This window comes from Asticcacaulis sp. P4_H10 (assembly GCF_056400965.1).
In genome coordinates this window covers 56,550-170,986 of the sequence record NZ_JBFUKH010000008.1, presented here as the reverse complement: position 1 = coordinate 170,986, position 114,437 = coordinate 56,550, and the positions used below count along the sequence as shown (strand labels likewise).

Genomic DNA, 114,437 nt, shown 5'->3' with positions numbered 1-114,437 from the left:
CCGGATCTCGGCATATTCGGCGTCGCCATTTACGCCAGGCGCCCGTTCAAGGCCGAGGTGTTCGAGCTGGGGACATTGGGCATGACCGCGGCACGCGCCGATTTCGGCGACTTCATTTTCTACGTCGCCCATCCCATGCCGCCCGCCACTACCAGGCTGACCGTCGACAACCGCGCCTATATCGACGCCCTCGCCGCACGAATCGCGAAGGAAACCAAACCGGTCGTGTTGGCGGGCGATCTCAACGCCACCCTGTGGTCGGGCAGCCTGAACTCGCTGATGGCCAACCGGATGCAATGGCCGTCAGGATCGGGCATCACCCACACCTGGCCGGAAGGCCGGCCTTGGCTGGCGATCCAGATCGACCACGTCCTGACCAAGGGCGTCAAGGCCGGCAAGTTCAAGGTCCTGACACCGGTCGGGTCTGATCACTTGCCCGTGCGCACCGATCTGGTGTTCTGAAAACACTGGCGAGGCATGTGAAACCCGCCTAGCATATCCCGGTTCAACGGACGGCCGACCCATATGCCCCTAACCCTGCCGCTTGTCCTCAAACGCAAGCCGAAGATGAATGTGTGGCAGTCGCTGTGGGTCCGGGCAGTGCTGTGCGCCATCTGTCTTGGCATCGCCATGGGCGGTCACTGGCTGGATCGCGGCGGGTTGCGCGACAATATCGATGGCGACGTGTCGTTCAGCGATGTCGTCTATTTCACGGCGATTACCGTCACGACCGTGGGCTATGGCGATATCGTACCGGTCAGCGACCGGGCGCGCATGTTCGACACCTTTGTGGTCACGCCGGTCAGGCTGTTTATCTGGATCATCTTTCTTGGCACCGCCTATACGCTGGTGCTCAAAAGCACGTGGGAGCAGTTTCGGACGCACATGATTCGAAAAACACTGAAGGACCACATCATCATCTACGGCTATGGCTCGACCGGCGAATCGGTGGTCGATGAGCTGTTGCGCCAGGGCGCGAAGCCGGAAGCCATCGTCGTCGTCGACCAGAGCGAGTTGCGCATCACTGCTGCCATCGAACGCGGTGTTACCGGCATTGTCGGCGACGCGACCTTTAACGCCACGCAGGCGGCGGCCAGCATCACCACGGCAAAGGCGGTCATCATCTCGACGCACCGCGATGATTCGACCGTGCTGATCGTGCTGAGCGCGCGGCAGATGAACCCGACCGTCTCGATCAGCGCTTCGGTTCGCGCCACCGAGAACGAGGACCTTATGCGCCAGGCCGGAGCCAATAACGTCATCAACCCGGTCAGCATGGGCGGGCACTTGCTGGCGCGGGCTTCGGAAGGACGGCACGTCGTCGAATACATCGCCGACCTGGCTTCGGCCGACGGTTGCGTGGTCCTGCGTGAGCGCGAAGTCACTCCGGATGAGGTGGGGACGCCGCTGGAAAGCCTCAGGACCGGCAAGGGCTTGCGGCTGTGCCGCGCGGGCAAGATCCACGGCTACTGGGAAGCCGAAGCCAAGGCGCTCCAGGCCGGGGACGTGATCGTCGAAATCGCGAGAACGCAGCAGGCTTAGATCGGAATCGTTTTAAACAGAAATGCCGTTCCGATCTAAGTTTTTGCTTTTTCGCGATATTTTTGGCGAAAACCGCTGACACTTTTCGCCATATCGCTCTAGGCGCGCCTGGGCTTTGTGACGCCTTTCAGCAGGCGTTGGAAGGTCGGGCATTCAAGGTGGCTGGGCGCCGGACAGTCGGCGGCGTGGCGCAGGCCGTCGCGCAGGGCGCTGAGGCGGCGTATGGTCCGATCGAGTTCAATGGCCTTGGCGGCCAGGATCCGACGGTCGATGTTCACGCTGCCGTCGGTGCCGAACATGGCAGCGATATCATCGAGTGAGAAGCCGGCCTTGCGGCCGAGGGCTATGAGCGACAGGCGTTCAAGCACGGCGCTTTCGAACAGGCGCCGCAACCCGCGCCGGCCGATCGAGGCGATCAGCCCCTTTTCTTCGTAGAAGCGTAAGGTCGAGGCTGGCAAGCCGGATTGCCTCGCGACCTCGGCGATATCGAGCATGTGAATTTTCCGCGTTTTTGTCCTTGACCTCAACCTAGCTTGAACTTGTAGTCTTTTCCAGACGCATAAGGATATGCGGGCAAATAATTGATGTAGATAAGGAATACGGCCATGACCGGATTTACCGGAGCGGACTTCTGGGACGAACGTTATAAGCACGACACCTATCTCTATGGTGCAGAGCCCAACGATTTCCTGCACGAGCATGCCAGCCTGTTCCGCTCGGGCGACCGGGTGCTGAGCCTGGCGGAAGGCGAAGGACGCAATGCCGTCTTCCTGGCGGAACAGGGCTGTTTGGTGCAAGGCGTTGATTTTTCACCGGAGGGGCAAGCCAAGGCGCTGGTTTTGGCCAAGGCGCGCGACGTGGCCATAGACTATGTCCTGGCTGACCTGACGCAGTACGACATGGGCAGCTCCGCCTGGGATGGGATTGTTTCGATCTTCTGTCATATGGCATCGCGCGACCGGCCGCCGCTCTATGCCGCCATCAAGGCCGCGCTCAAACCCGGCGGGGTATTCGTCCTGGAGGGCTATAACGCCGACCAACTGTCTTACAGCACGGGTGGGCCAAAGGATGTCGATTATCTGACGTCACTGGACATGCTGATGGAAGCATTCGAAGGCTTCGATATCCTGTCGGCGCAGGACACGGTGCATGACATCCGTGAAGGGCTGGGCCACACGGGTTCCGGTTCCGTGACGCAGTTCATCGCCCGCAAGCCTGTGTAGGCTGCCGTGAGCATGAGGCCTATACCAATTGTGACGTAAACGATCAGGGTCCAGGGCCTGTGGCCCTGGTGGGCGATGACGGGATCGAACCGCCGACCTACTCGGTGTAAACGAGCCGCTCTGCCAGCTGAGCTAATCGCCCTCTCCAGGAGGAGGCCTAGGGGCGAAGCCCGAAGGAGGGCACCGTGTGCCAACCTCCCCCCTAAAAGTCAAGAGGCGTTTCCGCTATGTGCAGAAACGCCCCTTGAATGACTTGTGGACGGTCTTGTGGGCCGTCCAGACAGCTTAGCCGTTCAGCGCGCCCTTGAGGCCTTCGCCGACGCGGAAGCGGGCCGTGACGGAAGCCGGACGCTTCACGGTTTCGCCGGTGCGCGGGTTGCGGGCCGTGCCGGCTTCGCGCTTGACGGCGAGGAAGGTGCCGAAGCCGACGAGGCGGACGTCATCGCCGCTCTTCAGGGCGCCGACTACGCTCTCGGTGAAAGCGTCCAGGGCCTTCTTCGCTTGATCCTTGGTCAGTCCAGCCGATTCCGCGATCGCGGCTACCAGTTCAGCTTTGGTCATATCGTTTTCTCCCTTACCCGAGTTGGGCGGTTGGCTATTCGCCCTGTTGCAGCCATAGGGTTTGCGGTTTCGAACCGGCCATGAGTCGCCAACAGGTGACGGGATAGAGACACCAAAAATTAATGCGCGTCAAAACAGAAATCGGAGTTTTTGCACTGCAAACCGTGTTTTTTTAAGGGTTTGCGGGATTTTGAGGCATTTTTGCGCCGTCCGGACACAAATCAATTCGAAGTCAAGCGCAAAAAATGGCCTTTTTTCACTTCAGACCTTGCCACGTAAGGGAGTGATTCGAGAATCACGATTGGGTCCTGCCAAGCCATTTTTCTATTTTATTATCTCCGGCGGGCCCTGCCCTATCCTTTCCAGATGTCCTAATCGCTACCGTTGGCCGTATTTGCAACAGCCAGGGTGACAGATGTGCCGACCCTTTATGACTGCCTGATCATCGGTGGCGGCCCGGCGGGGCTGACCGCGGCGCTCTATATGGCGCGGTTCCGGCGGTCGGTGGCGGTGATTGACAACGGCCGCAGTCGCGCCGGGCTTATCCCACTTTCGCACAATTTTCCGGGTTTCCCGGATGGTGTGACCGGACCGGGCCTGCTGGGGCGGTTGAACGAGCAGCTGTCGGGCTATGAGGTGGCGCGGTATGACGGGCTGGCGGACTCCATTACGTGCGATGAGGCCGGGTTTGCCATCAGTTTCGGGGCGGAGCCTGTCCTGGGGCGGACGGTCATATTGACCACCGGCATAGCGGATGCGGGTATGGAGACGCCGAACTGGGCCGCAGCCGTGGCGACAGGGGCGTTGCGGCTGTGTCCGGTATGCGACGCGTATGAGGTCATCGACAAGCGTGTGGCAGTGATGGCGCGGACAGACGGCGCAGTCGCCCACGCCCTTTTCTTACGGACCTACACGGCGGATTTGACGCTGATTCACGTAATGGACGATGAATGTCTGACAACCGATCAGCGCAATTGCCTGTCCGACGCCGGGATCGCCCTGCTGGAATCGGCGAACGCTGCAGTGAAGGTCAGCGGGACCGGCCATGCCGCCGCCGTGGTCGACGGCAAGGAACACGTCTTCGACAGTATCTATCCGATGTTCGGTTGCCGACCGCGTGCCGGGCTGGCGCTTGCGCTGGGCGCCAGATGCGACGACGCCGGCAAGCTGGTGACCGATCCCTATCAGCAGACGTCTGTACCTGGATTGTATGCCGCCGGCGATGTCGTCAGCGGGCTGAACCAGATCAGCGTCGCCGTCGGTCAGGCGGCGGTGGCTGCCACGCGCATCAATGTCGAATTGCCGCGCCGCTGGTGATCATTTTTTTGTCGCGCTTTTTATCCGGAAACCGCTTTACACTTTTCGGAAAGCGCTCTTGCGTGCCAGCATCATGGCGCCGACGACGCAGCTGCCGAACAGGGCGCCTTCGAGGCCGCTGGTGACCAGGCGGCTGACGGGGCCATAGGTGGTTTCCCCCAAGGCGTTCCAGATGGGATCGAGCCGTAGCCGCGACGCTGGAACGTGCTGGCTGAGCAGGAACAAGCTGCCGGCCATCATCCGGCCGCCCGTCAGGAAAACAAAAACACCGGCCGCACAGCCGCTAAGGAGGCCGATGACGACGCTGCGCCGAAGCGACGGTTTGGTGCCCGGGCGCGCCGCCATCCAGGCGCCGAAGCCGACGCCGGCGCCGAGGATCGCGCCTTCGGGGGCGCCGGTGATATTGCCCGGCGACTGGCCGAACAAGAGGTTGAGGGCGTCGAGGCCGACCAGCTTGACGACCGCGCCCACGATCAGCCCGCCGGCCGATCCGCCGGCTATGGTCCACCACGATGGGCCGCGCGTCGCCAGATTTCCGGCGGCAATGCCAAAGCTGACCCCTGCTCCGCCGAGAAAAGCGACGACTACGGTGAGGCAGATGATGACGAGCAGGATGGATACGGCGCCCATGCCGGCGACCATAGGCTGCGACGAGGCGCTGAAGCCGTAGAGCATGCCGCCAACGGCGCCGGCGAAGATTGCGCCCGCCGTCCCTGCCCCGGTCATGATCAGCAGTTGCCGCCAGTCATAGGGGGGAGACGCCACCGGCCCTGTTGCCGCTTCCGGCTCGGCAGCAAGGGTAGGACCAACCATCTCGACCGGCGCGATAAAACGATAGCCGTGCTTCACCACCGTCTCGATAAAGCGTGGACGGCTGGCGTCGTCGCCCAATTGACGGCGGAGCGTGCGAATACACTGGGTCAGCGCTTCGTCGGTGACAGGCACGCCGCGCCACACTTCGTCGAGAAAGCGGTCCTTCGATACCAGCTTGCCCTGTTCGCGAACCAGCAGCGCCAGGGCGTCGAGGTAGCGCGTATTCAGGTCGACCGGAACATCGTCGCAGGTAAGCTGACGATCGTGGGGATCGAGGACGAAGCGTTCGAAGCGGAAGCGGCCGGTGGTCATGGCTGCCATGATTACCTGATCCGCGATGCGGTGCAATCGCTGCTATCGTTCCAGTTTGGCCGGATCGATGACAAGGTGGCGGATGCGCTTGCGGTCCCAGGTATAGGTGATGTGGATGCGCCCGTCCGAGGTCTGGATAACCGCCGGATAGGCATAGCCGTTTTTGAGCGGGGCGGCTTCGAGCGTCAGCACATCGCGCCAGGTTACGCCGTCGTCTGACAGGGCGATACTGATGGGATAGCGCGGCCCCCTTCCCGGTTGGTCCGGAAAATGGCCAGTCGGATTATAGACGATCAGTTGCCGGCCGTCCTTAAGCGTCACCGCATCGGTGCCGGAATTGGGATTGGGCAGGTTGCTGGCAGCCAGAGGGCTCCAGGTTTTGCCATTGTCCTTCGACCAGGTCATGGCGACCGTGCCCTGACGTGTGCGGGCCATGGCCTGAAGCTGGCCGTCCTTATGGAACAGGATGCTGGGCTGGATAGCTTCGATGCCGATCGGTGACGCGACGTCGTCGGTCCTGGTCCAGGTCCTGCCCTTGTCGGCCGAGCGCTCGAAATGCAGCCGCCAGGCGGCATTTCCCATGCTGGTCATGCCCTCGCGGTCTTCGGTGCTGGACGGCGACAGCCAGGTTCCGTCGTTGAGCACCACCGGCTTGTTCTTGATGGGGCCCAGGATGCCGTCGGGCAATCGTTCGGGCCTTGACCATGTACGGCCGTCGTCCTTTGAGCGGATGACCATGCCCCACCAGGTCTGTGGACTGGGGCCGGCCTTGTAGAAGAGATGCAGATCGCCATCGGGCGCCTGAAACAGCACCGGGTTCCAGGTTGGAAGGTGGGCGCCGTCGGACTGAACGCCATCGGCCACCTTTACCGGCACCTGCCATTTGCCATTTTCCAGGCGCGCGAACCAGATGGCGACGTCAGGGTGGCGCTCATATTCGCCACCGAACCAGGCAGCAGCGATCGTGCCCTGGCGCGTTTCGACAATGGTCGAGGCGTGGGCTTCGGGATAGGACGCGGTATCGTAGATGTTTTCGAGGCGCAGGACCGGATTGGCCTGTCCGGCGGCCGGCGCGATCAATGACACGACTAGGGCGGCGGCGACGAACAGCCTCATCACGAGCGTACCTCTTAAGTGGAGGCTATCGGTAGCATGCGACGCGCAAATGCAAACCCCAAAAACAAAAATGGCCCGGGATGAACCGGGCCATTTTCAGTCGTTTCGCTTAGCCCTAGTGGGCCGTCGCCGCATCCGAGTCGTCCGGGGCGGTCGTTGTGGTCGCTGCCGTGATGATCGGCTCGATCCATTCGATCGGCGTCAAGGGCTTGACCAGGGCGTGGCGCAGGACTTCGTCTGCCTGGCCGACCGGGATGATCTCCAGGCCCGACTTGACGTTGGCCGGGATGTCGACCAGGTCCTTCTCGTTCTCCTTCGGGATCAGGACGGTCTTGATGCCGGAGCGCAGGGCCGCCAGCAGCTTTTCCTTGAGGCCACCGATCGGCAGGACGCGGCCGCGCAGGGTGATTTCACCCGTCATGGCCAGATCCTTGCGCACCGGAATGCCGGTAAGCACCGACACCATGGCCGTGACCATGGCGACGCCGGCCGACGGACCGTCCTTGGGCGTGGCGCCTTCGGGAACGTGGACGTGGACGTCGGTCTTGTCGAACACCGGCGGCAGGATACCGAACTTTGGCGCCAGGGCACGGACGTAGGAGTTGGCCGCCGAAACGGATTCCTTCATCACTTCCTTGAGGTTGCCCGTGACCTTCATATTGCCCTTGCCGAGCATCTTGATGGCTTCGATGGTGAGGATGTCACCGCCGAATTCGGTCCAGGCCAGGCCCGTGACGATGCCGACCTGGTCGGTTTCGTCGGTGGCGCCGTAGTGGTACTTCTTGACGCCCGAATACTTGGCCAGACGCTCGTCATCGATGGTGATCGTCTTGACACCTTCGCGGGCCAGGTCACGGATCGTCTTGCGCGCCAGGTTGCCCAGTTCACGCTCCAGCGACCGCACGCCGGCTTCACGTGTGTAGTAGCGGATGATGTCGCGAATGGCGGCTTCCGGGACGATGAATTCTTCGGTGGTGAGGCCGTGTTCCTTCATCAGGTTCGGCAGGACGTGACGCTTGGCGATTTCGACCTTTTCATCTTCGGTGTAACCCGGGATGCGGATGATCTCCATGCGATCCAGCAGGGGCTGGGGCATGTTGAGGCTGTTGGCCGTCGTGACGAACATGATCTTCGACAGATCGTAGTCGACCTCGAGATAGTGGTCGGCGAAGGTCGAGTTCTGTGCGGGGTCCAGCACTTCTAGCAAAGCCGAAGCCGGATCGCCGCGCCAGTCGGCGCCCATCTTGTCGATTTCATCGAGCAGGAAGAAGGCGTTGGTAGACTTCACCTTCTTCATGTTCTGGATGATCTTGCCAGGCATGGAGCCGATATAGGTCCGGCGGTGGCCGCGGATTTCCGATTCGTCGCGCACGCCGCCCAGCGAGATGCGGATGAATTCACGGCCTGTCGCCTTGGCGATCGACTTGCCCAGGCTCGTCTTGCCGACGCCCGGAGGACCGACGAGGCACAGGATCGGGCCTTTCAACGTCCCCATGCGCGCCTGGACGGCCAGGTGCTCGAGGATGCGCTCCTTGACCTTGTCGAGGCCGTAGTGATCGGCTTCGAGGATGTCCTCGGCCTTCTTGAGATCGATGGCCTTCGGCTTGACGGCGCCCCAGGGAATCGACAGCAGCCAGTCGAGATAGTTGCGCACGACGGTGCTTTCGGCCGACATCGGCGACATATGGCGCAGCTTGCCCAGTTCGGCCAGCGCCTTGGTGCGCGCTTCCTTGCTAAGCTTGGTACCCTTGATCTTCTTTTCGAGCTCGGCCAGTTCGTCCTTGCTCTCGTCCTGTTCGCCCAGCTCGCGCTGAATGGCCTTCATCTGCTCATTCAGGTAATATTCGCGCTGGGTCTTTTCCATCTGGCGCTTGACGCGGCTGCGGATCTTCTTTTCGACCTGCAGGACCGAGATTTCGCCTTCCATCAGGGCGTAGATCTTCTCAAGCCGCTTGGTGACGGACAACTGTTCCAGAAGCGCCTGCTTGTCGGCGATCTTGACAACCAGATGGGCGGCAATCGAGTCTGCCAGCACATCGGCATCGCTGATTTCCGCAATCGCATTAAGGCTTTCCGGCGGAATCTTCTTGTTCAGCTTGATGTAATTTTCGAACTGCTCCGAGACGGCGCGGGTCAGGGCTTCGGTGTCCGGGCCTTCGGTTTCACCGCCATCCAGCACATAGGCTTCGGCTTCGTAATAGGGCTCGGTCGACAGGAAGCGCTTGACGCGGGCCCGCGACTTGCCTTCAACCAGCACCTTGACCGTGCCGTCGGGCAGCTTCAGCAGCTGCAGGACATTGGCCAGGACGCCGATCTCATAGATGGCGGACGTGTCGGGGTCGTCGTCGGAGGAATTCTTCTGGGTGGCGAGCAGGATCTGCTTGTCGCCTTTCATCACCTCGTCGAGCGCCTGGACCGATTTTTCGCGGCCAACAAACAAAGGCACAACCATATGCGGGAAGACCACGATGTCGCGCAGCGGCAGGACGGGGATGGTCACAAGATCCAACATTTTTACTCCTTGCGGCATGGATCTGCCGCCTGACAAGACCTTCAAGGCGCCTCGTGTTAAAAAGTGTAAACGCGAGGTCTCTAGAGAGTCTTAAAGATAAGGCGCTTCTCAGGGTGAGTGCTGTCGTCGGGAAGGAGACAGCGAATCCACCAGAGCGCTTCGTTAACAGATGTGGGGGAAGGCCAGCGAAACTTCAAGGTATGTCGAAACCAGCCCGCCTCTCCTGTCCACCGGATTCTCCGGATTGGGCGTTAACCAGAGCCTAGTCCCTTGCCGGCTTTAAGGAAAATCACATTACGGCCCGGTGTAGTCTATTCGTTCGAAAGTCCCCCCTTCCGTCACGGCGCAAGCGTCGCGACACCTTCCCCGTAAACGGGGAAGGAATTAGCTAAGCAATATCAAATCCTTCCTTCCCCGTTTACGGGGAAGGTGGACGCGAAGCGGACGGAAGAGGGATTTCCGGCGTTAAAACCAGGCTTCGATCTAAACGCATCTAAGAAAAAACGCGGCCCGGAGATCCGGACCGCGTTTTTGTTTTTACCTTAGGTGTCGGCTTTAAGCCGCTCCGCCGGCGCGCTTTTCAGCGTAGATGAGCAGCGGTGTGGCACGCTCTTCAACGACTTCGCCATTGATGACGACTTCCTCGACGCCCTGCATGGTCGGCAGTTCGTACATGGTGTCGAGCAGGATGCCTTCCAGGATCGAGCGCAGGCCGCGCGCGCCGGTCTTGCGAACGATGGCCTTCTTGGCAACAGCGTACAGCGCTTCCTCGTTGAAGGTCAGCGAGACGTTTTCCATCTCGAACAGGCGCTGGTACTGCTTGACCAGAGCGTTCTTCGGCTCGGTCAGGATCTTGACCAGGGTGTGCTCATCGAGGTCTTCCAGCGTCGCCAGAACCGGCAGGCGGCCGATGAATTCCGGGATCAGGCCGAACTTCATCAGGTCATCGGGTTCGACTTCGCGCAGGACTTCGCCGGTGCGGCGATCTTCAGGGTCCTTTACGGTCGCGCCGAAGCCGATCGAGGTGCCCTTGCCGCGGCTGGAAATGATCTTTTCCAGGCCGGCGAAAGCGCCGCCGCAGATGAACAGGATGTTGGTCGTGTCGACCTGCAGGAATTCCTGCTGCGGATGCTTGCGCCCGCCTTGCGGCGGCACGGAGGCAACGGTGCCTTCCATGATCTTGAGCAGCGCCTGCTGGACGCCTTCGCCCGACACGTCGCGGGTGATCGAGGGATTATCCGACTTGCGCGAAATCTTGTCGACTTCGTCGATGTAGACGATGCCGCGCTGGGCGCGTTCGACATTGTAGTCAGCGGCCTGGAGCAGCTTCAGGATGATGTTTTCAACGTCTTCACCGACATAACCGGCTTCGGTCAGGGTCGTGGCGTCGGCCATGGTGAATGGCACGTCGATGATGCGCGCCAGGGTCTGCGCCAGCAGGGTCTTGCCCGAGCCGGTCGGACCGATCAGCATGATGTTCGACTTGGCCAGTTCGACGTCATTACCCTTGGCAGCGTGGTTCAGGCGCTTGTAGTGGTTGTGAACGGCGACCGACAGAACCTTCTTGGCCTGGTTTTGGCCGATGACGTAATCGTCCAGGACCTCGCGAATTTCCTTCGGGGTCGGAACGCCATCCTTGGACTTGACGAAAGCAATCTTGTGCTCTTCGCGGATGATATCCATGCACAGTTCGACGCACTCATCACAAATGAACACGGTCGGCCCGGCGATAAGTTTGCGCACCTCATGCTGGCTCTTTCCGCAGAAAGAACAATAGAGGGTGCTTTTGCTGTCGCCCGTAGCGGCTTTGGTCATAATGTCTCTTCACCTTGAAGTCGCGGAAGATCGCACAAACCGCAATCTGGCCGCAGGTAATCCCGGCACCTTAGCCCGGCAAGCCTTAATAAAGGCTAAGCCAGACGTCGATACAGGCTTTGTGGTGCCCCGTATCTGGCATTTATGCACAGTTTGGTGTGGGCCTCAACAGCCTTGCCGGATCAAATTAGGCCTTGTAGCGCTTTATATGGGATAAAAAATGCGGAATAAAAGCACTCATTGCGCGGCGCCGCGCCAACCTTGTGGATACAGGCCTCCCCATGCCGCCAGAGCCGTCCTCCGGGACATCAGAATCACTTGTATCCAAGGTCGTCGCCTTCGACTTCGACGGCACGCTGACCTATACCGACAGTTTCGTGGCCTTCCTGAAATTCACCTCGGGCAGCATGCGCATCGCGGCGGCGTTCGCGGCCGAGCCCTCGCTACTCGGTGACTACATCGCGACGCGCGACCGGGGGGCGCTGAAATCCCGATTGTTATTCAAACTATTAGGGGCGGTTCCGAAGCGAGAACTTGAAGCGTGGGCCGCGTCGTTTGCCGAAGCAACCGGCCATACCCTCTTCCGTCCGGATGCCTTGGCAGAATGGAATCAACAGGATCAACCCGATCGGCTGAGGGTAATCGTCACCGCCTCGCCACAGATGCTTGTGGCGCCGTTTGGAGAGTTACTCGGTGCCGACCAGGTCATCGGTACGCGGCTGGGGTTTTCACCGGAGGGCCGGCTGCTGCCTGACCTTGAGGGAATCAACTGCCGCGGCGAGGAGAAGATGTGCCGGCTGCGCGAAGCATTTGGCGACAAACTGGATCTCGAAGCGGCCTATGGGGATACGGCGGGCGACCGCGAAATGCTGGCGGCGTCGCGTCATCCACACTATCGGGTATTCAGGAAAAGACCTTGATTTATTTGTGGTGTCCATGAAGATTTGAACCACGGAAAACACGGAAAGCGCTTTCGGCGCGACACGGAAAAGACACGGAATTTGAGCTTAGCCGGTCTTGATTGTGCCTGCGGCTACGATCAAGTGGGGTCCACAGATTACATAGATGATCTGTGCGGATGGACCGTGCGTGCCCAGCCGATACGAAAGCCCCGACGGCGCTTTGCGCCGTCATTCTCCCGGGAAGCTTGCACCTGACCGTGGCGACACGTTCGGATCATCTGTGTAATCTTGAAATCTAAAAGGCACTCCCACGCACACGGAGCGCGACGCTCAGGCCCGAATTCCGTGTCTTTTCCGTGTCGCGCCGAAAGCGCTTTCCGTGTTTTCCGTGGTTCAAGGCCATAGCGGCCCCATGCGCTTAATCCGTTGTTCTGACAAACAAAAACGCGGCCCCGAAGGACCGCGTTTCCATATTCTATTCCAACATAAATCAGGCGGCGACTTCGGTGCCGTCCTTGCGCTTGTCGTAGACGTGGTCGATCAGGCCAAACGACTTGGCTTCGTCCGCCGTCATGTAGCGGTCGCGGTCGAGGGTCTTTTCGATGGTCTCATACGATTGACCGGTGTGCTTGACGTAGATTTCGTTCAGCAGCTTCTTGGTCTTGCGGATGTCCTCGGCCTGGATTTCGATGTCCGATGCCATGCCGCGCGCGCCGCCCGAAGGCTGGTGCACCATGATCTTGGAGTTGGGCAGCGAGATGCGCTGACCGGCTTCACCGGCCTGCAGGATCAGCGAGCCGGCCGAAGCGGCCATGCCCATACAGACGGTCGTCACCGGCGACTTGATGTATTGCATGGTGTCGTAGATCGCCAGCGCCGAGGTCACCTGACCGCCGGGGCTGTTGATGTACATGGAGATTTCCTTCTTCGGGTTTTCCGATTCCAGGAACAGGAGCTGGGCGCAGATAGACGTCGCCATGCCGTCCTCGAACGGGCCGGTCAGGAAGATGATCCGCTCCTTCAGCATGCGCGAATAGATGTCGTAGGCGCGCTCGCCACGGCTCGATTGCTCGATGACGGTAGGAACCAGGTAGGAGGTCAGATGATCAACGGGGTCGCGCATTCACGAATCCTTTGTGTGTTTCGAATCGACGGTCGTCGCTCCATCTAAGGCAACAAGTCTTAACCTTAAGTGAGTGCGCGTCCCTATCTGAACCAACTTGGCAATTTGCCCACATCTTTTCAAGAGCCTTGGAAAAATCGAATGCGTCTTGACAGCCAAAAATCGTCGATATATATAACCGATAAGTTATATAGCTATATGGTTATGGAAATGGCATTCGACAGTCTCGACGCAACCTTTGTCGCCTTGGCCGACCCGACGCGGCGCGCAATCCTGGCGCGGCTGGCGCAGGGCGAGGTCACGGTTATGGACCTGGCGGAACCGTTTTCCATGAGCCAGCCGGCCATTTCGAAGCATCTCAAGGTGCTGGAAAATGCCGGGCTGGTGACCCGCGGCCGCGACGGCACCCGCCGGCCTGTGCGCGCGGTCGCCAAACCCTTGCGTCAGGCAACTGCCTGGCTCGACGCCTTCTGCGCGAAGCTTGAAGGCAACTATCAGCGGCTCGACGGGCTGCTTGAGGAAATGAAAGCGGTCCAGAAGGACCATCCCTGAACACTTAAGGAGGATACCATGATCGACACACTAGAAATCATCGACCTGCCCGAACAGAAGATGGCAGTCATCCCGCTCAAGGTCCCGACGAACGAGATCATGAGCCATATGGGCGCCGGCATAGGCGAACTAAATTCGACGCTGGCCGCCCAGGGCATCACGCCTTCGGGGCCGTGGTTCACACATCACCATCGCGCACCCACCGACACCTTCGATTTCGAAATCTGCCTGCCGGTCGATCGCGATGTCGCGCCCGCCGGTCGCGTTCAGCCCGGCGTGCGTCCGGCGATGAAGGCAGCAAGCACCACCTATCACGGTGGCTATGAAGGGCTCGGCAATGGCTGGGGTCAGTTCATGACGGCCCTGAAGGACCAGGGCGTCGCAACGACTGACGAACTGTGGGAAACCTATGCCGCGGGCCCCGAGACCGGTCCGGACTCAAGCCAGTACCGCACAGTCCTGCGCAAGCCGATCAAATAGACAGGTTCCCATGTCCTCGATGATCATCAAAACCGTTGGGCGGCTCAATGCCGCCCTGCCCTCCGACCGCGAAATCCGGTTGACGCGGACCTTCGATGCGCCACGCCAGCTGGTATGGGACGCCCACACCAAGCCGGACCTCATCCGGCGCTGGCTGCTGGGGCCGCCCGGCTGGACCATGCCGGTGTGCGACGTCGATCTGCGCGTCGGCGGCAAGTACCGCTACGAGTGGCACGGCGAAGGCGGCAAGACCATGGCGATGAGCGGCGTCTACAGCCTTGTTGATGCACCCGGCCACATCGCCGACCAGCAGATATTCGACGATGACTGGACGAAGGGTTCGGCTGACGGTGACATGGTCCTGGTCGAACGGGATGGTGTCACCGAACTGATCCTGACCATCACCTATGCGTCCAGGGAAACGCGCGACATGGTCGCCTCGTCGCCGATGATGGAGGGCATGGAGGCCGGTTACACGCGGTTGGATGGACTTTTGGCTAACTTCTGACTTGCAAGTGGCTTTTGAGTTGCTGCTTGCAAGTTGGCTTTGGTCCATGGTTTGCCGCTGGAAATCCCCCTTCCGTCACCGCCTCCGGCGGCGCCACCTTCCCCGTAAACGGGGAAGGAATAAGCTAAGCAATATCAAGTCTTTCCTTCCCCGTTTACGGGGAAGGTGGCATTTGCGGAGCAAATGACGGAAGGGGGGATTTGTGTCATCGCGTTCTAATAGCTAAGGTCGAAGCCGATCCGCACCGACCGGGGCTGGGTGTAGTTCGACGGCGCACCGTAATTGGCGTCGACCGCGCCGGCCGTTGCGCCGTCATAGGTGACGTAGCGCGTCACCACGCTGCGGATATCGAACAGGTTGAACACGTCCGCCCGCAGCACAAGCTTGCCTTTCGGCAGCACGGTTTGCGGTACAGTATAGCGTAGGGACGCATCGACATTGCGCACCCAATCGGACTTCAGCCCCTCGCCCATCTGTGCCGGCTGACCACCGCAATAGTGGAAGACCGTATAGGGCGAGACGTCCTCAGGATCATTGCCCAGGCAGCTGAAACGCGTCGGCGACTGGACCAGGATATTGACCCCGCCCAGTAGTTGTGGCGTGAAGGCATAGCTGCCCCAGACCTTGACGCTGTGGGTCGGATTGCCCGGCAGAAGACCTACGGCGTGGTCCTCGGTATTGGGCGTATCCCACTGATAGGTCGCGCCCGCGTCCTTTTGAACGCCATTGCCGAAGTCGGTGACCGTGCCGCTATAGTTGCCGTAGAGCTTTGACAGCGTATAGGACCCCTGCAGGCCCCACTTACCGTCGAAGGCGCGTTTGAAGTCGATGGTCAGCGCCGTGTATTCGCGTTTCGCGTCGGCGAAGTGCCCGAGCTGGGCAGCCGTCAAGGTGACCGTGCGTTGTTCGCTTTCGCCCGGCAGCGGCTCCTTGAGCCGGATCGTGACGTCGTGGTCGCCGACATTCCACACATAGTAGCTGTTGGATATCTCGCCGTCCTCGTATTGCGAGGCGTCGAGGCCGTTGGCTTTCAGGTGGTCGATGATCGCCGGGCCAAACTCCGAATCTTCCGAGACATTGACCGTGTTGCGATGGACGGCGTTCAGGCCCACCGACCACTGGTCATTGATCCGATAGTCGGCGCCGAGCGTCATCTCATCGACACGCGTGGCCTTCAGGCCGATCGCCGCCTTGGAGGTAGCGCCTTCCTGGCTGCCGTTGCCGATGACGTAGCAGGTGTTGGCGCTTGCCGCATGGCTGCTGTTGAAGCCGGGAGCGCTGGCCAGTTGCGACGCCGGGCAAGGCTGGTTGAACGTGGGATAGGCCGTGCCGACCGTCTGGGGCAGGCCCGTGGTGGGGTCTATCACCCAGCCACCTGTAGGCGCCCGGAAATATTGCGAGAAGTAGAGGTCCTTGCCGCGAACGCCCAGGTTCATCGCCGGCGGAATGAAGTTGGCGCCGTACGATCCGTGGATCTTCCAGGCGCCCTCACCCGTCGGATCCCAGCTGAAGCCGAGGCGCGGCGCGACATTTCCGGTCAGGTTGATATAGCGCTGGCCCGACAGGTCGTACTGGCGGAAGGTGTCGTCGCGCACCCCGACCTGCACGTTCAGGGCAGGCGTGACGTCCCAGGAGTCCTGGATGTAGATCGCCTGGTTTTCCGAAGCGACGTTACCGCCCAGCTGTTGGTAGATGACTTGCAGCCGGCTGTTGTTATTGATCACCGTGCCCGTGGCGTCATACGTGCGGAAGACGTACTGCACAGGCACGCCGCCGACGAAGTTGTCGGTCTTGGTCTCGGAATTGTCTTCGTGGTCGATGCCGAAGCGGACGTGGTGCCGGCCCAATGCATCGAAACGGATATCGCCGTCGGCGCGCCAGAACTTGCGCGCCATGTCGGTGACCTTGGTGCCGGTGGTCGGCTGGCCCTTAGACAGGGTCGTCGGCCGGTTGTTGCGGTCGATGACGCGGACATAGTAGGCGGACGGGTCTTGGGGCGTGACGTTGGACCGGTCGCGCATCTCCCCTACCGCTGCGGACAGGTTGAACCAGTCCGTCACGCGGCCGGAATAGTTGAGCACCCAGTTGCGCCCGCCGGTTTCGGTAACCTCGGTGGCGACGTAATCGCCGGCCTGGGTGCCGTCGAAACCATAACGGCGCGAGATCGCCGTATTGGTGGTGTCGAATGCCGTGAGCGACAGTCGCTGCGTCGGCGTAATATAGCCGTCGAGCTTCAGGCCGTAGAACGGGTCGTTACTGGTCGCGTGGCTATAAAAGCGGCTCTGGACATTGGCCGTTTCCCATTCGATGTCATTGGCCTGGTACAGACCGTAGGCGAACAGGCGGTCGCGGATCAGTGCCCCGCCCATCTCGACGATCAGCGAGTTATTTGAAGCGGTCGAGAAACGGCCGTCGTAATTATAGGTGTCGCGTTCCCTGGCCCTCAGGCTGTTTGGCTTGAAGTTGCCGTGCAGCGCGAAGGTGAAATTATTGCTGCCCGACTTGGTTGTGGCGTTGACGACACCGCCGGTGGCGCGGCCGAACTCGGCCGGATAACCGCCGGTCATGACCTCGATCGACTTGTAGAAGTCGAACGGCACGCGCGCACCCCCGACGAAGGTGTCGGGATTGGTGATGTTGAGCCCGTCGATATAGTAGGCGTTTTCCGCCACGGAACCGCCGCCGAATGACGCGACGGCATTGTCGCCACCGCCAAAGCCCGGATTGCCCGGCACGACGGTCGGCGCCAGCAGCGTCACGGCGTTGAGGTTGCGCGCCAGCGGGATCTGCTCGGTCAGGCTGTCGAGGTTGACGACCAGGCCCGTTGTGGCGCGGGTGAAGTCCATGCGGACGCGCTTGCCCCTCACCACGACGGGCGTGCCGGCGGATTGCAGTATTGCGTCAAGACGCGCTTCCTGGGTCACCGCGACGTCGATGGCGGTCGTCAGGTCTTCGCGGCCGGGAGCGCGGATGACGATGTTGTAGGCCCCCGGCGCTAGGCCTGTGATGCTGAAGCGGCCGGACGACGTGACGGCCACGACGCGGCTGTGCCCCTGAGCGTCGGAGGTCAGGGTGACTGTGGCATTGCCTATAGGGGCGCCGGTGTCGTCCACGACCGAACCGGATACGGCGCCGGTAACGTAGTCCTGTGCCTCAGCGGCGGTGGTGAGAAGCGCGGTAATCGGGAGGGCCGGAAGCAACACAGCCATGAGGGCTGTCGCTGCCCGGAGGCCGGCGCGGCGGAGAGTGGATGTCACGGGTATCGGGTCCTGCGAATGTCTCACTCAAGGTAGGCGCTCCATTGATGAGACGGTGGCAACTCCGGATTGCACAGGCACCAGACCACGATTCGTTTAAGAATTTGCGCAGGTGGAGAATATTAGGGGCGGATCGGTTTTAGCGGCGGTAGATATCCGCCTTGTTTTTTTAAGTCTTCCGGGTGTCATCCGGCGACTGGACAATCGTGTCACGACGCTTTGTAACGCAGTGTGGCGACCAGGGCGGATAGCGCGGGCGACGAGTCGCGGCGGCTTGGGTAATAGAGGTGGTAGCCGGTAAATGGTTCGCACCAGTCTTCCAGAACACGCACTAGTTGGCCAGCTTCGATCAGATGGACGACCTGGTCTTCAGGAACGTAGGCAAGGCCCTGGCCAGCCAGCGCGGCATTGATCCTGAGCGCAAGGTTGTTGAAAACCAATTGACCATCCACTCGTACGTTCAGTTCGCGGCCATTCTTCTCGAACTCCCAGGGAAACAAGCCGCCATAGGTCGGCATGCGCATGTTGATGCAGTCATGGGCCATCAAATCCGGAGGCGTGACAGGCGGCGTATGCATCGTAAAGTAGTCGGGGGACGCAACGACCGCCATCCGCATGTCCGGTCCGATACGCACGGCGACCATATCCTTGGCGACCTGTTCTCCCAGCCTGACACCGGCATCGAAGCGTTCCGCCACAATATCGGTCAATCCGTAATCGACGATGATCTCGACCGTGATATCTGGATGCTGACGCAGAAAATCGGTCAGGGGCGGCTGTAAAACAGATACCGCCGCGTGCTCGCCCGCCGTAATTCTGATCGTGCCTGCCGGGGTGTCACGCAGCGCTCTTAAGGCGCCGATCTCGGCTGTTATCTCCTCCAGTCGCGGGATCAGGGTGCGCAGGATACGTTCGCCCGCCTCCGTAGGCGAGACGCTGCGGGTCGTGCGGGTCAGCAGCCGCAGGCCGAGCTTTTCTTCCAGGGCGCGGATGGTCTGGCTCAGGGCAGACTGGGAGACGCCCAGCTTTGCCGCCGCGCGCGTAAAACTCCGCTCCTTGGCGACATGGGCAAAGGCGGCAAGATCATCGAAGCTGGGCGACGAATTCATTAGCTGTCCTAATAATGGCATTCTGATTATAGCGTATTATCGCAATGGCCCATAGGGTTTAGATTGGCCTTTCACGAGAATGAAAGGGAACCATCCATGAGAGCTTTGTTGGTCGGCTTGATCCTGGCTGCTTCTGTAATGCCGGTAATCGCCAGTGCTCAGACCCCTGCGCCCGCACCCTCGGTCAGCCGTACGCCTGCGGAGCAGAAGGTTATCGACTTGTCCGCCCAGAAGTGGCTGTGGATGAGCGAGCGCAATGTCGAGGCACTGGATGCCCTGTTCGACGACAAATCTGTCTTCGTTCATATGGGCGGCGCGATGACCAAGGCCCAGGAGTTCGATGTCATCCGTGGCGGCATGATCCAGTACAAGAAGGCCGATATCGAGAGCGTTACCGTCAATATCATCGGCGATACCGCGATTGTCCTCAGCAGGCTGCGCCTTCTGGCGGTGGTCGGCGGCAATGAGGTGACCAACCCGTTCATGGTGACCGAAGTTTATGTCCGCCAGGGCCAGGCGTGGAAACTGGGATCACTGTCCTTCACGCGATTGATGGGCTCTTAAAAGGAACTGTAAAATGACACCTTCAAGGTCCACTGTGAACATCGGGCGCCGCGATTTGCTGACGGCGGGGCTGGCCCTGCCCGCACTGGGTACTGTTGCTGCGGGGGCCGCCCATGCCGCTGCAGCCCCAGCTGCGAACCGCCGCCGGTTAGGCAAGCTTGTCGTCTCCAGCATCGGCCTCGGCGTCCAGAATATGAGCCGCAAATACACGACCGAAGCCCCGTACCGGCCTGAAATGGTCGCGCATATCCGCACGGCGTTCGAGTCTGGCGTCACCTTCTTCGATTGCGCCGAAGCCTATGGCCCGCATGAGTGCGAACGTATCCTGGGCGAAGCTATCCAGCCCTTCCGAAACCAGGTCGTCATCACCTCAAAATTTGGCTGGAACATCGATCAGGAAACCGGCGCGCGCAAGCCAGGGCTGAACAGCCGCCCGGATCATATCAAAGTCGTCGTCGAAGGCATGTTGAAGCGGCTGCGTACCGATCGTATCGACCTGGTCTATCAGCACCGCGTCGATCCCGATGTGCCGATTGAAGATGTCGCCGGCGCCGTGCAGGATTTGATGAAACAAGGCAAGATTCTGCATTGGGGCCTGTCCGAGATGGGACTGAACACGCTTCGTCGTGCCCATGCGGTCCTGCCCGTTACCGCCGTACAGAGCGAGTATTCGATGCTGTGGCGCGGCCCGGAAGCCGAGGTTCTTCCCCTGTGTGAAGACCTGGGTATCGGCTTTGTGCCGTGGAGCCCGCTCGGCGTGCAGTTTCTCACCGGCTGGATCGACGCCAATACGCGGTTCGCCCCCGGCGACATTCGCGGCATGGAACCCCGTTTCGCGCTGGAGAACATGCCGCACAACCTGCAACTGGTGACCCTCATCAAAAGCTGGGCCGAACGTAAGCAGGCTGCTCCGGCGCAGATCGCCCTGGCGTGGCTGCTGGCGCAAAAGCCCTGGATTGTCCCCATTCCCGGGACGACCAACACAGCGCACATGCGCCAGAATTTCGGTGCGGCGGCCATCCGCTTCACACCGGACGAACTGACGGAATTAAATACCGCGGTTCGCGCCATCGACGTGCAGGGCCAGCGGCTTCCGGACGCCGTCCTGGTGCATTCGGGCAGGGAAGCACCGCTTCCCGTGCGCCCCTGAGAAGGAAGGTAATAATATGATACGCAAAGCGCTCCTGGCCTCTGCCGTCATGCTCACAGCCCCCCTGGGCGCTGAGGCACAAACAGCCCCGCCCAGCCGTTATGGCCCACCCATTGCTGTCAACGAAGCGCTTGCGCTGATCGACAAGGGTATGGAGGCAGGCGCCGCGCGTGGCCTCACCATGGCTTTCGCGGTGGTGGAACCCTCCGGTGAACTCATAGCCTTCGCCCGCATGGAAGACGCGCCCTACGCGTCGACGGAGCTGGCCCAGCAAAAGGCACGCTCTTCGGCTCGGCTGCGTCTGGCAACAGCAGAGCTTGAAACGCGCGTCCAGAATGGCCGCACGGTGCTTCTGTCGTCCGATGAAGTGCTGGCTGTCGGCGGTGGCATACCGATCGTGGTCGATGGCCGGGTCGTTGGCGCCCTGGGCGTATCCGGCGGCAGTGCCGCTCAGGACGCGGAAGTCGCGGCGGCCGTCATCGCACCGCGTTGAAACACGCTAGAATGAGCGCTGCCTGACGCCTCGCATAATAAACACCGATAGGAACAAGATGATGCGTTTCACACCCTGTCTGATCGCCGCAGCGCTCCTGTCTGCACCACTGGCGACGGCTCAGACGGTTCAGGTTTCGTCCGGAACCTTGCGCGGCGTTACCGAAGGGGGGATTTCCAGCTTCAAAGGCATTCCCTTTGCCGCCGCTCCGGTTGGGGAACTTCGCTGGCGACCACCCGCTCCGGCACCTGGCTGGCAAGGCGAGCGGGACGCGACCCGGTTCGGCGCCGATTGCGTCCAGCGATCGTTTCAGCCGGGGCCGTCGGCCAGTTCCGAGAATTGCCTGTTCGTCAATGTATGGAGACCCGCTGACGCCGCTGCGGATGCGAAACTGCCGGTCATGGTGTGGATCCACGGGGGCGCTTTCGTATTCGGCTCCGGCGCGCAATCAACCTTCTCGGGAGAGCCCTTCGCCCGGCAGGGCGTGATCCTGGTGACGCTCAACTACCGCTTGGGACGCTTCGGATTCTTTGCGTTTCCCGCACTCAGCCATGAGCGGCAAGACGAACTCAAGGGCAACTATGCCTATATGGGCCAGATCGCGGCCCTGACCTGGGTCCAGCAGAACATCTCCGCTTTCGGCGGCGACCCGGGTAATGTTACGATCTTTGGTGAATCCGCCGGTGGTGTCTCCGTACACACGCTGCTGACCTCGCCGCTGTCCCGCGGCCTGTTTCAAAAGGCGATTATTCAATCCGGCGGTGGTCGCGACGGCGTGCTCACGGGCCGCCCGATCAGCGAAGACGGTGTCGATCCCCATTACCCCGTGTCAGCCGAGACGATCGGCGTCAACTTCGCCAAAAAGCATAACATCAACGGCACGGGCGACGCCGCACTGAGCGCCTTGCGGGCACTCAGCAGCGAAGAGGTCCTTGACGGCGGTGCGGAGACGGCAGGACCTGGCGGGCCGAGCATTTATCCGGGGCCTATTCTGGATGGCCGTCTGGTGCCCGAAACCGCGCAAAGCGCCTATGAGATGGGTCGGCAGACGCGCGTTCCTGTGATGATCGGCACCAACAGCGCTGACTTTATAGGATTTATCGCTGCCGAAACGAAAGACGACCTGTTTTCACAATATGGCGCGGCTAAGACGCAAGCGGTTGCAGCCTATGATCCGGACGGGACAGCGGTCATAGCTGATTTGCTGGTCATGGCAGGAGCCGATCGCGCCCAAGCCGAACCAGCGCGTTTCACCGCCCGTGCTCTGTCAGCCGCGGAAACACCCGTTTACGTCTATCGATTTGGCTATCTGCCGGAGTCCATGCGCGCGCAACTGCGCAATGGAACGCCACATGGGTTCGAGGTGCCGTTCGCCTTCGCCAATCTGGGCACTCGCGACGGTGCGGCGCCGGCAGCCATGGATACGACCGTTGCCGGGACGCTCAACACCTATTGGGCCAATTTCGCAAAATCAGGAAATCCGAATGGTGCCGGCCTCGCGAACTGGCCGCGTTACGAGATACAGCGCGATGAAATCCTTGTTGTCGAAGTCGACGGCAAATTCCAAAGCCAGCCCGACCCTCGGAAAGCCCGGCTGGATGCTGCCGAAATGGCCAACACGGTAAAACCTGCTAACGGTCCAACACGATAAAAGACTGGCCATAGCGTCCAGGCCGCAAGCGCCGGTACGTAATTGAATTGCGATCCGCAATGCATTGGCAATTTACCATTGCGTTTCGCAATCCATCTGATCGCGCACAAAAAAGCCCGCCGAAGCGGGCTTTTCCATTGAGCGTTTCGGAAGGCTTAGCCTTCGTCTTCTTCCTTCAGCAGGTCGTCCTTGCTGATCGGCGTGTCGGTGACCTTGGCCTGGGTGAAGATCAGGTCGCAGACCTTTTCTTCGTAGATCGGCGCGCGGATTTGCGCAGCGGCACCCGGGTTGTTTTTATAGAAGTCGAACACCTGGCGCTCCTGGCCCGGATAGTTGCGGGCTTCGCGCATGATGGCCTGCGACACTTCCTGGTCGGTAACCTGGACGTTCTGGCGCGTGCCGATTTCGGCGAGGACCAGACCGAGGCGCACGCGGCGCTGGGCGATCTTCAGGTACTCGTCCTTCAGTTCCTGCTCTGACTTATTGGCGTCTTCTTCGTCAAGCTGGCCGGCGGCCTTGTCTTGCTCGACCTGTTGCCAGATGCCCTGGAACTCGGCCTCAAGCATGCGCGCCGGCAGTTCGAAGTTGTGCTTCTCGTCCAGGATGTCGAGCAGTTGGCGCTTCATCTTGAAGCGCGAAGCGGTCTTGTACTGCTGGTCCAGCTGGCCCTTGATGATGCCCTTCAGGGCGTCGAGGCTTTCCAGGCCCAGGCTCTTGGCCATGTCGTCGTCGGCTTCGCCTTCCTTCGGCGACAGGATATCCTTGACGGTGGTTTCAAAGGTCGCGGCCTTGCCGGCCAGTTCCTTGGCGCCGTATTCTTCCGGGAAGGTGACGTTGAGAACCTTGCTCTCGCCCTTCTTGGCGCCGATCAACTGCTCCTCGAAGCCCGGGATGAACATGCCCGAACCGATGATCAGTTCGGCGTCTTCGGCCTGGCCGCCAACGAAGGCTTCGTCGCCGATCTTGCCCAGGAAGTCGATGATCAGCTTGTCGCCGTCTTCGGCCTTGACCGCGGCCTTACCCTTGGCCTTCTTTTCTTCGTATTGCTTGTTGCCGGCCACGACCTGCTTCAGCGACTCGTTGACGTCTTCGTCGGTCGGCTCGTAAACCGGACGGGTCAGTTCGACCTCGGTCGGATCGACCGGCGTGAAGATCGGCATCATTTCGACGGCGATTTCATACGCCAGGTCCGACTGACCGTTGATGACGGCTTCGATGTCGCCCAGCGGCTTGAGTTCGGGCTGGCTGGCCGGGCGGATGTTCGCCTGTTCCATCGCCTTTTGCGTCGTGTCGTTGAGCGTATCCTGGATGATCTCGCCCATCAGCTCCTTGCCGTACATCTTGCGGACGTGGCCTTGCGGCACCTTGCCGGGGCGGAAGCCCTTGATGTTCATCTTGGGGGTGATCTCGGCGATCTTGGCGTTCAGCTTTTGCGTCAGCTGGTCCTTGGTGACCGTGACTTCGAGAACGCGGCTGAGGCCTTCATTCAGTTTTTCAACGACTTGCATCGAGTGGCTATCCTTGTCGGTCCGGTGGTCCGATGTCGCATCGGGCCCGAACCGGCGGCTAAAAACGTCAAACGGGCGCACAGGGATGCCCTGTCCGCAAAGAAGCGCTCCTTATGGCACGATTGCGGAGCAGGTCAACGGCAAAGCGTGGGATAAGTCGGGCAGAACGGCTTTTTCAGGGGGTTATGCGCTTCAACATATCGCGAATGGCTTTTTTATCCGAACGCGACCTAGCCTCTTGACCTGTCGATCTCGAGGTTCAGCGTTGCGCATCGTTCGTGTTCTGCCATTTTTCATTGTCCTGCTTACTGCCTGTACGGCCGAAGAGCCTACGCCCCCGCCGCCTCTGGCGCACAGCGATATCAATCCGAACGCCTTTATAGGCACGCCGCAGGAGGTCGCGGCCAAGACGCAGGAAATGCAAATTCTGAAGGACCACCCAAGGCTCGGCGTTCGCAACGGTCCGGAACTGGTCCTTAACTACGGTGGCGAACCTCTGGTCACCTATACCGACAACCCCGAAGGGTGCGACCGCTATATCGTTGAGCGCGCCCTTTCGATGCGCGATCCGGACACAGGTGCATTGGAGCCAGTCGCGCTGATTGCTTGCCATTTCGGCACCACGACCAACCGCTATCTGGTCCTGCCCAATAGCGGCAAGTACAACGTCGTGGGCGATATTGCCGCCTCGCCGAACGGTCGCTTCCTGGCCACGACCGATTCGACGGTAACCAAGGCGCGCGGGGCCTTTATTATAACGCAATGGCCGAACACCGAACGCCGCGCCGAGTTTCCGGCAGGGTGCAAAAATATCCAATGGCAGAGCGACGACGGACTGACCGCCGACTGCTGGCGCAGCGAGCACCCTAACACCGTCAATCCCGATGAAAGCGACACGGTTTTCTTCCGCGCCAAGGTGTGGCGCGACGGCGAGACCTGGCGGATGACGGCGACGGACTGGCTGGCGCGCGATGGCGGCCCTGCCCTGTCGAACCGCCCGTTCCCGCTGCTTGCCTCGGTTGCCAAGACGGGTGTGGATGCGCCTGAATGAGTGCTCCCGAACGGATACAGCTGAAACGCAGCAAGGGCTGGCGGATGCCGGAGAATACGGTCAAGATCGACCGAACGACGCGCTATGGCAATCCGTTTGAGGTGTCCGAAGCCGACGCAGGGTGGGTTATCACGGGCCCTGAGTTCGCTCGCTCGGGGCTTGCGTCAAAGGCTGAAGCTTCAACAGTTGCTGTTGAGGCGTATCGGACATGGGCCGAAGCCGGCAATGCGCCGGCCCTCAGTGCCTTGCGCGACAAAAATCTGGCGTGCTGGTGTCCGCTGGACGGGGCTTGTCACGGCGATGTGCTGTTGGAGTTGGCGAACAAATAGCTACGTGTGCCACCATCTCAAGAATGCAGGCTCGTTGGCGACATAGGTATCGATAATGTCAGGCAAGAAATAGAACCAAAGCGAATATGCAGCGCCCTGTACGACGACAAACATTGCTCCAAATCGAAAGCCGAAATACCGAAATACCGCCAGCGTCGTCGCGGCGGCCATCAGCAGGCTGGATGCGAGCCATAGGCATGCGAATTCCGAGACAGTTTTTGTCTCATTCAACACGTACACTACCACAGCGAGCAAAAAGCCGGCAGCGACGGTGAGCAGAATGTACTTCAGAAACAGGCCAATTGTTTTGAGAAGATTTTTTCTTATCGAGTCGTCTGAGGTGACCAGCCTCTTTGTCACAGGCCTGGCGCCTTAACAGGCATCTCGTCCTTGTCGAGCGCGTTTTCCCATTTGGCAACGACAGCGGCAGCGACCGAATTGCCGACGACATTGGTCGCTGACCGGCCCATGTCAAGCAGCGCATCGACCCCAAGCACCACGGCGATCCATTCGGCGGGCAGGCCAAAATAGGTCAGGGTCGCCATGATGACGACCAGCGAGGCGCGCGGCACGCCGGCGATCCCTTTCGACGTAATCAGCAGCAGGAAGAGCATCATGATCTTCTGCGTCATATCGAAGTGAATGCCGTGTGCCTGGGCGATGAACAGGGTCGCGAAGGTGCAATAGAGCATCGAGCCGTCGAGATTGAACGAATAGCCGAGCGGCAGGACGAAGGAGGTGATCTTGCGCGAAACGCCGATGGTCGGCAGGCCGGCCAGCAGCTTCGGGTACGCGGCTTCGGAGCTGGCTGTCGAGAAGGCCAGGAGCGCTGGCTCACGGATAACGCCCAGCAGCTTCACGGTGCGCGCGCCGATGAACAGGAAGGCCATGGCGATCAGGATGACCCACAGGATTCCCATCGAGGCGTAGAAGCCGCCCATGAACTTGGCGTAGGTGATCAGGATCGGCAGCCCTTGCTCGGCCACGACCTTGGCCAGGGCCCCAAAAATGGCGAACGGCGCGAACAGCATGACGATCTCGGTGACCTTAAGCATGATGCTGGCGGCCTGTTCGACAAGGACCATGACCTGGGGCGCCTTGTCGTCCAGCATGGCGACGGCCGTGCCGACAAAGACCGCGAAGACGACGATCTGCAGGATTTCATTATCCGCCATCGCCTTGACGATCGACGACGGGATCAGGTGCTCGATGAACTTTACGAGCGTGAAATTGTCGGTATTGGGCACGGCGACGGGATCACCGGCGACCTGGAGGTTCATGCCGACACCGGGTTGCAGCCATTCGACCATCAACATGCCCAGCACCAGCGAGACGACCGACATCAGGATGAACCAGCCGAGCGCCTTGGCGCCGACGCGTCCGACGGCGGCGGCGTCTTCCATGTGGCCGATGCCGGCGATCAGGGTAAACAGAACCAGGGGCGCAATGATCATCTTGATCATGGTGATGAATATCTTGGTCAGCAGGCCGTATCCGGTGATAAAGCCGGCGGCGGTCTTCGCGTCGAGATATTGATTGGTCGCCCAGCCGGCGGCAACGCCCAGCACCATGGCCAGAAGAATAAACAGCGCCAGACGGCTTTTCATGTAGGGCCCCAACTCACCAGGATCGTTCCGGCTGCGACTATTCCCCGGCAAGCGGCGCCGCGCAATGACTTTTTTACGCGGCGCCGATGCGTTGGATCAGCCTCAGGTAAGGTTGTTGGCCGTCTTCATCGGTTTAGAGGTTGGACTTTAGGCCTTGATCGGTATCCAGATTTCCAGGCCGCCCTCGCCCGTCACGCCGTCGAACGACGGGCCGTATTTCTCGAAGAAAGGCTCGGGTAGAAGGCTCAGACCGGATTGTGGCAGCCACTTGTTCCACAAGGTATCCCATGTGCTGCGTATGGTCGAGATGTGACCGGTGTGCGGAAAAACCGCATAGGTCTGGGCGGCGATGTCGAGCGTAGCGAATTCCGCAGGCAGGTTGGCGCCTGGGCCGACCTCGACACCACACAGATAGTCGATGCCTTCATCGTTCGCATTGTAGCAGACGCCGTAGGTGGTGTCGGCTTCGCCGGTCTGGCCGTCGATATTGCCGAGCCAAGGCCCGAATTTCTGCCATTGCGATGGAATATTGGCCGTCTGTTCCGCCGTGTAGCGGCCGGTCAGGCCGGCCACGCGCAAGGGCCGGCCTGGGCGTATTTCGTGCGGGCTTTGGGTATCGATCGGTTGCAAGTCCATGATAAAAGGCTCCTGTAAAGCGCTGTTGTCAAAAGATATTCCCTCCCTCGCGGCTTCGGGTGTGATACCGAAGCGGTCGCGGAAGGCGCGCGTGAAGGCCTCATGCGATCCATAGCCCGCGTCCAGCGCTACCGGGAGAATCTCCGGTGCGCCCTGGACCACTCGGTGCGCGGCAACGGTCAATCGCCGGGCACGGACATAGGCCATGACGCTCATCCCCATGCGCGCATCGAAGACACGCGCCATATGGAAGCGGCTGACACCGGCGGCGGCGGCGATATCGTCGAGCGTCAGATCCTTGTCGAAATGGTTTTCGATGAACCAGACGGCGCGACCGGCGGGATGGGAGGAATTCATGATCTGCCTTCACTTGCGGCTACGATCCTGACGGACTGCACGCCCCGCCGCTTGATCAGGATTGCGCTGCCGGACAAAAAACCGCCTGGTGACTGCCAGGACGTGTCAGCATGCGATCGCAAAAGGTGCTGCCGGATAAGGAGACGGGCATGGAGGGCATCCGTCTTCCGGACGCTATCACACAGGCAACAAAGTGCCATGTCAATAACGGCAAGGGAGGAAGTGGGGCGCCCACAGCGCCCGACTGGGCGTCGGCGATCGTTCGCCGCCCTCGCGGAGGCGCGCGCGAAGCGCGATAGCCGTGAGCGAAATAATGGTGCGGATGAGAGGACTCGAACCTCCACGCCTTGCAGCGCTGGAACCTAAACCCAGTGCGTCTACCAGTTCCGCCACATCCGCAGGTCCATACCGGGTGCGTCAGCACCCGAGGGCGCGGTCATGAAGCAAACGCGTCCGTGCGTCAAGCCGGATCGCCACGCCGGTCCCGATATCTTGCGCTGCGGCAAAATCCCGGCGCGAAAGATCTCGCGGCGACTCAAGGGAAATGCAGGGCGTAGTTAATTTTCCCTTTATGCGCGGCGAATCTGCGCTAAAACGCATTTTCTTCTGTCCTTGTCCAAGGTTTGGGGCTACACGCAGCCCGTCCGCGCGTTCACGCATCGTAATTAATCGTTACAGCCATGTGAGATCAAGCCCTGTGAAACGGCTTGCAATCTTGCGCAATGCAAACATTTTACGACGCTGAACGGTCTAAGTTTTATGGATTGCTCATGAAAAAAATCGAAGCCGTCATCAAGCCCTTCAAGCTCGACGAAGTGAAGGAAGCCCTTCAGGAAATCGGGGTTCAAGGCATGACCGTGCTGGAGGCCAAGGGCTACGGCCGCCAGAAAGGACATTCCGAGCTGTATCGCGGCGCGGAATATGTCGTTGATTTTCTCCCGAAAATCAAAATCGAACTGGTCGTGGCCGACGACCTCGCACCTGCCGCCCTGGAGGCAATCCAGACCGCGGCGCGTACAGGTAAGATCGGTGACGGCAAGATCTTCGTGAGCGACGTGCAAGACGTCGTTCGCATCCGAACCGGAGAGTCGGGCCCGCAGGCGGTTTAAGCCAGCGGCCAGCTTTCCAGATAACAAAAATGGTACATGGGGCGTCTCATATGACAGCAGCAGACATTCTCAAGCTCATCAAGGAAAAGGACGTCAAGTATGTTGACGTGCGCTTTTCCGACGTGCGCGGCAAGCTTCAGCACGTAACCTTCGACATCGACCTGGTCGACGAAGAATTCCTGAACGACGGCACCATGTTCGACGGTTCGTCGATCGCCGGCTGGAAGGCCATCAACGAGTCGGACATGAAGCTGCGTCCGGACCTGAAGACGGCCTATATCGATCCGTTCTACCAGCAGACGACCCTGTTCATGTTCTGCGACGTCGTGAACCCGGACACCAACGAGCCGTATAACCGCGACCCGCGCTCGATCGCCAAGAAGGCCCTGGCCTACACGCAGTCGGCCGGTGTCGGCGACACCGTCTATTTCGGCCCTGAAGCCGAATTCTTCATGTTCGACGACGTTCGCTGGTCGATCGCGCCGGACAACACCGGTTACGCTTTCGACTCGACCGAACTGCCGCACAATTCGGCCAAGGTCTATGCGGAAGGCAATATGGGCCACCGTCCGGGACCCAAGGGCGGCTACTTCCCCGTCAACCCGATCGACTCGGCTCAGGACCTGCGCGGCGAAATGCTCTCCGTCATGGGCGAACTGGGCATGGAACCGGAAAAGCACCACCACGAAGTGGCGCCGGCTCAGCACGAGCTGGGTTTGAAGTTCTCGGACATGCTGACCATGGCCGATCGCACGCAGCTCTACAAGTATGTCGTGCAGAATGTCGCCCACGCCTACGGCAAGACCGTCACCTTCATGGCCAAGCCGATGTATGGCGACAACGGTTCGGGCATGCACGTCCACCAGTCGATCTGGAAGAACGGCAAGCCTCTGTTCGCTGGCGACAAGTATGCCGGCTTGTCCGACCTGTGCCTGTGGTACATCGGCGGCATCATCAAGCACGCCAAGGCGATCAACGCCTTCTCGAACTCGACGACCAACTCCTACAAGCGTCTGGTCCCGGGTTATGAAGCCCCTGTCAAGCTGGCCTACTCGGCTCGCAACCGTTCCGCCTCGATCCGTATTCCGTGGGTGTCGTCGCCGAAGGGCAAGCGCCTGGAAGCCCGCTTCCCGGACCCGATGGGCAACCCATACCTGACCTTCACCGCCCTGCTGATGGCTGGTCTCGACGGTATCGAGAACCGCATCGATCCGGGCGCACCGGCCGACAAGAACCTGTACGATCTTCCGCCCCAAGAGCAGAAGAACATTCCGGAAGTCTGCGGTTCGCTGCGTGAAGCCCTGGAAAACCTCGACAAGGACCGCGCCTTCCTGAAAAAGGGCGGCGTCATGGACGACGATTTCATCGACTCCTACATCGAACTGAAGATGGAAGAAGTCATGAACCTCGAACTGCGTCCGCACCCGGTCGAATTCGAAATGTACTACAAGTGCTAATGCCGGGCATTTCCAGCGGTTCGCCGTCGGAAATGCGTCAGGCTAATGCGTGGTGATTTCGTTCAGGAATCGCTATCCGCACTGAAGATTTGCGACAGGCCGCCCCTTACCGGGCGGCCTGTTTCATTTTGCGATGCAGCATTCGGATTTGTATAAATTATAATACAATTTATAGTTTCTTGTGATACAAATATAGTTTCCATGGATACTGATTAAAATTGCCAGTCTTTGCTATGGTTTAGACGCTTTTTGACACATAAATGACGCAAATGGCGCTGCCCTCCCCCTTCATCCCTGATTAACCGGATTATTCAGTTGCGCGCTTTCATAGTCACGGCACTGTGAGCGGGTGCAACAATCCACTTAACCCAAAGGGGGATACTTTGAAGACGTGGACTAAACTTTCGAGAGCCGTGGCGATCACCGCCGCTCTCATGCTGACGGCCCCGGCCGCTGGCGTGGCCCTGGCTCAGGACGCGCCTGCGTCCGCCGAGGCTTCGGTCGACGCGTCCGCTCCGGCCGCAGTCGAATCGGCGGCGGCGCCTGAAGCTGCCGCCGCTCCTGCTCCCGCGCTCCTGGCGTCGCAAAAGGAACTGGCGTTGGACAAGTCCGACACCACCTTCCTGATCTTCTCGACCGCCATGGTCCTGATGATGACCCTTCCGGGCCTGGCCCTGTTCTACGGCGGCATGGTGCGTCGCAAGAACGTGGTCGCGACCGTGACCCAGTCGGTCTCGGTGACCTGCGTTTCCGCCGTTCTTTGGTGGCTCGCCGGCTACTCGATCGCCTTCGGTACGGTTTCGGCCGACATGTTCGGCATTCCGGCTGCGGAGCTCAACAAGTGGTTCGGCGGTTTCGACACTGTATTCCTGAACCACGTCACGCCGCTGACCGCCTATATGGCCACTGCGGGCGTGCCGGAATACACCTGGATCGCATATCAGATGACGTTCGCGATCATCACGCCGGCCCTGATCACCGGTGCCTTCGCTGAACGCGTCAAATTCTCGGGCCTGATCCTGTTCATGGCCCTGTGGTCGATCCTCGTGTACGCACCGATCTGTCACATGGTCTGGGGTGGCGGTTTCCTGGGCGGCATGAATGTCAAGGACTTCGCCGGTGGCGCGGTCGTTCACACCAACTCCGGCGTCGCCGGCCTGGTCGCTGCCCTGTTCCTGGGCCGCCGCAAGGGCTACGGCACCGAAGCCATGACGGCCAACAACCCGATCTTCGTGCTCATCGGCGCTTCGCTGCTGTTCGTCGGCTGGATCGGCTTCAACGCCGGCTCCGAATGGGCGGGTGACGCTGTCGGTTCGGTTGCCCTGCTGAACACCCTGCTGGCCACCTGCGCTGCCGGCCTGACCTGGAAGGTCGTTGAGTGGATCTTCCGTGGCAAGCCTTCGCTGATCGGTATCCTGTCCGGCCTGATCGCCGGCCTGGTCGCCATCACCCCGGCCTGCGGCTTTGTGACCCCGATGTCGGCCATGATCATCGGCGCGGCTGCTGGTCCGGTCTGCTACTTCTCGGCCACCTGGATCAAGAAACTGCTTGGCTACGACGACTCCCTGGACGCCTTCGGCATCCACGGCGCCGGCGGTATCATGGGCGCGATCCTGACGGGCGTCTTCGCCGACCCCGCGATCAACTCGCTGGCCGAAGGTGCAAATGTCACGAGCCAACTCGTCGGTCTCGGTGTCACCATCGCCTGGTCCGCCGTTGGTACCTTCCTCATCCTTCTGGTCTGCAAGTTCACCACTGGACTGCGCGTTTCGGAAGAAGATGAATTGGCCGGTCTGGACTCGTCGCAACACGATGAAGTCATGGATCACTAATTACTCGGTCACTATGAGTATTAAGTTAAGCGGGGCGCTCGAAAGGGCGTCCCGTTTTTTATTTCCCAAGTATTAGGTGCGCCCTTGTTGCATGTTGTGTTGAGTTAATGACACAGTTTGTTGTTTTGTATCCATTGCATTTGCGTACCTTGTCGTAAAATTGTAATCTATGACTTGCGCGGGGCTAATAAGCGCATGGGGAAACGCCTCGGAGAGGTTGGCACAACCTTCTGAGGACTATAAAATATGAAGAGCATTCTGTTCGCCGCGTCGGCGCTCGCGGCCCTGGCCATTGCTGGTTCGGCATCCGCCGAAGGCGCATTCAGCTACAACATCGGCGTGACCAGTGACTATGTGTTTCGCGGCATCACCCAGACCGATGGCGGCGCGGCTGTGCAAGGCGGCGTCGACTATTCCAACGGTATTTTCTACGCGGGCGGCTGGGCGTCGAACGTCGATTTCGCCGACTACGAAGTCGACCTCTATCTCGGCGTGAAGCCTGTGGCCGGCGACTTCACCTTTGATCTGGGCGTTGTCTCCTATCAGTACGGTGACGAAGCGCTCGACTCCACCGAGGCCAAGGCCGCCGTCAGCTATCCGCTCTACAAGGGTACGATCGGCGCCGCCTACTACTACAATCTCGATTTCGACGACACGACCTATTACGAAATCAACGCCTCATATCCCTTGAGCGACAAGCTCAGCGTGTCGGGCGCCCTGGGTGAACAAGACGCTGGCGGGGCTAAATATTCCACTGGCAATATCGGCCTGACCTATGCGATCACGCCGAAGCTCAGCGTCGATGCCCGCTTCTCGGATACAAATATTCCCGAGGTCATCAAACCGTCCAAGCCGCGCCTGGCTGTAATGCTCAAGGCTCTCTTCTGATTTATGATTCGCGTGCGCGCCGGTTCGTTTCCCCGGATTCGGACTGGCACGTCCCGTTTACCTGGGTGCGGTTCTTTTGCGGTGCAGCAAATCATACAAAGAGTTATGGATTAATTTCATATGTTTGGATTTTAACGCATTCGTCTGTATTTTAACACATTTTTTACCCCTGGAGAGGGGGCGCTGTTTGTGACAATTTTACATCAAGGCGTGCTTAAACGACCATAGGGGACTGTGCGCGTGCTAAAAACTTGCTAGATTGTTTTTCGGGTTCACCAAACTCTTTAACTCCTAAGAATAACAGCCGCCAATCAATTAAACGCGTCGGCTTCAACCTTTGAACTGGGATCTACAGACCATGAAAAAGACACTTCTTGTCGCCGCTGTTGCCATCAGCGCGCTTTTCGCAGGCTCGGCCGCCATGGCGCAGGACGCCGGCGCTGTAAGCTTCAACATCGGCGCGACCAACAACTACGTCTGGCGCGGCGTCACCCAAACCGACAACGGCGCTGCCGTTCAGGGCGGTGTCGACTATAAGAAGGGCATCTTCTATGCCGGCGCCTGGGGTTCGAATGTCGACTTCGGCGATGACACCTCGACGGAGCTCGACCTCTATATGGGCCTGGCACCGTCGGTCGGTGACTGGAACTTCGATTTCGGCTACATTCACTACATGTACCCGAACGAATGCGACACCTGCGACTATAACTTCGGTGAACTGAAGGCAGCTGTCAGCCACTCGATGGGCAAGGGCACGATCGGCGCCGCCATGTATCTCGGCGCAGAAGACCTGGAAGATCCGTACTACGAAGTGAACGCTTCGTATCCGCTGACCGACAAGCTGTCGGTATCGGGCGCCATTGGTAACTACGAAGCCTACGGCTACGCGACCTGGAACCTTGGCACGACCTATGCTCTGACCGACAACCTGTCGCTGGACCTGCGCTACAGCGAAGCTTCGAAGCTGCCGAGCAACCTGTACGCCACCCTGAAGGTTGGTTTCTAATCTTAAGCCTGACCAAGGTTTAAAAGCGTTGACCGCGAGCCTTCCACAGGCTCGCGGTCTTTTTTTGTTCTCTTTTGACATCAGGCGTTATATACCCGCCCCGAATCGCTGCATGTTCGAGTCATGAGTTCCAAATCCGCGCAACCCAATTTATTCACAGGCGCCCCCGAGCCCGAAGCCGTCGCCCCTGTTCCTGCACCTGCGCCTGAGGCGCGTCCTGAAACGCGCGTAGCCGCACCCAAGCCGAAAGTGGTCGAAATGCCTGCTCCGCAACCGGTCACGCACGACACCACCTATGATGCGTCGAGCATCGAGGTTCTGGAAGGCCTTGAGCCCGTCCGCAAGCGTCCCGGCATGTATATTGGCGGCACCGACGAAAAGGCGCTGCACCACCTGTTTGCCGAAGTCCTCGACAACGCCATGGATGAGGCCGTGGCCAACCACGCCAAGGCTATCTGGGTCGAGCTGGACGCCGACGGTTACGTGTCGGTTCGCGACGATGGCCGTGGTCTGCCCGTCGATCCGCACCCGAAGTATCCGGGCAAGTCGGCGCTAGAAGTCATTATGACGGTCCTGCACTCGGGCGGCAAGTTCTCGGGCAAGGCCTATGCGACGTCGGGCGGCCTGCACGGCGTCGGCGCGTCGGTCGTCAACGCCTTGTCGGAAAGCCTGGAAGTCACGGTATGGCGCGACGGCTTCGAATGGCAGCAGAACTTCTCGCGCGGCCATGTCCTGGGACCGGTCGAACAGGTCCAGCCCTCGAAGAAGCGCGGCTCGAAGCTGCGTTTCATACCCGATACCGAGATTTTCGGCACGCAGTCGCACTTCAAGCCTGCCCGCCTCTACCGTATGGCCAAGGCCAAGGCCTACCTGTTCCGCGGCGTGCAGATCTTCTGGAAATGCGCCCCAAGCCAGATCCACGACCAGACGCCGGCCGAGGACAAGTTCTACTTCCCGAACGGCCTCGCCGACTATCTGGCGGAGCGCATCAAGGGCAGCGAGACGGTCTCGGAGATATTCTCCGGCCGTGTCGAGCGCAAGGATGATGCCGGTGCTGTCGAATGGGCCGTCGTCTGGTCGGCGGCGGGCTTCGACGACCATGACAGCTTCGTTCAGTCCTACTGTAACACCATCCCGACGCCCGATGGCGGCACCCATGAAGCCGGCTTGCGCGCCGCTCTGACGCGGTCGCTGAAGGGTTATTCCGAAATGATCGGCGATAAGCGCGGCGCATTGATCACTGCCGAAGACGTCGCCGCCTATGCCGGTATCGTTATTTCTGTCTTCATCCGCAATCCGGAATTCCAGGGCCAGACCAAGGACCGCCTGTCGTCACCTGACGCCCAGAAGCTGGTCGAAAAAGCGCTGGCTGACCCGTTCGACCATTGGCTGACCGGTTCGCCCAAGCAGGCCGAGCGCCTGTTGCAGTTCGTGGTCGAAAAGGCCGAGGAGCGTCTGAAGAAGCGCAAGGACAAGGAAGTCCAGCGCGCCTCGGCGACGCGCAAGCTGCGCCTGCCGGGCAAGCTGGCCGACTGCGCGCGTCAGGATGCCGTCGGCACCGAGCTGTTCATCGTCGAAGGCGATTCGGCCGGCGGTTCCGCCAAGCAGGGCCGCAACCGCAACACCCAGGCCATCCTGCCCCTGCGCGGCAAGATTCTGAACGTGGCGTCTGCGACCGTGGACAAGCTCAAGCAGAATGCCGAACTGTCGGATCTTGGCCTGGCCTTGGGCGTGCAGCCCGGTGCGCGGTTCAAGGAAGACGATTTGCGCTATGAGCGCATCATCATCATGACCGACGCCGACGTCGATGGCGCGCACATCGCTTCACTGCTGATCACCTATTTCTACCGGCAGATGCCGGGCATGATCCGCAACGGAAACCTGTATCTGGCCATGCCGCCACTGTATCGGATCAGCCACGGCAAGGACGTGCATTACGCTAAGGACGACGCGCACCGCGCAGCGATTATCGCCAAGCATTTCAAGGGCAAGAAGCCGGAAATCGGCCGCTTCAAGGGCCTGGGTGAGATGATGCCCGCCCAATTGAAAGAGACAACCATGGATCCGAAGACCCGGACCCTGGCGCGTGTCACCCTGCCTCATGAAGAAGAAGATATCGAAAACCTGGTGGAGACGCTGATGGGCCGCAAGCCTGAACTGCGATTCCGCTATATTCAGGATCATGCCGAGTTTGCGGCGGAAGACCTCGATCTGTAACGGGGTTCGGGGCCAAGGACGTTCTTGGGGCTCCATAACCTTATAAATTCTTCCTGTATTTGAGGCTTTCAGGCCTCAAATACAGGAAGAATTGAAGAAAGACTTGGGGCGACAGGCCTCAAACTCCGTTACATCATTGACTACCGGCCCGCAAAGTAGCAATGGACGCCCATGACAAAGTTTAGCGACCTCGGCCTGGGCGAACAGGTCCTCAAGGCCATAGCCGAAACCGGCTACGATACGCCGACCGCCATCCAGGAACAGGCCATCCCCGTCGCCCTCACCGGGCTTGACGTATTGGGGATCGCCCAGACCGGCACCGGCAAGACTGCCGCCTTCACCCTGCCGATGATCGAACGGCTGGCTGCCGGCCGTTCGCGCGCCCGCATGCCGCGCGCCATTGTCCTGGCGCCAACCCGCGAACTGGCCGACCAGGTCGCCGAAGCCTTTGAGAAATACGCCAAGTTCCACAAGCTGAACTGGGCGCTGCTGATCGGCGGCGTGTCGATGGCCGACCAGGTCTCCAAGCTCGACAAGGGTGTCGACGTGCTGATCTGCACGCCGGGCCGCCTGCTCGACCTGTTCGAACGTTCCAAGGTCATGCTCAACGGCGTCCAGATCATGGTCGTCGACGAAGCCGACCGTATGCTCGACATGGGCTTTATTCCCGACATCGAGCGCATCTTCAAGCTGACCCCGCCGACGCGCCAGACCCTCTTCTTCTCGGCGACCATGCCGCCGGAAATTACGCGCCTCACTAACCAGTTCCTCAAGAACCCGGTGCGTATCGAAGTCTCGCGTCCGGCTTCGACCAACGAGAACATCACCCAGTATGTGCTGAAGGTCCCGCATCGCGACGTCCGCGCCAAGCGGATCGCCCTGCGCGCCCTGATCTCAACGCTCGACATTACGAACGGCATCGTCTTCTGCAACAAGAAGACCGACGTCGATATCGTCGCCAAGTCGTTGGCCAAGTACGGCTTTGACGCGGCCCCGATCCACGGCGACCTCGACCAGGCGCTGCGTACGAAGACGCTCGACGCCTTCCGCGGCGGTCAGTTGAAGCTGCTGGTGGCGTCCGACGTCGCCGCGCGCGGTCTTGATATTCCCGCCGTCGGTCACGTCTTCAATTTCGACGTCCCGCACCACGCCGACGATTATGTCCACCGCATCGGCCGGACCGGTCGCGCCGGGCGTTCGGGCGAAGCCTATCTGCTGCTGTCGGTCGCCGACGAAAAGAACTACGACAAGGTGATCAAGCTGATCAAGAAAGAGCCGGCTGTGCTCGATCTTGAGGTCGATTACGCCGCTCTGGATGACGCGCCGCGCAGCGAACGCCCGGCACGTGGCGGCGCCAAAGGGCGCGATAAGGATCGGGGCCGCGAGCGCGACAAGGACCGCGGGCGTGAACGCGACCGCAAGCCGCGCCGGACGGAAGACAGCCCGCAGGCCTCCACTCAACCGATTATCCAGCCTGAAACTGTGGTGACTGAGGACATCGCCGAAACCCCCGTCAAGGCTGAAAAGCCCGCCCGGAGCAGGAGCCCGAAGCGCCCCGAGCGTGAAGCCGAACCTGCCCGCAGCAGCCCGAAGCGTCCCGAACGCGATGCGGAACGCGGTGGAAATCAGCGGCGTTCGGAGCGGGAGCCCGAAACCGGGGCCCCGTTCGGCGACCACATGCCGGCCTTCATGCTGCGGTCTGCCCAGGTAAAGGTTTGAGTCGAAATTATTTACGGCGTTAACCGCCTGTCAGAGAAGTTTCGTTAGAGTGCCTCCGTCACAAAGAGAATCGGCGACTGATTCTCCGCGTACGCAGAGGACGCTCAATGAATAACGACATAGAGATCAGCGTAAGAAGCCCCAACGCCTACGCATTGGCGAATGAGGCGTTGCGACTGATGCAGGAACACGGTGTCTGGCCGACACCGTTGAACTATGAACTCTGGCTCTATGTCGCCGGTGACCCGGAATCCGCCCTCGCCCAGGAAATCTATCGCCTCGTCAAGGCCGGCGAGCAAATCACTGAAGACGTGTCCGAAAGCCTGGCCAGCAAGTTTATCGCGCGCCTGAAGCTCAATGACGAAGTCCGCGATGCTGGCCTGAAGCTGACGCGTGAACTGACCTCGATCACCGAGATCATCGCCGAAGCCCAGAAGACACAAAAGACCTATAGCGATACGCTGGAAGGCGCCAAGCGCACCATGAGCGCGGTCGACGCCGCTGCCCTGCAGGGGCTTGTGCAGAGCCTGACCGAGGCGACCAACCAGGTCCTTACCCACCACGTCGAATTCGAGTCGCGCCTTGTCGACTCGTCGCGCGAAGTCAATCGCCTGCGCAAGCACCTCGACCAGGTCCGCATGGAAGCCATGACGGATGCGCTGACCAACCTTGCCAACCGCAAGTCATTCGACGAAGCGCTCGACGCCCACTGCGACAGTGATGACGACAGCGCGCCGCTGACCCTCGCCGTCCTCGACATCGACCATTTCAAGCGCTTCAACGACACCTGGGGCCACCAGACCGGTGACCAGGTCCTGCGTTATGTCGCCAGCGTCCTGGCCCGTATCGGCCGCGCCCCGCGCCTGGCTGCCCGCTACGGCGGTGAAGAATTCGGCCTGCTCTTCCCGGGCGAGACCGCATTGGCCGTTGAACGCATCCTCAACGAAGCCCGCCAGGAAATCGCCTCACGCGTCCTGAAGCGCCGCTCGACCAACGAAGACCTGGGTACGGTCACGGTGTCGGCCGGCATCGCTCAGCGGGAATACGGCGAAGACGCCTTCGACCTGCTCGACCGCGCCGACAAGGCCCTCTACCAGTCGAAAAACGCTGGCCGAAACAAGGTCACCTTGGCGACCGGCAGCGCGATCCCCGACTCCAGCGCCGCCTGAACAATCCCATTTAAATAGTGCTTGCAAACAGATTTGAACAATGTTCAAGTCTGTTTGTTCGTTTTTGGGGACTTGTCATGAACAGCTTTCTGTTCGCCATCGCCTACTGGACCCTGTCCATTGTCTATAGCCTCACGGCCTTGATCCTGACCCTGCTGCCCGGCCGCAAGACCGTCAGTTGGGTCATCCATCGCTATACGCGCCGTATGGTGTGGGCGATGCGTGTCTTTGCCGGCATAAAGCTGGAGATTCGTGGCCGCGAGAACATCCCTGACCGGCCGGTGATCTTTGCCTGCAAGCATCACTCGTGGGGCGACGGCTTCAGCATCTACTCTCAGTTTCGCGACCTGGCCTTCGTCACCGGCGACCACCTCGAAAAATTTCCGCTGATGAGTACCCTGCTGAGCAAGCTCGGCGCCATCGTCGTCAACAATTGCGGTGGCCACGAAGCGCGCAAGGCGTTGGCGACGCGGTCCGCCGATGCCGCCAAAGATGGCCGCAGCATACTGATCTATCCGGAAGGGCACCTGAATGCACCCGGCACCTATCGCCGTTATCGTTCGGGCGTGTGGCACATGATGAACAATTTCGACATGCCGGTCGTGCCGGTGGCCACCAATCTGGGGCTGTTCTGGCAGGAAGAGCACTATAAGAAAACACCCGGCACGGCGGTGCTTGAGTTCCTGCCGCCGATTGCGCCAGGCATGGCCAAGGACGCCTTTCTGGAGAGGCTGCGTGACCGAGTCGAGACGCGGTCACAGGAGCTAATCAGCGAAGCGACCGGTGCGCCCTTCACGCAGTCGGTATTGGTGAATTGACCAGGCTTACGGCTTAAGCGCGACCGTGACTTCGATCTCAATGAGCTGGTCGGGATTGAACAATCGATCGACCTGAACCCAGGTGGCGGCCGGATAGACTTCGTTGATGTAGAACTGTTTACGCAGGGGAATTGCTGTCTTCACTGCCTCGATGTCCCGGGTGTAGATGGTCTCGGTGATGATCGCCGCGCTGCTCAGGTTGTGGCTTTTCAGGATCTTGCCGATTTCGCCATAGATGCCGGTCATCTGCTCGGCCACGGTCGCGCCGTTGGCGGTTATGCCTGAGAGATAGAGGACGTCGCCATGGCGGACGACCTGGGCATAGCCGATGTCCTTTTCCCAGGTATTGAGGTATTCGCGCTGAATCTGGGCGATGGCTGGACCGGTGAAAAGCAACGACAACGCCACACCCAGTCCAACCACTTTCATCGCCCTACTCCGCAGCCGCCGGTTTGATCGTCACACTTTCACCGCAGCCGCAGGCGTCGGTCTCATTAGGATTCTGGAAGACGAACTTCGACGCCAGCTGGCTCGTCTCATAGTCGATGACCGTGCCGACAAGATACAAAACAGCCTTGGGTTCGATCAGTATGGTGACGCCCTTGTCGGTGACGACCTCATCGATAGGCCCGACTTCTTCGGCGTAGCTGAGCACGTATTCCTGGCCGGCACAGCCGCCTTGCTTCACGCCGACGCGCAAGCCCGCATAGGGCTTGTCGGCGCGCGCCATGATGGCCTTGACCTGTTCGGCGGCGGCATCGGTCAGCGAGACCACGGACGGACGTGGGCGGCGTGGGCGCGGGGTAATGGCGGGTTGAATGTCCATGATCAGAACATGTTCAGTTGCAGCTTGGCTTCGTCGCTCATGCGCGACGAATCCCAGGGCGGATCAAACAGCAGGTTGACGTCGCAGTTTTTCACGCCCTCGACCTTCATGACGGCGTCGTGGACCCAGCCCGGCATTTCGCCGGCGACGGGGCAGCCTGGCGCAGTCAGGGTCATGTCGACCACCACTTCGCGGTCGTCCGACACATCGACGCGGTAGATCAGGCCAAGTTCGTAGATGTCGACCGGGATTTCCGGGTCGAAGATCGTCTTGAACGCCGCGATCAGTTCGTCGGTCAGCCGGTCAAGCTCCGCCTGCTCCAGCGCCGACGGCTGGTTGGCGCCCATGTCGTCCAGGCTGAACAGGCTGTGCGTTTCGGTATCGGGCGTGGTCTGGGCTTCGCTCATGTGCTCACTCATGCGAAGAACGACTGGGCTTTGGCAACGGCTTCGGCCAGGACGTCGATCTCTTCTTCGGTATTATATAGGGCGATGGAGGCCCGGACGGTAGAGGTGACGCCCAATCGCGTCATCAAAGGTTCGGCGCAGTGGGTACCGGCGCGGACAGCGACATTGTAGCGGTCGAGAATTTGCGCCACATCGTGGGCGTGCGCCTGGCCCAAGGAGAAGGTCAGGATCGAGCCTTTGCCTTCGGCGGTGCCATGGACGCGCAGGCTGTTGATCTGGGTCAGGCGGTCATAGGCGCGTTGATACAGTGCGTGTTCGTGGGCAACGACTTCGGCGCGATCGAACTGCGACAGCCAGTCGATAGCCGCCTTGAGCCCGATGACTTCGAGAATGGCCGGCGTGCCTGCCTCAAAGCGATGCGGGGGCTCGTTCCAGGTGATCTTTTCCTTGGTGACGCGCGCGATCATCTCGCCGCCGCCCTGGTAGGGCGGCATGGCGGCCAGGATCTCGGCCTTGCCGTAAAGCACCCCGAGACCGGTCGGGCCATAGAGCTTATGCGCCGAAAAGACGTAGAAGTCGGCGTCGAGCGCCTTCACGTCGATATCGAGGTGGACGATGCCTTGCGCGCCGTCGATGACCGCTATGGCGCCGGCGGCATGGGCCTTGGCGATGATGTCCTTGATCGGATTGATAGTGCCCAGAACGTTCGACATGTGGGTGACTGCAACGATCTTGACCTTGTCCGTCAACATGGCGTCGAACGCGGCCATGTCGAGCGAGCCATCATCGAGGATCGGCACGTATTGCAGCGTGACGCCCTTGCGTTCAGCCAGCATGTACCACGGCACGATATTGGCGTGGTGCTCCATCTCGGTCGTCAGCACGACGTCGCCGGGCTTCAGGCGGTCGCCAAAGCTGTTGGCGATCAGGTTCATCGCTTCGGTCGCCGACTTGGTGAAGACGATCTCGTTGACATCGGCCTTGATGAAACGCGCGACGGTCTCGCGGCCGGCCTCATAGGCGTCGGTCGTCTCGTTGGCCAGGCGGTGCAGCCCCCGATGCACATTGGCATAGGAATGGCGCATGGCGTGGCTCATGGCGTCGATGACGGCATTGGGCTTTTGCGCCGACGCGCCGCTGTCGAGATAGACCAGCGGCTTATCGTTGATTGTGCGGCTCAGGATCGGGAAGTCTTCGCGGACGCGGGCGACATCAAAGGGCATGGAAGACCTCCCCCTTGGCTTCGAGGAACTCCAGCACCTTGGCGCGCAAATCTTCATCCTCGATGGCTTCGGCCACCGGCATGACAAAGGCGTGGGTCAGCAGCGCACGCGCGGTCGGTTCATCCATGCCGCGTGTCTGACAGAAGAACAGCGCGGATTCATCCAAAGCACCGATGGTGTTGCCGTGGGCGCATTGCACGTCGTCGGCGTAGATTTCCAGCTCGGGCTTGGCGCGGACATGGGCGCCGTCATTAAGGATCAATGCTTGATGCCGCATGCGCGCGTCGGTGCCGTCGGCACCGCGCTCGACATAGATGCGGCCCTGGAAGACGGCGGTCGCCTGATCCTTGACCAGGCCCTTGATGATCTGGTTGGTGACGCCATTGACCTCGGCATGATTAACGCGCGTCGTCAGGTCGAAGTGGCGCTTACCGTTCAGCAAATAGGCGCCGTTCAGTTCGACCTCGGCGCCATGGCCGGCGTGGGTGACGTGGGTCTCGAAGCGCTGGAATTTGGCGCCGGTCGAAAAGACGTACTGCTTGAAGACGCTGCCGGGCGCGGTCTCAACGGTTGAGCGGCGGATCGAGACGGCGTCTTCGGGTTCGTCGAGAATGACTACACGGGTCAGGCGCGCGCCCTCGCCCAACGAAAAATGGATGTCTTCATGGGTGACGGCGGCTTCATTGCCGTAGGTCTCGAAACGCACGACGGTTTCACCTGCCGGAACGTCGATGCGGTCCGTGGCTTGGCGCACCTCATCGGCTTGCGGCACCACGCGAAGCACGCGCGACAGGTCGGAGTATTTCCACTCCTCGTCGCGGCGCGTGGGATAGGACGATGGGTCGAAGATATCGAGCGCAGTCAGGCTCACGCTGCCACTCCCAGATACTGGTCGTAGCCATTGGCTTCGAGTTCGAGCGCCAGTTCCGGACCGCCCGAACGGACGATCTTGCCAGCGACCAGAACGTGGACGCGGTCGGGCTTGATATGATCGAGCAACCGTTGATAGTGGGTGATGACCAGCATGCCACGGTCCGCCGCACGCAGGGCATTGACGCCGTCCGACACGACCTTGAGCGCATCGATGTCGAGACCGGAGTCGGTCTCATCGAGGATCAGGAACTTCGGCTCCAGCATGGCCATCTGCAGGACTTCCATGCGCTTCTTCTCGCCGCCGGAAAAACCGACATTGAGGGGACGCTTCAGCATATCCATATCGATGCGCAAGGACTTGGCGACTTCGCGGACCTTTTTCAGGAATTCCGGTGCGGTGACCTCCGCTTCGCCGCGCAGCTTCTTCTGCGAATTGAGCGCGGTACGCAGGAAGGTCAGGGCCGGTACGCCCGGGATTTCAAGCGGATACTGGAAGGACAGATAAAGGCCCGCCGCGGCGCGTTCGTGCACCTCCTTGTCGAGCAGGTCTTCGCCGTTGAAGGTGACGGAGCCGCCGGTGACTTCGTAGTGCGGACGACCCGCCAGCGCGTAGCCGAGCGTGGACTTGCCGGCGCCGTTCGGCCCCATGATGGCATGGACTTCGCCGGCCGGCACTTCGAGCGTCAGGCCTTTGAGGATCGTCTTGGTGTCAACGGCGACAGTGAGGTTTTGGATCGAAAGCATAGTCATTATCCTACGGGCAGTAAGAGATATCGTTTGCGCATTTATACGATATCCCCAACGCCAAAGTGATCGGTATGAAAGCAAATGGAGCCAGCAAGAGAGCAACGACGCCTTGCCAAAGCCTTTTGCGGAAACTGAAAATCGTAAAGGCAAGCCACACTGCAATGGCCAGCCAAGCAAAGGCCTTCACCAGGGAAAAATCTCGCGAGAACATGGTTCCCATGAAATAGTATTGTGTGATGTAGGCGACTACGGCAGACAAAAGCGCAAATGCCAGCGGGAAACGCTTAATGGCGAAATCGGTCACCCCACGCTCCCCTCAAGGCTGATGGCGACGAGTTTCTGGGCTTCGACGGCGAATTCCATCGGCAGTTCCTGCAGCACGTCGCGAACAAAGCCGTTGACGAGCAAGGCGACCGCCTCCTCCTGGGTCAGGCCACGCTGCATGGCGTAGAACAGCTGGTCTTCCGACAGGCGCGTTGTCGTCGCCTCGTGCTCGAACTGCGCCTTGGCGGTGTCGGCTTCGATATAGGGTACGGTGTGCGCTGCGCAGGTCTTGCCGATCAACAGGCTGTCGCATTGGGTGTAGTTGCGGCTGCCGGTCGCCTTGGCGTGCGCCGAGACCAGGCCGCGATAGGTGTTGGACGATCTGCCCGCCGACACGCCCTTGGAGATGATGCGCGAGCGGGTGTTCTTGCCCAGGTGGATCATCTTGGTGCCGGTATCGGCTTGTTGCGCGCCATTGGTGACGGCGATCGAGTAGAATTCCCCGACGCTGTCGTCGCCGCGCAGGATGCACGACGGGTACTTCCAGGTGATGTTGGAGCCCGTTTCGACCTGGGTCCACGACACTTTCGAGCGCGCGCCGCGGCAATCGGCACGCTTGGTGACGAAGTTATAGATGCCGCCCTTGCCGTTTTCGTCGCCGGGATACCAGTTCTGCACGGTCGAGTATTTGATTTCGGCGTCATCGAGCGCGATCAACTCGACGACCGCCGCGTGGAGCTGGTTTTCGTCGCGCATCGGCGCCGTGCAGCCTTCGAGATAGGACACGTAAGCGCCCTTGTCGGCGATGATCAGGGTGCGTTCGAATTGGCCAGTGTTTTCGGCGTTGATGCGGAAATAGGTCGACAGCTCCATTGGGCAGCGCACGCCCGGCGGGATATAGACGAACGAGCCGTCTGAAAACACGGCGGCATTGAGGGCCGCGAAATAGTTGTCCGAGACCGGCACGACCGAGCCGAGATATTGCTTCACCAGGTCAGGATATTCGCGTAACGCCTCTGAAATCGCACAGAAAATCACGCCCGACTTTTTCAGTTCGTCCTTGAAGGTGGTGATGACCGAAACCGAGTCGAACACGGCGTCGACGGCGTAACGCGGCGCGCCTTCGACGCCGGCCAGGACCATCTGTTCCTTCAGCGGAATGCCAAGCTTTTCATAGGTCTTGAGGATTTCCGGATCGATCTCATCCAGCGACTTCGGCGCCACCTTCTGGCGCGGTGCGGCGTAATAGAACAGGTCCTGATAATCGACCGGCGTATAGTCAACCTTAGCCCAGGTCGGCTCCTCCATCGACAGCCAGCGCTCATAGGCAGCCAGACGCATCTCCAGCATCCATTCCGGCTCGTTCTTTTTGGCCGAAATGAAGCGCACGATGTCGGCATTCAGCCCGCGCGGGGCGAAGTCCATCTCGATATCGGTGACGAAGCCATGCTCATAGGTTTCAAGCTTGGCGACCGTATCGATGGTTTCCTTGACAGCAGCCACTAGCTCAATTCCTTCTCGCGCACGCGGCGCTTGAGATACGTTTCATAACCCTTTGACCAGACATCAAAAAAGCGATGCCAGTCCTTCGGGCTGGTGGTCCAGCCGGAGGAGACGCGCAGCACCTTGTCGGCCATCTCCGGAAGGCCCATGGCCGCGACGACGCGGCTGGACTTGACCTTGCCCGATGAGCAGGCCGAACCGGAGGAGACGCAGATACCCGCCATGTCCATGTGAATCAATTGCTGATTTGAAGGCCAGTGCGGTTGGACGATGGACACGATGCCGGCGACGCGGCCGACAGCCTCAGCGAGGATGGTGATCCCTTGCGCCTTGAGTGCGGCTTCGACCTCTGCCTGGGCGGTGATCAGTTCGGTATTGCCTTGGCCCGCAGCCATGACGGCGGCGGCGAAGGCGGCGATGCCCGGTATGTTTTCCGTGCCGGCGCGCAGGCCGTATTCCTGGCCGCTGCCGCCGATCAAGGGCTTCAGTGTGCGATCGCGATCATAGACCAGTGCGCCAACGCCTTGCGGCCCGCCGACCTTGTGAGCCGACAGAGCCATCGAGTCGGCGCCATGGCTGGTGAAATCGACGCTCATCTTGCCGAGCGCCTGGACGGCATCGACGTGCAGCCAGCCGCCGCGTGCATGGACCAAGGCTGCGACCGCACCGATGTCCGACACCGCGCCTGTTTCGTTATTGGCCAGCATGGCGCAGACAAACGGCCGCCCATCACGCTCCAGAACGGTCTGCAAGGCGCCAAGATCGATCGCGCCATCTGGCGTCAAAGGCGCGATGACCGCGTCCTTGACCGCGCCATGGAGGCTGTCATGCTCGCCGGCCGACAGCACGATATAGTCGTAACCCTCGGCCTGGCGCAGGGCCAGGGCATTGGCCTCGGTACCGCCCGAGGTAAAGACCAGTCCGCCCGCCCCTGTGGCCCCGACCGCCGACATGATGTCGCTGCGCGCGTCCTCTAACAGCAGCTTGGCCTTGCGGCCGATACCGTGGACCGACGACGCATTGCCGCCCAGATCACAGGCGCGCAGAAACGCCTCCCGCGCTTCCGGGCGCAGGGGCGATGTTGCGGCGTGATCGAGGTAGAGTTGCCCCGTCATTCGGCAGGCACCTCCATCATGACGCGCGCTGGGGCCGGGATTTCCGGCGCCGTGATCTGGACCTTCTTGCGCGTGCGCTTGCGGATGACGTCGTCCAGCGACACCTGCGACAGGTAGTCGTGGATGGCCACGCCAAGGTCTTCCCACAGATTGTGCGTCAGGCAGCGCTGGCCGCCCGGCATGCAGCCGATTTCGCGCGCCGCCTGGTCCTTGCCCAGCTTCTTGTTGGCGCCGAGTTTATTGGAGGTCAGTTCGCAGCGCGTCGCCTTGATCGGCTCATCTACCGCCAGGACGATTTCGGAAACAAACAGATCGCCCGCTATCCGCGACAAGGTATAGCCGCCGCCCGGACCGCGTGCGCTCTTGACCAGGCCCGCCTTGCGCAGGCGCGCGAACAATTGTTCGAGATAGGACAGCGAAATCTGCTGGCGTTCGGAGATTTCCGAAAGGGAAATCGGCCGGCCCGCCTGACCGTTTAATGCCAGATCGGTCATGGCCATGACGGCGTATCGTCCCTTGGTCGACAGGCGCATGTGATGTCCTTTCGGCAATACGCGGGCAAAAGTCGCGATGATTGCAAAAACCTGCGCAAAGCCAAATCTTTGTGCTAAGAGGCGCGTTGCCCCGGCGCGCTTTGCGGTCTTAGCGGAAAATAGAATTTCCGACTAAAACAGTCAAGAATTATGCGCTGCGGTGCAAAAAGATTTTTGAACTACTCAAGGTGATGAATGCCCGAAGTCATACTGGCCGGAGCCGCCGGACGCATCGAAGCCCGCTACACACAGGGCAAGACCGAGAACGCGCCCATCGCGCTGATCCTGCACCCGCACCCCAAGGCGGGCGGCCATATGAACAATCCTGTGACGGTTCAGCTGTTCCACCTGTTCATGACGCGTGGTTTCTCGGTGCTGCGCTTCAACTTCCGTGGCGTGCAAAAGAGCCAGGGCGAGTTCGATTCCGGCATCGGTGAGCTTGCCGACGCCGCCACGGCGCTTGACTGGTTGCAGTCGAAGAACCCGACCGCCGCCCAGTTCTGGGTCGCCGGCTATGATTTCGGCGCCTATATCGGCATGCAGTTGTTGATGCGCCGCCCGGAAACCGACGGCTTTATTTCGGTGTCGCCGCCGACCAATGCCTATGATTTCAGCTTCCTGGCGCCGTGCCCGGCGTCCGGCATGTTCCTTCACGGCGGCAACGATTCGATCGTGCCGACCTCCGAAGTCGACCGCGTCGTCGCCAAGCTGCGCACGCAAAAGGGTATCCAGATCGACTCGGAAGTCATTCCGGACGCCAACCACTTCTGGACCGAACACTTAAGCGAAGTCGAACGCCATGTCGGTGGCTATATCGACAAGCGGATGGCTGCGAAGGCGTAGACCTGGTTATGGGACGGCTGTTCTTCCTGCCTGGTGTTGGTGGCTCGGCGGCCTTTTGGCGGCCCCTGGGCGATCAACTGCCGGCCGATTGGGACAAGGTCTATTACGGCTGGCCGGGGCTGGGTGAAAATCCGGCGGATCCCAAGGTCAATTCCTACCATGACCTGGTGGCCTTGGTTGAAGCGCAACTGGGCGATGAACCGGTCGATCTGCTGGCGCAGTCCATGGGCGGCGCCATTGCCCTGACCGTGGCCTTGCGCAATCCCGACCAGGTGCGGCGGATTGTGCTGGCGGTGACCGCCGGCGGGATGGACGTGTCAGAGTTGGGTGCCGTCGATTGGCGTATCAATTACCGTGAAGAGTTTGCCCACGTCGCCGACTGGGTGATGTCGGAGCGTCCCGACGTATCGGCGCGCCTGGCTGAGGTCCGTCATCCGTGCCTGCTGATCTGGGGCGACAATGACCCGATCAGCCCGCTTGCGGTCGGCCAGCATTTCGCGGCCCACTTGCCGGACGCAAGTCTGATGGTGGTGCCGGGCGGGCAGCATGATCTGATCCACGCAAGGGCGGACGAGTTGGTGGAAGATATCCGGCAGTTTCTGGAATAGTGCCGCCCCTCCTCCCCACCGCTTCGCGCTAGGGAGGAGGGAGTGTGTGGTTCCTGCCCTACTTTTTAAGCCGGGCAGCGGATAAAGTCGGACCTGCCCAGGTCGCCGACACCCGTCATTGACAGGCTGTTGCCGCCATCGGACAGCTTCAGCTCACGCGTGTCGCGAAAGATCTTGCCTTCGGCGTCCCAGTTGGCGACGACCTTGATGCGCGTCGCGCTGGTCTCTTCGACGGATTCGACGATGCCCACGCCGTCATAAAGGCTCAACGCCGACGCGCTGACCAACAGGCCGTTTGTGTCTTCATCGAGATCGTTGCACCCCTTCAGCGAAGTGCTCCAGTCGCCCTGAAAGGCCGTGGGGATGGCGGGGCTTTGCGCCGCGGCGCTGGTCGCCAGTCCGACAAGCAATACGCACACTATCAGCCGCATGACATTCCCTCCTCAGTCGCGTGACAAGCTTATGCCACGAGAAGGGCGTCTAGTTAACAGCCGACACCAGGAATTGATCGAATTTTCCATCCTTGGTGACGAAGACACTTAAGGACAGGAGTTTCTCGCCAACACGCAGGCGATAGGACCGTATGTCCATGCCGCCGCGCTTCGATGACCCCTGCATTTGCAAAGTGACGACTTCACCCAGGGCGCCAAGATATTGCTTGTGATCCGCAAGCGCTTTGTCACTCAGGTAGAGATTGAAGTTATCGGTGAAGCGCCCGCGGTCTGCCTGGCCCGCCTGTAATGCCTTGAAGGTCGTCAGCACTTCTGCGTCGACGCCGGTCGGGGGCAGAAGCTGGAAGGCGATGCGGTCGGAGATTTCGGTAAAGGCATTGCCCGACATCGAGTTAGTCAGCACGACGATGGCCACGCCGTCATCGGGATAGATGCGGTTGCTGGTCAGATAGCCCGCGCCCTCGCCGGTATGCGACACGATCTTGCGGCCGTTTGATTCACGCACGAACCAGCCCATGGCGTAGCCTGTGTCCTTGCCGTCGTTGAGTTTGATCGTCCTGACCTGCTCTTCGTAGGTGGCAGCTTTGAACAGCGACTTTTTCAGAATGCTCAGGTCCCATTTGGCGACGTCCTCGGCCGTCAGGATGAGCGGCCAGGCGGCAAAGGTCCAGTTGCGTCCTGCAAGCGGCGTCAGGCGGTTCGGACCCAGGCCCTGGCGCTGGTAGCCCAGCGCATCGGGCGCCTTGAGGTCGACCGCCCCGGCATCGAGCGCATCATCGATGCCGACTGGCTTGAGGATACGGTCCTGGATGAACTGGAACAGCGGCTTGCCCGAGGCCTTTTCGGCGATCAGGCCGGCGACGACATAGCCGGTGTTCGAATATTGCCACTCGTCGCCCGGCTGATAATCGAGCGGCGCCTTGGCATAGGTGTCGGCGATCGCCTTTGCCGTGGTCGGCTTGGTCACCATCTCCATGACGTAGTCCTGCGGCCAATAGTCGGAATAGCCCGAGGTGTGGCTGAGCAGCTGGCGGACAGTGATCTTGTCGGCTGAGGTCAGCTCCGGGAGCCACTTCGAGACAGTGTCATCGAGCGACAGCTTGCCGTCTTCGGCCAGAGCCAGTACGGCGGCGGCGGTAAAAGCTTTCGAAACGGAAGCGATCTGATAGCGCGATTTTGTGGTCGCTTTCACCTTGCCATCGATCGCCGCCAGGCCGAAGGCCTTGGAGTAGACGATCTCGCCGTCCTTGACGATGGCGATCTGGGCGGACGGCGTCCGGTTGACGGCGATGGCGGATTGGGCGGCCGAGTCGATCCTGGCCACGGTTTCGACCGGCAGTTCGCCAGCCAGCGCAGAGACGGCCGACAACAGCAAGACAATGCCCGCGCCGAACCCGATAGATGATTTGCCCGCCATGATAGCCTCCTTAAATAGTCGCTTATGTGACTACCATGGCTAGGCTGTATGACAAGCCGTTATGCGCAGCGCGTGCGAACGCCGGCCTTGCCTTCGTCGATGGTCAGGGTCTTGCCATCGTCGGTCAGGACCATGTGCATGGAACTGGTCCAGGTATCGCCCTCGCCTGCCATGGCGACTTCGGCGACGATATCGGTCGGACTGTTGATCTTGACGCTTTTGACCGTGCCGCCGCTCTCGAAGAAGCTCAATTCGGTCGCGGCGATATCGAGCTGCATCTGGCTGCGATACTCGGTGCTGCACGGCTTGGGGCCTTCGTCCCACTTGCCGACAAAGCCCGCCGGCAGGGTGGCGACGGCTGCGGCCGACGACACCGGCGCGGCGCTCGAGACAACGCTGGATACGGCTTCGGATTGAGATTCCGAGGCGCTGTCGACCGGTGTTTGGGTTTGCGGCGAACAGGCCGCCAGACACAGAGCGGCTACCAGTAGAATATGTGTTTTCATCTTGTCCCCCTTTTGGGCCCGCTTTAGCTTGCCATGGAATGTGTACGCGTCTTCGGATAACTGACCTTGCCGCCGGTGAGCGGTGCTTTGACGCCCGTCGTACCGGGGAAGGAAATCGGCAGGTCTTTCAGCGACCGCGCTGCCATGTAGGCGAAGGCTTCGGCCTCGATGGCTCCGCCGCGCCAGCCCAAATCTTCAGCCAGCACGACCTTGGCCGGTGCCAGCGCCTCGCGGATCTGGCCGACCAGATGTGCATTGTGGCGACCGCCACCGGCGAGGATAACCGACTTCGGCTGCGCGCCGACGGCGTTGATACCCGCCAACAGGCTTTGCAAGGTAAAGGCGCTCAATGTCGCCATACCGTCTTCGCAGGAGAGATCTGTCACGGCATCAAGCGTAAAGTCGTAGCGGTCGAGCGACTTCGGCGCCACGGCTTTAAAGTAAGGATGCGCCATATATCCCGCGACGATATCGGCGTGGACCCTGCCCTCAGCGGCGATGCGGCCCTCGTGGTCGTAATCGCCGCGGCCATGACGGCGCATCCATTGGTCCATCAAGCCGTTGGCTGGCCCGGTATCGAGCGCCGTCAGGGTCAGGTTTTCATCGATCAGGGTGATATTGGCGACGCCGCCCAGATTGACGACGACGACGGGCAGGTCCAGTCCCGCCTTCTGCGCCAGGGCGCGGTGATAGACGGGCGCGAGCGGCGCCGCCTCCCCGCCCGCCTGGATATCGGCCTGGCGGAAATCGCAGACGACAGTGACGCCCACGGCATCGGCAAAAGCCTGGCCGTCGAATAGCTGGACGGTGCGGCCGGGCACGCCATTGCGCGGGCGCTCATGCAGCACGGTCTGGCCATGGACGCCGATGGCATCGAGGTCGCTGTAGGCCAGGCCATTGTCTTTCAGAAATGCCGCTGATGCCGACGCATGCCAGTCGACAAGCGCTGAACGCGCTTCGGCAAAGATGGCAGGTTCGGCGTCACCACGCGGCCACGACAGCGCCGTCTTGACGGTGGCTTCGAGCAGGGAACGTGTCTCAGGCGGCATGGGCATTTCCGCCCACGGCCCAAAGGTGAGCTGGGAATCGCCGTCGGTGTCGATGACGGCCATATCGATGCCGTCGAGTGACGTTCCGGTCATAAAACCCAAAACTTTCATGACATTTCCCTGCACGCTCTTGACTGTGGCGGATGGCGGGGTCACACAGCACCCCTTCTTTTCTCATACTGCACCCATATCATGACCGAGCAAAGCTTCAAATCCGACCTTCTGCGCACGCTTTCGATGCGTGGCTTCATCCATCAGTGCACCGACGCCGAGGCGCTCGATACCCTGGCGGCTGCGGGTCCGATCACGGGCTATATCGGCTTCGACGCCACGGCGTCGTCGCTGCATGCCGGCAGCCTGGTGCAGATCATGCTGCTCTACTGGCTGCAGCAGACCGGCCACAAGCCGATTGTGCTCATGGGCGGCGGTACGACCAAGGTCGGCGACCCGACCTTCAAGGACACGCAACGGCCTCTGCTGACCGATGAACAGATCCAGTCGAACATGGACGGCATCAAGCAGGTCTTCTCGAAGTTCCTGACCTTTGGCGATGGCCGGAACGACGCCATCATGGTCAATAACGACGACTGGCTGTCGAAGTTCGGCTATATCGAATTCCTGCGCCTGTTCGGCACGCACTTCACCATCAACCGCATGTTGACCTTCGATTCGGTCAAGCTGCGCCTTGAGCGTGAACAGCCGATGACCTTCCTGGAATTCAACTACATGCTGATGCAGGCGGTAGACTTCCGCGAGCTGAACGAAGCCTATAACTGCGTGCTGCAGATGGGCGGGTCGGACCAGTGGGGCAATATCATCAACGGCGTCGAGCTGACGCGCCGCATGAATACCAAGGCGGCGTTCGGCCTGACGACGCCTTTGCTCACCACCGCATCGGGCGGCAAGATGGGCAAGACGGCCAATGGCGCTGTCTGGCTCAATGCCGACATGCTCAGCCCATATGACTACTGGCAGTACTGGCGCAATGCCGAAGACGCCGATGTTGGCCGCTTCCTGCGCCTGTTCACTGCCCTGCCGCTGGATGAGATCGCCCGCCTCGAAAAGCTGGAAGGCGCCGAGATCAACGAGGCCAAGAAGATCCTGGCCGACGAAGCGACCAAGATGGTTCACGGGCCTGAGGCCGCTGCCACCGCGCGCGACACGGCCCAGAAGGCCTTCGAGCAAGGCGTGCTGTCGGCTGACCTGCCGACCTTCGAAGTTCCGGCGGCGGAGCTTGAGGAAGGCATCATGCTGGCGGCGCTGACGACGCGCATCGGCCTGACCCAGTCGAACGGCGAAGCCCGCCGCCTGGCCCAGGGCGGGGGCTTGCGCGTCAACGACGTGGCGATCAGCGACGGCAACCAGTTGGTCACCAAGGCCGATCTCAATGCCGAGGGCGTCATAAAGGTCGCCCAGGGCAAGAAGAAGATCATTCTGGTAAAGCCCGTTTAAGGGCTATGGCTTCCCGTCCGGCAACGGACGGGAGCGTCCGTAAGTGCGGTCCGCCTTGCCGATGACCCAGTCGCCAATAAGCCGGAAATAGCCGTCGGTGACGCGTGTCCGCGTGCGCGTGCCGTCGGGCTTTTCGACGAACTCATTCATGCCGTGATCTGTGTCCGGGAAGATGTAGACGTCGAACGGCTTGCCCTGGTCCCTGAACCCTTTCAGCGCCGCGACGGTCTCGGCTATAGGTGCTTCGCGGTCCTGCTCGGCGATCGTCCACAGCAGGGGAACGCGCAGACGGCTCAGGACCGGCTTTGAATCGTAGTCCCAGATGAGTTCCATATTGTCGAATACGGCGCGGCCGATGCGGCGCAGATCACTGTCGGACATCCGCAGCATGTCCCCGCTATATTCGCCATTGATCGGCCGCGTCCACTTTTCGTTGGCAGTCTCCTTGCGCAAGGCCTCCAGCGCCGCGAAACCTGACGTAAAGTGCGACGTTACAATGGCTGCGGTGGCTTTCGACAGCCGCCTTATCTGCGCCTTGTCGTGATCGTTGAGACCCAGGGTTTGCGCTTCCAGCAGCATCTGGTCGCGGTCTTCGGCGATGGGGGCTGCAACCAGCCCAAATCCGACGGCGACAAAGTCGACATTCGATCGTGTGGCAGCCAGCGGCGCGACCCAACCACCCTGGCTCTGGCCCCAGTATCCTGACCGGTCGAAACGGCCGCGCATCAGGGTTTGCGCGTGGCTCATCGCAGCAGCGGCATCATCGGCCAGCAGTTCGAAATTCTGTGTGTAAAGCCCGTCGGATTGCCCGGTGCCGCGTTTGTCGTAGGTGAACACCGCGACGCCTTGCGCCGCCAGCATAAAGGCGCGGTTGTTGCCCATCGCGGGTTCGGCTTCTGAGCCGTGGATCATGACGACCAGAGGGCGGACACCCGGCCCCACCGGTTCAAGCAGCTCTCCCGCAAGGACGGCGCCCGCCACCGGGATTTTCTCCGCCGTCCGTTTGAACTCCCGTTTATCAAGGCGAAGGGTTTCAGACCCGGCAGTCAGGAAAACATGTCCAGCCTGGCATTTGACGGGGCTCGTCGGCGACACGGTGCTTCCGTATCGCCCGTCCAGCAGCAGGTAGCCCATGCCGGGAAACGGAATCCAGTCCTTCGGCTCAAGCACGACGATGTTCTGCTCCGGTGCACCATAGGCTCCGGCTTCGCAAGCGGGCTCGGCGGAATGGGCCGTCGTGGCCGCAGCCAGGGCGAGGACTGCGGCCGTCAGCACGCCCGTTTTGATGGCAAGCGTCACTGTAATCCCCCTAATGGCCGGCCGAGTGTTTTTCGACGGCCTCAAGCCGCGTCTTCAAATCCTGTGCGGAATGCCATTTGCCGTGGGTAAAGACGCCGTGCACGTCGGCTGCGTTGTCGATGTCAGCCAGCGGGTTCGCGCCCAGCAGGATGAAATCGGCGCGTTTGCCGACCTCGACAGTTCCCGCCCGATCGAATTCGCCCAGATACTTCGCCGGATTGACCGTCGCTGCCTGCAACGTCTCATACGGCGTCAGGCCGGCCTTGACGAACAACGCCATTTCCTGATGCAACGCAAATCCCGGCGTCAGTGCGCCGAACGCGTCCGAGCCTGTCAGAAGCGGAACACCGGCGTCGTGAAATTCCCGGGTCAGGGTCAGCAGGGTCTTCATATTGTGGTCGAAATGCCCTGCCACGCTGGCGGGATCGCCCATGGACTTGAGGAATGGCGCAAAGACCGGCACCAGACCAGCGCGATATTCGTTCTTGTCCTTGTCCAGGCTCTCGCGGCGCATGCCTTCGGGCAGGTATTTGAGGCTTGGCTCACTGGCCAGCGTGGCAAAGGCCTCGTCCGAAACGTATTTCGGTATCATGGCGTAGATGATGATCGTAGGGTCCCAATAGACACCGGACTTGGCGACGTCCCTGGCGATGTCTGCGCGGTAGGCGCGGTCTTCGAGATGCGAGATGTTGTGGTAATAGGCGGTCAGGAAGTTCCTGATACCGCCCCTGTCCTCATTGCCGAATTTGGCTTCCCGGCCCAGGCTGGCATCGCGGGACATGTAGAGCAGTTCTTCGATGTGTTCGACGCAATCCATCCGCAGCGTCTGCGCCAGCGGCATCATGTGCTGGCCGTGCCCCCGTATGCGGAGCTTGCGTTCGCGCGCGCCGGTGATCAGGGCGTCGTAGAGTTCTGGCGGCAGGTCGCCGTGGATCTTGATGGCGTCGTAATGGCGGTAAGTGGCCTCCAGCAAGGTCCGGTGCACATCTTCCAGTGACTTGACGTTGTTGCTTTCAAGCTGCGGACCGCTGACCAGATAACGCGGACCGTCCATGGCTCCGGATGCGATACCGGCGCGCAATGCAAGATGGTCGACCTTTCCGTCGCCATCGGCAAGACCCATGTTAAAGACAGTCGTGACGCCGGCCGCCAGATTCAGGTCGAAAAAGTCCTGACGGGGCATGCGCAAATGCACGTGCATGTCCGACAAGCCTGGCATCAGGTACATGCCGCCGCCGTCAACATGCTTTGCCGAACGATACTGGCCAGATTTATGGATGTCGGTGATCGCGACAATCGTGCCGTCGCGCACCACGACCGATTTGTCGCGCTGCACGACCGCCTTGGTCATCGGCACGATATTCACGTGATCAAAAACAAAATCCGCCTGTCGTGGTTCAGATGCCTGTACGCCTGTAGCAAGCCCGGTACAGGCAAGAAAAAAGGTCACAAATGTTAGTATTTTCCGCATGACACCTGCCTGAACTTGTTCCTATGGATAGGAGGCCCGCATACCGGCTTGCGGATGCAGGGTCCGGAATTAAATTTACGTAATCAGGCAGTGGCGCCGCGTCAGCCTGTCGGCGAAATGCTCGGGCTTAATTGACTGCCAGATCGGCCGTCTTGTTGCGCAGGGCCCGGACGGCTTCCTTGGTTTCGGGCAGGTCCAGCGGCGCAATCGGGTCCTTGCGCTGGTCGTTTTCCCAGACCTTGATAAAGCCCGGCATGATGACTGACAGAGGATCGACCCCGACCTGAGGCGTCTTGAAGGCACCCTTGACGTCGTACTTGATGCCAACCAGGCCCAGGCCGTTCGACTTGACGTCGCCGAACAGGGCATTGATGCGATAAGCCGGGATCAGCGTGCCGTTCAGAGCCATGGTCTTGTCACCAAGGTCGGTCGTGCCCCAGACATTGATGCCCAGCGCCTTGCCCTTGGCCCAGCCGTTGCGGATGAACAGGGTGTCACCACGATAACGTACGGGGAACTCGAAGTCGGTAAAGGCAATGCCTTCGCCGGTCAGGGTATCGTTCAGGCCGGTCATAGACGCAACGGTGAGAAGTTGCGCCAGGACCGGGATCTGCTTGACGCGGATATTCTCGCCGGCAACACGCGCATCGACCTGGCCGTCGCGATAGGCGCCGGTCACCTCGGCCTTGCCGCCATAGACATTACGGACGCCGCCATAGGTCCTGAGCAGATTGCCGAAATCGTTGGTGCGGAGGTTGAACAGGCTGTAGGCGCCCTGCGACTGGAAGGCGATGGCGACGGGTGTATTGCCGATCAGATTGGCGGTGCCCTGCCCGTCCAGGCCGCTCAGGCCGTCCCAGTTGACGTCCATCTTGACCTTGGTGAAGGCGCCGTCGGCCGAGGTCTGAAGGTTGTCGAGATCGACAACGAAATGCGTTGGGGTCTTTGCGGCCGCAGTTTGGGGTTGCGCGCCTTGAGCAGGTGCAGAGGCCGTGGCCAAGGTCTTGTCGCGTTCGTTCTCCAGCCATGGCCGGAGGTCGAGCTGCTTGCCGCTGATCGACAGGACATTGATACCCTGCGCCGGCAAGACGTAGTTCTTGAACGTCACATCTATGAAGTTGCGCAGGTAGAGGTTTGAAAAATCGGCGAATTCCAGATCACCCGTCGCATTGAACGAGGCGCGGCCGTCGATCCGGATGCGGTCACCCGTGGCGATGATGCGTGACAGGTTGACGCCGCCGCGTTTGCCAGAGTCAACGCTCTGTTCGTCAAACGACACGCTGAAATTGGCCGTTTCGCCCGAAGGTTTGATCCAGTCTGTGGCGCGCACGCCCAGCTCGGCCCTGGTGGCATCGACATTGGCGATGGCTGCGGGATGGCCTGGCGTGTCGTAGAGGGTAAAGACCGAACCGAGATTGCCGCTGATCTGTACCGGAGTCTGCGAATAGCCGAGCGCCGCCAGGATCTTGTCGTTCACCGTGCCGCGTACCTGGAGCGAATAGTCGATCTGGCTGCGGGCCTCGCGCGTCGGCATATCGAAATCAATGGTTTCGCCCAGCATTCTCACCTGGCCGATCAGCTTCTGCTGGGTCTGCTGCCACAGGGCCGTGACCTCGATCGGCGCAGCCGGCGTGAAGAAGGCTTTTGGCAAACCCAAGGTCGCCCAGTCCTGAGGCTTGAGCTTTGTTGTCAACCGGCGCAGCAATTCGTCCGAACCCGGCTGTTCCGACCAGCCGAGCACGGCGTTGATATCGTCAAGCTTGATCAGGGCTTCCTTGGACTCGCCATCGAGCGCCACATTGACGGTCAGGTGGCGCGGATCACTGAAGACCGGCAGGGCGCCATAGCCAAGCTGGCGCGCCTCGTCCGGGGTGATCGTTGCCTGATAGACCAGACGCGGCAACTGGCCGTCGATATAGGCGACATCGCCTGACAGGCTTTCGGCCTCGACGCCGCCGCTCCAGATATCGCCCGAGCGCAGCAGGGAAATCTGAGTCGGCGTCTCGGTCTTCAGGCGCTCGAACATCGGCAGCCCTTGGGCAACCATGCCCGACGCTATGGTGACGCCAGAGATGTCAACTTGCGATGGGCGGGCTGGATCGTCAGAGCCTTCATTGGTCCAGGCGACGTCACCGCGGAAGATGTCGGCCTCGACCTTGCCCCTGCCCTTGCCATCCTGGACAAGGAACTGGCCGGTGATGGCGACGGGCACGCGCGGGCTGCCGCCGAACTGGGCGGCGTTGAACTGGCCCGTGAAGTCGATCGTCTGGGCCTTTGGGACGAACTGGGTGCGGTAGGAGATGTCACCGCGATACGGGCCGACTTTCGCCGGACCCGCTACCACGAGGCTGTTGGCCAGCAGGTCGCCGCGCACCTTGAGCGCACCGTCGTACAGGTCCCAGCCGAGCGCGGCCTGTTTCAGCCCGGCATCGGCTATGGTCGCGTCGAAGGTCAGGCCGAAATTCTGGTTGGTTATGCGGCGCAGCGTCGGGAAGGTGATGTCGAGCCGGACGGTTGACTGGCCCTGCATGCGATCGCGGTTGAGGCCGCTTTTCTTGAGCTGGCCATCGGCCATCGGATCGACGGCTTCGATGACCTTGACGGCGTCACCCATGCTTTCAACCCAGATATGGGTTTCGGTCGAATGGTCGTGGAAGCTGGGGACCAGCAGGCCGCCCTTGGTCATCTGGACCTCGACCATGCGCCCTTCCGCAACGTCCATGGCGAAACTATTGCCCTTGAGGATAGCGTGGCCCTTCAGGCCCTCGGCGTCTGGCAGCTTTTCATGGGTGCCCAGCTTGACGTTGGCGAAGTCGAAATCGAGCCGTAGGTTTTCGTCACTAAGATTGCTGAATTCACCCGGCTTCACCTTGAGGACAAAGTCGGCATTGGCGAAGTCGCCGTCGCGGATGCGTTCGATCAAATCGCTCCGCAATATCCCCGACAGGTCTTCGGGCCAGAAGGCAAAGACTTCTTCCTTGGTGAAGCGGCCTTTGATTTTCGCTGTCAGATCGGCGCCCAGCTTGCCGTCGCTGCCGGTATAGACCAGGCCTTGCGACTCCAGAGGCGCGCCGTTCAGGCTGCCGGTCGCCGTGTCAAAACGAAACTGGCGTCTGGCCGGGACGAAGCTGCCGCGCACATGGGCGTTGGTCAGGGTCTGGCGGGCGAAGTCGTCGGCCAGGCGGCCGGTTACGCGCGGCCCGGCGAAGTCAAAGGTCAGGGCCAGGTCGCGCTTCGCCTTGCGGTCCTCGGGCTGAATCTGCACCCAGCCATGCAGGTCGGTGTCGAGCAGGTGGGCCTGAACCTTGAAGGTGCGGAAGACGACGGTGCGATTGGCCGAGGCATAGGTCGCCTTGATGTCGGCGCCGTCGAAGATTTGCCGCTCATTGCCCAGTGTCAGGTGGCCCTTGCCGGCAGTCAGGTCGATGAACGCGCCTTCAAAGCCGCGCAGGGCGCTGTAATCGATACGCGCGCGGCCATTGACCGGGGCATCGACCAGGGCCAGGTGCTTTGTCACGCCAGCCGACGGAAAGACGCGCGCCGGGTTGAGATTGCGAACGTCGGCGGTGATGACGGCGCGTTTCAGGCCGACCTCACCCGAAGCATCTGCCTTGATGGCGGCGTCCGAGCCGGGGCCAGCGATCGTCAGGTTGATATGGCTGATCAGCTTGCCGCGCAGCTTGGTGAAGTCGATATTGGCGATCTTTGCTGTCCATTGCAGGCCGGTGCCCTGCTGGCGCAGGTGAAATTCGCCGTTCTTGACCGCCAGTTGGCGCGTAAAGCTGGCCGGGCGGCCCAGCGTTTCCTGGCCGGTCAGGTCATAAAGGAAGTTGTCGAGCGGGCCGGCTGCGCCAGGGCTGCCCTGGGCCTCATAACCCAGGTCGTAACGGCCTTCGCGCGATACCGACGCCGCCACGAAGAAGTCGTCGGCCGTCAAGCGCGCCGGCGCGAAATGCAGCAGAAGCAGACTGTCCGCGGCCAGGGCGGTTTCCAGCTTGCCGGCGCGGACGATCACCCGGTTCCGGGTGTCCTGGACGATCAGGTTCTGGAAGCGGAAACCGATCGCCCGGGCGTCGCCGAACCAGGCGAGATCAAGATGGCCGATGCTGGCGCGGGTATTGGGCAGGTGCGCTTCGATGCGGTTGACCAGAATGGGACGCAGACCATCGACCCGTATGGGGCCCGCTGACAACCGCAGTCCTAACGCGATCACGCACAGCGCCACGCCACCCAGAAGGATCAGGCGATAACGGCGTCTGATAGCGGCAAGCACGCTTTTGACGGGCGAAACGGCGGAAATAGCGGTTACTCTTTTATCGTTCTTGTTGGCATTAGCCCGCCGGTCTGGCGCCGGTTGTGGACATTCGGTTCAGCACCATAGACGAATGTCCGCAAAACAGCGTTAAGATAGGTGGAAAAATCCGATTCATCGGAAACTTTTACATCTTAACCTAGACTTCTACACTTTAACAAAGGCAAGCCTATGGCGAAAGCAGCTGTATCCACGACTTCTTTTGAGCCGCGTCCCGTACCGGACTTTTCATTACCGGTTTCTGGCGGTGGCGAGGTGTCGAAAGCCTCCCTGAAAGGCAAGTGGACGGTCATTTTCTTTTATCCGACCGACGATACCGAAACCTGCACCAAGGAGGCCTGCGCCTTCTCCGAAGCCTTGCCTGAATTCGTCAAAATGGGTGTGGGCCTGTATGGCCTGTCCAAGGACAGTCTCAAGGATCATGACAAGTTCATCACAAAGTACGGCCTGAAGATGCCGCTGCTGTCGGATGAAAGCACGGAGACGATCGCGGCGTTTGGATCGTGGATCGAAAAATCGCTGTATGGCCGCCAGTATATGGGTACCGATCGCTCGACCTTCATCATCGATCCGGAAGGCTTGATCCGTCAGGAGTGGCGCAAGATCCGCATCAAGGGACACGTCGAAAACGTGCTGGCCGCGCTCAAATCGTTGCAGGGTTAACTGGTCACGACCTTGTTACAAACTCATGCTAGCGGCATCGAACTTGAAAAAGACAAATTAAGAATTTCATAATGGCACAAGGGCTTGGTCAGGACGATGCAATACGGACCGATGCATGTGTTTACATCCCGTTTTGCACATAAGTCGCCGGTCCCGCGAATCGCCCCGGAACATACGCCTTGCGCAGTCTCCAACTCATATGCATACTTAATAAAAGGTTTAGGGTGCGGTGATGAGTAAATCGAGCTTCAAACGTCTGGGAGAGCTTATCACGAGCGTCTTCCCGGAGCGTCACCTCTATATTCGCTCGGGAGGCGAAACCCACGGCCACGTCCTGACGACGGGCAAGCAGGTTGTCCTGTTCCTGATCGTTTCTGCTATCCTGTGCTGGCTGCTGGTCTCGACCAGCTTCACCGTCTTCTTCACGACCACCCAGGGCAGCTCCGCCGAAAACCAGATGCGCATGATGAAGGCGCAATCGGAACGCTGGATCGCCGACCGCCAGGCGCGCCTGGATCTGGCCATGCAGCAGGCCAATGCCAATACCGGCTCATTGGAGGACCTGGCCAATACGGTTGAGAAGCGTCATAATGCGCTCGCTCAAGTCCTTAAGGATTTCAAGGGTGTACCGGGTGCGGCTGCGGCCTTGTCTCCGGCGCCGATCGACCAGAACCTGCCGCCGGTCGAACGCATCTATTCGATCCGCGCCGAACAGGAACGCATGGTCAGCCAGGCCGAGATTTTCGCCAAGACGCGCGCCGAGCGCCTGCGTCTCGCCTTCCGCCTCGCCGGCCTCAATCCCGCCTCGTTTGCCGGCGGCGGTCAGAGTGGTCCTCTGGCCGGTAAGGACGCCAAGGCATTGTCGGTTGTCCTCGGCGTCGATGAAGACTTCGCAGAGCGCATTTCCAATGCCGCCAACGACCTGAGCGACATGCGCGGTCTGCAACGCAATTCCGAACGTATTCCGTTCGGCCGTCCGACCATCGGCACCCGCACGACCTCCGGCTTCGGCGTCCGCTTTGATCCGTTCAACCGCACACCGCGTTTCCACCAGGGCCAGGACTTCTCCGGCGCCTACCTCACCCCCATCTATGCTACGGCCCCCGGCGTGGTCTCGTTCGTCGGCGTCCGTTCCGGCTACGGCAACTGCGTCGAGATCGACCATGGCAGCGGCTTCAAGACCCGCTACGCCCACCTGGCCGCTTTCGCCGTCCGCGCCGGACAGCGCGTCGCCGTCGACCAGCGCATCGCGTCCATGGGCAATTCCGGACGTTCGACCGGCACTCATCTCCACTACGAGATATGGCAAAACAGTCGTCCTCAAAATCCGTCACGTTTTCTAAAGGCAGGTGACTATGTTCAACAAAACTAAGACCCCTCCGGCCAAGCCGCAACCGATGCAAGCGACGGTTGCCCCGACGGTCGAAACCCCGAACCTCAACCTCACAAAGAAGCCGACCTCGCCGGCCACGGGCGGCAGCTTCGCGGGCGGCGCCAAGCCGTTCTCGAGTGTCGGCTCGGGACTGCTGATCGACGGCAACGTCACCGGCACCGGCGACCTGCATCTCGACGGCACCGTCAAGGGCGATGTCCGCGTCAACCACCTTACGGTCGGTGAATCGGGCAATATCGAAGGCAAGGTCGAGGCCGAAACCATCGAAGTCCGTGGCCGCATCGTCGGCTCGATCCAGGGCAAGCAGGTCAAGCTGCAGGCCACCGCCTATGTCGAAGGCGACATCACCCACGAACAACTGGCCATCGACGTCGGCGCCTACTTCCAGGGCCGCTGCCTGCAACGCCGCAGCGACAGCCTGGCGCCATCGGTTGCCTCGCCGGCCGCCAATGTCAGCCCCGCGGCTTCCGTGTCACCGGCCGCGCCGACCGGCGCTCCCGCACCGGGCGGCATGTCGAGCTACGACATGAGCGCGCTTTCTGACCTGACCTGAGTGTCGGGCGGTACCAGAACATAGTCTTTACGAACGGAATGCCGGGGAAGGCTTGATCTTCCCCGGCTTTTTGTTGATCCTTGGCGGCCCGACGCCCTGGTAACCCACATGACAGACCCTGCCGAACAGCGCCCGCCGCTTACCTGGGCAACCATGCTCTTCCTGCTCAAGGAAACCTTTCGGGAGTGGAACGACGACAATGTGCCACGTCTGGGCGCGGCCCTGGCCTTTTACTCGATCCTGTCGATCGGGCCGCTGCTGCTGATTGTCGTGTCGCTGGCAGGCCTGGCCTTCGGTGACGAGCGCGCCTCGCAATTCATCTTCTATGAAATCAGCGGCATGGTCGGCATCGAAGGCGCCAGCGCCGTCCGGACCATCCTGACCAATTCGACCACGACGGAATCGAGCCTGGTTGCCACCGCCATCGGTGTCATTACCCTGGTGATTTCGGCGACGGGGTTTTTCGCCCAGCTCCAGGACTCGCTGAACGCCATCTGGAACGTCGAAGGCTCGCGCGCCGATATCATGTCGTTTTTCAAAAAGCGCCTGCTGTCATTCGGCATGATTTTGGGAATCGCGCTTCTGCTGCTGATCGCGCTTGTTGTGTCGGCGGCCCTGTCGGCGATCACCGCCTATTTTGCCGAACTGCTGCCGGCCCTGATCCTGCATGCCGTCAACCTGCTCGGATCGTTCGCGGCAATTACCTTCCTGTTCGCCATCATCTTCAAGGTCCTGCCCGACGTCAGAATTCGCTGGAAGGACGTCTGGCTGGGCGCGGCAATCACCGCCCTGCTCTTTTCAATCGGCAAGACCTTGATCGGGCTTTACCTGGGCCAGAGCGCGTTTTCCTCGACCTATGGCGCAGCCGGGTCGCTGATGGTCGTGCTGGTGTGGGTCTATTATTCAACGCAGATCTTCTTTATCGGCGCGGAGTTTACGCAGGTCTACACGCGCTTTCGCGGCCGCCAGATCGTCATCAAGAGGGGGCGCCGCAAACCGGTCAATACCGCCAAGGAAGAACTGAAAGGCGCCGCCGCAAAGAACGTCAAGGCTGCGGTCGATGTGGTGTGTGAGGAAGCGAAGGACGAAGCGGCGAAAAAGGCGGAGTAAAAGAGAGTGCGATTACCTCCCTCCTCCCTAGCGCGAAGCGGTGGGGAGGTGGCATCGAGCGTAAGCGAAGATGACGGAGGGGTATTGCCGTCGGCGTTGACCCCTCCGTCATTTGCTAGCGCAAATGCCACCTCCCCATCTTCGCCGGCAGGCAATCGATAGGGAGGAGAGTGGCGCTTACCCCCGCTTCCGCTCCAGAAACGCGTCCGCTGCCCACTTACCCGCGCCCGTTGTCATGAACACCAATCCGATAAAGACCAGGATGGCGTGCGGATACTGGCTGCGGGCATCGGCGCTGGTCGTAGCGAACAGGATCACCGCTACAAGGAAGTTCACCGACAGGATCAGTCCCGCCCAGCGCGTGAACAGCCCAAGGATCAGCAGCACGCCGACGATCAGTTGCGCCCACACAGATACCAGTGCGGCAATCTCCGGCCACGGACAATTCAGCGTCGCCAGGAACATGGCGAATTCCGTCATGCGGCCGGGCTCGGTGATATTATCCCAGACGCCCCAGATCAGGAACCCACCGAGATAGAGCCGCAAGGCCAGGAAGGCCAAGGGCTGGCCCAGGCGTTCGATCCAGTCGCCGTTCAGCTTCAGTGATGCCATGCCGCTCCCCGTACTTTTTATAGGGAGCAGCATAACATCGTTCCGGAAAACGCGAACCAAAAAATGGTTACCGGATTTAGGCTTCGGCCGCGTCGCGGGTCACGCCGACACGCTGCGCCAGCGATGCGCCCATGAAATCGTCGAGATCGCCATCGAGCACGGCCTGTGTGTCCGAAGTTTCGACATTGGTGCGCAGGTCCTTGACCATCTGGTAGGGCTGCAGGACATACGATCGGATCTGGTGACCCCAGCCGATATCCGTCTTCTGGTCTTCCAGGGCCTGCTGGGCCGCCTCGCGCTTTTGCAGTTCGGCTTCGTACAGGCGCGCGCGCAGCATCTTCCACGCTTCGTCGCGGTTGGCGTGCTGCGAACGGCCGGCCTGACAGGCAACGGCGATCCCGGTCGGGATGTGTGTCAGGCGGACGGCCGAGTCGGTCTTGTTGATGTGCTGACCGCCCGCGCCCGAAGCCCGATAGGTGTCGGTGCGGACGTCGGACGGGTTGATGTCGATGACGATCGTGTCGTCGACGACCGGATAGACCCAGACCGAGGCGAACGAAGTGTGTCGGCGCGCGCTCGAATCGTATGGCGAGATGCGCACCAGGCGGTGGACACCCGCTTCGGTCTTCAGCCAGCCATAGGCGTTTTCGCCGGTCACCTTGAGCGTCACCGACTTGATGCCTGCCTGTTCCCCGGCCGTTTCTTCCTCGACCGCGACCGTCATGCCGTGGGCCGTCGCCCAGCGCGTATACATGCGCAGCAGGATGCCGGCCCAGTCGCAGGACTCGGTCCCGCCGGCGCCGGAATTGATTTCGACATAAGCGTCGTTGCCGTCGGCTTCGCCGGACAGCAGGGCTTCGAGTTCGGCGCGGCCGGCGCGGGACTTGAGGCCCTTGATCATGTCGCGGGCTTCCTCGATCAGGCTTTCGTCGCCTTCCATATCGCCCAGTTCGGCGAATTCGATGGCGTCCTTGAGTTCCTTTTCGAGTGAGGTCACGGCGTCGATCGAAGCGGCGAGCTTGGAGCGTTCGCGCGAGATCTTCTGGGCTTCGTCGGGCTTGTCCCACAGCGTCGGGTCTTCGACGCGGGCATTGAGTTCATCGAGACGTCTTAGTGCGACATCCCAGTCAAAGACGCCTCCTGAGCAGGCCTACGGACTGCTCGATCTCGGAAGCTGCGGCTTCGATATCCAAACGCATGGGAGAATCCTCAAAATCAGGAAGCCGGGATGTATAGGTCGCGGCCTATGATTTCAAGCTGAAAGCTTAATCGATCGGCGTGATCGGCGGCGCTTCGTCGGCGACTGGTGGCGTCTTCCCGGCATCGTCCCAGGCGTCGAGATAAGGCGTCGGGCCGTCTTCGACCGGGGCGTACGTGACCTGCGGCTCGGTGCCTGGCTTGAAGGCTTCCTCGCGGCCGCGGATCGACACATAGACCGCGTCCTTGGGCTTGTTGAACTGGCGCTTGGGCCGGTTGACATAGGCCGCCTTCATGAAATCGATGAAGACCGGCAGCGCAGCCTGAGAACCGGTTTCCTTGTCACCCAGCGTACGGTTGTCATCGAAGCCGATGTAGACGCCGACAACCAGGTCGGCCGAGAAGCCCATGAACCACGCCGAGCGATAGTCATTGGTCGTGCCGGTCTTGCCACCGACCGGGAAACCCAGTTCGCGGGCCCGCACGGCCGTACCGCGTTCAACCACACCCTGCAGGAAGGAATTCATCTGATAGGCGGTGATCGGGTCCATGACCTGGGCGCCCTGTTGCAGCAGGCGCGGGCTTTCCAGACCATCGAAAGCGTCCTTGCACGCGGTCGGGCACGAACGTTCGTCGGCCTTGTAGATCACCTTGCCGTCGCGGTCCTGGACCTGGTCAATCAGGTGCGGCTTGACGCGGCGGCCACCGTTGACGAACATCGCATAGGCGCTGGCCAGGCGATACGGCTGGACTTCCCCTGCCCCCAGCACGACCGACATCTCCGCCGGCATCTTGTCGGCAACGCCGTAGTCGTTGACGATCTTGGAGGTGATCGGCTTGATGCCGATGCGCTGGGCCAGGCGGACCGTCATCAGGTTGCGCGACAGTTCGATGCCCCGGCGGATCGGCTGGGCGCCCATATAGTCGTGTTCGTAGTTCTGCGGCGTCCACATCTTGCCGTCGCCGCCCATCATCGAGATCGGTGCATCCTCAATGATCGAGGCCGGCGTGAAGTCGCGCTCAAGCGCCACGGCGTAGACGAACGGCTTGATCGACGAACCGGGCTGGCGCAGGGCCTGGGTGGCGCGGTTGAACTTGGACAGCGAGAAGGAATAGCCGCCGACCATGGCGACGATGCGGCCCGAATAAGGATCGACTACGACCATGGCGCCGTTGACGATCGGCACCTGATGCAGGCGATAGGCGCCGTCGGAAATTTTCGAGACGTAGACCAGGTCGCCGGCCCTCAGGCCTTTGTTGGCCTTGGCCCAGGCGACGTCTTCGCCGCGCAGGGTGCCGGAGCCGCCGTCGTGGGCGCGCACCGAGCCCGACGCATTGGTGACAAGACCGATCTGCCAGTCGCGGCGTTCGGACGGCGCCTTGCGGTTCATGGGCAGCTTCGTTTCGACGTCCTGGGCCTCGCGCTCCCACATGTCGCTGACCGGGATATTGCCCCACGCCCCGCGCCAGCCGTGGCGGCGGTCATAGGTTTCCAGGCCGGTCATCAGGGACTGAAGCGCGATTGTCTGGAGCTTCGGCTCAAGCGTCGTCTTGACGTAATAGCCCTGGGTATAGATGGCGTCGCGGTCGGGGAAGAGCGACTTGGCGCGGCGCTCGACTTCCGACACGAAATAGTCGGCGTCGTGATACTTGGCGCGTTCCGGACGGGCCTCGACGACCAGGTCCTTCTGCATGGCGGCCAGGGCTTCGGCACGGGTCACCCAGCCAGCCTTGTCCATTTCGCCCAGCACCCAGTTGCGGCGGATGATGGCGGCTTCCTTGTGGGTGGTCGGGCGATAGTTTTCCGGGCCCTTGGGCAGGGCGGCCAGATAGCCCATCTCTTCCAGTGTCAGGTCGTCTACCGACTTGCCGAAATAGTTGAAGGCGGCGGCGCCGACCCCATAGGAGCGATAACCGAGATAGATATCGTTGAGGTACAGCTCGAGGATCTGTTCCTTCGACAGCGAATTTTCCAGCCGCCGCGCCAGGATGACCTCCTTGAGCTTGCGGCCGAGCGTGCGTTCATTGTTCAGCAGAAGGTTCTTGGCGACCTGCTGCGTGATGGTCGATCCGCCCTCGAGGCGGCGGCCGCGCACGAAGTTAAGAACGTTCTTGGCCATGGCGCGGCTGAGGCCCGAGGCATCGACGCCGGAATGGTTGAAAAAGTTGCGGTCTTCGGCGGCCAGGAAGGCGCGGCCCAGATTCTGCGGGATACGGTGATAAGGTACGTAGATGCGCCGTTCCTGACCGTATTCACCAATCAGGGTACCATCCCAGGCAAAGACGCGGGCCGAGGTCACCGGATGGAAATCCGCCAGTTCGGAGCCGTCGGGCATGTCATGGAATAGCCACGCCGCATAGGCCGCCACGGCGAAACCGGCAAGGCCGACCACCGTCATGACGCCCGCGGCGATCATTCCAAACAAACGCTCGGACGACTTTACCAAACGACTTCCCTCACCTCTCGAGGCTTAACCTTTAGCAAAAGCCTTGGAATAGGCAAAGCCATTCGGAGAAATTTCGGGATGGGTTCGCGAATGTGGCGAATAGGTCATGCGCCTCAGGCAATGAAAAAGGCCCCGCCGTCACCGGCAGGGCCTTATAAACGCGGTCGTACAGGGATTTAGGCGGGTGGCTTAGCGGAAGCCGGCAAGTGAGGCGTAGCGCACGTCGTTTTCGAAGTACTTGTCGATCGCCTTGGCGACCTGCCCCATCATCGCGTCACGTGAACGCGAATCGGTGAGCAGCGCCTCGTCCTTGACGTTGTTGACGAAGCCCATCTCCAGCAGCACGGCCGGGACGTCGGGCGCCAGCAGGACGACGAAGCCGGCCTGGCGCAGGCTGGTCTTCAGCAGTGGTGTGGTTTCGCCGATATTGTCCATGACCAGCTGGGCGAAGGTCGCCGAACGGTTCTTGGTGGCGCGTTGCGTCAGGTCGACCAGGATGCGGCTGACGATGGCGTCATTCGGCATGTCGGCCAGCGACCAGTCACCCTTGATAAGGGCCTTCTTGGCGATACGTTCGCTGCCCGAATCCGACAGGGTGTAGATGCTGGCGCCGCGCGCCGAGCCGTCGCCGCCCGAATCCGAGTGCAGCGAGATGAACAGGTCGGCGTCGGCGCCACGGGCAATGCGGACGCGCGCCGGCAGGTCGACGAAGCTGTCGGTGTCGCGCGTCATGATGACCTTGTAGCGGCCGGTCTTCTCCAGGCGATCGCGCAGCGCCTTGGCGGCGTTCAGGTTGATGTCCTTTTCCCACGACGAATTGCCGCGTGCGCCGGGGTCCTTGCCGCCATGGCCGGCGTCGATGACGATGACCTTCTTGCGCTTGGCCGGCAGTTGCGGCTGTACTTCGGCGACCGTGGCGGTCACGACCGGCGTTGCCTTGGGGGCAGCGTCCATTGGGGTATCGCCCGGAACGACGTCGATGACGTAGCGATAGACGCTGATGCCGTCGGCCGGCGGCAGCAGGAAGCGCTTATAGATGCGTGCGCCGGTACGGAAATTGAGCTTCAGGCGCGCGGAGCCCATGTCGTTTTCCAGCACCCAGTCCTTGACGATGCCCTGGCCGGCGCCCGACATCGGTGCGTCCATGGCGATATCGGCGAGCGACAGGACGTGGCGGGTCTGGTCGGTGGAGGCCGAGATGATCCTGCCGGCGGCGCTCTTGTCGAGTTCGACGACGATACGTGTCGTCGTGCCCGAACCGCCCATGCGGACGCGGACAACGTCGCCCGACGGCGCGGCCATGGCAGGCGCGGCAACAGCGGCGGCCAGGCACGCCAGGCCGGCGGCAAGAAACGCCGTCAATCGCTTGAAATTGCTTATACCCTTGCTTTTCAGGGCATCAGCCGGAAGACACATTGGGAACTCCACGCACCACATTTTCTATGTTTGCAGAAGGTTATCTGTGGCACCACTATGCCTGACCGGTGTAGAAATCCGATTAAAAGGCGTGGTTACTGCTACTTTAACCTCTTTCCTTACCAAAGCCTTAAGCACAGGCGTGCGCCGGCCCTTTTTAGCGGCATTTTTCAACCCTTGATAAGTAAGGATAAAGGACTGACCCGGGCATCATAGGCAGGCAGCGGACATAAAGCTTATCGGTGCCTATGTCATGCCGCAGGATACCACAGGCAGCAATATTTCGCCGTGTACGGCACAATTCGGTGGCGCAATCGCCTCAGGTGCCGAAAATTGCGTTGACGCACGATGGTTTTTCGCGCCATGTTGCAAACAGGTATCGCTACACTCCCGAGTCCGCATATGGCGCCGACCGCGCTGGACAAATGAACGGTGAACCTTGTGATGACGTAATTGCGGCACTATCTCGCAGTCTGTCATTCAGCGGCTGGCTTCGCGCCATTTTCGCCGGATGGTCTGCACTTTCTGCCCCATGACCGTCATGACGCCGAATAAAAGTTGCGCACCTTCAACGGAGCGCAAACCCGAGTTGGAACAATATCTTATGGGCTGCGCCTTACACGTCCGCACTGGAATGTCCGTGAGCACTAACGTCGTACATGACGTTTCCGCTCCCAGCGCGCGCCCCAACACCCCCTATCAGCGCCCCGCTCCCGCCACCGCCCAACGCCGCCAAAGCGCGGCCTTGCGTGCGCCTGCGTGCCGGCGCTCCGGAGACTGCCTTAATGTCAAAAACCATGTTAATCGACGCGACCCACACGGAAGAGACCCGTGTCGTCGTGCTCAACGGTCAGCAAAACGGTAACCCCCGCGTCGAAGAATTCGATTTCGAGAGCCTCAGCCGCAAACAGCTTCGCGGTAATATCTATCTGGCAAAGGTCACGCGCGTCGAACCGTCGCTGCAGGCCGCGTTTGTTGAATATGGCGGTAATCGCCATGGCTTCCTGGCCTTCAACGAAATCCACCCGGACTATTATCAGATCCCGGTCGCTGACCGCGAAAAGCTGATGGCCGAGCTGGCCGCCCAGGCTCAGGCCAATAATGGCCATGCCCACGACGACGACAGCGAAGACGACGATCACGAGGACGAAGGCGACGATCTTCCCGATGAAGAACGCCGCCTGCGCCAGCACCTGATCCGCCGCTACAAGATCCAGGAAGTCATCAAGCGCCGCCAGATCCTTCTGGTCCAGGTCGTCAAGGAAGAGCGTGGCAACAAGGGCGCGGCCCTGACCACCTACCTGTCTCTGGCCGGCCGTTACTGCGTGCTGATGCCGAACACGGCGCGCGGCGGCGGTATTTCGCGCAAGATCACCAATGCGGCTGACCGCAAGCGCCTCAAGTCGATGGTCCAGTCGCTCGACGTGCCGCACGGCATGGGCCTGATCGTCCGCACCGCTGGCGCCAAGCGCACCAAGCAGGAAATCAAGCGAGACTACGACTACCTGCTGCGCGTCTGGGAGACCATCCGCGAAACGACGCTGAAATCGAACGCGCCGGCGCTGATCTATGAGGAGGAAGACCTCGTCAAGCGCGCCATCCGCGACATGTTCGACAAGGACTTCGCCGGCGTGCTGGTCGAAGGCGAGGAAGGCTACAAGTCCGCCCGCGACTTCATGCGCATGATAATGCCGTCGCAGGCCAAGAAGATTCAGCCCTATCGCGCCAATTCGCCCTTGTTCGCGCGTTATGGCGTCGAGGACATGATCTCCAAGATCTACTCGCCCGTCGTGCCGCTGAAATCGGGCGGCTACCTGGTCATTAACCAGACCGAAGCGCTGGTCGCCATCGACGTCAACTCGGGCAAGTCGACCAAGGAACGCAATATCGAGGCGACGGCGCTCAAGACGAACACCGAAGCCGCCGAAGAGGCCGCGCGTCAGATGCGCCTGCGCGACCTGGCCGGCCTGATCGTCATCGACTTCATCGACATGGACGAGCCCAAGAACAACCGGTTCGTCGAAAAGAAGCTGAAGGATGCGCTGGCCGAAGATCGCGCCCGCATCCAGATGGGCAAGATTTCGGGCTTCGGCCTGATGGAGATCTCGCGCCAGCGCCGCCGTACCGGCTTTCTGGAAGGTACGACGGTCACCTGCCCGCACTGCGAAGGCATGGGCCGTGTCCGTTCGGTCGATTCCGCTGCGCTGTCGGCCATGCGCCGCATCGACATGGAAGCCATGCAGAACGGCGCCGGCGCCATCACGGTCAAGCTGCCGATGACCGTAGCGCTGTATATTCTCAATGAAAAGCAGCCGCACCTCGCCAAGCTGCGCGAAGAGTGGGGCCTGAAGGTCAATATCGAGGTCGATACCGATCTTGCTCACACCGACCTGCAGATCATCCGCACCGTCACTGCCGACGAGGTCGACTTCGTTGCGCCCGTCCGTCCTGAACCTGTTGCCTTCGACTTCAGCGTCGATGTCGATGACGAGGATGAAGAAGACGAGGACGAAGAGGCCATCGAAGCCGAAGATAGCGACGATGATGAGGCCTCGGCCCGCAGCCAGGGCAAGGAAGACGCTGACAGCGATGGCGGCCGTCGTGGCAACAAGCGTCGCCGTCGCCGTCGTGGCGGCCGTGACGGTCAGGGCCGTGAACGCGCCGAAGGTGAACCTGAAGTCGCTGCTGCCGAGTCTGCCGAAGACGGCGAAGACGAGGATGGTGACGAGGACAGCGATGAATTCCGCCGCAATGGCCGTGGCCGCCGCCGTCGTGGCCGCCGGGGTGGCCGTCGCGCCGGTTTCGAGACCCGTCCGCGCGAGCCTTACGGTTGGGTGCGTGCCCGCACGCCGTCGCTGGAAGCGCCTTATGTCTGGATCGATCCGTTCGAAGAGCAGCAGCAACAACAGCCGCAAAGCCGCCCAGCGCGTCCGGCTGTTGCGCATATGGGCGAAATCGCGGGTGTCGCGGCTGCCGGTGCAATCGGCAGCACCTCGACCGCTCCGGTCGTGAACCAGCCCCTGGGCGCCGAAAGCACCCAGCCGACCTCGCTGGTGCCTGAGGACCTGCGCAACCAGCCAGCGCCCAAGCGCGCCCGACCGCCGCGCCGTGGCCGCAATGTCGTGACGACTGAAGAGGCGCCTGCCGAAGCTGTCGTTGCGGAATCGGCCGCACCTGTGGAAGTTGTCGAAGCCGAACTGCCGCCGGTCGAGGTTCGCGCTCGTCCGAAGCGTTCGCGCAAGAAGACTGACGCTGTCGAGGCTGAAGCCGTCGCAGCGCCGGAGGCGATCGTCGCCGATGTCGTCGAACCGGTGATTGGCCGCCCTGCCCGCGCCTCGCGTTCGCGCAAGAAGGCCGTTGATACGCCTTCGATCGTCGCCGCGCAGGAAACGGACCTGACCACGCTTGATCCTGTGATTGTTGCGCCTGAGCCGGTGCTTGCGGTCGCCAAGGAGCTCGAAACGGTCGTTGCCGAGCCGGAACCGGCCACCATCGATCCGAACGAGATTTCGGGCGCTGCGCCTCCGGAAAAGCCCAAGCGCGGCTGGTGGAAGCGATAGCCAAAACGTGTGAAGCGGTTTTTGGATAAATATCGCGACAAGCAAATGTGAAACAAAGGGCTCCGGTTTTCACCGGAGCCCTTTTTTAATACCACTCAACGCCTTAGATTTGTCATGCTTGCCGGATAGCGATAGGCTGCTGGGGAAGTCGCGATGAAACATAAGAAGGGCGCCGACCTGAGTGTCGCGCCGGGGTTACCGTCCATGAACCGAGGTCCTTCGAAAATAGGCCGCCTGGCGCGCAAAGCGTTGCGCACCGGCGTCTGCATGGCGGCGGCCCTGGTGGCTTTCGCCATGGCGGGGAATGCCCAGGCGCAAGGCGTCATCCGCGATACCGAAGTCGAGCTGTTCCTCCAGAAAGAGACCCGGCCGATCATGGTTGCGTCGGGATTGGACGCCGACAAGGTCCAGTATCTTCTGATCGCTGACGATGAACTCAACGCCTTCGCCACGACCGGCCTGCGCATGGGGCTCAATACCGGCCTGATCCTCGAAGCCAAGACGCCCAACGAACTGTTTGGCGTCGTCGCCCACGAAGCCGGGCACCTGAGCGGCGGCCACATGATGCGGACCGACGAAATCATGCAGGCGGCCAAGATGCCGACGGCGATTGCGCTCGGCCTTGGCGTCATCGCCATGATGGCCAAGGCGCCATCAGCGGGTGCCGCGCTTATGGGTTCGTCGACGACGTTCGGCACGCTCAACGCGCTCAGATACATGCAGACCCAGGAATCGGCCGCCGACGCCGCCGGCGCCAAGGCGCTGGAACGCGCCGGCATGTCGGGCAAGGGCCTAGTCGACTTCTTCTACAATTTCCGCAATGTCGAGACCTTCTCGAACGCCGAACGCTACAAGTTCTTCATTACCCACCCGTTGTCGCGCGACCGCATCCAGAGCCTGCGCCGCACCGTCGAGGCACAGCCGCACTATAACACCGTCGATTCGCCTGAGACGGTGGCGCAGTTCAAGGTCGTTCAGGCCAAGCTGGCCGGCTTCCTCAACGATCCTATCAAGACCTTCAACATGTATCCGGAAAGCGATACCTCCTACCCCGCCCGCTATGCGCGTGTCATCGCGACTTATAAGCGTGGCAACTGGGACCGCGCGCTGACGCAATTGGATGGCCTTATCGCTGAGCAGCCGAACAACCCCTATCTGTGGGAACTGAAGGGCCAGATCTATTTCGAGACCAGCCGGGCCGCCCTCGCCGAACCGGCGCACGAAAAGGCCGTCGCCCTGATGCCCGGCGCGCCGCTCCTGCGCCTCAACCTGGCCCAGACCCAGATCGCCATGGGCGACAAGGAAAACCTCAACGCCGCCATCGTCAACCTGCACGAATCGCTGAAGGCCGAAGAGGACAACAGCTTCGCCTGGGAGCAGATGGCCCAGGCCTATGACGGTCTTAAGCAGCCTGGCATGGCGCGCCTGGCCCAGGCCGAGGCGCAGTTCTATGGCGGCGACTATATGGGGGCGCGGACTTCGGCGGTGTGGTCGCAGAAATATCTCGAAGCGACGTCGCCGGAATATCGCCGGGCGCGTGACATCGTCATGGCGGCGTCCTATGAGATGGGCGTCGCGCCTGTCGAAGGCGAGACCAAGCGCCGCCGGCAGAATTAGAGAATAGTGAATTTCGTTTTCTTATACCTCCCCAACCTGTTTGGGGAGGGGGACCGCACGAATGAGCCATCGTTAGATGGTGAGTGAGATGTGGCGGTGGGGTTTCTTGCTTGTATCCCTATGCGTCAACAGAGGCATATAGGGAAAGTAAGAAGCCCCACCACCACATCTCGCCCGTGCAGGCACGGCCTCGTGCGGTCCTCCTCCCCGGCAAAGCCAGGGAGGTATAAGGGCAAGCGTTCTAACCAACTGAAAGAGTGACCAAGTGACCGACGACCAGATTCCCGCGCCCGACGCACAGAAGCCCGTGCCTGCCGCCTCGCCGCTGGCGGGCGTCTTCACCCAGGCCAATATCACGCTGGGTCTGTCGGTCCTGGCGGTGATCCTGGCCGCGGCGCCCTATGTCGTGCCGCAACTCCAGGCCTATCAGGTGCGCGCAGGGCTGATGGCGCGGCCGTCCATGCTCAAGGACGCCAGCCTGGAGCTGCAAAAGCAGCAACTGGCCGAGGCGTCCGCGAAGACACTTGAAGGCGTCAAAACGCACCAGGCGTCGCTGTTCAGGGATGCGGCCGACCCGGTGCTGGGCGATCCCAAGGCGCCGATCAGGATCGTCGAATTCCTCGACTATAACTGCGGCTATTGCCGCGCCGCAGCGCCCAAGTTGAAAGCCTTCCTTGAGGAAAACAAGGACGTCGCCATCATCGTCAAGGAATATCCGGTCATCAACCAGAACTCGCGGCCGCTGGCGGCGTTTGCCCTGGGTGCGGCGAAGGCGGGCCAGTACGAAGCCATGCACTACGCGCTGATGGAGGCCAAGATCACCAGCGAAGCCGATATGATGGCCCTGATGACGCGCTCCGGGCTGGATGTGAAGGCGGTCAGCGAGGCAGCGGCGTCGAAAGAGGTGCACGATCATATCGACCGCGTCGTGACGCTGGGGACCGACCTCAACATCACTGGCACGCCGGCGTTTATCGTTGGCAACACCGTGATCGACGGCGCCAAGCTGGATGAGCTGAAGGCGGCGGTCGAAGCCGAGCGCAAGCGGTTAAAGGTGGGTTAATCCTAAAATTAAGAAATTTGCAGTAAACGTTGATTTAAGTTTAATTTTTCACGATTCGCAATCTCTGGCTGTCCTATTTTCACCGCGCGTCCAGCGTTTTCGGACGATGTGTTCGTGAGAGGAACAACCATGTCAAATGAGAAAACGATCAGCGTCGCCCGGGCCGTTCAGGTTCAGATTCACGCCGTCGAAGAAGCTATCGACAGTGCGCTGGGCGAAGCGGCCAACCTGATCGAGACCTATGTGACGTCGCGGCGCGCCCTGCAACTGGCGGCAGCGCGGTCGGTCGATGTACATGAAAACACGCTAAAGGCCATGCAGGCGCTCAATGAAGCGCAGGCGCATATGGCGGAAGCGCACCGGGGATTGTCGCGTATCCGCAAGCATATCGGCGTCCCCTCCGAAGCCATGATACCGGCTTTTGATACTGAAAAGCCCGAAGAGCCGACCGGCCGGCTGGCGGCCCGTCTCATGACAGTCTGACCTTAAGCTTCCGGCCAGTGGTTTAGGCCTTGCCAGACATGCCCTTTCCCTGTTCTATCCGGCTTGACGACGAGTCACTGGCGGAAGCGGGGAACGGGCATGTTGCAGTCAGTGGTAACGCAGCTTGGTGCTTTTGCGATAGCCGCTGTCTGTCTTTATGCCTTTATCATGGGCACCTGGCGTGAACGATTTGGCGCCGTCATCTTCTCTGCCGCCTATGTGCTGACCGTCGGTTTCGGAGTCACTTCCACCGACCACATCGCCGCCTACCTGCTCGTCGCAGACGTGATCTGCCTGCTCGGCTTCTATATCGCGTGCTGGAAGGCCCAGCATCCTTGGCCCCAATGGGCCTTGCTGGGGCAGATCATCTGCGTGGCCGTCGATATTCTTACCCTGCTGCAGTTCGGTATCGGCAGGACGGTATTCCTGGTTGTCCAGACGGCGGCAGGCTGGGGCGTACTACTGGCCCTACTTATCGGCACGATCGCCGCCGCCAAGGCGCGCCGCGAGGTCCGCACGCCGGGGCAAAAGAAGGCGCCCCTGACCCCTCCGACGCTTACGAAGATGCCGTAAGCTCCGGAAAACGCTGCCTGTAAGCTCTCCACACAGCTTCTTTATTTCGATTGCGATACATTCAGTTTACCCGCCGTCCGCCGGTATTTCCTAACCTGAATGCTTTCGATGTCCTATTCCTCTGCGCTTATTGCGGAACGCCCCTCTGCGCTGTCGCCCTCAACGTACGACGATCCGTTGCGTATCCTTGTCGTCGACGACAATGTGCCGTCGGCCATGACTCTGGCCTGGGCCGTTGAATCCCATGGCTATACGGTAGAGATCTGCCACGACGGCCGCTGCGCGCTTGAGGCGGTCGAGCGCTTTCGGCCGGACGTCATCCTGCTCGATCTTGGCATGCCGGGGCTGAATGGCCTGCAGGTTGCCCGCGCCCTGCGCGCCGACAAGCGTTTTTCCGGCCTCAAGATCATTGCCCAGACCGGATGGGGCGATTCCGAAATGCGCCGCCGCACCGCCGAGGCCGGTTTCGACCTGCACCTGGTCAAACCGGTCGATCTGGACGTCCTCGAGGATATGCTGGCCCTGTTGGGACGGACACCGGCCAGAATCTAGTCTACAATATACGGCCTTGACGTTTCAGGCGTGACTATCTTACCGTTGCAGTCCTCGGCTATCCTGCTGGCAGTTATGGGGCTCACATGCGGCGCACGCTTTCCCTCTTGTCTTCCGTTTCGCTCGCCATAACGCTGATGGCGACCCCCACCTTCGCCGCCGACCGCCAGAGCGAGCCGGCCGATCCCGCCCTGCCCGCTATCCTGTCGATGCGCGACCGCGCCAAGGTCGAAAACGCCATTCTGGCCGAACGGCTCGACACGATCGTGCCCACCCTGATGCGCGAACAGGGGATCGACATGTGGGTCCTGATGGCGCGCGAATATTTCGAGGAACCCGTTGTCGCAACCATGCTGGACGCCGAAAGCATGCACGCCCGGCGCCGCACCATCCTCGTCTTCTTCGATCCCGGCAACGGCAAGCCCATCGAACGCCTGACGGTCAGCCGCTATGGCTTGGGCGAATTGTTCCACTCCGCCTGGACGCCCGAAACCCAACCCGACCAGTGGCAGGCACTGGCCGACATCATCGCCAAACGCGACCCGAAAAAGATCGCCATCAACACCTCTGCCAGATCGGCCTTTGCCGACGGCATGACGCTCAGCCAGTATGGCGAGATGACGGCAGCGCTGCCGCAGGCCTATCGCGACCGCATCGTGTCGGGCGAAAACCTGGCGATCGGCTGGCTGGAGACGCGGACGCCCGCGGAAATGAAGCTCTATCCGGATATCATGCGCATCGCCCATTCGCTGATGGCCGAAGCCTTTTCCAGCAAGGTGATCACGCCTGGCAAGACAACGACCGAAGATGTCGTGTGGTGGTACCGTGAGCGGCTGTCGCAACTGGGGCTCAAGACCTGGTTCCAGCCGTCGGTCGGCATCCAGCGCCAGGGCGCCACCGACATCCTCGAAGGCGACACGGTCATCCAGAAGGGCGACCTGCTGTGGACTGACTTCGGCATCACCTATCTGCGCCTGAATACCGACACCCAGCACCTTGCCTATGTGCTGAAGGACGGCGAGACCGACGCGCCGGCGGGGCTGAAGGCGGGTCTTCAGGCAGCCAACACGATCCAGGACGGGCTGCTGTCGTCTTACAAGGTCGGCCTTAGCGGCAATGAGGTGCTGTTCGCGGCGCGCGACAAGGCCATCGCCCAAGGCATCAAGCCGTCTATCTATTCGCATCCGTTGGGCTATCACGGCCATGGTGCGGGCTCGGCGATCGGCAACTGGGATAACCAGAAGGGCAGTCCAGGCGGCGACTACAGGATTCGCGCCAATACGGCCTGGTCGATCGAGCTGGCGGCCTTCGCGCCAGTGCCGGAATGGGGCGGCCAGGAGATCCAGTTCCGCACCGAGGAAGACGCCTATTTCGACGGCAAGGAGGTCCGCTATATCGACGGCCGCGAGACCTCCCTGCTCCTCATTCCTAGATAAGTCCCGCCAGCGGCGATGATGGGTCGGCGTACAGCTTGCGCGGCATCCGTCCCGCCAGGTAGGCGTCACGCCCCGCCAGGACGGCGTGCTTCATGGCGCGCGCCATGCGAATCGGGTCCTTGGCTTCGGCGATGGCGGTGTTCATCAGCACGGCGTCACAGCCCAGCTCCATGGCTTCGGCGGCTTCCGAGGCCGTGCCGACGCCGGCATCGACCAGAACGGGCACCTTGGCGTTCTCGATGATGATGCGCAGGGTCACCGGGTTCTGGATACCCAGGCCCGAACCGATCGGCGCTGCCAGAGGCATGATGGCGGCTGCGCCCGCCTCTTCCAGCTTGCGGGCATAGACCGGGTCGTCCGAACAGTAGACCATGACCTGGAAGCCATCCTTGACCAGCAGCTTAAGCGAGCGCAGCGTTTCTTCCATGTCGGGATAAAGCGTCTTGGGGTCTGACAGGACTTCCAGCTTGACCAGGTCCCAGCCGCCGGCTTCGCGCGCCAGGCGGAGCGTCCGCACGGCGTCTTCGCCGGTAAAGCAGCCGGCCGTGTTGGGCAGGTAGGTGAATTCGTCGGGTTTGACGAAGTCCATAAGCATCGGCTGGGTCGGATCGGTCAGGTTGACACGGCGCACCGCGACCGTGACGATTTCCGCGCCCGAAGCGCGCGCGGCGGCGGCATTCTGGGCGTAGTCCTTGTATTTCCCGGTGCCGACGATCAGGCGTGACGTGAAGGTCCGGCCGGCGACGGTCCAGGTTTCGGGCTTCAGAGACAGGTCATCCATTTCACATATTCCTACTTCTTGAGCACCTCGAATGAGGCCATCCCGATAATCGGTCCGCTGGTATAGTGGCAATAGCCAAGTACCATCATCGTATTTTCGTTACTAAGGTCATCGCACGTCCAGGCCATGCCCGTGACTTTGATCTGACGCTTTTCGGCCACCTTATACAGAGCCTCCATGGTGGACTCATTGCCGTACAAGCCAAGTCGTGTTTCAGCATAAAGGTCTTTGCTGTTGTTACGTCCGCGTGCGTCAACTTTGCGCACAAATAGAGCTCGCCCGCCTTTATAGCCCGCTACCGTCACACACGTGTTGCGGTAGGTTTCAAAGTCGTTCAGCAGTTCCGCGATATCTACCTTGGAAGAAATCTGCGGGTTGCATTTCTCAGGGGTCGTCCAACGGCCAAAAACAACTTCTGACGTCGCTTCCGCCTTCACCGAAACCGGAAAAGCCATCAGCAGCGCCAGGCACGCTATCCAAGCCGTATGCATCACCCACCCCCGACAAAATGGACGATCTCGATCCGGTCGCCGTCACTGAGCGCGGTCCCCAGATACTGCGACTTCGGCACGATTTCGAGGTTACGCTCGACGGCGACCTTGCGGCCATCCAGGCCGATTTCGTCGATCAAGGCGGTGACCGTTCCGGCCGCAACCTGCTTTTCCTCGCCGTTCAGCACGATATTTACCATTTGGGAACCATATTTTTCCTAAAGCGGAAGCATTGCACGACAGTTCAGCTTGTGGCGAAACGTCCCCGTTGATACAAGTGCCGCTTCGTCAACCCGCCCGTGAGCCCGATGACTCAGACCATATATGTCCTCAACGGCCCCAACCTCAACCTGCTTGGGGTCCGTGAACCGGAAATTTATGGCTACACCACTCTGAAAGACATCGAATCGACCTGCCGCGCCCGTCTCAATGGAACCGGTATCGATCTGGTGTTCCGCCAGAGCAACCACGAAGGCGAACTCATCGACTGGATTCACGAAGCACGCGAGAAAGCTTGCGCGCTGATCATCAATCCGGCGGGTTACGGCCACACCTCCGTGGCGCTCCTCGATGCGCTGAAAGCCCTCAGCATACCGGTCATCGAATGCCATTTGTCCAACCCTCAGACCCGCGAAGCCTTCCGCCATCACTCTTATGTGTCGCTGGCGGCCAAAGGCATCATTGCGGGTTTCGGCGCGTTTGGTTATGAACTCGCGATTCAAGCCGCCCAAACCTTGACGACCCCGTCCGTGACCAGCAAGCCCTAACTTCAGTCTTTTCCCGGGAAAAGACCGCATACAAGGTTATTACATGACGACTTCCAAATCCCCAGCCGAGCCGATCGATCCGAAGCTGGTGCGCAAGCTCGCCGACATCCTCAAGGAAACCGACCTGTCGGAAATCGAGGTCGAACAAGGCGATCTGAAAATTCGTGTCGCGCGTCAGCTGACCGCCGCCCCGGCCGTGTCCTACGTTGCCGCCCCGCAGGCTGCTGCTCCGGCGCCTGTCGCCGCAGCGCCCGCCGCTGCCGCCCCTGAGGCTGCCGCTGCCGCACCGGCCGGCGTCCCCAAGGATGCCATCAAGTCACCGATGGTCGGCACCGTCTACCTGTCGGCACAGCCCGGCGCTCCTGCCTTTATCAAGGTCGGCGACAAGATCAAGCAAGGCCAGACCCTGCTGATCGTAGAAGCCATGAAGACCATGAACCCGATCCCTTCGCCGCGCGAAGGCACGGTGGCCCAGATTCTCGTCAGCGACGCTCAGCCGGTGGAATTCGGCGAAGCCCTCGTCGTTTTCGAGTAAGCGTCGATGAAAACCTTCGACAAGATCCTGATCGCCAATCGCGGCGAGATCGCGCTGCGCGTCATCCGCGCCGCCAAGGAAATGGGCATTGCCACCGTCGCCGTGCATAGTGAGGCCGATGCGTCGGCCATGCATGTGCACCTGGCGGACGAAAGCGTCTGTATCGGCCCGGCGTCGGCGTCCAAGTCCTACCTCAACATCCCGTCGATCATCGCGGCCGCCGAAATCACCGGCGCGCAAGCGATCCACCCGGGCTATGGCTTCCTCTCGGAAAATGCCCGCTTTGCCGAGATCGTCAGCGCCCACGGTATGACCTTCATCGGTCCCAAGGCCGAGCACATCCGCATCATGGGCGACAAGATCAGCGCCAAGCAGACGGCCAAGGATTCGGGCATTCCCGTAGTTCCCGGTTCGGACGGCGGCGTGGCCACGGTCGAAGAAGCCATTGCGGCGGCCGAGACCATCGGCTTCCCGGTGCTGATCAAGGCGGCTTCGGGTGGCGGCGGACGCGGCATGAAGGTCGCCAAGGACCGCGACAGCCTGGCCGAAGCGGTCATGAGCGCCCAGTCGGAAGCCGCTGCGGCCTTCGGCGACGGCAGGGTCTATATGGAGCGCTATCTCCAGAAGCCGCGCCACATCGAAATCCAGATCATCGCCGACAGTCATGGCAATGTCTGCCACCTGGGTGAACGCGACTGCTCCTTGCAGCGCCGTCACCAGAAGGTGCTGGAAGAAGCGCCCTCGCCCGTCATCGACAAGGCGGCGCGCGACAAGATCGGCATGACCTGCGTCGAAGCCATCAAGAAGATCGGCTATCTCGGCGTCGGCACGATCGAGTTCCTCTATGAGGACGGTGAGTTCTTCTTCATCGAGATGAACACCCGCCTTCAGGTCGAACATCCGGTCACCGAATACGTCACCGATATCGACCTGGTGCGCGAACAGATCCGCATCGCCGAGGGCTATCCTTTGTCTTTCAAACAGGAAGACATCGATATCCGCACCCATTCGATCGAAGTCCGCATCAATGCTGAAAACGCGCGTACCTTCGTGCCGTCGCCCGGCACGGTCACCGACTTCCACGCCCCTGGTGGCCTGGGCGTACGTCTCGATTCGGCGATGTACAATGGCTATGCCATCCCGCCCTATTACGACAGCCTGATCGGCAAGCTGATCGTCCATGGCCGCGACCGGCCGGAAGCCCTGGCGCGCCTGAAACGCGCCTTGGGTGAGACGGTTGTCACAGGTATCGATACGACGATCCCGCTGTTCCTCGACCTGCTGGGTGAAAAAGACATCCAGACCGGCGACTACAACATCCACTGGCTGGAAAAGTGGATCAAGTCGCAGGAAGCGCACTAAAAACGAAGTTCAAAGGTCCTGCAACTGCGGGGCCTTTTTTCTTGCTTCGTAAAGTATCGATTCGTTGATCCCTCTCCGGCGCGTGCTACTGTGAACGTCGAACCGTCGGGCTACGGTTTTGGGGAACAGGGATTGGGAATGGTGCAGCGTAAGGCGAAAGCTCCCAAGGTAGGCGCATCGCAACTGATCAACGAGCTGGTGGCCCGGCTGGACGGCGATCGCGTGACGGTCGGCACCCTGCTGAAAAATCTCGAAGGCCGAGGGCTGGGACTTGTCCTGCTTATCCTGTCGCTGCCGATGTGCATCCCCAATATCCCCGGCATCTCCACCCTGTTTGGTCTGCTTCTGATCGGTCCGTCGCTCCAGATGATCTTCGCCAGCAAGTCCCTGTGGATGCCCGGCTTTGTCAAGAAGTGGTCGTTTCGCGGCAAAGACCTGCGCGGCGCCTTAAGAGCCTGCGGCAAGCTTTTGCATAAGCTGGAATTTCTCGCCAAGCCGCGCCTGACCGCCATGACCAGCCGGCCGGGCATGGTCTATGCCGGCCTCCAGACCCTGGTCATGGCGCTGATCCTGCTGCTGCCGATGCCGGGCGCTAACTTTCTTCCGGGAATCGCCGTCGCCCTGACCGGCCTGGCTGTCCTGGAGCGCGACGGTATCTTCATGCTGTCATCGGTCGCCATGGCGGCGGGGACCGTGGTCTATGTCTATGTCTTCGGCAAATATGCTATCGAGATCGTCGTCAGCATGTATGAACGCAGCGTCGGCCTGATCTATGAAATCTCGCTGTCGCTGGGCATCCAGATTCCCGATTTTTCCTTTTGATCGCCGTCATTTCTTCTTGGAATTTGACCCGGAAATCAGGATAGATCGGCCCGTTCCCACGGACGGCTTGCCCTTTGCCCAGCTTTACCCTCGATGACCTGATCAACTGCTATCGTTCCGGTGTGTTTCCGATGTCGGATCGCCGCGACGACGAATACCTGTTCCTGGTCGATCCGCCGCTCAGGGGCGTCCTGCCGCTCGACGGTTTTCACATCTCGTCGCGGCTGGCGCGGACGGTGCGCAAGGACGACTATGTCGTGCGCATCGACACGGCCTTCCAGCAGATCATCGAGCTGTGCGCCGAAAGCGCCGATGACCGGCCGTCGACGTGGATTTCGCATTCGATCCAGGCGCTGTACCAGGCCCTGTTCGCCCGTGGCCTGGCGCACAGTGTCGAGGTCTGGCGGGACGATGAGATCATCGGCGGGCTGTACGGCGTATCGATCGGTGGCGCCTTCTTCGGCGAAAGCATGGTGTCGCGCGCCACGGATGCGTCGAAGATCGCCCTGGTTCATCTGGTCGGACGGCTGCGGGCGGGCGGGTTCACGCTGCTCGACTGTCAGTTCCAGACCGACCATCTGCGTCAGTTCGGCGTGGTTGAGATGGCCAAGGCCGACTACCTGAACTTGCTGGCTAATGCCATTGACGAGAAAGCCGATTTCTATGCCCTGCCGGGGGCAACCCCGGGGCGCGAGATTATGCGATTGCTGAGCGCCGGATAGGCTTCTTCTGCCTCCCCAAATCTATTGGATTTGGGGAGGCAGAAGGTCTATCGGGCGCCAAAAATCATCTGCTCAGGCGCGCAGCATAATCTGCGCTAATCTTGCAAATCTGCGGTTCTTTTGCCTTAAGGCCGCGAGCGCGGAAGCTTACGACTTCGGAGCGGCAGGCGCCGCGGGCGCAGGGGCCACCACAGCCACTGGGGCAGCCAGAGGCTTACGGCAGGCAATCACCCAGGCGTCGTAGATCGGGTGTTCCAGCGGGTTGAGGCTGGGCGTCGAGGCATAGGTCCAGCCGCGGAAGATTTCCTTGGACCGGACCGTCTGGGCGTTGTTCGCCGCCGTCACCGGATTGGTCCGCACCTGCATGTAGGCCATGACGTCCGCCATCGGCTCGTCTTCGGCCGAGGTTTCGCATGCCTTGATCGTATAGATCAGGCCTTTGTAACGCACAGGCTGGCCGATCGGCGCTTCAAAGCGCACGCTTTCCGACGAGATCTTGTCGAGCGCTTCAATGATCGCAACGCCGTAGCGCGGGCGCTTGGCGCGGGCATAGGTCGGAAGGCTGGCCGATGAGGACGAAGACGACGATGCGTGCTGACGCGGTGCGGCCGACGAGGCCTGGGCGCTGGCGGATGACGGGTTGAACGGCCGCAGTTCATTTTGCGGCGCCGGGCTGACATAGGCCGGGGTCTGCTGGCCGCCCGACGCTGCCGGCGGCGCGGTCTTCACCGATTCGGCGGCAGGCTTGGCAGACGTGCGCGACGGTTTCTTTTCCGGCACATAGGGTTTGTATTCGACGCCGTCGACATAATAGGGCTGACGGTCGTAGTCGGCATTGTCGACATAGTTGGGACGTTCGCGCTCACGGTCGCCGCGCGTCGGGGGCGCCTGCGCCAGCACGGGGACGACCGCGCACAGAGCGGCGCCGGCCAGCAGGATAGCTGCCAGGCGCGAACGCGACATGTGCGGACGTCCATTGCCCATCCTACGGTTTCCAGGCCTCGTAATCACCGGTCGATGCCTGGCGTTCGCCTTCGGCATTCAGCGAACCCGTCGGGAAGCGCGCCAGCGGCGTGCCGCTCATGTTCGGCATATGCGGCAGTTCCCACTTCTGACGCGGCAGCGGCTCCTGCGACGGCGGCGTGTCGTAGACGTAGTGCATCCAGCCATGCCAGTCGGGCGGGATCTTCGAGGCATCGGCATAGCCCTTGTAGATCACCCAGCGGCGCTTGCGGCCGACGTCGTAGCTGTTCTTGGCCGTACGGTCTTCGTAATACTTGTTGCCGAACTCGTCGTTACCGACCAGGCGGCCACGCTTGCCGATGGTGAACAGGGTGCCCAGCGTCGCGCCGCTCCACCACAGAAAAGCCTTGTCGAGCAAGATCGTACCCTCTCAAACCGGAACCTGCGTCCCGTACACGTAAAGGCCAGTTATAATGAGGCGGCTGCTTAAGGTAAAGCCGCGCGCATGCCGCACATTGAAATAATTTCGCCTGGCACGGAGGTTGTCCGCATCAATATATTGTGGACGACTTGGCAATTTCCCACCAGATTTATTGAAGCTTCGCGTTTTTGGCGATAGCGTGGTCCAATTGCGTGAACCCTTGGGAGGTTGTCATGGCCTTTTTAACCTCTGCCCTCAGCCGCCTGAGCACCGTTGGCGACCTGGAATCAAGGGTTATTGAACGGTCTGAAGCCTTTACAGAGGTCATTTGCCCGCGCAGCCTGACCTCGGCGCAGGCCGAAGCGTGGCTGGACTGGGCCGAATCAGTGCCGCACGACCTGCCGTCCGGGACCTGGGCGCGCGCCGGCGATGCCGACAGCGATGCCTTCGGCGGGGCGACGGCCGACTACGCCCATCGTCTGGCGCAATGGGGCTTGCGCCTCGGTCACTTTGCCGACCCGGATCAGGCGGCCGATTTCGCCGAAGCTATTGAGGCGACCCTGCTGTCGGGCCTGGCCGCGCCGGCCGTGGGACTGGTTTCAGGGCATCGCGTCCATCCGACTGCGGGTGATGTCGTCGTGCGGGCGCCGGAAACGACGCCGCTCTATCTCGACGATCATGCGGGTCGCCAGACTTTGAACCGGCTGCTGCTGGATACGCGCGCCCAGTCCTTGCGCGACGCCAACCAGACACGGCTGGCCGAGGCCCTGCAAGACATTCACAGCGCCGTGCAGCGCGCCGAGGGCGAGCACCGCGCAAGCCCCAAGCACAATACCGCCCTGGCCCGCGCCTGTGCCAAGGCCCGGCGTCTTGGGGCCAATGACGGTCTGATCGCGCGTCAGATACTGCTCAGCCATTCCGGTGGCGCGCCGTGGCAGGTTGGCGACGGCGCATCGACCCAGACCGTCCGCCACCACGCCGTTATCGCCCAGCGCGACCTGGTCAGCGCCGGTGATCCGTCCGCTGTCCTGCTGGCGGAAACGGCTCTGGAAGCCGCTGGCGTTCACCTCGTCTTCTCGCCGTCTGACGCCGAAGCCGTCGAAGCCCAGAACGTCGCGCCCAAGGCCGCCATCCAGGTCGAGCGCTTCCTGGGTGAAGGCGGCATCGACGAGGACGCCTTTATCGATTGCGTGAGCCTGTGGGTCCATGCCCTTGATATCGAAGCGTCTATTTCTTATTCAACGTCGTCGGCCGACGCCCAGCGCCGCGCGTCGGAACGGCCGCTGGCCCTGACGATTGCCGGTCTGGCCGAGGCGGCGATGACGCAGGGGTTGTCGCTGCGCGGCCCTGAAGGCCTCGACTTCGCCAGCCACCTGTTCGCCCTGTTCGAAGCGGCGTCGGTCCATTCGTCGGCGGCATTGGCCGTGCAATTGGGCGCGTTCGATGGGTTTGCCGCCGGCAAGGCCGAGCAGATCGATCGCCTGAGCCGCCAGCTCTATCACGTGACGGCGCTGAATGGCGTGTCGTCGTTCAAGGGCCGCGCGCTCGATCTGCTGCAAACCGGCCTGAAGCTGGCCAAGAAGACCGGCCTGCGCAATGCCCAGGTGACGGCGCTGTATGCCGATGCCGACCTGTCCCTGCGTCTTGGCACCGGCCTTGGCGACCAGCAGGTCGGCGATATCGCCACCTATATGGAAAGCGACGACGGCCTGATGCTGCCGGTACTGAAAGCGTGCGTGCTGTCGGGCATCAAGGTCATCGGCGTCGACGTCACCCTGGTGCGCGATGCGCGCCTTGGTCACCGCAGCCTCGCCGACGCGCCCCACATCAATGACGCCAGCCTGAAGGCTAAGGGCTTGAGCGAGTTCGAAACGGGCCGCCTGCATGAGGCGCTCTATGAAAGCGCGTCTCTGCGTGATGTCGTGTCGCTGAGCTATCTCGACGCCAATTTCGTCCGCGATATCTGGGGCTTGAGCGAAGCCGACCTGATGGACCCGGGTTTCGACCTGCTGGCGACCATGGGCTTCACCGCCGAAGAGATCGCGGAAGCTGACGCCTACCTGTTCGGGACGCGCGACCTTGAGGCGCTGAAGGCCGCCGATGACATGGCCTGGGGACTGTTGTCTCCGCTGTCGATCAAGGCGCGCCTGACCCTGCGCCAGCGTCTCGACGGCCTGGTCGATTCGCCGTCCACCGCCCCCATCGAGCTGGCCTGGGACCAGGGCGTGACCGACGCCATGAAGGTCTATTCGCTGGCCGCTGGTATCCAGCTGCGGAGCCTGTCGGTCAGCCGTGCCGATGCGCCGGAGGATTTCAGCCTCGATATTCCGGAAATGGAAGACGCCCCGCGCCGTCCTCAGATAGTGGAAAAGGTGGCCTCGCCGCGCGTGGTCGAAAAGATCATCGAGCGCGACCGCACGCGCCACAAGCTGCCCGACCGCCGCAAAGGCTATATCCAGAAGGCGGCCGTCGGCGGTCACAAGGTCTATATCCATACCGGCGAATATAGTGACGGCGCCCTGGGTGAGATCTTCATCGACATGCACAAGGAAGGCGCGGCCTTCCGGTCCCTGATGAACAATTTCGCCATCGCGATCTCGATCGGCCTGCAATACGGCGTGCCTCTGGACGAGTTCGTCGACGCCTATGTGTTTACGCGCTTTGAACCCGCAGGCCCGGTGACGGGCAATGACCGCGTGCGGTCGGCGACGTCAATCCTCGACTATATCTTCCGCGAGCTGGCGATTTCGTACCTCGATCGCGAAGACCTGGCCAATGCCGATCCGGACGCGTTGAACGCGGATGGTCTTGGCTCGGGCGATAATCCGCCGGATGAGGCCCTGCCCGCTTCGCAATTGATTTCGAAGGGTTTTGCGCGTGGGACAGCGACCGGCAATCTGGTGGTCGTGCCGTTCGGACGGAAGTCGGCGGCGACAGACGACCTGCGCGAAGCGGTCGAAGAGGATGTCGAGAACGGGTAGCGGTCCGGCCTGGCGAGTTGAGTAGCTCCCTCCTCCCTAGCGCGAAGCGGTGGGGAGGTGGCGTTTGCGTTAGCAAACGACGGACGGGTATAGCGCAGGCGGCGTACCCCTCCACCGCTGCGCCGTCGCTTCGCGCCGCTGGTGGTTCCCCTCCCCATCGCTGCGCGACAGGGAGGAGAAAGAGAGCGGCATCCATCTTGCTTAGCACTCAGCCAAACAGCGAAGGTGTTCCCTTATGAAACGTATCGTTCTCGCCATTCTGGCCCTTGCAGCCCTTTCGGCCCCCGCCTATGCGCAGAACGCCGCTCAAATCGGCCGCGCCCAGTCCGGCGCCAGCTGCCCCAAGTGCAACCTGTTCCAGGCCGACTTCAACGGCCGCGAACTGCGTAACAAGAATTTCGCCGGCGCCCGCCTGCGCCAGGCCGACCTGTCCATGGGCGTGTTCAACGGCTCGATCTTCGCCGGCAGTGACCTGCGCGAGCTCGACGGCACCGCCTCGCTCTTCGGCCGCGCCAGCTTTGCCGGCAGCAACCTCACCAACGCCGTCTTCGTCGGCGCCTATCTGGAAGGTGCGAATTTCAAGGGCGCGACCCTCGATGGCGTCAACTTCTCTGGCGCCGAGATGCGTTCGGCCGTCGGCCTGACCCAGCGCCAGCTCGACCAGACCTGCGGCGATGAAGCCACCGAACTGCCGCGCGGCCTGCGCATCCCGGTGTGCACGCTCCGATAAGCTTATGGGGTTTGGGGCCTGCGGCCCCAAGTCTTCCCTTCAAAGAAAAACCCTCGCCTTTTTTGGGCGAGGGTTTTTCTTTGAAATAAAGGTTTGTGGGGTATGCCGTGGCGAAAGTATAGCTTTCGCCCGCCATGGGACCCCACGCCCATACGGTTTGCGAGTGCGTTACACCTTGATCGGCAAAGCCGTCCGGATATGCAGTTCCTTCAACTGCTTCTCCAAAGCCCCCGATGGCGCGCTCATCATCACGTCCTGGCCCTGCTGGTTCAGCGGGAAGGCAATGACTTCGCGGATAGCCGTCTGGCCGGCCAGCAGCATGACGATCCGGTCGATACCCGGCGCCAGGCCACCGTGCGGCGGCGCGCCGTATTTGAACGCATTCAGCATGCCGCCGAACTGCGCTTCGACCACATCAGCGCCATAGCCGGCGATTTCGAACGCCTTCAGCATGATCTCCTGCTTGTGGTTCCGGATCGCGCCCGAGCACAGCTCATAACCGTTGCAGACGATGTCGTACTGATAGGCCAGGATCTCCAGCGGGTCGCGCGTCTCAAGCGCTTCCATCTCACCCTGCGGCATCGAGAACGGGTTGTGCGAGAAGTCGACCTTCTTTTCGTCCTCGTTCCACTCGAACATCGGGAAGTCGACGATCCAGCAGAACTTGAACTGGTCTTCATCAACCAGGTTCAGGTCAGTGCCAACCTTGGTGCGGGCCGAGCCAGCGAACTTGTAGAACACCTTCGGATCGCCGGCGGCGAAGAAGGCGGCATCGCCCTGCCCCAGGCCCAGCGACGTCATCAGCGCGGTCGTGGCGTCGGCGCCGAGGTTCTTGGCGATCGGGCCGCCCCATGCACCCTGGTCTTCCGACCAGAAGATGTAACCCAGGCCCGGCTGTCCTTCGCCCTGCGCCCACGAATTCATGCGGTCACAGAAGGCACGCGAACCGCCCTTCGGCGCCGGAATCGCCCAGACGGCATTTGAGGCGGTTTCCAGGATGCGCGCGAACAGGCCGAAGCCGCCGCCGCGGAAATGATCCGACACGTCCTGCATTTCGATCGGGTTGCGCAGGTCGGGTTTGTCCGAACCGTACTTGGCGATCGAGTCCTTGTAGGGGATGCGTACGAACGGATAGGATGAAACACGCTTGCCTTCGCCGAATTCGGTGAACAGGCCGTGCATCAATGGCTCGATGGCCGCGAAAACGTCTTCCTGGGTCACGAAGCTCATCTCGACGTCGAGCTGGTAGAATTCCAGGCTGCGGTCGGCGCGCAGGTCTTCGTCGCGGAAGCACGGCGCGATCTGGAAGTAGCGGTCGAAACCGGAAACCATCAACAGTTGCTTGAACTGCTGCGGTGCCTGCGGCAGCGCGTAGAACTTGCCCGGGTGCAGACGCGACGGCACCAGGAAGTCGCGCGCGCCTTCGGGCGATGAGGCCGTCAGGATCGGCGTCTGATACTCAAGGAAGCCCTGCTCGACCATACGGTTGCGGATCGACTGGATGACCTTGGAACGCAGGACGATATTCTTGTGCAGGGTCTCGCGGCGCAGGTCGAGGAAGCGGTTCTTGAGGCGCAGCTCTTCCGGATAGTCGGGCTCGCCGAAGACCGGCAGCGGCAGCTCGGCGGCTTCCGACAGGACCTCGACCTCATTGACGACGACTTCGATCGCGCCGGTGGGCAGGTTGGCATTGATCACGTCGGCATCCCGCGCCACGACCGTGCCGTCGATGCGGATGACGCTTTCGGCGCGCAGGCGCTCGACCTTGGCGAAACCGGGCGACGACGGATTGAACACCAGCTGGGTCAGGCCATAGTGGTCGCGCAGGTCGATGAACAGCAGGCCGCCGTGGTCGCGCTTACGGTGAATCCAGCCCGACAGGCGGACAGCCTGGCCCGCGTCAGAAGCCCGGAGGGCGCCGCAGGTATGTGAACGGTAGATGTGCATGTAATCAGTCCAGCCCATAGAAAATCAGGCGGCGAAGGGCACATGTTGCGCCGGTATTGTCAAGACGGAAAGCGATATGCGCTCCGTGATACAGGCTCCTAAACTCCTCCGCCACGACGGATGACGGCCATCGCAACGGATGGTGCGCCGCAAGGCTTACGCTAGGGTTGCGGCATGGAGACGGTTAACCTCGAAGATACGCACATCAAGGTGCGCTGGAAGGATCTCAAGACCGCCTGGGACATGCTGGCGACTCCGGAGAAACAGGCGCAGGTCGCCGACACTCTGGAAGCGCTCAAAGTCATGAGCCGGAGCGTCGAAGCACAAAAAACCGTATTCACCATGATCGCGGCAACCGCCTGGTTGACCGACGATGTGCCAGCCTTCCCGAAGGACTGGCAACCCTGACTGGGCGGAAAGGCGGAGACGCCGGACGTGTTGGAGGGAGGGTGTGAACATGATCACACCGCTCGCGTTCGTTGTCATCGCCTGGAGGTCTTCCGGGTAGCGCGCCGGACTGTCTGAGGGGGCAGTCCGGCGGCTCGCGTTTGGCAATCAGCTCGTCAATGTTGATCCGGAGCCTTTTCGCGCGCCTTGCCCTCGAACGGGAAAGCGCTTGACGTGGCAGAGCCCTACCCCGTCCGAAGATTTTCGGAACAAAATCAAATCGATTTCTGATGCTCCCTGCCCCACCGTTGCGCACCCGCTGGGAAGCCTTCAGGTGTTATCATGCGTAACGGTCGCCTGGCGCGGCGTCAAAACGATGACCAACGTGCCGAACCCAATCAGACTGACGTCGCTGCGACGGACCATGGCGACCTGGACACAGTGCGCGCCTGGCTGCGCAAGGCAGGTATCGCACTTGCCGACGCCGGCCGCGCATTCTGGCACGACCTGAAGCGCCTGCCGCGTTGGGCGAAGTGGGTTCTTGTCTTTGTCGCCGTGCTGATCGTAGCGGTCTTTGTGTTCCTCGCCAATCCGAACTGGAACTGGGCGCGTGGGATCGTGTCGTCGATTGCGTCGGGGAAGCTCAACCGCCCGGTCGCTATCGATGGCAATCTGAGGGTTCATCTGTTTCGCTGGACGCCGGACGCAACGATTGACGGTTTGCGCATCGCCCGTCCCGGCTGGGGACCTGAGCGTAATATAGCGACCGCCCGTCGTGTCGCGGTAACGGCCGAATTCCTGCCCATTCTGACTGGCAAGATCGTCCTGCCGCGCCTGCAGATCGATCAGCCGAACGTCTTCCTCTATCAGGACGCCAAAGGCCGGGCCAACTGGGACTTCAGTGATGGTAAGAAAAAGGGTGAGCCGACCAAGCTGCCGCTGATCAAGAATTTTATTATCAACGATGGCAAGGTGGAGATGACCAGCCTTCAGAACAAGCTGAGGTTCACGGGCACGGTCAATGCCCACGAAAAGGCCAATGGCTCGCGCCAGGCCTTTGGTTTGACCGGCGACGGCTCACTGAACGGCAAGGTGTTCGAACTGAACGCGACCGGCGGGCCTCTGCTGAATGTCCGGACCAGCCAGCCCTACCCGTTCGACATGACGGTGCGCGCCGGCGCCACGAAGCTGACCGCCAATGGCAGGGTCATCCATCCGTTCGATCTGGGACAGCTTGAGGGCGCCGTGACGGTGTCCGGCCGCAACCTGGCGGACCTTTACTATCTCACCGGCCTGACCCTGCCCAATACGCCGTCCTACAATGTCGCGGCCAATGTTCGTCGCGACGATCGTGTCTACAGGGTCAATGCCATCAAGGGCCGCATCGGCAGCAGCGATATCAACGGCGTCATGACCGTCGATACGCGCAATGATGGACGGCCGTATCTGACGGCCGATCTCAATTCGCGCGCGCTCGACTTCCGTGACCTCGGCGCTGTCTTTGGCGCCACCGACGCCAATGCGCCCGAAGCGCCGGAACTGAGTGCGGCCCCGCGTCCGACCGCCGGCCGCCGTCTGCTGCCCGACGCGACGCTTGATGTGGCACGTATCCGCGGCATGGACGCCAAAGTCCGATACCGCGCCCTGTCGGTGAAGGCCGTGCCCAACATGCCGCTGCGCGAAGTCAGCGTCGGCGCTACGCTCGACAAGGGGCTATTGATCGTCGATCCGATCGACTTTGCCTTCCCGCAGGGTCGGCTTCAAGGGACGGCCAGGATCGATGCGCGCAATACCACCCAGACCAACAATATCGACCTGCGTCTGACCGGTGTGCGCGTCCAGGACTTCGTGCCGCAGATCGGTGGCGGCGAACCGCTGGAAGGCATCCTGAATGCCCGGGTCATCGCCAGGGGCTCAGGCAATTCGGTCCATAAGGCCGCTGCGACCGCCAATGGCGAACTGACCGCCGTCATTCCCGCCGGCACGATCCGCCAGAGCCTGGCCGAACTGATGGGCGTCAATGCCAGCAAGGGTCTGTTCATGTACCTGTCGAAGGACAAGAAGGAGACCGATATCCGCTGCGCCGTCGCCCATTTCGACGTCAAGAATGGTGTGCTGCAATCGCGCTATATCGTCTTTGATACCGGCGTGGTGCTTGTCACCGGCAAGGGTACGGTCAATCTCAACGACGAAAGCATGCGGTTCGTCCTGAAGGGCAAGCCGAAGAAGTTCCGCCTGCTGCGAATCAATGCGCCGATTGTCATCGGTGGCCAGCTGACCCAGCCCAAGGTCGGCATCGACGCCGGACCGGCGGTCGTCCAGGGTGGGTTGACGCTTGCGCTGCAATCGATCGTGCCGTTACTACCGTTAAACTACGCCAAGGACAGCAATTGCGGGGCTCTGTTTGCTGACGCCAAGGCCGAAGGCGCCTCGGTTTCGACCAGGCCGCCGGCGAGGAAGGCTAATCCGGCTCCGGCGCAGCCGAAGGGGTGATCCACAAGCCTTTACTGCCGTCCACAGGCTGACAGTTGTGTTGAGGCGACGCACGGCCTAGATTCGATGGATGCAGCAACTGCCCCTCGATCTTGTCGCCATTGACCGCTTCAGCCGCGATCGCTTTGTCGTGGGCGGCGCGGTGCGTCCAGTGCTCGACGCCCTGCTGCGACCGGAAACGTGGCTTGCGCCGCACTTGCTGATCGTTGGTCCCGAAGGCAGCGGCAAGACGCACCTGGGGCATATCTTCGCCGAGTCCCACGCCGGCGTGTTTGTCGAGGCGGCGGATACTGCGAGGATTCAGATCGTCCCTGGCCAAAGCTACGTCGTCGATAACGCCGACACAGCTTCTGAAGAGACCTTGTTCCACCTGTTCAATACCGTCCATGCTTCTGGCGGCTACCTTGTCCTGCTGAGCCGCGCCCACCCGCTCACATGGACCGTGACGCTGCCGGATTGGCAGTCGCGGCTGCGCGCCATGCGCCTCATGCCCCTGCCCGAGCCCGACGACGCCCTGCTTGAGGCCATCCTGTCGACCCTGTTCGCCCAGCGCGCCATTTCGCCCTCGCCCGACGCCGTCGCCTATATTGCCAGCCGCGCCGACCGTTCGGTCGCTGCCCTTCAAAAAATTGTCACGGAGCTGGAGCACTATGCCAATGGTCGCGCTTTTACGCGCGTCCTGGCGCGCGACTTCTTCGAACACAGCCAAAAGCTGCCGTTCGGCGAAACCGAAAGTGACGATACCTGAGCGTTTCTTTAAAGGCTTAGAGAGAGTTTGGCGTTATAGTTAAAGCGTTTTCTGACAATTCTTCGAGCCTTTCTGCTTCATGACCGATTCCAGTGCCGCGACCATCCCTTCCGAACCCGATGCCGATGCCTTGGCCGAAGCGCAGGCCGGCCTTGGTGAGCCGGTGCCGGTTCTGCCGGAAATCGTCGACCTGTCGCAGTTGGAGCGCCTGGGCGGCGCCTTCTATATCAACCGCGAACTGTCCTGGCTGGCCTTCAACAAGCGCGTCATCGAGGAAGCGGAAAACCCCAATCACCCGCTGCTGGAGCGCCTGCGCTTCCTGTCGATTTCGGCCAACAACCTCGACGAATTCTACATGGTGCGCGTCGCCGGCCTGCAGGGCCAGGTGCGTGAAGGCGTGCGCGTCCTGTCCGAGGACGGCCATACGCCCGCCGAACAGCTTGAGTCGGTCAACCGCGTCGCCAGCCAGCTTATGGCCAAGCAGCAGGCCATCTGGCTGAAAGTTCGCGATGAACTGGAAGACAAGGGCCTGATCGTCGTCGATCCGCAGGATGTCAACAAGACCGACAAGGCGTGGCTGGATCGCGAATTCGACAGCCAGCTGTTCCCGATCCTGACGCCGATGGCGATCGATCCGGCGCATCCTTTCCCGTTCATCGCCAATCTCGGCTTCTCGATCGTGCTGAAGCTGGTACGGCGCTTCGATATGAAGTCGATGTACGCCCTGGTGCCGATCCCCAACGGCGTCAAGCGCTTCTGGGAAATCGACACGGCACGCAAACCGGCAGACGGCAGCCCCGCCCGGCGCAAGTTCATCTCGCTCGAGAACTTCGTCTCTTTGTTTATTCACCGCCTCTTCCCGGGCTTTGATATCGCCGGGCGCGGCCTGTTCCGTGTCCTGCGCGATTCGGATATCGAACTGGAGGAAGAAGCCGAAGACCTGGTCCGTGAGTTCGAGGCCCTGATCAAGCAGCGCCGCCTGGGGTCCGTGGTGCGCGTCGAGATCGACGCCGGCATGCCCGACGACCTGCGCGCCTTCATCGTCGAACAGTTGCACGTCGCGCCGCAGGACGAGGTCCAGATCAACGGCATCCTCGGCATGGCTGAGTTGTCGAAGCTGATCCCGTCGGACCGCAACGACCTGAAATTCCGCCCGTTCGAACCGCGCTTCCCCGAGCGCATCCGCGACAATGGCGGCGACATGTTCAACGCGATCCGCGAGAAGGACATCCTGGTCCACCACCCGTTCGAAAGCTTCGATGCCGTCATCCAGTTCGTCCGTCAGGCGGCGCGCGACCCAAATGTCATCGCCATCAAGCAGACGCTCTACCGGACCTCAAAGGACTCGCCGATCGTCGCGGCTTTGATCGAGGCCGCCGAGCAGGGCAAGAACGTCACGGCGCTGGTCGAAATCAAGGCGCGCTTTGACGAAGAGGCCAACCTGCGCTGGGCGCGGGCCATGGAACAGGCTGGCGTCCACGTCGTCTATGGCTTCGTCGAGTACAAGACCCACGCCAAGCTGTCGGTCGTGGTGCGCCGTGAAGGTGACGGCTTGCGCACCTACTGCCACTTCGGCACCGGCAACTACCACCCGATCACGGCCAAGGTTTACACCGACCTCAGCCTGTTCACGACCAATGCCGAGATGTGCCGTGACGCCATGCGCGTCTTCAACTTCATCACCGGCTATGCCCGCCCCGAGGTCATGGAGAAGCTCTATTTCTCACCCGTTACCTTGAAACTGGGCATCATGCACCTGATCGACCAGGAGATTTTGAACGCCAAGGCAGGCAAACCGGCGCAGATCTGGGCGAAACTGAATGCCCTCGTCGATCCCTTCGTCATCAGGAAGCTGTACCAGGCCAGCCAGGCCGGCGTGCAGATCGACCTGGTCGTGCGCGGGATCTGCTGCCTGCGTCCGGGCGTGCCGGGCGTTTCGGAAAACATCCGCGTCAAGTCGATCGTCGGCCGCTTCCTTGAGCACTCGCGCATCGTCTGTTTCGCCAATGGCCAGGCCATGCCGTCGGAGCAGGCGCGCGTCTTCATCTCGTCCGCCGACTGGATGAGCCGCAATCTGGATCGCCGCGTCGAAGTGATGATCCCGGTTGAAAACCCGACCGTTCATCGTCAGGTTCTGGACCAGATCATGGTCGCCAACCTCAATGACGAGGCCCATTCCTGGCAGTTGGGTACTGACGGCACCTATTCGCACATCGATATAAGTGGGCTGGATAAGCCCTTCTCCGCGCACGACTATTTCATGACCAATCCATCACTGTCTGGCCGTGGCCGCGGCGTCAAGGACATGCCGAGGGCCTTCGATCACGTCGGCGCGCGCAAGGCCGCACGCTGAGGCGGCTGTTCGCAAACGTAAATATGTCTTGCATTCAAACCGCCTGACGAGGCAAACCAGCCCTGCGTGCCATTGGAGCGGAATGCGCTAAAGCGCTATCCCGCTCCAATGTTTGTTTGTTGCGATATTTCGCCGAAAACCGCTGGACACTTTTGGCTGCGCCGAACTTTGTTTCGGATATCGCTCTCGCGGAGCTGAGTTTTGAATTACAATAGCGCTGTCATCGACATCGGCTCCAACTCGGTGCGTCTGGTCATCTATCGTATCGAAGGCCGGTCGATCTGGCCGGTGTTCAACGAAAAGGTGCTGGCGGGTCTCGGCCGCGAAATGTGGACGACGGGGCTGCTGAACAAGGACGGCGTGCGCGATAGCCTAATCGCACTGCGCCGCTTCAAGGCCATTCTCGAATCGTTCGAACTCGACGGGCTGCACGTCGTGGCGACCGCCGCGGTGCGTGAAGCGCGCGACGGGCCTGACTTCGTGGCGGCCGTCAAGGTGCAGACGGGCTTTGACATCCGCGTGCTGACCGGCGTCGAGGAAGCCTATTACTCGGCCCAGGGCGTCCATTGCGGCCATCTCGACGCCAAGGGTATTGTCGGCGATCTCGGGGGCTCCAGCCTGGAACTGATCGGCCTCGACATCGAACCCGGACACAACGGCATTACCCTGCCGCTTGGGCCTTTTGCCCTGGGCGCCCCCAAGCCTGTCGATCCCGACAAGACCTACGCGACGATCGTCAGCCACCTTGAGCCGCTCAAGGATCGTTTTTCCGGCGGCCAGTTCCACGCTGTCGGTGGCGCGTGGCGCAACCTGGCGCTCATCTGGATGCAGAAGCAGAACTATCCGCTGCATGTCATTCAGCAATTTGAACTTCCCGCCCGCGAAGCCCTGTCGATCGCGCGCCTGATCGCCCTGCAGTCGCCGTCGTCGCTGGAAAAGGTGCGCGGCATCACCAAGCGCCGCGTCGAAAACATCGGCTATGCCGCCCTGGTGCTGCAAGGCCTGATCGAGACCTTCCGCTTCGAATCGATCTGCTTTTCGGCGTTTGGTCTGCGCGAAGGCCTGTTGTTCGACGCCCTCGACCCCGCCGTCAAGGACGACGATCCTTTGATCGCCGGCTGCGGGGCGCTGGGCAGTCGCCTGGGGCTGAACGATGACTTGGGCCCTGCCCTGTCGGAATGGGCGCTGGCCTTTTACGGCCGCGCCGAAGGCATTGTCGACAAGCCGTCGGAAAAGCTGACCCGCGCGGCGGCAAAGCTGTCGGACATCGGTGCGCGTCTGCACCCGGATCACCGCGCCGACCTGGTGTGCGACCAGGTTCTGCGCGCGCCGATCGCCGGACAGACCCACGAAGAACGCGTCTTTCTGGCCTGCACCCTGTTCACGCGCTACAGCGGCGACGCCTATCTGAAAGAGCCGGTTCTGATCAGCCGTATTCTCGGCGAAGATGGTCTGACCCTGGCGACGCAACTGGGCCTGCTGTTGCGGCTCGGCTGCGACCTGTCAGCCAAGTCCGCCAAGCTGTTGGAGTTAGCTTCGGTCCGCCAGCATGACCGTCAATTGACGCTCCGCGCTGAGCCCGGCTGGGAAGACCTGCTGCTGGGCGAACAGACCCGCAAGCGCGCGCGGGCGTTAGCGCAAGCGTTAAAGCTCAACCTGGCGATCCTGTCGAACTAGAGCATGATGCGTTTAGGTCGAACCGCCATCATGCTCTAGGTTTTGTTTTGTCGCGATATTTAGCCAAAAACCGCTGCACACTTTTTTGGCATATCGCTCTAGGCTTGCAAGACGTCAAAAAACGGCGTTATCTCCCATCGTCGTTAATGGGGAGATGTGTGATGAAGCGTCTTGGACTTGCGATCTGTGTTGCTGCGATGCTGGCAGCTCCGGCCTTTGCAGCCGCCGACAAACCCGCCGATCTCGACGCTGCCTTCAAGGCCGCCGGTATGGTCCGGAAAAACGGCCAGTGGACCGGCTGCGCCGACGCTCAATATGGCATAGCTGAAGTCGCCGAAAACGGCTATCGCGACCTCAATGGCGACGGCATCAAGGACCTCGTCCTGATGGATAGTGGCAGCTTTTGCTATGGTCAGGCGGAGCAGGGTTTCTTCGTAATGACGAAAGCCGTCGCGACAGGCCCGTGGAAGGTGCTGTACAGCAGCCCGGGCATTCCGACCTTTCTTCCGACCTCGGTCAAGACGCCCGGTGGCTGGCCTGATGTCGAAATCGGCGGGCCGGGGTTTTGTTTTCCGATCCATCGCTGGAACGGCAAGGACTATGTCTTCAATCGCTACAAGGCATACGAAAAAGGGGCCTGCGCCCGGCGCTGACCCCTTGTTTTAAAAGGCTGTGAACCGTAGCCCTACAGCTTGATCCGGAACAGCTTAGCGAGGTTGAAGCCGATGCCCATCCAGAACATGGTGTAAAGCCCGACGATCAAAGCGCCAGCGGCCAGCGCCATGACGCTGTAGATGCCTGTGAAGACACTGAGGATCGTGTCGCCCAACAGGTAGAACCCGACTGCGCCCCAACCGACAAGATTATGTTTGGCCGGTTCGACGCGCGAATAGATCCACCAGCCGACCAGCGGCGACAGCACGAATAGAAGCGCAAAGGTCAGTGGAACAAGGGCCAAACTCAGGATTGTCCCGACCGCCTGGGCATATTCGGTGACGTGCCAGGCGCCGAGCAGGCTATCAAGCTGCGGCAGCGAAAACACGCCCCAGAAGAAGCCATAGAGTCCTCCGGCCAGACGCATCATGACCAGCAGGAATACCCCCGCCTTCAGCGCCGTGGTCCACGTAGCCGTTCCTGCGGCTGTCGCGGGCGTGGCAGTTGTTGCCTTGTTCATCGAAGCCCTCTCATCGTTCCAGTCTCACCTGTCAAAAAAGGTTAACAGACGATTCCCGAGGGGCCTAACAAAAACAGCCTAGAATATGAGGATCGATAATTCCCATATTCTGGTTTTTGCTTAACGCGATATTTTTGCCGAAAACCGCTGCACACTTTTCGGCATATCGCTTAGTCCAGTTCGACGACCTCGACCTTGGTGCCATTCAGCACCAGTGCGAGTTCACCGCGCTTGAGCTTGAGCGCATCCTCGCCGAACAAACGCCGGCGCCAGCCCTGCAGGGCAGGAACATTGGCATTGTCGTCGAGCGCGATCTTTTCGAGGTCGGACACGGTCGCCAACAGCTTGGGCGCGACGTTTTCCTCTTCACAGCGGATACGCAGCAAGACCTTGAGCAGTTCAACGACCGAGGCCGGCACCTGGACCGGCGGCGGCGAGCGGTCAACCTTGGGCGCATAGGCTTCGGGGTTCTTGAGCACGGCGCGAATGATATCGGTCAGTTCCAGGCCGAACTTCGAAGCGCCAAAGCCCTTCGATGTCGAACGCAACTGATCGAAGGCCGCTGAATCCGTCGGGCACTGGGTGGCGATCTCGTCGACGCCCTCGTCCTTGAGGATCCGGCCGCGCGGCATGTCGCGTTCCTGGGCGGTGCGTTCGCGCCAGGCGGCGACCTGGGCGAAGACGCCCATATATTTGGCCGAGGTCTTGCGCGGCTTCAGGCGGCGCCAGGCGTCTTCGGGACTGGTGGAATAGAGCGTCATGTGCGTCAACGCCTTCATTTCGTCCTGCACCCACTCCAGCCGGCCTTCCCTGGCCAGGCGGTCGCGCAGGCGGACATAGACCTTGGTAAGGTGCGTCACATCGCCCAGCGCATATTGCAGTTGCTGGTCGCTTAACGGACGGCGTGCCCAGTCGGTAAACCGCGAGCCCTTGTCGAGGTCGATCTTCAGTTTCTGGCGCACCAGCGAATCATAGGCGACCTGATCGCCATAGCCCGCGGCCATGGCGGCGACCTGGGTGTCGAACACCGGCGTCGGCATGACGCCGAGATTGACGAAGATTTCCATGTCCTGGCGGCAGGCGTGGAAGACCTTGAGAATCGATTCGTCGGCAAGAATGTCGAGAAACGGCTTCAGGTCGATATCGCGGGCCAGCGGATCGATAATCGCGGAATGCTCTTCACTGGCGGCCTGAATGAGGCACAGTTTGGGCCAGTAGGTGGTTTCCCGCATGAATTCCGTGTCTACCGTGATGAACGGAGCGGTCTTCAGCAGATCACAGAAGGCAATCAGATCAGTAGTATTTGTAATTGGACTCATTTTGTCGCTATAGCAGAGCCGAAACGCAGCCCATACCCTAATTTGCAGGATTTTTCCACAATGGCGGAATTAAAGAACGGTCTGACCTACGCCCAGTCGGGAGTCGATATCGACGCCGGCGAGGCTTTGGTCGACGCCATCAAACCTTTGGCCAAGGCAACGCGCCGTCCAGGCGCCGAACCGTCGCTGGGCGGGTTCGGCGCGCTGTTCGACCTGAAGGCGGCCGGGTATGATGATCCTTTGATCGTCACGACCACCGACGGCGTCGGCACCAAGCTCAAGATCGCCATCGAAACCCACCGCCACGACACGGTCGGCATCGACCTGGTCGCCATGTGCGTCAACGATCTGCTGGCCCAGGGCGCCGAGCCGCTGATGTTCCTCGACTACTATGCGACGTCGAAGCTGGACGTCGATACGGCCCGCCGCGTCGTCGCCGGTATCGCTGAGGGCTGCAAGCGCGCCGGCTGTGCGCTGGTTGGCGGTGAGACGGCTGAAATGCCCGGTATGTATGGCGACAGTGACTACGACCTGGCCGGTTTCTCGGTTGGCGCGGTCAATCGCGATGCTGTCCTGCCGAAGTTCGACGACCAGCGCGAAGGCGACCTGGTTATCGGCCTCGCCTCGTCGGGTCCGCACTCCAATGGCTATTCGCTGATCCGTAAGGTGGTCGAGGTTGCCGGTTTGACGTGGGCCAGCCCGGCGCCATTCGCCAAGGACCTGTCGCTGGCCCAGGCGTTGCTGGAACCGACGCGCATCTATATCAAGTCGGTCCTGCCGCTTATGAAGGCCGGCCTGATCAAGGGCGGCGCCCACATCACTGGCGGCGGTCTGATCGAGAATCCGGATCGGGGCGTGCGTGAGGATCTGACGGCGACGTTCGATTTCGACGGGTTTGAATTCCCGCCGGTGTTCAAGTGGCTGATGGAAGCCGGTGGCATCGACAAGCATGAGATGCTGCGCACGTTCAACTGCGGCGTTGGCTTTGTGATTTATGTGTCGCCGAAGAACGCCGATGCGGTTCTGGCGGCTTTGTTGAATGCCGGTGAAGATGCGTTTGTCTGCGGGCAACTGACGAAGAAGGTTTAACATCCCTTCTCCCCACCTGAGGGGAGAAGGTGGTCCGCAGGACCGGATGAGGGGTTGATGCGACAGCGCTTGATCTCTCCGACAAGAACCCCTCACCCCAACCCTCTCCCCTCAGGTGGGGAGAGGGGGTTTTGAGCCGATGACTTCTCAAAAGACAAAAACCGCCATCTTTATCTCCGGCCGTGGCTCCAACATGATGGCGCTGGTCGAAGCCGCGCAGGCGCCTGACTTTCCGGCGGAAATCGCGCTGGTGGTTTCCAATGATCCGTCAGCGGCCGGCCTCGCCTGGGCGGGCGAACGCGGCATCAAGACTGTTGCGGTTGATCATAAGCTGTTCAACAAGGACCGCGAAGCGCACGAGCGCGCCATCCACGAACACCTGACGGCCGCGAACATCCAGTTCATCTGCCTGGCCGGCTATATGCGCATCCTGACGCCGTGGCTGGTCGAGACGTGGAACGGCCGGATGATCAACATCCACCCTGCCCTCCTGCCAGACTTCAAGGGCCTGCACACCCACGAACGCGCCATCGAAGCCGCCGTTGCCGAACACGGCGCGACCGTCCATTGGGTCACGCCGGGCGTGGACGAAGGCGAAACCATCCTGCAGGCGCGCGTGCCGGTCTTCCCGGAAGACACGGCTGACATTTTAGGCAAACGCGTGCTGGCTGAAGAACACAAGCTTTACCCTGAGGCGGTCCGTCTGGTATTGTCCAAGCCGTTGAACCAGGACCTTACGAATTTGTAATCGCTGATTTCTTTGTCAATTAAGGTTGCTACTGTAACATTGCCGGATGAAGTTGCTTAAGATCGTCCCATTCCTTGCCGGGATTACCGCATTTGCCTGCGTCGCGCCCGCTGTGGCCGAAGAAGGCATGTGGACGTTCGACAATGTGCCGGTGGCCCGCATCAACAAGACCTACGGCACGCGCATTGACCAGCCGTGGCTGAACCGGCTTCAGGCGGCGACCGCGCGCATCAACAGCGGCTGCACCGGCACCGTCCTGTCGTCCGAAGGCCTGATGATGACCAATCATCACTGCGTCTTCGAATGCCTGCGCGCCATATCGTCGGCCGGCGAAGACCATATAGACGAAGGCTTCGTCGTCTCCGCGCGCGATGAAGAAGAGGCCTGCCCCGGCATGGCGGCCGAAATCCTGCTCAGCGTCAGCGACCATACGACTGATGTTAATCGCGTGACGCGCGGCCTCAAGGGCGATGCCTTTCTGAAAGCGCAGAATGCCCGTTTCGCCGAAATCGAAGCTGCCGGCTGCGGCGACGACACGACCCTGCGTTGCCAGGTGGTGGCGCTATATCAGGGTGGCCAGTACAAGCTCTACAAGTACCGCAGATATACCGACCTGCGCCTTGTTTTCGCTCCGGATTTCCGCGCCGCCTATTTCGGTGGCGACCCGGACAATTTCAACTTCCCGCGCTATGGCTTCGACGTCGCCTTCATGCGGCTGTACGACCACAGCGCGCCCGCGGCGACACCTCAGCACCTGACCTGGGCGCCGGTCGAACCCAAGACGGGTGAGCCGGTCTTCGTCCCCGGCAATCCCGGCTGGACGCAGCGGCTGTGGACCGTATCGCAGCTTGAGACCCAGCGCGACGTCATCGGGCCGCCGATGCTGGCGATGAAGTCGGAGCTGCGCGGCCGTCTGGTCGCCTATTCGCGCATCAATGACGACACCAAACGCATTTCGTCGGATGCGTTGTTCATGGTCGAAAACGGCTTCAAATCGGCCGCCGGTCAGGACCTGGCGCTGCGCAACCCCCGCATCATGGCCGCCAAGCGCAAGGAAGAAGCCTTGCTTAAGGCCAGTGTGAAAGGCCGTCTCAGGAAAGAGATCGGCGATCCGTGGGCCGAGATCGCGGCGGCGCAGAAGGCCAATGCCGAGCTGTACCTGCCCTACCATTTCCTCGAGCAGGCGCCGAACAACTCGACCCTGTTCGCCATCGCGCGCAAGCTTGTCCGCCACGCCGCGGAGATGGAAAAGCCGTCGGCCGAGCGGCTGCCGGAGTTCGCCGATCCACGTTTGGCCACCCTGCGCCGCGACCTGCTGTCGCCGTGGCCGATCGAAAAGCCACTGGAAAAGCTCTATCTGGAGTTCCGTCTGGCCAAGGCGCGCGAGTACCTGACGAATGACGCGGCCGAAACCCAATTGCTGCTGGGCGATGAGTCGCCCGAAGGCCTGGCCGAGCGGCTGGTGGACGGCTCGCGGCTCGACGACACCGAGTTCCGTACGCAGTTGTGGGAAGGCGGAATGGCGGCGATCAAGGCGTCGGACGACCCGATGATCCAGTACGCCATCAAGCTTGATCCGGCAGCGCGAGCCCTGCGGCAGGAGATGGATCGGCGCGTCAATGCGCCGACACGAATCGCCACCGAGAAGATCGCGAAGGTACGCTTTCGCTACTATGGCACCTCGACCTATCCGGATGCGACCTACACGCCGCGCCTGTCGTTTGGCAAGGTCAATGGCTGGACGTGGCGTGGCAAGACGGTCGCGCCGGTGACGCGGATTTCGGGGTTGTATGCCCGTGCAACCGGCCATGATCCGTATGTTCTGTCGGACCCGTTCGAAGAGGCCAAGGGGAAGCTGAACGGCAACACAGTGCTGAACTTTACGACCACGACCGATATTGTCGGCGGTAATTCCGGCTCGCCGGTTGTGAATGCCAATGGCGCGGTGATCGGCACGGTCTTCGACGGCAATATCCATTCGCTGGGCGGGGCGTTTGCCTATGACGCGCAGTTGAACCGGTCGGTGTCTTTGTCTGCAGCGGCGATTGGTGAGGTGCTTGGGAAAGTGTACGGGTTGCAGGCTCTCAATGAGGAGCTGGAGCGCCGTTAAGCTTATGGGGGTTGGGGCCTGTGGCCCCAAGACTTCCCTGATCTAAAAGAAAAGCCCCGCCCCAAAAGGGCGAGGCTTTTCTTTTAGAATAAACAAGGTTTTGTGGGGTCGCCCTTCGCATGGCTCCGGGCGTTCGTCGCGAAAATCAGTACATTTAGTACTGATTTCATCCGATTTGCTCTTTGAGCAAATCGGCGCTCCTCACCCCCACACCCCGTAAGTCTTAGCCGACGATCTGGTCTTCGGTGAAGAACTGCGCGATTTCAATCGCCGCGTTCTCATCCGAGTCCGAACCGTGGACCGAGTTTTCACCGATGGACAGCGCGAACAGCTTGCGCAGCGTGCCTTCAGCGGCTTGCTCAGGGTTCGTGGCGCCCATGACTTCACGGTACTTCGGCACGGCGTTGTCGGCTTCCAGAACCTGGACGACGACCGGAGCGGCGGTCATCTGGCCAACCAGCTCACCGAAGAACGGACGCTCCTTGTGAACGCCGTAGAACTGCTCGGCTTGAGCCTGCGTCATCAGGATACGGCGCTGAGCGACGATGCGCAGGCCGGCCTTTTCGATGACGGCATTGACTTCGCCGGTGATGTTGCGGCGCGTGGCGTCCGGCTTGATGATCGAGAAGGTACGGGACATGTGATGTTCCAATTTTGTTTTGCGTTTGCGTTGCGCTGCCTTATAGCGAGGGCCACCGCTTTCGCAACCCCTTTTATTCCCGCGTTTTCCCGAATGTTGCAGATCACCAATCTTACCTACGACGCCTATGGCCGCCGCTTCTTTGATGGCGCCACCCTGGCCCTCACTCCCGGCACCAAGGCCGGCCTTGTCGGCCTCAACGGTGTCGGTAAGTCGACCCTGTTCAAGCTGATCCTCGGCCACGCCCAGCCCGGCGGCGGCGAAATCACTACGCCCAAGGGCTGGCGCGTCGCCAGCGTCGACCAGGAAATCGCCGCCTCGCCCCAGCACCTGATCGATGCGGTTCTTGAGATTGACACGCGCCGCCATAACCTGTTGAAGGCGCTGGAAACGGCTGATCCGATCCACCAGGCCGAAATCCACCACGACCTCTACTCGATCGGCGCCGATCGCGCGCCGGCCAAGGCCGCGGAAATCCTGAGCGGTCTGGGTTTCTCCAATGCCGACCTGACGCGGCCGATCTCGGACTTCTCCGGCGGTTGGCGGATGCGGGCGGCTTTGGCCGGCGCGCTTCTGGCCGAGCCTGATCTGTTGCTGCTCGATGAACCGACCAACTATCTCGACCTCGAAGGCGCCCTGTGGCTGGAAGCACGCCTGCAGCGCTATCCGAATGCCGCGCTGATGATCTCGCACGACCGCGACCTGCTGAACGAGTCGGTCGACGCCATCGTCCACGTTGTCGGCCAGAAACTCGACTACTACACCGGCAGCTACGACAATTTCGAACGTATGCGCGCCGAAAAGGCCCGCCTGAACGCCGCCAACAGCGCCAAGCAGGAGGCCGAACGCGCCCATCTGCAAGCCTTTGTCGATCGCTTCCGCGCCAAGGCCTCCAAGGCCGCCCAGGCCCAGTCGCGCATGAAGAAGCTGGAAAAGCTGCCGCCTATCGCCGCGACCATCCAGGATCGCGTCGCGCCCTTTATCCTGCCGTCGCCGGAAAAGCAGTTGTCGCCACCGATCCTGCGCCTCGAAGACGCCAGCGTGGGTTATGGTGACACGGTCATCCTGCGCCACATCAATATCCGCCTCGATCCCGATGATCGCATTGGCGTTTTGGGCGTCAATGGCGCCGGTAAGTCGACCTTCGCCAAGCTGCTGGCCGGTGCGCTGAAAGAAAGCCACGGTTCGCAATGGCGCGATCGCCGCATGCAGGTCGCCTGGTTCCACCAGCACCAGATCGAGGCCATGGATCCGGAAGACACGCCGCTGGAGATGATGCAGCGCGCCCGTCCGGATGAGCCGGAATCCAAGCGCCGCGCGCGTCTCGGTGCGTTCGGCATGACGGTCCAGAAGGTCGAAACCAAGGTCAAGGACCTGTCAGGTGGCGAACGCGCCCGCCTGCTGCTTTCCATGGTGGCGATGGACGGCCCTCACCTGCTCATCCTCGATGAGCCGACGAACCACCTGGATATCGACAGTCGCCGTGCATTGCTGGATGCGCTCAACGATTATGAAGGCGCGGTGCTGATCATCACCCACGACCGGTCGCTGATCGAACTGGTGGCCGACAAGCTGTGGCTGGTCAATGACGGCACGGTGAAGTCCTATACCGGCTCGATGGACGACTACGCCAAGCTGGTCATCGAACGCGCCAAGACGGCGACGCGCGAGGAAGCGCAAGCTGCGGCGAAAGACAAGCCGGCCAACGTCAACACCAAGGACGCCCGTAAGGCCGCAGCCGCAGCACGTAACGCCATCGCGCCGCTGAAGAAGAAGGCCGACGACCTGGAACGCCAGATCGAGACGACGGGCAACCAGATCAAGCTGCTGGACCTGAAGCTGGCCGACCCGGACATCTACACCAAGCGCCCGCAGGACGCGGTTACGCTCGGCAAGGACAAGGCGCGGCTCGAGGAAAAGCTGGTGGCGCTTGAGGGCGATTGGATGGAAGCCGCCGAGGTCTATGAGACCGCGAAGGCGGAAGCGGGGATCTAAGGTTTACTCCGCCGGCAGGGTCTGCGCCTCTTCCTTCTTGGTCGTGGCGACAGCGCCTGCGGCTGCGGCAACAACCGCCAGGATGGCCAGCCATTGCTGCCCCGACAGATGTTCGTGGACGATGACCAGTCCCGCCAGGGCGCCGACGGCCGGGTCGGCGCTGATCATGACGCCGAAGGTCCGTTCGGGCATGTGGCGCAGGGCGAACATTTCCAGCGTGTACGGGATGGCGCTCGACAACAGGGCAAGCGCCAAAGCCGGGAGGATGAAGGCCGAGTTGAACATGGCCATGCCTGCATTGGCTACGCCGATAGGCACGATAACGACGGCCGCGATGACCATGCCGATTGACACCGATGCCCCGGGATTGACGCCGGCCAGCTTGCGACCAAAGACGATATAGAGCGCCCAGAAAACGCCGGCGGCAGCGGCCAGCGCCATCCCTACGGGATCGAGATTGCGGGCCTGGTCACCCAGAGGCAAGAGCAGCAGGATGCCGACGACGGCCAGTCCGACGCACAGGAAGTGGACGGGTTTGCGGGCGTGCATCAGGGCCAGGGCCAATGGGCCGGTAAATTCGATGGCGAGCGCTGGCCCGATCGGCAGCCGTTCCAGGCACATGAAGAACAACAGATTCATGCCCGCGACCGACAGGCCATAGAGCAGCATGGTGCCGAGCGATTTTTGCGTCAGTTTGAACCGCCAAGGCCGCCAGATGGCGACCAGCAACAGCGCCGCCAGACCCACGCGATAGGCAGTCGTCGCCGGCGCACCTATGACCGGAAACAGCGTCTTGGCGAAAGACGCGCCTATGCTGAATGAGATCATGGCGATGACGACCGCCACATAGGGCAGCGCACGCGCAAGAACAGGGTATCGTATACTGTATGCTGCTATCGGGCTCATGGCGTTGTTATAGCGGGATCGTGTTTGTGTTTCCCGGCGATTTTAGGTAAATCTCAGCCTGAAACTGTCATCAGGATGAGCAGAATGACGAATTTCGTCACATTGGACGATTTCGATTACCGGTTGCTGGAGCGCGTCCGGGGTAACAATCTCGAACCGGCGCGGGTGACGGCCGAGGCTGTGGGCCTGTCCGAATCGGCAGTGTTGCGCCGGTTGCGGCGCTTAAGGGCCGAAGGGGTGATCGTCGCTGACGTGGCCATGGTCGATCCGGCGCGCATTGCGCCGAAGATCCAGATACACGCCCTGATCACCATGAAGAGTCAGGAGCGCGCCATCACCGACGCCTTCAAGAGCGCTATGGCCCGGTCGCCGGAGATTCAGGGCGCCTGGGACGTGACGGGCGAGACCGACTTTTTGCTGACCCTGGCCGTCGATTCGATGGCGGAGTATGAGCGCTTCTGTCAGCGCGAACTGACCACCGATCACGGGGTGCAGTCTTTCCGCACGATGATCGTCATCCGCGAGGTGGTCGGGTTCGATCCGTCCCGGGCGCAGTTGGCGCGTTAACGTCCCGTCGGCGTCGTGCCGAAGTGTTCGCGATATCGGCGGGCGAAGTGCGAGCGTGAGATATAGCCCGCCGCCTCTGCCGCCGCGACGCTCAAGGCGCCCGACTGGATGGCATCACGGCCGACGCGGAGGCGTTCGCGCGCTACGATGGCCCGGAATGATGTTCCCGCCGCCGCCAGTTGCCGCCGCAGCGTCGAAGCGCCCAGCCCCAGCTGTTCAGCCACGGACGCCACGGTCCAGGCCTCCGCCGGGCGTGCCGCGATCAGCCACGCCACCTGGTCGGCCAATCCGACATGGAACAGGCAGCGCGCCGCTGGATGTGGCCGCATCAGGGTCAGGACCTCGGCCAATCGCAGGGCTTTGAGTGCGTCGCTCTGGCCGTGGTCGGCGATAGCGGTTGCTGCGTGGAGGATGGCTTCCATCAGGTCGCTGCCCGGCGTCACGCTGAAATCGAGGACCGGGTGTGTGGCGGCCGGCAGCGGAGCGATCCCTGCCGGCAGGGCCGGAACCTCCATGATCATCGCTTCGTAGAGGCACGGGCCGTCATCGCCAGGGATATTGACCACCTCCATGTCGAGGTTCGGCGGCATCACGAACACCGCGCCCGGTCGAAAAGCCTGCACCCGGTCGCCCACCCAGACCTCCTTGCAGCCCTGGAGGACGACAAGGATCGACGGATGGGGCATGCGGACCGACGCAATGCGTTCGCGATCGAAAGCGCAATAGCTGAACAGGTGGCGTGCATGGCTGTTGAACCCGGACCGCGCCGATGGCAGCAGGGCTTGCAGGCGGCGTACAAAGGCCTGGGTCGGGTTCGGTTCGAAGGCTTGCGTGTCCATGCCCGCATCATACTGCGCGAGGCGGACGGAAAAAAGCACTGTGCGAGCGTTTCGGGCGCATCTGGCGTCAAAGCCGGCGCAGGGCGTGGCTGGGTTGCGGCTATCTCCTCCCATCCACTCAGGAGATAGTCATGAAACTGCTTGCTACCGCCCTCCTCGCTTTGAGCGCCGCCTTTGCCGGGCCGGTTCACGCCGCCGACACGGAGCTGTGGCGGCTCGATTGCGGCCAGATCACCGTCCGCAATCTCAGCGTCTTTTCCGACAGCTTTGCCTATGCCGGCCAGACCCGCACCCTGGCCGACAGCTGCTACCTGATCCGCCACGGTGCGGACTATCTGCTGTGGGACTCAGGCCTGCCCGCCGGTTTGCTTGGCGCGAAGGCCGATCCTTCGGCGGCGTTCGGCCCGACGCTTAAGGTCGATCTGCCGACGCAGCTGGCGCAGATCGGCATCAAGCCGGATCAGATCAAATATCTCGGTCTCAGCCATAATCACTTCGACCATACGGGGCAGGCTGCGAGCTTCCCCAGGGCAACGCTATTAATCGGCGCGGCTGATTTTGCCGCTTTGAAGCAGGACCCCCTGCCGTTCGCGGTTGACCCGACGACGCTTCAACCGTGGCTGGACGGCGAGGCGAAGACCGAGACCGTTACCGGCGACCGCGACGTGTTCGGCGATGGCAGCGTGGTTATTCTGGCAGTGCCTGGTCATACGCCCGGTGAGACGGCTCTGCTGGTGCGTTTGCCGAAGACAGGCGCGGTGCTGTTGTCGGGCGACGTGGTGCACTTCAACGAACAGTGGGAGAAGCAAGGCGTGCCGACCTTCAATGCCGATCGTGCGGACACGCTGGCGTCGATGGCGCGGTTGCAGGCTGTGGCGGCAGAGTTGAAGGCAATCCTGGTTGTTCAGCACGAGCCGGCCGACATCGCGAAGCTGCCTGTCTTTCCAAAAAGCGCTCGCTAAAACGTCTTGGCACCGTTCACGGCCAGCATAACCGCATAGAGGCTGGTCGTGGCGGTGATGAACAGGCGATTGCGCTTGGGGCCGCCGAAGCAGACGTTGGACACAGGCTCGCCGATCATAATCTTGCCCAGCAGTGTGCCGTCGGGCTCGTAGCAATGGACGCATTCGGTGGCGCTGGTCCAGACCCGGCCGTCGGTATCCAGGCGCAGGCCGTCGTAATTGCCATTGTCAGCGAAGACTTGTCCGCCGGTGAGTTTGCCGTCTTTGGCGGCGTCGAAGACGCGGATATGGCGCGGGCCGTCCTTGACGTGGGTTCGGCCGCTGTCGACGACATAGAGTTTGGATTCGTCGGGGGAAAAGGCCAGGCCGTTCGGCTTGATGAAGTCGTTGAGCACGCGGGTGACGGAGCCATCTGGATCGACGCGGTAGACGTGGCTGCCGTCCTGTTCGGCGTCGGCCTTGTGGCCTTCGTAGTCGGTATCGATGCCGTAGGTCGGATCGGTGAACCAGATCGAGCCGTCGGATTTGACAACGACGTCGTTGGGGCTGTTGTAGCGTTTGCCATCGTAGCGATCGGTGATGACGGTGATCGCGCCGTCGTGTTCGGTACGGGTGACGCGGCGGTCGCCATGTTCGCAGGTGACCAGCCGGCCTTCGCGATCGACGGTATTGCCGTTGGAATAGCTGGCGGGGGTGCGAAAGACACTGGTTTGCCCGGTCGTCTCATCCCAGCGCAGCATGCGGTCGTTGGGGATGTCGCTCCAGATCAGCGCCCTGTGCGCCGGGAACCAGGCCGGGCCTTCCGCCCAGCGCGAGCCTTCGTAAAGCTTTTCGATACGGGCGCTGGCGCGGATGCAGTGGCGGAAGCGTTCGTCGAGGATTTCGTAGAAGGGGGTCATGCGTCGCCTGCAATTTACGGGGCGTGGGGGCTGTGCCCCCACAAACCTTCTGATACCAAAAGAAAAAGCCCGGCCCAAGGGGCCAGGCTTTTCTTTTGGTTTTAAAAGACTTGGGGCCCATGGCGGGCGAAAGCTATACTTTCACCACGGCATACCCGCAAACCCCGTAACATTACGCGCGCGCAGGCCCCGCCTTCGCCAACGTAAACACCACAGACGTCCCACCCGAAGGTGACGCCTCGATGTGCATATCCCCGCCGTGTTGCAGCACGATCTTGCGCGCCAGGGTCAACCCCATGCCCACGCCCGGAAACGCCTCATCGGTGTGCAGCTTGCGCAACGGCCGGAACACGTCGTCATAAAACATCGGGTCGATGCCTATCCCGTTGTCCGACACGCAGAACTCCCACTCCATCGGCCGTTCATCGACAAAGATGCGGATGTCCGGCGCCACGCCCGGCTTGTGGAACTTGATCGCGTTCTCGACCAGGTAGAAGAACAGTGAAAACATCCGGCGCGGATCTGCTACCAGTTCCGGCATGCGAGGATAGGACAGTTGCGCCTTGGTGACGTCGATCAACGGCTGCAGTTCCATATGGCAGCGCGCCAGGGTGATTTCCAGGTCGACCATTTCGGGTGCGCGCGGCACCGTGTTCAGCCGCGAAAACGCCAGGAGTCCCTGGATCATCTCATTCAGTTTCTGGCTGCTCTCCTGGATCAGTTCCAGATGC

General features: G+C 61.2%; 103 protein-coding genes and 2 tRNA genes (2 of these 105 cut by a window edge). 56 read left to right on the top strand and 49 right to left on the bottom strand.

Going from position 1 to position 114,437, the window contains the following annotated elements; genetic code table 11:
• Both AC1DON_RS15485 and AC1DON_RS15480 read left to right on the top strand, forming a co-directional pair.
• Positions 1 to 462: the 3' portion of an endonuclease/exonuclease/phosphatase family protein gene (locus AC1DON_RS15485; RefSeq protein WP_476935714.1), read on the top strand. It extends 441 nt beyond the left edge of the window; the window shows 462 of its 903 coding nt (coding positions 442-903); its start codon lies off the left edge, out of view; it ends in the stop codon at positions 460 to 462.
• Between the two features lie 63 nt (positions 463 to 525).
• Complete coding sequence (locus tag AC1DON_RS15480; RefSeq protein WP_476935713.1) at positions 526 to 1,542, top strand: potassium channel family protein; 1,017 nt, start codon at positions 526 to 528, stop codon at positions 1,540 to 1,542.
• 98 nt (positions 1,543 to 1,640) lie between these two features.
• Here AC1DON_RS15480 and AC1DON_RS15475 read toward each other — a convergent pair whose 3' ends face one another.
• Entirely contained in the window at positions 1,641 to 2,036 is a 396-nt protein-coding gene (locus AC1DON_RS15475; protein WP_476935712.1) for a helix-turn-helix domain-containing protein, read from the bottom strand.
• A 111-nt stretch (positions 2,037 to 2,147) separates the two neighbouring features.
• Here AC1DON_RS15475 and AC1DON_RS15470 point away from each other — a divergent pair, with 111 nt between their 5' ends.
• Positions 2,148 to 2,765 (top strand): SAM-dependent methyltransferase, encoded by a 618-nt coding sequence (locus AC1DON_RS15470; RefSeq protein WP_476935711.1) that lies wholly within the window; start codon positions 2,148 to 2,150, stop codon positions 2,763 to 2,765.
• A 66-nt stretch (positions 2,766 to 2,831) separates the two neighbouring features.
• Here AC1DON_RS15470 and AC1DON_RS15465 read toward each other — a convergent pair.
• A tRNA-Val gene (locus tag AC1DON_RS15465) sits at positions 2,832 to 2,907 on the bottom strand.
• A gap of 143 nt (positions 2,908 to 3,050) precedes the next feature.
• The gene (locus AC1DON_RS15460; protein ID WP_476935710.1) at positions 3,051 to 3,326 is read right to left on the bottom strand and encodes an HU family DNA-binding protein; all 276 of its coding nucleotides are present in this window, start codon (positions 3,324 to 3,326) and stop codon (positions 3,051 to 3,053) included.
• A gap of 417 nt (positions 3,327 to 3,743) precedes the next feature.
• Here AC1DON_RS15460 and AC1DON_RS15455 point away from each other — a divergent pair, with 417 nt between their 5' ends.
• Positions 3,744 to 4,643, top strand: a complete 900-nt coding sequence (locus tag AC1DON_RS15455; RefSeq protein ID WP_476935709.1) for an NAD(P)/FAD-dependent oxidoreductase — start codon at positions 3,744 to 3,746, stop codon at positions 4,641 to 4,643.
• Between the two features lie 36 nt (positions 4,644 to 4,679).
• On the opposite strand, the gene AC1DON_RS15450 is transcribed toward AC1DON_RS15455, so the two are convergent.
• The 4 genes from AC1DON_RS15450 to clpX form a co-directional block, all read right to left on the bottom strand.
• Entirely contained in the window at positions 4,680 to 5,777 is a 1,098-nt protein-coding gene (locus tag AC1DON_RS15450; protein WP_476935708.1) for a winged helix-turn-helix domain-containing protein, read from the bottom strand.
• A 33-nt stretch (positions 5,778 to 5,810) separates the two neighbouring features.
• Entirely contained in the window at positions 5,811 to 6,884 is a 1,074-nt protein-coding gene (locus AC1DON_RS15445) for a sialidase family protein (protein ID WP_476935871.1), read from the bottom strand.
• Positions 6,885 to 6,999: 115 nt separating this feature from the next.
• Entirely contained in the window at positions 7,000 to 9,396 is a 2,397-nt protein-coding gene (gene lon, locus AC1DON_RS15440) for an endopeptidase La (protein ID WP_476935707.1), read from the bottom strand.
• Between the two features lie 555 nt (positions 9,397 to 9,951).
• Complete coding sequence (gene clpX / locus AC1DON_RS15435) at positions 9,952 to 11,211, bottom strand: ATP-dependent Clp protease ATP-binding subunit ClpX (RefSeq protein WP_476935706.1); 1,260 nt, start codon at positions 11,209 to 11,211, stop codon at positions 9,952 to 9,954.
• 281 nt (positions 11,212 to 11,492) lie between these two features.
• On the opposite strand from clpX, the gene AC1DON_RS15430 reads away from it, so the two are divergent.
• On the top strand, positions 11,493 to 12,131 hold the full coding sequence (locus tag AC1DON_RS15430; protein WP_476935705.1) for an HAD-IB family hydrolase: 639 nt from the start codon (positions 11,493 to 11,495) through the stop codon (positions 12,129 to 12,131).
• A gap of 472 nt (positions 12,132 to 12,603) precedes the next feature.
• Here AC1DON_RS15430 and AC1DON_RS15425 read toward each other — a convergent pair whose 3' ends face one another.
• The gene (locus AC1DON_RS15425; RefSeq protein ID WP_476935704.1) at positions 12,604 to 13,236 is read right to left on the bottom strand and encodes an ATP-dependent Clp protease proteolytic subunit; all 633 of its coding nucleotides are present in this window, start codon (positions 13,234 to 13,236) and stop codon (positions 12,604 to 12,606) included.
• Positions 13,237 to 13,446: 210 nt separating this feature from the next.
• On the opposite strand from AC1DON_RS15425, the gene AC1DON_RS15420 reads away from it, so the two are divergent.
• The 3 genes from AC1DON_RS15420 to AC1DON_RS15410 are packed head-to-tail and all read left to right on the top strand — an operon-like array spanning position 13,447 to position 14,776.
• Positions 13,447 to 13,788 (top strand): ArsR/SmtB family transcription factor, encoded by a 342-nt coding sequence (locus AC1DON_RS15420; protein WP_476935703.1) that lies wholly within the window; start codon positions 13,447 to 13,449, stop codon positions 13,786 to 13,788.
• Between the two features lie 18 nt (positions 13,789 to 13,806).
• Complete coding sequence (locus AC1DON_RS15415) at positions 13,807 to 14,268, top strand: GyrI-like domain-containing protein (RefSeq protein WP_476935702.1); 462 nt, start codon at positions 13,807 to 13,809, stop codon at positions 14,266 to 14,268.
• A 10-nt stretch (positions 14,269 to 14,278) separates the two neighbouring features.
• Entirely contained in the window at positions 14,279 to 14,776 is a 498-nt protein-coding gene (locus AC1DON_RS15410; RefSeq protein ID WP_476935701.1) for an SRPBCC family protein, read from the top strand.
• Positions 14,777 to 14,991: 215 nt separating this feature from the next.
• Here the strand turns inward: AC1DON_RS15410 and AC1DON_RS15405 are convergent, their stop codons facing one another.
• Together AC1DON_RS15405 and AC1DON_RS15400 are read right to left on the bottom strand one after the other, a co-directional pair.
• On the bottom strand, positions 14,992 to 18,033 hold the full coding sequence (locus tag AC1DON_RS15405) for a TonB-dependent receptor (RefSeq protein WP_476935700.1): 3,042 nt from the start codon (positions 18,031 to 18,033) through the stop codon (positions 14,992 to 14,994).
• Positions 18,034 to 18,242: 209 nt separating this feature from the next.
• A complete protein-coding gene (locus AC1DON_RS15400; protein WP_476935699.1) occupies positions 18,243 to 19,142 on the bottom strand; it encodes a LysR family transcriptional regulator in 900 nt (299 codons plus the stop codon).
• Between the two features lie 96 nt (positions 19,143 to 19,238).
• Here AC1DON_RS15400 and AC1DON_RS15395 point away from each other — a divergent pair, with 96 nt between their 5' ends.
• The 4 genes from AC1DON_RS15395 (at position 19,239) to AC1DON_RS15380 (ending at position 23,000) form a co-directional block, all read left to right on the top strand.
• The gene (locus AC1DON_RS15395; protein ID WP_476935698.1) at positions 19,239 to 19,706 is read left to right on the top strand and encodes a nuclear transport factor 2 family protein; all 468 of its coding nucleotides are present in this window, start codon (positions 19,239 to 19,241) and stop codon (positions 19,704 to 19,706) included.
• A 13-nt stretch (positions 19,707 to 19,719) separates the two neighbouring features.
• Positions 19,720 to 20,856, top strand: a complete 1,137-nt coding sequence (locus AC1DON_RS15390) for an aldo/keto reductase (RefSeq protein WP_476935697.1) — start codon at positions 19,720 to 19,722, stop codon at positions 20,854 to 20,856.
• Positions 20,857 to 20,872: 16 nt separating this feature from the next.
• Entirely contained in the window at positions 20,873 to 21,349 is a 477-nt protein-coding gene (locus tag AC1DON_RS15385; protein ID WP_476935696.1) for a GlcG/HbpS family heme-binding protein, read from the top strand.
• Between the two features lie 61 nt (positions 21,350 to 21,410).
• The gene (locus tag AC1DON_RS15380) at positions 21,411 to 23,000 is read left to right on the top strand and encodes a carboxylesterase/lipase family protein (RefSeq protein ID WP_476935695.1); all 1,590 of its coding nucleotides are present in this window, start codon (positions 21,411 to 21,413) and stop codon (positions 22,998 to 23,000) included.
• Between the two features lie 155 nt (positions 23,001 to 23,155).
• Here AC1DON_RS15380 and tig read toward each other — a convergent pair whose 3' ends face one another.
• On the bottom strand, positions 23,156 to 24,508 hold the full coding sequence (tig, locus tag AC1DON_RS15375) for a trigger factor (RefSeq protein ID WP_476935694.1): 1,353 nt from the start codon (positions 24,506 to 24,508) through the stop codon (positions 23,156 to 23,158).
• A 265-nt stretch (positions 24,509 to 24,773) separates the two neighbouring features.
• Here tig and AC1DON_RS15370 point away from each other — a divergent pair, with 265 nt between their 5' ends.
• Together AC1DON_RS15370 and AC1DON_RS15365 are read left to right on the top strand one after the other, a co-directional pair.
• Positions 24,774 to 25,559, top strand: a complete 786-nt coding sequence (locus AC1DON_RS15370) for a hypothetical protein (protein WP_476935693.1) — start codon at positions 24,774 to 24,776, stop codon at positions 25,557 to 25,559.
• A complete protein-coding gene (locus AC1DON_RS15365; protein ID WP_476935692.1) occupies positions 25,556 to 25,888 on the top strand; it encodes a DUF4326 domain-containing protein in 333 nt (110 codons plus the stop codon). The genes AC1DON_RS15370 and AC1DON_RS15365 overlap by 4 nt, the downstream gene beginning before the upstream one ends.
• Here AC1DON_RS15365 and AC1DON_RS15360 read toward each other — a convergent pair whose 3' ends face one another.
• The 4 genes from AC1DON_RS15360 to AC1DON_RS15345 all read right to left on the bottom strand — a co-directional run bounded on the left by AC1DON_RS15360 (position 25,889) and on the right by AC1DON_RS15345 (position 28,887).
• Positions 25,889 to 26,248: a hypothetical protein gene (locus tag AC1DON_RS15360; protein WP_476935691.1), complete on the bottom strand. Its 360-nt coding sequence runs from the start codon at positions 26,246 to 26,248 to the stop codon at positions 25,889 to 25,891.
• Positions 26,245 to 27,495 carry a dicarboxylate/amino acid:cation symporter gene (locus tag AC1DON_RS15355; RefSeq protein WP_476935690.1) on the bottom strand — a complete coding sequence of 417 codons (1,251 nt, stop codon included), beginning with the start codon at positions 27,493 to 27,495 and terminating at the stop codon, positions 26,245 to 26,247. Before AC1DON_RS15355 ends, AC1DON_RS15360 begins: the two co-directional genes overlap by 4 nt.
• A gap of 147 nt (positions 27,496 to 27,642) precedes the next feature.
• On the bottom strand, positions 27,643 to 28,488 hold the full coding sequence (locus tag AC1DON_RS15350) for an AraC family transcriptional regulator (protein ID WP_476935689.1): 846 nt from the start codon (positions 28,486 to 28,488) through the stop codon (positions 27,643 to 27,645).
• Between the two features lie 314 nt (positions 28,489 to 28,802).
• A tRNA-Leu gene (locus tag AC1DON_RS15345) sits at positions 28,803 to 28,887 on the bottom strand.
• Between the two features lie 371 nt (positions 28,888 to 29,258).
• On the opposite strand from AC1DON_RS15345, the gene AC1DON_RS15340 reads away from it, so the two are divergent.
• The 9 genes from AC1DON_RS15340 (at position 29,259) to AC1DON_RS15300 (ending at position 40,703) form a co-directional block, all read left to right on the top strand.
• Positions 29,259 to 29,597, top strand: a complete 339-nt coding sequence (locus tag AC1DON_RS15340; protein WP_006274230.1) for a P-II family nitrogen regulator — start codon at positions 29,259 to 29,261, stop codon at positions 29,595 to 29,597.
• 50 nt (positions 29,598 to 29,647) lie between these two features.
• Positions 29,648 to 31,054, top strand: a complete 1,407-nt coding sequence (glnA, locus tag AC1DON_RS15335; protein WP_476935688.1) for a type I glutamate--ammonia ligase — start codon at positions 29,648 to 29,650, stop codon at positions 31,052 to 31,054.
• Between the two features lie 434 nt (positions 31,055 to 31,488).
• Entirely contained in the window at positions 31,489 to 32,886 is a 1,398-nt protein-coding gene (locus AC1DON_RS15330) for an ammonium transporter (RefSeq protein ID WP_476935870.1), read from the top strand.
• A 246-nt stretch (positions 32,887 to 33,132) separates the two neighbouring features.
• Positions 33,133 to 33,774 carry a TorF family putative porin gene (locus tag AC1DON_RS15325; RefSeq protein WP_476935687.1) on the top strand — a complete coding sequence of 214 codons (642 nt, stop codon included), beginning with the start codon at positions 33,133 to 33,135 and terminating at the stop codon, positions 33,772 to 33,774.
• Positions 33,775 to 34,132: 358 nt separating this feature from the next.
• Positions 34,133 to 34,780, top strand: coding sequence for a TorF family putative porin (locus AC1DON_RS15320; RefSeq protein WP_476935686.1), 648 nt, complete (start codon positions 34,133 to 34,135; stop codon positions 34,778 to 34,780).
• A 123-nt stretch (positions 34,781 to 34,903) separates the two neighbouring features.
• Complete coding sequence (gene parE, locus AC1DON_RS15315; protein WP_476935685.1) at positions 34,904 to 36,997, top strand: DNA topoisomerase IV subunit B; 2,094 nt, start codon at positions 34,904 to 34,906, stop codon at positions 36,995 to 36,997.
• A 171-nt stretch (positions 36,998 to 37,168) separates the two neighbouring features.
• Positions 37,169 to 38,716 carry a DEAD/DEAH box helicase gene (locus tag AC1DON_RS15310; protein ID WP_476935684.1) on the top strand — a complete coding sequence of 516 codons (1,548 nt, stop codon included), beginning with the start codon at positions 37,169 to 37,171 and terminating at the stop codon, positions 38,714 to 38,716.
• A 107-nt stretch (positions 38,717 to 38,823) separates the two neighbouring features.
• A complete protein-coding gene (locus tag AC1DON_RS15305) occupies positions 38,824 to 39,885 on the top strand; it encodes a GGDEF domain-containing protein (RefSeq protein ID WP_476935683.1) in 1,062 nt (353 codons plus the stop codon).
• A gap of 77 nt (positions 39,886 to 39,962) precedes the next feature.
• Complete coding sequence (locus AC1DON_RS15300) at positions 39,963 to 40,703, top strand: lysophospholipid acyltransferase family protein (protein WP_476935682.1); 741 nt, start codon at positions 39,963 to 39,965, stop codon at positions 40,701 to 40,703.
• Positions 40,704 to 40,709: 6 nt separating this feature from the next.
• Here the strand turns inward: AC1DON_RS15300 and AC1DON_RS15295 are convergent, their stop codons facing one another.
• The 10 genes from AC1DON_RS15295 to AC1DON_RS15250 form a co-directional block, all read right to left on the bottom strand.
• Entirely contained in the window at positions 40,710 to 41,132 is a 423-nt protein-coding gene (locus AC1DON_RS15295) for a RidA family protein (RefSeq protein ID WP_476935681.1), read from the bottom strand.
• A gap of 4 nt (positions 41,133 to 41,136) precedes the next feature.
• On the bottom strand, positions 41,137 to 41,529 hold the full coding sequence (locus tag AC1DON_RS15290; protein ID WP_476935680.1) for a HesB/IscA family protein: 393 nt from the start codon (positions 41,527 to 41,529) through the stop codon (positions 41,137 to 41,139).
• 2 nt (positions 41,530 to 41,531) lie between these two features.
• Complete coding sequence (locus AC1DON_RS15285) at positions 41,532 to 41,876, bottom strand: SUF system Fe-S cluster assembly protein (protein ID WP_476935869.1); 345 nt, start codon at positions 41,874 to 41,876, stop codon at positions 41,532 to 41,534.
• A 68-nt stretch (positions 41,877 to 41,944) separates the two neighbouring features.
• Positions 41,945 to 43,159: an aminotransferase class V-fold PLP-dependent enzyme gene (locus AC1DON_RS15280; protein WP_476935679.1), complete on the bottom strand. Its 1,215-nt coding sequence runs from the start codon at positions 43,157 to 43,159 to the stop codon at positions 41,945 to 41,947.
• The gene (locus AC1DON_RS15275) at positions 43,149 to 44,030 is read right to left on the bottom strand and encodes a SufB/SufD family protein (protein ID WP_476935678.1); all 882 of its coding nucleotides are present in this window, start codon (positions 44,028 to 44,030) and stop codon (positions 43,149 to 43,151) included. Before AC1DON_RS15275 ends, AC1DON_RS15280 begins: the two co-directional genes overlap by 11 nt.
• Entirely contained in the window at positions 44,027 to 44,776 is a 750-nt protein-coding gene (gene sufC / locus AC1DON_RS15270) for a Fe-S cluster assembly ATPase SufC (protein WP_476935677.1), read from the bottom strand. Before sufC ends, AC1DON_RS15275 begins: the two co-directional genes overlap by 4 nt.
• 10 nt (positions 44,777 to 44,786) lie before the next feature.
• On the bottom strand, positions 44,787 to 45,083 hold the full coding sequence (locus tag AC1DON_RS15265; protein ID WP_476935676.1) for a hypothetical protein: 297 nt from the start codon (positions 45,081 to 45,083) through the stop codon (positions 44,787 to 44,789).
• On the bottom strand, positions 45,080 to 46,546 hold the full coding sequence (gene sufB, locus AC1DON_RS15260; RefSeq protein WP_476935675.1) for a Fe-S cluster assembly protein SufB: 1,467 nt from the start codon (positions 46,544 to 46,546) through the stop codon (positions 45,080 to 45,082). The genes AC1DON_RS15265 and sufB overlap by 4 nt, the downstream gene beginning before the upstream one ends.
• Entirely contained in the window at positions 46,546 to 47,661 is a 1,116-nt protein-coding gene (locus AC1DON_RS15255; protein WP_476935674.1) for a cysteine desulfurase family protein, read from the bottom strand. Before AC1DON_RS15255 ends, sufB begins: the two co-directional genes overlap by 1 nt.
• Positions 47,658 to 48,194 (bottom strand): Rrf2 family transcriptional regulator, encoded by a 537-nt coding sequence (locus AC1DON_RS15250; RefSeq protein ID WP_476935673.1) that lies wholly within the window; start codon positions 48,192 to 48,194, stop codon positions 47,658 to 47,660. The genes AC1DON_RS15255 and AC1DON_RS15250 overlap by 4 nt, the downstream gene beginning before the upstream one ends.
• Before the next feature lie 195 nt (positions 48,195 to 48,389).
• Between AC1DON_RS15250 and AC1DON_RS15245 the strand changes: the two genes are divergently transcribed.
• Together AC1DON_RS15245 and AC1DON_RS15240 are read left to right on the top strand one after the other, a co-directional pair.
• Positions 48,390 to 49,037 carry an alpha/beta hydrolase gene (locus tag AC1DON_RS15245; protein ID WP_476935672.1) on the top strand — a complete coding sequence of 216 codons (648 nt, stop codon included), beginning with the start codon at positions 48,390 to 48,392 and terminating at the stop codon, positions 49,035 to 49,037.
• 8 nt (positions 49,038 to 49,045) lie between these two features.
• Positions 49,046 to 49,645, top strand: coding sequence for an alpha/beta fold hydrolase (locus AC1DON_RS15240; RefSeq protein ID WP_476935671.1), 600 nt, complete (start codon positions 49,046 to 49,048; stop codon positions 49,643 to 49,645).
• Positions 49,646 to 49,710: 65 nt separating this feature from the next.
• Here AC1DON_RS15240 and AC1DON_RS15235 read toward each other — a convergent pair whose 3' ends face one another.
• Genes AC1DON_RS15235 through AC1DON_RS15220 form a run of 4 tightly spaced genes read right to left on the bottom strand, consistent with a single transcriptional unit; the run spans position 49,711 to position 53,180 of the window.
• Positions 49,711 to 50,076: a hypothetical protein gene (locus AC1DON_RS15235; protein ID WP_476935670.1), complete on the bottom strand. Its 366-nt coding sequence runs from the start codon at positions 50,074 to 50,076 to the stop codon at positions 49,711 to 49,713.
• A 49-nt stretch (positions 50,077 to 50,125) separates the two neighbouring features.
• Positions 50,126 to 51,514: a serine hydrolase domain-containing protein gene (locus AC1DON_RS15230; protein ID WP_476935669.1), complete on the bottom strand. Its 1,389-nt coding sequence runs from the start codon at positions 51,512 to 51,514 to the stop codon at positions 50,126 to 50,128.
• Between the two features lie 59 nt (positions 51,515 to 51,573).
• Positions 51,574 to 52,020 carry a hypothetical protein gene (locus AC1DON_RS15225; protein WP_476935668.1) on the bottom strand — a complete coding sequence of 149 codons (447 nt, stop codon included), beginning with the start codon at positions 52,018 to 52,020 and terminating at the stop codon, positions 51,574 to 51,576.
• A gap of 23 nt (positions 52,021 to 52,043) precedes the next feature.
• Positions 52,044 to 53,180 (bottom strand): anhydro-N-acetylmuramic acid kinase, encoded by a 1,137-nt coding sequence (locus tag AC1DON_RS15220; protein ID WP_476935667.1) that lies wholly within the window; start codon positions 53,178 to 53,180, stop codon positions 52,044 to 52,046.
• Positions 53,181 to 53,261: 81 nt separating this feature from the next.
• Between AC1DON_RS15220 and tyrS the strand changes: the two genes are divergently transcribed.
• The gene (tyrS, locus tag AC1DON_RS15215) at positions 53,262 to 54,521 is read left to right on the top strand and encodes a tyrosine--tRNA ligase (protein WP_476935666.1); all 1,260 of its coding nucleotides are present in this window, start codon (positions 53,262 to 53,264) and stop codon (positions 54,519 to 54,521) included.
• Between the two features lie 3 nt (positions 54,522 to 54,524).
• Here the strand turns inward: tyrS and AC1DON_RS15210 are convergent, their stop codons facing one another.
• The 3 genes from AC1DON_RS15210 to AC1DON_RS15200 form a co-directional block, all read right to left on the bottom strand.
• Complete coding sequence (locus AC1DON_RS15210) at positions 54,525 to 55,820, bottom strand: alpha/beta hydrolase family protein (RefSeq protein ID WP_476935665.1); 1,296 nt, start codon at positions 55,818 to 55,820, stop codon at positions 54,525 to 54,527.
• Between the two features lie 10 nt (positions 55,821 to 55,830).
• Positions 55,831 to 57,171, bottom strand: a complete 1,341-nt coding sequence (locus AC1DON_RS15205) for an amidohydrolase family protein (protein ID WP_476935868.1) — start codon at positions 57,169 to 57,171, stop codon at positions 55,831 to 55,833.
• A gap of 247 nt (positions 57,172 to 57,418) precedes the next feature.
• Positions 57,419 to 61,504, bottom strand: a complete 4,086-nt coding sequence (locus AC1DON_RS15200; protein WP_476935664.1) for a hypothetical protein — start codon at positions 61,502 to 61,504, stop codon at positions 57,419 to 57,421.
• A gap of 270 nt (positions 61,505 to 61,774) precedes the next feature.
• Between AC1DON_RS15200 and AC1DON_RS15195 the strand changes: the two genes are divergently transcribed.
• From AC1DON_RS15195 to AC1DON_RS15180, 4 genes are all read left to right on the top strand, one after another.
• The gene (locus AC1DON_RS15195; protein ID WP_476935663.1) at positions 61,775 to 62,266 is read left to right on the top strand and encodes a peroxiredoxin; all 492 of its coding nucleotides are present in this window, start codon (positions 61,775 to 61,777) and stop codon (positions 62,264 to 62,266) included.
• Between the two features lie 232 nt (positions 62,267 to 62,498).
• On the top strand, positions 62,499 to 63,638 hold the full coding sequence (locus AC1DON_RS15190) for a M23 family metallopeptidase (protein WP_476935662.1): 1,140 nt from the start codon (positions 62,499 to 62,501) through the stop codon (positions 63,636 to 63,638).
• Complete coding sequence (locus AC1DON_RS15185; RefSeq protein WP_476935661.1) at positions 63,622 to 64,212, top strand: bactofilin family protein; 591 nt, start codon at positions 63,622 to 63,624, stop codon at positions 64,210 to 64,212. The genes AC1DON_RS15190 and AC1DON_RS15185 overlap by 17 nt, the downstream gene beginning before the upstream one ends.
• Before the next feature lie 108 nt (positions 64,213 to 64,320).
• Positions 64,321 to 65,322, top strand: coding sequence for a YihY/virulence factor BrkB family protein (locus tag AC1DON_RS15180; protein WP_476935660.1), 1,002 nt, complete (start codon positions 64,321 to 64,323; stop codon positions 65,320 to 65,322).
• A gap of 177 nt (positions 65,323 to 65,499) precedes the next feature.
• Here AC1DON_RS15180 and AC1DON_RS15175 read toward each other — a convergent pair whose 3' ends face one another.
• The 4 genes from AC1DON_RS15175 to AC1DON_RS15160 all read right to left on the bottom strand — a co-directional run bounded on the left by AC1DON_RS15175 (position 65,500) and on the right by AC1DON_RS15160 (position 70,994).
• Positions 65,500 to 65,934, bottom strand: coding sequence for a DoxX family protein (locus AC1DON_RS15175; RefSeq protein WP_476935659.1), 435 nt, complete (start codon positions 65,932 to 65,934; stop codon positions 65,500 to 65,502).
• A 76-nt stretch (positions 65,935 to 66,010) separates the two neighbouring features.
• Positions 66,011 to 67,133, bottom strand: a protein-coding gene (gene prfB / locus AC1DON_RS15170) for a peptide chain release factor 2 (RefSeq protein WP_476935658.1) whose coding sequence is annotated in 2 segments (ribosomal slippage) — positions 66,011 to 67,063 and positions 67,065 to 67,133 — 1,122 coding nt in all. Because the reading frame shifts where the segments join, the coding sequence is not laid out codon by codon here.
• A gap of 66 nt (positions 67,134 to 67,199) precedes the next feature.
• The gene (locus tag AC1DON_RS15165; RefSeq protein WP_476935867.1) at positions 67,200 to 69,548 is read right to left on the bottom strand and encodes a penicillin-binding protein 1A; all 2,349 of its coding nucleotides are present in this window, start codon (positions 69,546 to 69,548) and stop codon (positions 67,200 to 67,202) included.
• A gap of 219 nt (positions 69,549 to 69,767) precedes the next feature.
• Positions 69,768 to 70,994, bottom strand: a complete 1,227-nt coding sequence (locus AC1DON_RS15160) for an N-acetylmuramoyl-L-alanine amidase family protein (protein WP_476935657.1) — start codon at positions 70,992 to 70,994, stop codon at positions 69,768 to 69,770.
• A gap of 785 nt (positions 70,995 to 71,779) precedes the next feature.
• On the opposite strand from AC1DON_RS15160, the gene AC1DON_RS15155 reads away from it, so the two are divergent.
• The 7 genes from AC1DON_RS15155 (at position 71,780) to AC1DON_RS15125 (ending at position 80,278) form a co-directional block, all read left to right on the top strand.
• Positions 71,780 to 74,554 carry an Rne/Rng family ribonuclease gene (locus tag AC1DON_RS15155; RefSeq protein ID WP_476935656.1) on the top strand — a complete coding sequence of 925 codons (2,775 nt, stop codon included), beginning with the start codon at positions 71,780 to 71,782 and terminating at the stop codon, positions 74,552 to 74,554.
• A 153-nt stretch (positions 74,555 to 74,707) separates the two neighbouring features.
• Positions 74,708 to 76,171, top strand: coding sequence for a M48 family metalloprotease (locus AC1DON_RS15150; protein WP_476935655.1), 1,464 nt, complete (start codon positions 74,708 to 74,710; stop codon positions 76,169 to 76,171).
• A gap of 265 nt (positions 76,172 to 76,436) precedes the next feature.
• The gene (locus AC1DON_RS15145; RefSeq protein ID WP_476935654.1) at positions 76,437 to 77,234 is read left to right on the top strand and encodes a DsbA family protein; all 798 of its coding nucleotides are present in this window, start codon (positions 76,437 to 76,439) and stop codon (positions 77,232 to 77,234) included.
• Positions 77,235 to 77,363: 129 nt separating this feature from the next.
• Positions 77,364 to 77,717: a hypothetical protein gene (locus tag AC1DON_RS15140; protein ID WP_476935653.1), complete on the top strand. Its 354-nt coding sequence runs from the start codon at positions 77,364 to 77,366 to the stop codon at positions 77,715 to 77,717.
• A 99-nt stretch (positions 77,718 to 77,816) separates the two neighbouring features.
• The gene (locus AC1DON_RS15135; RefSeq protein WP_476935652.1) at positions 77,817 to 78,290 is read left to right on the top strand and encodes a hypothetical protein; all 474 of its coding nucleotides are present in this window, start codon (positions 77,817 to 77,819) and stop codon (positions 78,288 to 78,290) included.
• Positions 78,291 to 78,398: 108 nt separating this feature from the next.
• Positions 78,399 to 78,842, top strand: coding sequence for a response regulator (locus AC1DON_RS15130; protein ID WP_476935651.1), 444 nt, complete (start codon positions 78,399 to 78,401; stop codon positions 78,840 to 78,842).
• 86 nt (positions 78,843 to 78,928) lie between these two features.
• Positions 78,929 to 80,278, top strand: coding sequence for a M24 family metallopeptidase (locus AC1DON_RS15125; protein ID WP_476935650.1), 1,350 nt, complete (start codon positions 78,929 to 78,931; stop codon positions 80,276 to 80,278).
• Here AC1DON_RS15125 and AC1DON_RS15120 read toward each other — a convergent pair.
• Genes AC1DON_RS15120 through thiS form a run of 3 tightly spaced genes read right to left on the bottom strand, consistent with a single transcriptional unit; the run spans position 80,271 to position 81,750 of the window.
• A complete protein-coding gene (locus AC1DON_RS15120; protein WP_476935649.1) occupies positions 80,271 to 81,059 on the bottom strand; it encodes a thiazole synthase in 789 nt (262 codons plus the stop codon). The two genes, AC1DON_RS15125 and AC1DON_RS15120, sit on opposite strands and share 8 nt — an antisense overlap.
• A gap of 11 nt (positions 81,060 to 81,070) precedes the next feature.
• Positions 81,071 to 81,550, bottom strand: coding sequence for a hypothetical protein (locus AC1DON_RS15115; protein WP_476935648.1), 480 nt, complete (start codon positions 81,548 to 81,550; stop codon positions 81,071 to 81,073).
• Positions 81,550 to 81,750 (bottom strand): sulfur carrier protein ThiS, encoded by a 201-nt coding sequence (gene thiS, locus AC1DON_RS15110; protein WP_209716760.1) that lies wholly within the window; start codon positions 81,748 to 81,750, stop codon positions 81,550 to 81,552. The genes AC1DON_RS15115 and thiS overlap by 1 nt, the downstream gene beginning before the upstream one ends.
• Before the next feature lie 108 nt (positions 81,751 to 81,858).
• Here thiS and aroQ point away from each other — a divergent pair, with 108 nt between their 5' ends.
• From aroQ to aat, 5 genes are all read left to right on the top strand, one after another.
• The gene (aroQ, locus tag AC1DON_RS15105; RefSeq protein ID WP_476935647.1) at positions 81,859 to 82,317 is read left to right on the top strand and encodes a type II 3-dehydroquinate dehydratase; all 459 of its coding nucleotides are present in this window, start codon (positions 81,859 to 81,861) and stop codon (positions 82,315 to 82,317) included.
• A gap of 43 nt (positions 82,318 to 82,360) precedes the next feature.
• A complete protein-coding gene (accB, locus tag AC1DON_RS15100; RefSeq protein ID WP_476935646.1) occupies positions 82,361 to 82,852 on the top strand; it encodes an acetyl-CoA carboxylase biotin carboxyl carrier protein in 492 nt (163 codons plus the stop codon).
• A gap of 6 nt (positions 82,853 to 82,858) precedes the next feature.
• Entirely contained in the window at positions 82,859 to 84,214 is a 1,356-nt protein-coding gene (gene accC, locus AC1DON_RS15095; protein ID WP_476935645.1) for an acetyl-CoA carboxylase biotin carboxylase subunit, read from the top strand.
• A gap of 138 nt (positions 84,215 to 84,352) precedes the next feature.
• A complete protein-coding gene (locus AC1DON_RS15090) occupies positions 84,353 to 85,036 on the top strand; it encodes an exopolysaccharide biosynthesis protein (RefSeq protein WP_476935644.1) in 684 nt (227 codons plus the stop codon).
• Positions 85,037 to 85,110: 74 nt separating this feature from the next.
• On the top strand, positions 85,111 to 85,758 hold the full coding sequence (gene aat / locus AC1DON_RS15085; RefSeq protein WP_476935643.1) for a leucyl/phenylalanyl-tRNA--protein transferase: 648 nt from the start codon (positions 85,111 to 85,113) through the stop codon (positions 85,756 to 85,758).
• 147 nt (positions 85,759 to 85,905) lie between these two features.
• Here the strand turns inward: aat and AC1DON_RS15080 are convergent, their stop codons facing one another.
• Positions 85,906 to 86,721: a DUF2155 domain-containing protein gene (locus tag AC1DON_RS15080; RefSeq protein ID WP_476935642.1), complete on the bottom strand. Its 816-nt coding sequence runs from the start codon at positions 86,719 to 86,721 to the stop codon at positions 85,906 to 85,908.
• 22 nt (positions 86,722 to 86,743) lie between these two features.
• A complete protein-coding gene (locus AC1DON_RS15075; RefSeq protein WP_476935641.1) occupies positions 86,744 to 87,139 on the bottom strand; it encodes an NADH:ubiquinone oxidoreductase subunit NDUFA12 in 396 nt (131 codons plus the stop codon).
• A 236-nt stretch (positions 87,140 to 87,375) separates the two neighbouring features.
• Between AC1DON_RS15075 and AC1DON_RS15070 the strand changes: the two genes are divergently transcribed.
• Both AC1DON_RS15070 and AC1DON_RS15065 read left to right on the top strand, forming a co-directional pair.
• Entirely contained in the window at positions 87,376 to 90,123 is a 2,748-nt protein-coding gene (locus tag AC1DON_RS15070) for a TSCPD domain-containing protein (RefSeq protein ID WP_476935640.1), read from the top strand.
• Positions 90,124 to 90,358: 235 nt separating this feature from the next.
• On the top strand, positions 90,359 to 90,853 hold the full coding sequence (locus AC1DON_RS15065) for a pentapeptide repeat-containing protein (RefSeq protein WP_476935639.1): 495 nt from the start codon (positions 90,359 to 90,361) through the stop codon (positions 90,851 to 90,853).
• A 168-nt stretch (positions 90,854 to 91,021) separates the two neighbouring features.
• Here AC1DON_RS15065 and aspS read toward each other — a convergent pair whose 3' ends face one another.
• On the bottom strand, positions 91,022 to 92,800 hold the full coding sequence (gene aspS, locus AC1DON_RS15060) for an aspartate--tRNA ligase (RefSeq protein WP_476935638.1): 1,779 nt from the start codon (positions 92,798 to 92,800) through the stop codon (positions 91,022 to 91,024).
• Positions 92,801 to 92,974: 174 nt separating this feature from the next.
• On the opposite strand from aspS, the gene AC1DON_RS15055 reads away from it, so the two are divergent.
• The 6 genes from AC1DON_RS15055 to AC1DON_RS15030 all read left to right on the top strand — a co-directional run bounded on the left by AC1DON_RS15055 (position 92,975) and on the right by AC1DON_RS15030 (position 101,111).
• Entirely contained in the window at positions 92,975 to 93,208 is a 234-nt protein-coding gene (locus AC1DON_RS15055; protein WP_476935637.1) for a hypothetical protein, read from the top strand.
• Between the two features lie 321 nt (positions 93,209 to 93,529).
• A complete protein-coding gene (locus tag AC1DON_RS15050; RefSeq protein ID WP_476935636.1) occupies positions 93,530 to 95,680 on the top strand; it encodes an AsmA family protein in 2,151 nt (716 codons plus the stop codon).
• 70 nt (positions 95,681 to 95,750) lie between these two features.
• Complete coding sequence (locus AC1DON_RS15045) at positions 95,751 to 96,428, top strand: P-loop NTPase family protein (protein WP_476935635.1); 678 nt, start codon at positions 95,751 to 95,753, stop codon at positions 96,426 to 96,428.
• Between the two features lie 79 nt (positions 96,429 to 96,507).
• Positions 96,508 to 98,781, top strand: coding sequence for an RNA degradosome polyphosphate kinase (locus AC1DON_RS15040; protein ID WP_476935634.1), 2,274 nt, complete (start codon positions 96,508 to 96,510; stop codon positions 98,779 to 98,781).
• A gap of 201 nt (positions 98,782 to 98,982) precedes the next feature.
• Entirely contained in the window at positions 98,983 to 100,458 is a 1,476-nt protein-coding gene (locus AC1DON_RS15035) for a Ppx/GppA phosphatase family protein (RefSeq protein ID WP_476935633.1), read from the top strand.
• 161 nt (positions 100,459 to 100,619) lie between these two features.
• Positions 100,620 to 101,111, top strand: coding sequence for a hypothetical protein (locus tag AC1DON_RS15030; protein WP_476935632.1), 492 nt, complete (start codon positions 100,620 to 100,622; stop codon positions 101,109 to 101,111).
• 32 nt (positions 101,112 to 101,143) lie between these two features.
• Here the strand turns inward: AC1DON_RS15030 and AC1DON_RS15025 are convergent, their stop codons facing one another.
• Together AC1DON_RS15025 and rnd are read right to left on the bottom strand one after the other, a co-directional pair.
• Positions 101,144 to 101,632 (bottom strand): hypothetical protein, encoded by a 489-nt coding sequence (locus tag AC1DON_RS15025; protein WP_476935631.1) that lies wholly within the window; start codon positions 101,630 to 101,632, stop codon positions 101,144 to 101,146.
• A 170-nt stretch (positions 101,633 to 101,802) separates the two neighbouring features.
• Positions 101,803 to 102,951 (bottom strand): ribonuclease D, encoded by a 1,149-nt coding sequence (gene rnd / locus AC1DON_RS15020; RefSeq protein WP_476935630.1) that lies wholly within the window; start codon positions 102,949 to 102,951, stop codon positions 101,803 to 101,805.
• Positions 102,952 to 103,011: 60 nt separating this feature from the next.
• Here rnd and purM point away from each other — a divergent pair, with 60 nt between their 5' ends.
• From purM to AC1DON_RS15005, 3 genes are all read left to right on the top strand, one after another.
• Positions 103,012 to 104,040: a phosphoribosylformylglycinamidine cyclo-ligase gene (purM, locus tag AC1DON_RS15015; protein ID WP_476935629.1), complete on the top strand. Its 1,029-nt coding sequence runs from the start codon at positions 103,012 to 103,014 to the stop codon at positions 104,038 to 104,040.
• A gap of 139 nt (positions 104,041 to 104,179) precedes the next feature.
• Positions 104,180 to 104,788 (top strand): phosphoribosylglycinamide formyltransferase, encoded by a 609-nt coding sequence (purN, locus tag AC1DON_RS15010; RefSeq protein WP_476935628.1) that lies wholly within the window; start codon positions 104,180 to 104,182, stop codon positions 104,786 to 104,788.
• 46 nt (positions 104,789 to 104,834) lie between these two features.
• Positions 104,835 to 106,898 (top strand): S46 family peptidase, encoded by a 2,064-nt coding sequence (locus AC1DON_RS15005; protein ID WP_476935627.1) that lies wholly within the window; start codon positions 104,835 to 104,837, stop codon positions 106,896 to 106,898.
• A gap of 223 nt (positions 106,899 to 107,121) precedes the next feature.
• Here AC1DON_RS15005 and ndk read toward each other — a convergent pair whose 3' ends face one another.
• Complete coding sequence (gene ndk / locus AC1DON_RS15000; protein WP_476935626.1) at positions 107,122 to 107,538, bottom strand: nucleoside-diphosphate kinase; 417 nt, start codon at positions 107,536 to 107,538, stop codon at positions 107,122 to 107,124.
• Between the two features lie 93 nt (positions 107,539 to 107,631).
• Here ndk and AC1DON_RS14995 point away from each other — a divergent pair, with 93 nt between their 5' ends.
• On the top strand, positions 107,632 to 109,533 hold the full coding sequence (locus tag AC1DON_RS14995) for an ABC-F family ATP-binding cassette domain-containing protein (protein ID WP_476935625.1): 1,902 nt from the start codon (positions 107,632 to 107,634) through the stop codon (positions 109,531 to 109,533).
• Between the two features lie 3 nt (positions 109,534 to 109,536).
• Here the strand turns inward: AC1DON_RS14995 and AC1DON_RS14990 are convergent, their stop codons facing one another.
• Positions 109,537 to 110,361, bottom strand: coding sequence for an EamA family transporter (locus AC1DON_RS14990; protein ID WP_476935624.1), 825 nt, complete (start codon positions 110,359 to 110,361; stop codon positions 109,537 to 109,539).
• A gap of 162 nt (positions 110,362 to 110,523) precedes the next feature.
• On the opposite strand from AC1DON_RS14990, the gene AC1DON_RS14985 reads away from it, so the two are divergent.
• A complete protein-coding gene (locus AC1DON_RS14985; protein ID WP_476935623.1) occupies positions 110,524 to 111,006 on the top strand; it encodes an Lrp/AsnC family transcriptional regulator in 483 nt (160 codons plus the stop codon).
• Here the strand turns inward: AC1DON_RS14985 and AC1DON_RS14980 are convergent.
• Positions 111,003 to 111,845 carry a helix-turn-helix transcriptional regulator gene (locus tag AC1DON_RS14980; RefSeq protein ID WP_476935622.1) on the bottom strand — a complete coding sequence of 281 codons (843 nt, stop codon included), beginning with the start codon at positions 111,843 to 111,845 and terminating at the stop codon, positions 111,003 to 111,005. The two genes, AC1DON_RS14985 and AC1DON_RS14980, sit on opposite strands and share 4 nt — an antisense overlap.
• A gap of 131 nt (positions 111,846 to 111,976) precedes the next feature.
• Between AC1DON_RS14980 and AC1DON_RS14975 the strand changes: the two genes are divergently transcribed.
• Positions 111,977 to 112,807, top strand: a complete 831-nt coding sequence (locus tag AC1DON_RS14975; protein ID WP_476935621.1) for an N-acyl homoserine lactonase family protein — start codon at positions 111,977 to 111,979, stop codon at positions 112,805 to 112,807.
• Here AC1DON_RS14975 and AC1DON_RS14970 read toward each other — a convergent pair.
• Positions 112,804 to 113,706: an SMP-30/gluconolactonase/LRE family protein gene (locus AC1DON_RS14970; protein WP_476935620.1), complete on the bottom strand. Its 903-nt coding sequence runs from the start codon at positions 113,704 to 113,706 to the stop codon at positions 112,804 to 112,806. The genes AC1DON_RS14975 and AC1DON_RS14970 overlap by 4 nt on opposite strands.
• Before the next feature lie 172 nt (positions 113,707 to 113,878).
• Positions 113,879 to 114,437: the 3' portion of a sensor histidine kinase gene (locus AC1DON_RS14965; RefSeq protein WP_476935619.1), read on the bottom strand. It continues 173 nt past the right edge of the window; only the last 559 of its 732 coding nucleotides appear in the window; its start codon lies off the right edge, out of view; its stop codon occupies positions 113,879 to 113,881.

Bases quoted from the DNA above. Each gene is read 5' to 3' on its own strand.
- AC1DON_RS15480 (WP_476935713.1), top strand. From the start codon at position 526: ATGCCCCTAACCCTGCCGCTTGTCCTCAAACGCAAGCCGAAGATGAAT.
- AC1DON_RS15475 (WP_476935712.1), bottom strand. From the start codon at position 2,036: ATGCTCGATATCGCCGAGGTCGCGAGGCAATCCGGCTTGCCAGCCTCG.
- AC1DON_RS15470 (WP_476935711.1), top strand. From the start codon at position 2,148: ATGACCGGATTTACCGGAGCGGACTTCTGGGACGAACGTTATAAGCAC.
- AC1DON_RS15460 (WP_476935710.1), bottom strand. From the start codon at position 3,326: ATGACCAAAGCTGAACTGGTAGCCGCGATCGCGGAATCGGCTGGACTG.
- AC1DON_RS15450 (WP_476935708.1), bottom strand. From the start codon at position 5,777: ATGGCAGCCATGACCACCGGCCGCTTCCGCTTCGAACGCTTCGTCCTC.
- AC1DON_RS15445 (WP_476935871.1), bottom strand. From the start codon at position 6,884: ATGAGGCTGTTCGTCGCCGCCGCCCTAGTCGTGTCATTGATCGCGCCG.
- lon (WP_476935707.1), bottom strand. From the start codon at position 9,396: ATGTTGGATCTTGTGACCATCCCCGTCCTGCCGCTGCGCGACATCGTG.
- clpX (WP_476935706.1), bottom strand. From the start codon at position 11,211: ATGACCAAAGCCGCTACGGGCGACAGCAAAAGCACCCTCTATTGTTCT.
- AC1DON_RS15430 (WP_476935705.1), top strand. From the start codon at position 11,493: ATGCCGCCAGAGCCGTCCTCCGGGACATCAGAATCACTTGTATCCAAG.
- AC1DON_RS15425 (WP_476935704.1), bottom strand. From the start codon at position 13,236: ATGCGCGACCCCGTTGATCATCTGACCTCCTACCTGGTTCCTACCGTC.
- AC1DON_RS15420 (WP_476935703.1), top strand. From the start codon at position 13,447: ATGGCATTCGACAGTCTCGACGCAACCTTTGTCGCCTTGGCCGACCCG.
- AC1DON_RS15415 (WP_476935702.1), top strand. From the start codon at position 13,807: ATGATCGACACACTAGAAATCATCGACCTGCCCGAACAGAAGATGGCA.
- AC1DON_RS15410 (WP_476935701.1), top strand. From the start codon at position 14,279: ATGTCCTCGATGATCATCAAAACCGTTGGGCGGCTCAATGCCGCCCTG.
- AC1DON_RS15400 (WP_476935699.1), bottom strand. From the start codon at position 19,142: ATGAATTCGTCGCCCAGCTTCGATGATCTTGCCGCCTTTGCCCATGTC.
- AC1DON_RS15395 (WP_476935698.1), top strand. From the start codon at position 19,239: ATGAGAGCTTTGTTGGTCGGCTTGATCCTGGCTGCTTCTGTAATGCCG.
- AC1DON_RS15390 (WP_476935697.1), top strand. From the start codon at position 19,720: ATGACACCTTCAAGGTCCACTGTGAACATCGGGCGCCGCGATTTGCTG.
- AC1DON_RS15385 (WP_476935696.1), top strand. From the start codon at position 20,873: ATGATACGCAAAGCGCTCCTGGCCTCTGCCGTCATGCTCACAGCCCCC.
- AC1DON_RS15380 (WP_476935695.1), top strand. From the start codon at position 21,411: ATGCGTTTCACACCCTGTCTGATCGCCGCAGCGCTCCTGTCTGCACCA.
- tig (WP_476935694.1), bottom strand. From the start codon at position 24,508: ATGCAAGTCGTTGAAAAACTGAATGAAGGCCTCAGCCGCGTTCTCGAA.
- AC1DON_RS15365 (WP_476935692.1), top strand. From the start codon at position 25,556: ATGAGTGCTCCCGAACGGATACAGCTGAAACGCAGCAAGGGCTGGCGG.
- AC1DON_RS15355 (WP_476935690.1), bottom strand. From the start codon at position 27,495: ATGAAAAGCCGTCTGGCGCTGTTTATTCTTCTGGCCATGGTGCTGGGC.
- AC1DON_RS15350 (WP_476935689.1), bottom strand. From the start codon at position 28,488: ATGAATTCCTCCCATCCCGCCGGTCGCGCCGTCTGGTTCATCGAAAAC.
- AC1DON_RS15340 (WP_006274230.1), top strand. From the start codon at position 29,259: ATGAAAAAAATCGAAGCCGTCATCAAGCCCTTCAAGCTCGACGAAGTG.
- glnA (WP_476935688.1), top strand. From the start codon at position 29,648: ATGACAGCAGCAGACATTCTCAAGCTCATCAAGGAAAAGGACGTCAAG.
- AC1DON_RS15330 (WP_476935870.1), top strand. From the start codon at position 31,489: ATGCTGACGGCCCCGGCCGCTGGCGTGGCCCTGGCTCAGGACGCGCCT.
- AC1DON_RS15325 (WP_476935687.1), top strand. From the start codon at position 33,133: ATGAAGAGCATTCTGTTCGCCGCGTCGGCGCTCGCGGCCCTGGCCATT.
- AC1DON_RS15320 (WP_476935686.1), top strand. From the start codon at position 34,133: ATGAAAAAGACACTTCTTGTCGCCGCTGTTGCCATCAGCGCGCTTTTC.
- parE (WP_476935685.1), top strand. From the start codon at position 34,904: ATGAGTTCCAAATCCGCGCAACCCAATTTATTCACAGGCGCCCCCGAG.
- AC1DON_RS15310 (WP_476935684.1), top strand. From the start codon at position 37,169: ATGACAAAGTTTAGCGACCTCGGCCTGGGCGAACAGGTCCTCAAGGCC.
- AC1DON_RS15305 (WP_476935683.1), top strand. From the start codon at position 38,824: ATGAATAACGACATAGAGATCAGCGTAAGAAGCCCCAACGCCTACGCA.
- AC1DON_RS15300 (WP_476935682.1), top strand. From the start codon at position 39,963: ATGAACAGCTTTCTGTTCGCCATCGCCTACTGGACCCTGTCCATTGTC.
- AC1DON_RS15295 (WP_476935681.1), bottom strand. From the start codon at position 41,132: ATGAAAGTGGTTGGACTGGGTGTGGCGTTGTCGTTGCTTTTCACCGGT.
- AC1DON_RS15290 (WP_476935680.1), bottom strand. From the start codon at position 41,529: ATGGACATTCAACCCGCCATTACCCCGCGCCCACGCCGCCCACGTCCG.
- AC1DON_RS15285 (WP_476935869.1), bottom strand. From the start codon at position 41,876: ATGGGCGCCAACCAGCCGTCGGCGCTGGAGCAGGCGGAGCTTGACCGG.
- AC1DON_RS15280 (WP_476935679.1), bottom strand. From the start codon at position 43,159: ATGCCCTTTGATGTCGCCCGCGTCCGCGAAGACTTCCCGATCCTGAGC.
- sufC (WP_476935677.1), bottom strand. From the start codon at position 44,776: ATGCTTTCGATCCAAAACCTCACTGTCGCCGTTGACACCAAGACGATC.
- AC1DON_RS15255 (WP_476935674.1), bottom strand. From the start codon at position 47,661: ATGACGGGGCAACTCTACCTCGATCACGCCGCAACATCGCCCCTGCGC.
- AC1DON_RS15250 (WP_476935673.1), bottom strand. From the start codon at position 48,194: ATGCGCCTGTCGACCAAGGGACGATACGCCGTCATGGCCATGACCGAT.
- AC1DON_RS15245 (WP_476935672.1), top strand. From the start codon at position 48,390: ATGCCCGAAGTCATACTGGCCGGAGCCGCCGGACGCATCGAAGCCCGC.
- AC1DON_RS15240 (WP_476935671.1), top strand. From the start codon at position 49,046: ATGGGACGGCTGTTCTTCCTGCCTGGTGTTGGTGGCTCGGCGGCCTTT.
- AC1DON_RS15235 (WP_476935670.1), bottom strand. From the start codon at position 50,076: ATGCGGCTGATAGTGTGCGTATTGCTTGTCGGACTGGCGACCAGCGCC.
- AC1DON_RS15230 (WP_476935669.1), bottom strand. From the start codon at position 51,514: ATGGCGGGCAAATCATCTATCGGGTTCGGCGCGGGCATTGTCTTGCTG.
- AC1DON_RS15225 (WP_476935668.1), bottom strand. From the start codon at position 52,020: ATGAAAACACATATTCTACTGGTAGCCGCTCTGTGTCTGGCGGCCTGT.
- AC1DON_RS15220 (WP_476935667.1), bottom strand. From the start codon at position 53,180: ATGAAAGTTTTGGGTTTTATGACCGGAACGTCACTCGACGGCATCGAT.
- tyrS (WP_476935666.1), top strand. From the start codon at position 53,262: ATGACCGAGCAAAGCTTCAAATCCGACCTTCTGCGCACGCTTTCGATG.
- AC1DON_RS15205 (WP_476935868.1), bottom strand. From the start codon at position 57,171: ATGACCAAGGCGGTCGTGCAGCGCGACAAATCGGTCGTGGTGCGCGAC.
- AC1DON_RS15195 (WP_476935663.1), top strand. From the start codon at position 61,775: ATGGCGAAAGCAGCTGTATCCACGACTTCTTTTGAGCCGCGTCCCGTA.
- AC1DON_RS15190 (WP_476935662.1), top strand. From the start codon at position 62,499: ATGAGTAAATCGAGCTTCAAACGTCTGGGAGAGCTTATCACGAGCGTC.
- AC1DON_RS15185 (WP_476935661.1), top strand. From the start codon at position 63,622: ATGTTCAACAAAACTAAGACCCCTCCGGCCAAGCCGCAACCGATGCAA.
- AC1DON_RS15180 (WP_476935660.1), top strand. From the start codon at position 64,321: ATGACAGACCCTGCCGAACAGCGCCCGCCGCTTACCTGGGCAACCATG.
- AC1DON_RS15175 (WP_476935659.1), bottom strand. From the start codon at position 65,934: ATGGCATCACTGAAGCTGAACGGCGACTGGATCGAACGCCTGGGCCAG.
- AC1DON_RS15165 (WP_476935867.1), bottom strand. From the start codon at position 69,548: ATGATCGCCGCGGGCGTCATGACGGTGGTCGGCCTTGCCGGTTTCGCC.
- AC1DON_RS15160 (WP_476935657.1), bottom strand. From the start codon at position 70,994: ATGTGTCTTCCGGCTGATGCCCTGAAAAGCAAGGGTATAAGCAATTTC.
- AC1DON_RS15155 (WP_476935656.1), top strand. From the start codon at position 71,780: ATGTCAAAAACCATGTTAATCGACGCGACCCACACGGAAGAGACCCGT.
- AC1DON_RS15150 (WP_476935655.1), top strand. From the start codon at position 74,708: ATGAAACATAAGAAGGGCGCCGACCTGAGTGTCGCGCCGGGGTTACCG.
- AC1DON_RS15140 (WP_476935653.1), top strand. From the start codon at position 77,364: ATGTCAAATGAGAAAACGATCAGCGTCGCCCGGGCCGTTCAGGTTCAG.
- AC1DON_RS15135 (WP_476935652.1), top strand. From the start codon at position 77,817: ATGTTGCAGTCAGTGGTAACGCAGCTTGGTGCTTTTGCGATAGCCGCT.
- AC1DON_RS15130 (WP_476935651.1), top strand. From the start codon at position 78,399: ATGTCCTATTCCTCTGCGCTTATTGCGGAACGCCCCTCTGCGCTGTCG.
- AC1DON_RS15125 (WP_476935650.1), top strand. From the start codon at position 78,929: ATGCGGCGCACGCTTTCCCTCTTGTCTTCCGTTTCGCTCGCCATAACG.
- AC1DON_RS15120 (WP_476935649.1), bottom strand. From the start codon at position 81,059: ATGGATGACCTGTCTCTGAAGCCCGAAACCTGGACCGTCGCCGGCCGG.
- AC1DON_RS15115 (WP_476935648.1), bottom strand. From the start codon at position 81,550: ATGCATACGGCTTGGATAGCGTGCCTGGCGCTGCTGATGGCTTTTCCG.
- thiS (WP_209716760.1), bottom strand. From the start codon at position 81,750: ATGGTAAATATCGTGCTGAACGGCGAGGAAAAGCAGGTTGCGGCCGGA.
- aroQ (WP_476935647.1), top strand. From the start codon at position 81,859: ATGACTCAGACCATATATGTCCTCAACGGCCCCAACCTCAACCTGCTT.
- accB (WP_476935646.1), top strand. From the start codon at position 82,361: ATGACGACTTCCAAATCCCCAGCCGAGCCGATCGATCCGAAGCTGGTG.
- accC (WP_476935645.1), top strand. From the start codon at position 82,859: ATGAAAACCTTCGACAAGATCCTGATCGCCAATCGCGGCGAGATCGCG.
- AC1DON_RS15090 (WP_476935644.1), top strand. From the start codon at position 84,353: ATGGTGCAGCGTAAGGCGAAAGCTCCCAAGGTAGGCGCATCGCAACTG.
- AC1DON_RS15080 (WP_476935642.1), bottom strand. From the start codon at position 86,721: ATGTCGCGTTCGCGCCTGGCAGCTATCCTGCTGGCCGGCGCCGCTCTG.
- AC1DON_RS15070 (WP_476935640.1), top strand. From the start codon at position 87,376: ATGGCCTTTTTAACCTCTGCCCTCAGCCGCCTGAGCACCGTTGGCGAC.
- AC1DON_RS15065 (WP_476935639.1), top strand. From the start codon at position 90,359: ATGAAACGTATCGTTCTCGCCATTCTGGCCCTTGCAGCCCTTTCGGCC.
- aspS (WP_476935638.1), bottom strand. From the start codon at position 92,800: ATGCACATCTACCGTTCACATACCTGCGGCGCCCTCCGGGCTTCTGAC.
- AC1DON_RS15055 (WP_476935637.1), top strand. From the start codon at position 92,975: ATGGAGACGGTTAACCTCGAAGATACGCACATCAAGGTGCGCTGGAAG.
- AC1DON_RS15050 (WP_476935636.1), top strand. From the start codon at position 93,530: ATGCGTAACGGTCGCCTGGCGCGGCGTCAAAACGATGACCAACGTGCC.
- AC1DON_RS15045 (WP_476935635.1), top strand. From the start codon at position 95,751: ATGCAGCAACTGCCCCTCGATCTTGTCGCCATTGACCGCTTCAGCCGC.
- AC1DON_RS15040 (WP_476935634.1), top strand. From the start codon at position 96,508: ATGACCGATTCCAGTGCCGCGACCATCCCTTCCGAACCCGATGCCGAT.
- AC1DON_RS15030 (WP_476935632.1), top strand. From the start codon at position 100,620: ATGAAGCGTCTTGGACTTGCGATCTGTGTTGCTGCGATGCTGGCAGCT.
- AC1DON_RS15025 (WP_476935631.1), bottom strand. From the start codon at position 101,632: ATGAACAAGGCAACAACTGCCACGCCCGCGACAGCCGCAGGAACGGCT.
- rnd (WP_476935630.1), bottom strand. From the start codon at position 102,951: ATGAGTCCAATTACAAATACTACTGATCTGATTGCCTTCTGTGATCTG.
- purM (WP_476935629.1), top strand. From the start codon at position 103,012: ATGGCGGAATTAAAGAACGGTCTGACCTACGCCCAGTCGGGAGTCGAT.
- purN (WP_476935628.1), top strand. From the start codon at position 104,180: ATGACTTCTCAAAAGACAAAAACCGCCATCTTTATCTCCGGCCGTGGC.
- AC1DON_RS15005 (WP_476935627.1), top strand. From the start codon at position 104,835: ATGAAGTTGCTTAAGATCGTCCCATTCCTTGCCGGGATTACCGCATTT.
- ndk (WP_476935626.1), bottom strand. From the start codon at position 107,538: ATGTCCCGTACCTTCTCGATCATCAAGCCGGACGCCACGCGCCGCAAC.
- AC1DON_RS14995 (WP_476935625.1), top strand. From the start codon at position 107,632: ATGTTGCAGATCACCAATCTTACCTACGACGCCTATGGCCGCCGCTTC.
- AC1DON_RS14990 (WP_476935624.1), bottom strand. From the start codon at position 110,361: ATGATCTCATTCAGCATAGGCGCGTCTTTCGCCAAGACGCTGTTTCCG.
- AC1DON_RS14985 (WP_476935623.1), top strand. From the start codon at position 110,524: ATGACGAATTTCGTCACATTGGACGATTTCGATTACCGGTTGCTGGAG.
- AC1DON_RS14980 (WP_476935622.1), bottom strand. From the start codon at position 111,845: ATGGACACGCAAGCCTTCGAACCGAACCCGACCCAGGCCTTTGTACGC.
- AC1DON_RS14975 (WP_476935621.1), top strand. From the start codon at position 111,977: ATGAAACTGCTTGCTACCGCCCTCCTCGCTTTGAGCGCCGCCTTTGCC.
- AC1DON_RS14970 (WP_476935620.1), bottom strand. From the start codon at position 113,706: ATGACCCCCTTCTACGAAATCCTCGACGAACGCTTCCGCCACTGCATC.